General features: G+C 62.6%; 90 protein-coding genes and 3 tRNA genes. 40 read left to right on the top strand and 53 right to left on the bottom strand.

The features are described from left to right. A partial coding sequence (locus BWR02_RS15965) for a type II toxin-antitoxin system TacA family antitoxin (protein WP_236102323.1) occupies nucleotides 1-406 on the top strand: 406 nt, incomplete at its 5' end. Between the two features lie 232 nt (nucleotides 407-638). Here the strand turns inward: BWR02_RS15965 and BWR02_RS15970 are convergent. From BWR02_RS15970 to fchA, 4 genes are all read right to left on the bottom strand, one after another. Continuing rightward, nucleotides 639-714 (bottom strand) — tRNA-His (locus BWR02_RS15970). A gap of 20 nt (nucleotides 715-734) precedes the next feature. Continuing rightward, nucleotides 735-811: transfer RNA gene (locus BWR02_RS15975), tRNA-Arg, on the bottom strand. A 4-nt stretch (nucleotides 812-815) separates the two neighbouring features. Next, nucleotides 816-892: transfer RNA gene (locus BWR02_RS15980), tRNA-Pro, on the bottom strand. A 95-nt stretch (nucleotides 893-987) separates the two neighbouring features. After that, entirely contained in the window at nucleotides 988-1,608 is a 621-nt protein-coding gene (gene fchA, locus BWR02_RS15985) for a methenyltetrahydrofolate cyclohydrolase (RefSeq protein WP_139558927.1), read from the bottom strand. A 186-nt stretch (nucleotides 1,609-1,794) separates the two neighbouring features. Here fchA and BWR02_RS15990 point away from each other — a divergent pair, with 186 nt between their 5' ends. Beyond that, the gene (locus tag BWR02_RS15990) at nucleotides 1,795-2,652 is read left to right on the top strand and encodes an NADP-dependent methylenetetrahydromethanopterin/methylenetetrahydrofolate dehydrogenase (RefSeq protein WP_139558928.1); all 858 of its coding nucleotides are present in this window, start codon (nucleotides 1,795-1,797) and stop codon (nucleotides 2,650-2,652) included. Nucleotides 2,653-2,766: 114 nt separating this feature from the next. Here the strand turns inward: BWR02_RS15990 and cysS are convergent, their stop codons facing one another. Continuing rightward, the gene (cysS, locus tag BWR02_RS15995) at nucleotides 2,767-4,209 is read right to left on the bottom strand and encodes a cysteine--tRNA ligase (protein WP_139558929.1); all 1,443 of its coding nucleotides are present in this window, start codon (nucleotides 4,207-4,209) and stop codon (nucleotides 2,767-2,769) included. Nucleotide 4,210: 1 nt separating this feature from the next. Next, nucleotides 4,211-5,611: a glutamate--tRNA ligase gene (gene gltX / locus BWR02_RS16000; RefSeq protein ID WP_139558930.1), complete on the bottom strand. Its 1,401-nt coding sequence runs from the start codon at nucleotides 5,609-5,611 to the stop codon at nucleotides 4,211-4,213. Nucleotides 5,612-5,930: 319 nt separating this feature from the next. Between gltX and BWR02_RS16005 the strand changes: the two genes are divergently transcribed. The 10 genes from BWR02_RS16005 to gluQRS all read left to right on the top strand — a co-directional run bounded on the left by BWR02_RS16005 (nucleotide 5,931) and on the right by gluQRS (nucleotide 19,111). After that, nucleotides 5,931-7,385: a complex I subunit 4 family protein gene (locus BWR02_RS16005; protein ID WP_139558931.1), complete on the top strand. Its 1,455-nt coding sequence runs from the start codon at nucleotides 5,931-5,933 to the stop codon at nucleotides 7,383-7,385. A 13-nt stretch (nucleotides 7,386-7,398) separates the two neighbouring features. Beyond that, nucleotides 7,399-10,683, top strand: a complete 3,285-nt coding sequence (locus BWR02_RS16010; protein WP_139558932.1) for a DUF2309 domain-containing protein — start codon at nucleotides 7,399-7,401, stop codon at nucleotides 10,681-10,683. Then, on the top strand, nucleotides 10,676-12,238 hold the full coding sequence (locus BWR02_RS16015; protein WP_139558933.1) for an NADH-quinone oxidoreductase subunit 5 family protein: 1,563 nt from the start codon (nucleotides 10,676-10,678) through the stop codon (nucleotides 12,236-12,238). The genes BWR02_RS16010 and BWR02_RS16015 overlap by 8 nt, the downstream gene beginning before the upstream one ends. Before the next feature lie 5 nt (nucleotides 12,239-12,243). Continuing rightward, on the top strand, nucleotides 12,244-13,773 hold the full coding sequence (locus tag BWR02_RS16020) for a complex I subunit 4 family protein (protein ID WP_139558934.1): 1,530 nt from the start codon (nucleotides 12,244-12,246) through the stop codon (nucleotides 13,771-13,773). A 46-nt stretch (nucleotides 13,774-13,819) separates the two neighbouring features. Continuing rightward, on the top strand, nucleotides 13,820-15,361 hold the full coding sequence (locus tag BWR02_RS16025) for a complex I subunit 4 family protein (protein WP_236102325.1): 1,542 nt from the start codon (nucleotides 13,820-13,822) through the stop codon (nucleotides 15,359-15,361). 123 nt (nucleotides 15,362-15,484) lie between these two features. After that, a complete protein-coding gene (locus BWR02_RS16030; protein WP_129884654.1) occupies nucleotides 15,485-16,135 on the top strand; it encodes a carbonic anhydrase in 651 nt (216 codons plus the stop codon). Between the two features lie 81 nt (nucleotides 16,136-16,216). After that, on the top strand, nucleotides 16,217-16,864 hold the full coding sequence (locus tag BWR02_RS16035; protein WP_139558936.1) for a carbonic anhydrase: 648 nt from the start codon (nucleotides 16,217-16,219) through the stop codon (nucleotides 16,862-16,864). Nucleotides 16,865-16,985: 121 nt separating this feature from the next. Next, on the top strand, nucleotides 16,986-17,501 hold the full coding sequence (locus BWR02_RS16040) for a peptidylprolyl isomerase (protein WP_129884656.1): 516 nt from the start codon (nucleotides 16,986-16,988) through the stop codon (nucleotides 17,499-17,501). Nucleotides 17,502-17,785: 284 nt separating this feature from the next. After that, entirely contained in the window at nucleotides 17,786-18,145 is a 360-nt protein-coding gene (gene dksA, locus BWR02_RS16045; RefSeq protein WP_521615336.1) for an RNA polymerase-binding protein DksA, read from the top strand. A gap of 72 nt (nucleotides 18,146-18,217) precedes the next feature. Further along, nucleotides 18,218-19,111 carry a tRNA glutamyl-Q(34) synthetase GluQRS gene (gene gluQRS, locus BWR02_RS16050; protein ID WP_236102331.1) on the top strand — a complete coding sequence of 298 codons (894 nt, stop codon included), beginning with the start codon at nucleotides 18,218-18,220 and terminating at the stop codon, nucleotides 19,109-19,111. Nucleotides 19,112-19,306: 195 nt separating this feature from the next. On the opposite strand, the gene pmbA is transcribed toward gluQRS, so the two are convergent. From pmbA to BWR02_RS16085, 7 genes are all read right to left on the bottom strand, one after another. Beyond that, nucleotides 19,307-20,680 carry a metalloprotease PmbA gene (gene pmbA / locus BWR02_RS16055; RefSeq protein WP_236102327.1) on the bottom strand — a complete coding sequence of 458 codons (1,374 nt, stop codon included), beginning with the start codon at nucleotides 20,678-20,680 and terminating at the stop codon, nucleotides 19,307-19,309. Then, nucleotides 20,677-22,122, bottom strand: coding sequence for a metalloprotease TldD (gene tldD, locus BWR02_RS16060; protein WP_139558938.1), 1,446 nt, complete (start codon nucleotides 22,120-22,122; stop codon nucleotides 20,677-20,679). The genes pmbA and tldD overlap by 4 nt, the downstream gene beginning before the upstream one ends. Nucleotides 22,123-22,180: 58 nt before the next feature. Beyond that, a complete protein-coding gene (locus BWR02_RS16065; protein ID WP_139558939.1) occupies nucleotides 22,181-22,993 on the bottom strand; it encodes a carbon-nitrogen hydrolase family protein in 813 nt (270 codons plus the stop codon). 320 nt (nucleotides 22,994-23,313) lie between these two features. Further along, complete coding sequence (gene rng / locus BWR02_RS16070) at nucleotides 23,314-24,768, bottom strand: ribonuclease G (protein WP_139558940.1); 1,455 nt, start codon at nucleotides 24,766-24,768, stop codon at nucleotides 23,314-23,316. Continuing rightward, nucleotides 24,765-25,379 carry a Maf family protein gene (locus tag BWR02_RS16075; protein ID WP_407941085.1) on the bottom strand — a complete coding sequence of 205 codons (615 nt, stop codon included), beginning with the start codon at nucleotides 25,377-25,379 and terminating at the stop codon, nucleotides 24,765-24,767. Before BWR02_RS16075 ends, rng begins: the two co-directional genes overlap by 4 nt. Nucleotides 25,380-25,519: 140 nt before the next feature. Continuing rightward, nucleotides 25,520-25,990, bottom strand: a complete 471-nt coding sequence (gene rlmH / locus BWR02_RS16080) for a 23S rRNA (pseudouridine(1915)-N(3))-methyltransferase RlmH (protein WP_139558941.1) — start codon at nucleotides 25,988-25,990, stop codon at nucleotides 25,520-25,522. A 320-nt stretch (nucleotides 25,991-26,310) separates the two neighbouring features. Beyond that, nucleotides 26,311-26,631 (bottom strand): hypothetical protein, encoded by a 321-nt coding sequence (locus BWR02_RS16085; RefSeq protein WP_139558942.1) that lies wholly within the window; start codon nucleotides 26,629-26,631, stop codon nucleotides 26,311-26,313. A 150-nt stretch (nucleotides 26,632-26,781) separates the two neighbouring features. Here BWR02_RS16085 and BWR02_RS16090 point away from each other — a divergent pair, with 150 nt between their 5' ends. Then, nucleotides 26,782-27,441, top strand: a complete 660-nt coding sequence (locus BWR02_RS16090; protein WP_139558943.1) for a fumarylacetoacetate hydrolase family protein — start codon at nucleotides 26,782-26,784, stop codon at nucleotides 27,439-27,441. 126 nt (nucleotides 27,442-27,567) lie between these two features. Here the strand turns inward: BWR02_RS16090 and BWR02_RS16095 are convergent, their stop codons facing one another. The 4 genes from BWR02_RS16095 to BWR02_RS16110 all read right to left on the bottom strand — a co-directional run bounded on the left by BWR02_RS16095 (nucleotide 27,568) and on the right by BWR02_RS16110 (nucleotide 30,582). After that, the gene (locus BWR02_RS16095; RefSeq protein WP_139558944.1) at nucleotides 27,568-27,801 is read right to left on the bottom strand and encodes a hypothetical protein; all 234 of its coding nucleotides are present in this window, start codon (nucleotides 27,799-27,801) and stop codon (nucleotides 27,568-27,570) included. Between the two features lie 299 nt (nucleotides 27,802-28,100). After that, nucleotides 28,101-28,940 (bottom strand): sulfotransferase domain-containing protein, encoded by an 840-nt coding sequence (locus BWR02_RS16100; protein ID WP_139558945.1) that lies wholly within the window; start codon nucleotides 28,938-28,940, stop codon nucleotides 28,101-28,103. 1,012 nt (nucleotides 28,941-29,952) lie between these two features. After that, nucleotides 29,953-30,333: a hypothetical protein gene (locus BWR02_RS16105; RefSeq protein WP_328591529.1), complete on the bottom strand. Its 381-nt coding sequence runs from the start codon at nucleotides 30,331-30,333 to the stop codon at nucleotides 29,953-29,955. A 60-nt stretch (nucleotides 30,334-30,393) separates the two neighbouring features. Continuing rightward, entirely contained in the window at nucleotides 30,394-30,582 is a 189-nt protein-coding gene (locus BWR02_RS16110; protein ID WP_129884666.1) for a hypothetical protein, read from the bottom strand. A 407-nt stretch (nucleotides 30,583-30,989) separates the two neighbouring features. Between BWR02_RS16110 and cax the strand changes: the two genes are divergently transcribed. Beyond that, a complete protein-coding gene (gene cax / locus BWR02_RS16115; RefSeq protein ID WP_162560192.1) occupies nucleotides 30,990-32,045 on the top strand; it encodes a calcium/proton exchanger in 1,056 nt (351 codons plus the stop codon). 10 nt (nucleotides 32,046-32,055) lie between these two features. On the opposite strand, the gene BWR02_RS16120 is transcribed toward cax, so the two are convergent. Both BWR02_RS16120 and tpiA read right to left on the bottom strand, forming a co-directional pair. Beyond that, nucleotides 32,056-32,895 carry a ferritin-like domain-containing protein gene (locus BWR02_RS16120; protein ID WP_139558947.1) on the bottom strand — a complete coding sequence of 280 codons (840 nt, stop codon included), beginning with the start codon at nucleotides 32,893-32,895 and terminating at the stop codon, nucleotides 32,056-32,058. A gap of 120 nt (nucleotides 32,896-33,015) precedes the next feature. Further along, the gene (tpiA, locus tag BWR02_RS16125) at nucleotides 33,016-33,765 is read right to left on the bottom strand and encodes a triose-phosphate isomerase (RefSeq protein WP_139558948.1); all 750 of its coding nucleotides are present in this window, start codon (nucleotides 33,763-33,765) and stop codon (nucleotides 33,016-33,018) included. Nucleotides 33,766-33,959: 194 nt separating this feature from the next. Here tpiA and BWR02_RS16130 point away from each other — a divergent pair, with 194 nt between their 5' ends. From BWR02_RS16130 to BWR02_RS16165, 8 genes are all read left to right on the top strand, one after another. Further along, the gene (locus BWR02_RS16130) at nucleotides 33,960-34,598 is read left to right on the top strand and encodes a transaldolase family protein (RefSeq protein WP_162560193.1); all 639 of its coding nucleotides are present in this window, start codon (nucleotides 33,960-33,962) and stop codon (nucleotides 34,596-34,598) included. A gap of 189 nt (nucleotides 34,599-34,787) precedes the next feature. Beyond that, on the top strand, nucleotides 34,788-35,966 hold the full coding sequence (gene sdmA / locus BWR02_RS16135; protein ID WP_139558950.1) for a 4beta-methylsterol monooxygenase: 1,179 nt from the start codon (nucleotides 34,788-34,790) through the stop codon (nucleotides 35,964-35,966). Nucleotides 35,967-35,976: 10 nt separating this feature from the next. After that, nucleotides 35,977-36,963, top strand: a complete 987-nt coding sequence (gene sdmB / locus BWR02_RS16140) for a sterol demethylase protein SdmB (protein WP_139558951.1) — start codon at nucleotides 35,977-35,979, stop codon at nucleotides 36,961-36,963. Between the two features lie 221 nt (nucleotides 36,964-37,184). Further along, on the top strand, nucleotides 37,185-37,967 hold the full coding sequence (locus BWR02_RS16145; RefSeq protein ID WP_139558952.1) for a GlcG/HbpS family heme-binding protein: 783 nt from the start codon (nucleotides 37,185-37,187) through the stop codon (nucleotides 37,965-37,967). Between the two features lie 314 nt (nucleotides 37,968-38,281). Then, nucleotides 38,282-40,060 (top strand): NAD(P)H-dependent oxidoreductase subunit E, encoded by a 1,779-nt coding sequence (locus tag BWR02_RS16150; protein WP_139558953.1) that lies wholly within the window; start codon nucleotides 38,282-38,284, stop codon nucleotides 40,058-40,060. Between the two features lie 14 nt (nucleotides 40,061-40,074). After that, a complete protein-coding gene (locus BWR02_RS16155; RefSeq protein ID WP_139559006.1) occupies nucleotides 40,075-40,800 on the top strand; it encodes a 2Fe-2S iron-sulfur cluster-binding protein in 726 nt (241 codons plus the stop codon). Next, nucleotides 40,790-41,332 carry an NADH-quinone oxidoreductase subunit B family protein gene (locus tag BWR02_RS16160; protein ID WP_129884674.1) on the top strand — a complete coding sequence of 181 codons (543 nt, stop codon included), beginning with the start codon at nucleotides 40,790-40,792 and terminating at the stop codon, nucleotides 41,330-41,332. The genes BWR02_RS16155 and BWR02_RS16160 overlap by 11 nt, the downstream gene beginning before the upstream one ends. Before the next feature lie 152 nt (nucleotides 41,333-41,484). After that, nucleotides 41,485-42,309 carry an undecaprenyl-diphosphate phosphatase gene (locus BWR02_RS16165; protein WP_139558954.1) on the top strand — a complete coding sequence of 275 codons (825 nt, stop codon included), beginning with the start codon at nucleotides 41,485-41,487 and terminating at the stop codon, nucleotides 42,307-42,309. A gap of 87 nt (nucleotides 42,310-42,396) precedes the next feature. Here the strand turns inward: BWR02_RS16165 and BWR02_RS16170 are convergent, their stop codons facing one another. The 5 genes from BWR02_RS16170 to BWR02_RS16190 form a co-directional block, all read right to left on the bottom strand. Then, nucleotides 42,397-44,133 (bottom strand): ABC transporter ATP-binding protein/permease, encoded by a 1,737-nt coding sequence (locus tag BWR02_RS16170; RefSeq protein ID WP_139558955.1) that lies wholly within the window; start codon nucleotides 44,131-44,133, stop codon nucleotides 42,397-42,399. 110 nt (nucleotides 44,134-44,243) lie between these two features. After that, nucleotides 44,244-45,371: a succinyl-diaminopimelate desuccinylase gene (dapE, locus tag BWR02_RS16175; RefSeq protein WP_139558956.1), complete on the bottom strand. Its 1,128-nt coding sequence runs from the start codon at nucleotides 45,369-45,371 to the stop codon at nucleotides 44,244-44,246. 85 nt (nucleotides 45,372-45,456) lie between these two features. After that, nucleotides 45,457-46,029 (bottom strand): DUF2726 domain-containing protein, encoded by a 573-nt coding sequence (locus tag BWR02_RS16180; protein WP_139558957.1) that lies wholly within the window; start codon nucleotides 46,027-46,029, stop codon nucleotides 45,457-45,459. 211 nt (nucleotides 46,030-46,240) lie between these two features. After that, nucleotides 46,241-47,359: a PilT/PilU family type 4a pilus ATPase gene (locus BWR02_RS16185; RefSeq protein WP_139558958.1), complete on the bottom strand. Its 1,119-nt coding sequence runs from the start codon at nucleotides 47,357-47,359 to the stop codon at nucleotides 46,241-46,243. A 20-nt stretch (nucleotides 47,360-47,379) separates the two neighbouring features. Then, nucleotides 47,380-48,414, bottom strand: coding sequence for a type IV pilus twitching motility protein PilT (locus BWR02_RS16190; RefSeq protein WP_129884680.1), 1,035 nt, complete (start codon nucleotides 48,412-48,414; stop codon nucleotides 47,380-47,382). An 833-nt stretch (nucleotides 48,415-49,247) separates the two neighbouring features. Here BWR02_RS16190 and BWR02_RS16195 point away from each other — a divergent pair. The 4 genes from BWR02_RS16195 to BWR02_RS16210 all read left to right on the top strand — a co-directional run bounded on the left by BWR02_RS16195 (nucleotide 49,248) and on the right by BWR02_RS16210 (nucleotide 53,188). Next, complete coding sequence (locus tag BWR02_RS16195) at nucleotides 49,248-50,714, top strand: methyltransferase domain-containing protein (protein WP_139558959.1); 1,467 nt, start codon at nucleotides 49,248-49,250, stop codon at nucleotides 50,712-50,714. 311 nt (nucleotides 50,715-51,025) lie between these two features. Beyond that, on the top strand, nucleotides 51,026-51,754 hold the full coding sequence (locus BWR02_RS16200) for a YggS family pyridoxal phosphate-dependent enzyme (protein WP_139558960.1): 729 nt from the start codon (nucleotides 51,026-51,028) through the stop codon (nucleotides 51,752-51,754). Nucleotides 51,755-51,785: 31 nt separating this feature from the next. Continuing rightward, a complete protein-coding gene (proC, locus tag BWR02_RS16205; protein ID WP_139558961.1) occupies nucleotides 51,786-52,613 on the top strand; it encodes a pyrroline-5-carboxylate reductase in 828 nt (275 codons plus the stop codon). After that, complete coding sequence (locus tag BWR02_RS16210) at nucleotides 52,613-53,188, top strand: YggT family protein (protein WP_139558962.1); 576 nt, start codon at nucleotides 52,613-52,615, stop codon at nucleotides 53,186-53,188. Before proC ends, BWR02_RS16210 begins: the two co-directional genes overlap by 1 nt. Before the next feature lie 104 nt (nucleotides 53,189-53,292). Here BWR02_RS16210 and gloB read toward each other — a convergent pair whose 3' ends face one another. Beyond that, entirely contained in the window at nucleotides 53,293-54,063 is a 771-nt protein-coding gene (gloB, locus tag BWR02_RS16215) for a hydroxyacylglutathione hydrolase (RefSeq protein WP_139558963.1), read from the bottom strand. A 7-nt stretch (nucleotides 54,064-54,070) separates the two neighbouring features. Further along, the gene (locus BWR02_RS16220) at nucleotides 54,071-55,684 is read right to left on the bottom strand and encodes a MutS-related protein (protein ID WP_139558964.1); all 1,614 of its coding nucleotides are present in this window, start codon (nucleotides 55,682-55,684) and stop codon (nucleotides 54,071-54,073) included. A 322-nt stretch (nucleotides 55,685-56,006) separates the two neighbouring features. On the opposite strand from BWR02_RS16220, the gene BWR02_RS16225 reads away from it, so the two are divergent. Next, complete coding sequence (locus tag BWR02_RS16225) at nucleotides 56,007-57,956, top strand: DCC1-like thiol-disulfide oxidoreductase family protein (RefSeq protein ID WP_139558965.1); 1,950 nt, start codon at nucleotides 56,007-56,009, stop codon at nucleotides 57,954-57,956. 153 nt (nucleotides 57,957-58,109) lie between these two features. Then, entirely contained in the window at nucleotides 58,110-58,685 is a 576-nt protein-coding gene (locus BWR02_RS16230) for a hypothetical protein (protein ID WP_139558966.1), read from the top strand. A gap of 55 nt (nucleotides 58,686-58,740) precedes the next feature. Here BWR02_RS16230 and BWR02_RS16235 read toward each other — a convergent pair whose 3' ends face one another. The 5 genes from BWR02_RS16235 to xseA all read right to left on the bottom strand — a co-directional run bounded on the left by BWR02_RS16235 (nucleotide 58,741) and on the right by xseA (nucleotide 64,624). Next, nucleotides 58,741-60,339 carry a DNA recombination protein RmuC gene (locus BWR02_RS16235; RefSeq protein WP_236102333.1) on the bottom strand — a complete coding sequence of 533 codons (1,599 nt, stop codon included), beginning with the start codon at nucleotides 60,337-60,339 and terminating at the stop codon, nucleotides 58,741-58,743. Between the two features lie 129 nt (nucleotides 60,340-60,468). Further along, nucleotides 60,469-61,743 carry a class I SAM-dependent methyltransferase gene (locus BWR02_RS16240; protein ID WP_139558967.1) on the bottom strand — a complete coding sequence of 425 codons (1,275 nt, stop codon included), beginning with the start codon at nucleotides 61,741-61,743 and terminating at the stop codon, nucleotides 60,469-60,471. Between the two features lie 105 nt (nucleotides 61,744-61,848). Then, nucleotides 61,849-62,709 carry a RodZ domain-containing protein gene (locus tag BWR02_RS16245; protein WP_139558968.1) on the bottom strand — a complete coding sequence of 287 codons (861 nt, stop codon included), beginning with the start codon at nucleotides 62,707-62,709 and terminating at the stop codon, nucleotides 61,849-61,851. A gap of 99 nt (nucleotides 62,710-62,808) precedes the next feature. Continuing rightward, nucleotides 62,809-63,015 (bottom strand): exodeoxyribonuclease VII small subunit, encoded by a 207-nt coding sequence (gene xseB / locus BWR02_RS16250; RefSeq protein ID WP_129884691.1) that lies wholly within the window; start codon nucleotides 63,013-63,015, stop codon nucleotides 62,809-62,811. After that, nucleotides 63,008-64,624 (bottom strand): exodeoxyribonuclease VII large subunit, encoded by a 1,617-nt coding sequence (gene xseA, locus BWR02_RS16255; protein WP_139558969.1) that lies wholly within the window; start codon nucleotides 64,622-64,624, stop codon nucleotides 63,008-63,010. Before xseA ends, xseB begins: the two co-directional genes overlap by 8 nt. A 210-nt stretch (nucleotides 64,625-64,834) precedes the next feature. Between xseA and BWR02_RS16260 the strand changes: the two genes are divergently transcribed. Together BWR02_RS16260 and BWR02_RS16265 are read left to right on the top strand one after the other, a co-directional pair. Further along, entirely contained in the window at nucleotides 64,835-65,479 is a 645-nt protein-coding gene (locus BWR02_RS16260) for an alpha-ketoglutarate-dependent dioxygenase AlkB family protein (RefSeq protein ID WP_139558970.1), read from the top strand. After that, nucleotides 65,480-66,016, top strand: coding sequence for an NUDIX hydrolase (locus BWR02_RS16265; RefSeq protein ID WP_139558971.1), 537 nt, complete (start codon nucleotides 65,480-65,482; stop codon nucleotides 66,014-66,016). Between the two features lie 10 nt (nucleotides 66,017-66,026). On the opposite strand, the gene BWR02_RS16270 is transcribed toward BWR02_RS16265, so the two are convergent. The 5 genes from BWR02_RS16270 to BWR02_RS16290 all read right to left on the bottom strand — a co-directional run bounded on the left by BWR02_RS16270 (nucleotide 66,027) and on the right by BWR02_RS16290 (nucleotide 70,627). Beyond that, a complete protein-coding gene (locus BWR02_RS16270; protein ID WP_139558972.1) occupies nucleotides 66,027-66,785 on the bottom strand; it encodes a rhomboid family intramembrane serine protease in 759 nt (252 codons plus the stop codon). Nucleotides 66,786-66,986: 201 nt separating this feature from the next. Then, on the bottom strand, nucleotides 66,987-67,661 hold the full coding sequence (locus tag BWR02_RS16275; protein WP_139558973.1) for a M15 family metallopeptidase: 675 nt from the start codon (nucleotides 67,659-67,661) through the stop codon (nucleotides 66,987-66,989). Next, complete coding sequence (trxA, locus tag BWR02_RS16280) at nucleotides 67,654-68,463, bottom strand: thioredoxin (RefSeq protein WP_139558974.1); 810 nt, start codon at nucleotides 68,461-68,463, stop codon at nucleotides 67,654-67,656. The genes BWR02_RS16275 and trxA overlap by 8 nt, the downstream gene beginning before the upstream one ends. 659 nt (nucleotides 68,464-69,122) lie before the next feature. Next, nucleotides 69,123-69,890 (bottom strand): serine O-acetyltransferase, encoded by a 768-nt coding sequence (gene cysE / locus BWR02_RS16285; protein ID WP_139558975.1) that lies wholly within the window; start codon nucleotides 69,888-69,890, stop codon nucleotides 69,123-69,125. Between the two features lie 8 nt (nucleotides 69,891-69,898). Further along, nucleotides 69,899-70,627 (bottom strand): RNA methyltransferase, encoded by a 729-nt coding sequence (locus tag BWR02_RS16290; RefSeq protein ID WP_139558976.1) that lies wholly within the window; start codon nucleotides 70,625-70,627, stop codon nucleotides 69,899-69,901. Between the two features lie 86 nt (nucleotides 70,628-70,713). On the opposite strand from BWR02_RS16290, the gene BWR02_RS16295 reads away from it, so the two are divergent. Beyond that, nucleotides 70,714-71,517 carry an inositol monophosphatase family protein gene (locus BWR02_RS16295; protein ID WP_139558977.1) on the top strand — a complete coding sequence of 268 codons (804 nt, stop codon included), beginning with the start codon at nucleotides 70,714-70,716 and terminating at the stop codon, nucleotides 71,515-71,517. Here the strand turns inward: BWR02_RS16295 and BWR02_RS16300 are convergent. Together BWR02_RS16300 and BWR02_RS16305 are read right to left on the bottom strand one after the other, a co-directional pair. Further along, nucleotides 71,502-73,808 carry a DUF3772 domain-containing protein gene (locus tag BWR02_RS16300; RefSeq protein WP_162560194.1) on the bottom strand — a complete coding sequence of 769 codons (2,307 nt, stop codon included), beginning with the start codon at nucleotides 73,806-73,808 and terminating at the stop codon, nucleotides 71,502-71,504. The genes BWR02_RS16295 and BWR02_RS16300 overlap by 16 nt on opposite strands. Nucleotides 73,809-74,053: 245 nt before the next feature. Continuing rightward, nucleotides 74,054-76,126 (bottom strand): carbon starvation CstA family protein, encoded by a 2,073-nt coding sequence (locus BWR02_RS16305; RefSeq protein ID WP_139558979.1) that lies wholly within the window; start codon nucleotides 76,124-76,126, stop codon nucleotides 74,054-74,056. A 216-nt stretch (nucleotides 76,127-76,342) separates the two neighbouring features. Between BWR02_RS16305 and BWR02_RS16310 the strand changes: the two genes are divergently transcribed. After that, complete coding sequence (locus BWR02_RS16310; protein ID WP_139558980.1) at nucleotides 76,343-77,104, top strand: L,D-transpeptidase; 762 nt, start codon at nucleotides 76,343-76,345, stop codon at nucleotides 77,102-77,104. 33 nt (nucleotides 77,105-77,137) lie between these two features. On the opposite strand, the gene BWR02_RS16315 is transcribed toward BWR02_RS16310, so the two are convergent. Next, nucleotides 77,138-77,596, bottom strand: a complete 459-nt coding sequence (locus BWR02_RS16315; RefSeq protein WP_162560195.1) for an LEA/WHy family protein — start codon at nucleotides 77,594-77,596, stop codon at nucleotides 77,138-77,140. Between the two features lie 227 nt (nucleotides 77,597-77,823). Between BWR02_RS16315 and BWR02_RS16320 the strand changes: the two genes are divergently transcribed. The 5 genes from BWR02_RS16320 (at nucleotide 77,824) to galE (ending at nucleotide 83,298) form a co-directional block, all read left to right on the top strand. Then, a complete protein-coding gene (locus tag BWR02_RS16320; RefSeq protein WP_139558982.1) occupies nucleotides 77,824-79,257 on the top strand; it encodes a phospholipase D-like domain-containing protein in 1,434 nt (477 codons plus the stop codon). A gap of 197 nt (nucleotides 79,258-79,454) precedes the next feature. Further along, nucleotides 79,455-80,468, top strand: a complete 1,014-nt coding sequence (locus BWR02_RS16325) for an NAD-dependent epimerase (protein ID WP_139558983.1) — start codon at nucleotides 79,455-79,457, stop codon at nucleotides 80,466-80,468. Nucleotides 80,469-80,490: 22 nt separating this feature from the next. Next, nucleotides 80,491-81,036, top strand: a complete 546-nt coding sequence (mobB, locus tag BWR02_RS16330; RefSeq protein ID WP_139558984.1) for a molybdopterin-guanine dinucleotide biosynthesis protein B — start codon at nucleotides 80,491-80,493, stop codon at nucleotides 81,034-81,036. Then, entirely contained in the window at nucleotides 81,014-82,273 is a 1,260-nt protein-coding gene (moeA, locus tag BWR02_RS16335; RefSeq protein ID WP_139558985.1) for a molybdopterin molybdotransferase MoeA, read from the top strand. Before mobB ends, moeA begins: the two co-directional genes overlap by 23 nt. A 32-nt stretch (nucleotides 82,274-82,305) precedes the next feature. After that, nucleotides 82,306-83,298, top strand: coding sequence for a UDP-glucose 4-epimerase GalE (gene galE, locus BWR02_RS16340; protein ID WP_139558986.1), 993 nt, complete (start codon nucleotides 82,306-82,308; stop codon nucleotides 83,296-83,298). 116 nt (nucleotides 83,299-83,414) lie between these two features. Here galE and BWR02_RS16345 read toward each other — a convergent pair whose 3' ends face one another. Both BWR02_RS16345 and BWR02_RS16350 read right to left on the bottom strand, forming a co-directional pair. Further along, on the bottom strand, nucleotides 83,415-83,696 hold the full coding sequence (locus BWR02_RS16345; protein ID WP_139558987.1) for an osmoprotectant transporter permease: 282 nt from the start codon (nucleotides 83,694-83,696) through the stop codon (nucleotides 83,415-83,417). 126 nt (nucleotides 83,697-83,822) lie between these two features. Then, on the bottom strand, nucleotides 83,823-84,920 hold the full coding sequence (locus tag BWR02_RS16350; protein ID WP_139558988.1) for a ScyD/ScyE family protein: 1,098 nt from the start codon (nucleotides 84,918-84,920) through the stop codon (nucleotides 83,823-83,825). A gap of 1,020 nt (nucleotides 84,921-85,940) precedes the next feature. Here BWR02_RS16350 and BWR02_RS16355 point away from each other — a divergent pair. Beyond that, nucleotides 85,941-92,486, top strand: a complete 6,546-nt coding sequence (locus BWR02_RS16355) for a cadherin-like domain-containing protein (RefSeq protein WP_139558989.1) — start codon at nucleotides 85,941-85,943, stop codon at nucleotides 92,484-92,486. A gap of 323 nt (nucleotides 92,487-92,809) precedes the next feature. Here the strand turns inward: BWR02_RS16355 and BWR02_RS16360 are convergent, their stop codons facing one another. Together BWR02_RS16360 and BWR02_RS16365 are read right to left on the bottom strand one after the other, a co-directional pair. Next, entirely contained in the window at nucleotides 92,810-93,247 is a 438-nt protein-coding gene (locus tag BWR02_RS16360) for a DUF2834 domain-containing protein (RefSeq protein WP_139558990.1), read from the bottom strand. 109 nt (nucleotides 93,248-93,356) lie between these two features. Beyond that, on the bottom strand, nucleotides 93,357-93,698 hold the full coding sequence (locus BWR02_RS16365; protein ID WP_139558991.1) for a zinc ribbon domain-containing protein YjdM: 342 nt from the start codon (nucleotides 93,696-93,698) through the stop codon (nucleotides 93,357-93,359). A 378-nt stretch (nucleotides 93,699-94,076) separates the two neighbouring features. Between BWR02_RS16365 and BWR02_RS16370 the strand changes: the two genes are divergently transcribed. Further along, nucleotides 94,077-94,448, top strand: coding sequence for a hypothetical protein (locus BWR02_RS16370; RefSeq protein WP_139558992.1), 372 nt, complete (start codon nucleotides 94,077-94,079; stop codon nucleotides 94,446-94,448). A 126-nt stretch (nucleotides 94,449-94,574) separates the two neighbouring features. On the opposite strand, the gene BWR02_RS16375 is transcribed toward BWR02_RS16370, so the two are convergent. The 3 genes from BWR02_RS16375 to BWR02_RS16385 all read right to left on the bottom strand — a co-directional run bounded on the left by BWR02_RS16375 (nucleotide 94,575) and on the right by BWR02_RS16385 (nucleotide 97,792). Further along, complete coding sequence (locus BWR02_RS16375; protein ID WP_139558993.1) at nucleotides 94,575-96,422, bottom strand: prenyltransferase/squalene oxidase repeat-containing protein; 1,848 nt, start codon at nucleotides 96,420-96,422, stop codon at nucleotides 94,575-94,577. A 142-nt stretch (nucleotides 96,423-96,564) separates the two neighbouring features. Further along, on the bottom strand, nucleotides 96,565-97,218 hold the full coding sequence (locus BWR02_RS16380) for a pyridoxamine 5'-phosphate oxidase family protein (protein ID WP_139558994.1): 654 nt from the start codon (nucleotides 97,216-97,218) through the stop codon (nucleotides 96,565-96,567). A gap of 217 nt (nucleotides 97,219-97,435) precedes the next feature. Then, nucleotides 97,436-97,792, bottom strand: coding sequence for an Lpp/OprI family alanine-zipper lipoprotein (locus BWR02_RS16385; RefSeq protein ID WP_139558995.1), 357 nt, complete (start codon nucleotides 97,790-97,792; stop codon nucleotides 97,436-97,438). 747 nt (nucleotides 97,793-98,539) lie between these two features. Here BWR02_RS16385 and BWR02_RS16390 point away from each other — a divergent pair. Next, nucleotides 98,540-100,378 (top strand): alginate lyase family protein, encoded by a 1,839-nt coding sequence (locus BWR02_RS16390; RefSeq protein WP_162560196.1) that lies wholly within the window; start codon nucleotides 98,540-98,542, stop codon nucleotides 100,376-100,378. A 116-nt stretch (nucleotides 100,379-100,494) separates the two neighbouring features. Here BWR02_RS16390 and BWR02_RS16395 read toward each other — a convergent pair whose 3' ends face one another. The 7 genes from BWR02_RS16395 to BWR02_RS16425 all read right to left on the bottom strand — a co-directional run bounded on the left by BWR02_RS16395 (nucleotide 100,495) and on the right by BWR02_RS16425 (nucleotide 109,560). Next, nucleotides 100,495-100,839 (bottom strand): hypothetical protein, encoded by a 345-nt coding sequence (locus BWR02_RS16395; RefSeq protein ID WP_201276299.1) that lies wholly within the window; start codon nucleotides 100,837-100,839, stop codon nucleotides 100,495-100,497. Between the two features lie 183 nt (nucleotides 100,840-101,022). Continuing rightward, nucleotides 101,023-101,529, bottom strand: coding sequence for a class I SAM-dependent methyltransferase (locus BWR02_RS20950; RefSeq protein ID WP_162560197.1), 507 nt, complete (start codon nucleotides 101,527-101,529; stop codon nucleotides 101,023-101,025). 630 nt (nucleotides 101,530-102,159) lie between these two features. Beyond that, nucleotides 102,160-103,011, bottom strand: coding sequence for an SDR family NAD(P)-dependent oxidoreductase (locus BWR02_RS16405; protein ID WP_139558998.1), 852 nt, complete (start codon nucleotides 103,009-103,011; stop codon nucleotides 102,160-102,162). Then, nucleotides 103,004-104,188 carry a radical SAM protein gene (locus tag BWR02_RS16410; RefSeq protein ID WP_139558999.1) on the bottom strand — a complete coding sequence of 395 codons (1,185 nt, stop codon included), beginning with the start codon at nucleotides 104,186-104,188 and terminating at the stop codon, nucleotides 103,004-103,006. Before BWR02_RS16410 ends, BWR02_RS16405 begins: the two co-directional genes overlap by 8 nt. Beyond that, the gene (locus BWR02_RS16415) at nucleotides 104,160-105,392 is read right to left on the bottom strand and encodes a glycosyltransferase family 4 protein (RefSeq protein ID WP_139559000.1); all 1,233 of its coding nucleotides are present in this window, start codon (nucleotides 105,390-105,392) and stop codon (nucleotides 104,160-104,162) included. Before BWR02_RS16415 ends, BWR02_RS16410 begins: the two co-directional genes overlap by 29 nt. Nucleotides 105,393-106,776: 1,384 nt before the next feature. Next, nucleotides 106,777-107,670, bottom strand: a complete 894-nt coding sequence (locus tag BWR02_RS16420; protein ID WP_139559001.1) for a hypothetical protein — start codon at nucleotides 107,668-107,670, stop codon at nucleotides 106,777-106,779. Nucleotides 107,671-108,564: 894 nt separating this feature from the next. Continuing rightward, complete coding sequence (locus BWR02_RS16425; RefSeq protein WP_139559002.1) at nucleotides 108,565-109,560, bottom strand: trypsin-like serine peptidase; 996 nt, start codon at nucleotides 109,558-109,560, stop codon at nucleotides 108,565-108,567. Nucleotides 109,561-110,019 lie beyond the last annotated feature (459 nt).

Below are 110,019 nucleotides of genomic sequence, written 5' to 3' on the forward strand. Positions count from 1 at the left end.
GGGTCTGCTTCTTCTTCTGGTCATAGGCCAGCGAGGCGAAGGTCGTCTGTTTCATCCGGTCACCGCGTTCACGTGCTCTGTTGGCGATAGCTTACCAGCCGCATTTGTTCAGAGGCTCCTTAGGGAGATTCCCGCGATGTCATCAACCGAAACGAGCGGGAACGCCGGCTCAACCCGGGACATCAACATCAACCTCCGCGCCAAGCGCCGTCAGCGCGACCTGATCGACCAAGCTGCCGAACTGCTCGGCACGACACGCTCAGATTTCATCTTAGAAACGGCATGTCGCGAGGCGGAAGACGTGCTTTCGGATCAGCGCCGGTTTACGCTCGATCCGGAGGCATTCAGGAAGTTTCAGGCGCTGCTTGACTCACCACCCGAAGAAACCCGAAGCTGCGTAAGCTAATGGCAACCAAAGCACCGTGGGAACCGTGAGTTGATTGTGGCGGGAGAGTGGAGCGCACCAGCCCCGATCTCCGCCGACCATAATGTGGCCCTCTTTTGAGTCGCGGTAAGCGGCGCCAAGGCGTGATCGCGAGAAAAAGGTAGTCGGCAGCACGCTCAGTGCGTGCGACTTGGCAGGATCTGATTCACTCGACAGTCAACGACGAAGATCGGGCGCTAACTCATTGAAAAGGTGGGGTGACCGATGGGGCTCGAACCCACGACAACCGGAATCACAATCCGGGGCTCTACCAACTGAGCTACGGCCACCATAGCAAGAACTGAACGGCTGGCGCGCCTGGCAGGACTCGAACCTGCGACCCTCGGCTTAGAAGGCCGATGCTCTATCCGGCTGAGCTACAAGCGCGTAGTGGTCGGGGTAGAGGGATTCGAACCCCCGACATTCTGCTCCCAAAGCAGACGCGCTACCAGACTGCGCTATACCCCGGATCAGCATCCTCAGCGGCGTTCAACACGCACGTGAAGATCGCGGATGATAAACGGGGATGCTTATCCCGTCAAATCAGGATGCCGGCAAGGTCGCTAGAGGCGTTCCTTGACGTCCCGGAAAATCTGCTCGCTGGCGGGCTCGCACTCGGCCAGCAGGGTCTCCAGCTGCTCGACGCTGCTGCGGGCGAAGGCCTCGTCCTTCAGGCTGCCGACGTTGATGTAGACATTCAGCGCCGCGCATTTCAGGGCGGCGTGCGCGGCCATCACGGCGGCCCCCGCATCGCTGATGACGTTGCGATTGCCGTGATCGGCCGCAACGCGGCTCAGACGAATCACCTGTGCGCACAGGCGGGCACAGTCGAGCGGCACCTCCGTCGCGGCCCGCAGTGCCGCCTGGATGCCCGCCGCGCGACGTTGCTTGTCCTCGTCGGTATCCTTGGGCATACGATACGCGGCCATGACCTGGTCGAAGACCGCCATGTCGGCCCGCACGAGATCCGCCATCCGCGCACGAACGGACTCCGCGTCAGTCAGAAGTCGCTGCATCTCGTCTTCGACGGACTCATAGCCCTTCTTCCCCACCGTCAGGTTGCAGACCATGGAAACCAGCGCGGCGCCCATGGCGCCCATGATCGCCGCCGCGCTGCCGCCGCCCGGCGTGGGCGCCTTGCTGGCGAGTTCGTCAAGGAACAGTTCCACTGGCTTGTCGATCATGCAGTCGCTCCGGTCGTTCGATGTCTCTTGAGTCACCCGCGGATTATATAAATTCACCCGCCGCCACTCATCAGATTTGCTTATCCCACGCATCGGCACCTGCCACGTTATCATTGCAGATCGTCATCAACGTCGGAGACCCCAAGCACCGTCACCGCATCACCCGGCGACCGCGCAGGAAAAAGCATGAAGAAGCTGTTGTTCCAATTCGATACGGACCGCTTTCCGTCGGTCTTTGACACCGTCGTGGCTTACGATGGCGGAGCCGATCACGTCATCGGACACGGCGGCGTAACGCCGGACGACATCAGTGCGCTGGTCGAAGGGGCCATTTTCACGCGCCCCCCAAAAGACAAGAAGAACACGGCGATCTTCATCGGCGGCAGCAGTCTCACGGACGGGCAGATCCTGCTGGAGGCCGTCCGGCAGAAATTCTTCGGCGATTTCCGCGTGTCGGTCATGATGGACAGCAACGGCAGCAACACGACCGCGGCGGCCGCCGTGGCACGTTTGGCGGGTACTGGCCCGCTGACCGGTAAACGGGCCGTGGTGCTGGCCGGCACCGGCCCGGTCGGGCAACGGGCGGCCGTCATGCTGGCCAAGGAGGGCGCGGAGGTCACATTGACCTCCCGCACACGGCTGCGCGCCGAACAGGCCTGCGAGGACATGAGGGCGCGCTTCGGCGTGAGCCTGACTCCAGCCGAAGCGGCGACGAACGACGCGCGTGGCGCCGCGATCGCCGACGCTCAGATCGTGCTCGCGGCCGGCGCCGCCGGGGCGCCGCTGCTGGAACCGCACCACTGGCAGGACAACCCGAACATCCAACTGATGGTCGATGCCAATGCGACCCCGCCCGTCGGGATCGGCGGCACGAACATCATGGACCGCGGCAAGGACTACGGCGGCCGGCTGGTCTGGGGTGCGATCGGTTTCGGGATGCTGAAACTGGCCGTGCATCGCGCCTGCATCGGTATGCTGTTCGAAAGCAACGACATCGTGCTCGATGCGGAAGAGATCTATCTGATCGCCAAGGACATGGCGTAAGCGGCGCAGGAAGACCCACTCTCGTGCTGTGACGCCGCACCGCTCATCCAGGCGCTGGCGCGGATACTGCCGTTCTCAGGTGGGAAGCGACGCGCGTCGCAGCCCTGACGGCTGTTAGGCCCGCCGCCAGGTAGTTCCGCCAGCCGCGTCCTCCAGCACGACACCCTGCTCTTTCAGTTCGTCGCGTATGCGATCGGCCAGCGCCCAGTCCTTGGCTTTGCGCGCCGCGAGCCGGTCCTGAATCAAGGTTTCGATGGCGTCCGCCGACAAGCCGCAAGATTGACCCTCTGCGCCGGCGTCACCGGCCGCAGCGACTGTAGCTTCCGCCGACTCGGGCCTGGACTTAAGCCACGCGTCGGCCTCGTCCTGAAGCAGGCCCAGCACGCCGCCCAGTTCCCGCAGCAGCCCGGCGAGCCGTGACGCCTGTGCCGGCGCCGACTCGCGGCTGCGGTTGACGTCGCGCGCCAGGTCGAAGAGCACGGCGATGGCCTCGGCCGTGTTGAAGTCGTCGTTCATGGCCGCATCGAAACGCTCGCGCCGGCCCGCGTCATCCAGCGCTGCCGCCTCATGTGTCGGGATGCCGCGCAAGGCGGTGTACAGACGCGTCAGCGCCGCATCCGCCTCGTCCAGGCTCTCGTCCGAGTAATTCAGCGGACTGCGGTAATGGCTGTTCAGGATGAAAAAGCGCACGGTCTCGGGCCGGTACTGCCGCAGCACCTCGCGCACCGTGAAGAAGTTGCCCAGGGATTTGGACATCTTCTCCTCGTTCACGCGCACGAAGCCGTTGTGCATCCAGACGTTCACGAAGGTCTGGCCGGTCGCGCCTTCCGACTGCGCAATCTCGTTCTCATGGTGCGGGAACTGCAGGTCCATACCGCCGCCATGGATGTCGAAGTGCGCGCCCAGACAACCGGTCGACATCGTCGAGCATTCGATGTGCCAGCCCGGTCGACCCGCGCCCCAAGGCGATTCCCAGGACGGCTCGCCCGGCTTGGCCATCTTCCACAGCACGAAGTCCAGCGGGTCCCGTTTTGCCTCTTCGACCGCGACGCGCTCGCCGGCCCGCAACTCGTCGAGATTCTTGCCCGACAGCCGGCCATAGCCGACGAAGTTCTGCACCGCGTAGTAGACATCGCCATTGCCGCCGACATAGGCGTAACCGCGCGCGATCAGGGTTTCGATCATCGCGATCATCTCGGCGATGGATTGCGTCGCCCGCGGCTCGATATCCGGCCGCAGTACTTTCAGCGCATCTTCGTCGGCGTGCATCGCCTCGATGAAGCGCTCGGTCAGCGCCGCGGTCGACTCGCCGTTCTCCTGCGCGCGCCGAATGATTTTGTCGTCGATGTCGGTGATGTTGCGGACGTAGACGACCCGGTAGCCGGCATGACGCAGGTGCCGGACCACCGTGTCGAACACCACCATGACCCGGGCATGTCCGAGATGGCAGTAGTCGTAGACGGTCATGCCGCAGACATACAGCTTCACGAGGCCCGGTTCGATCGGTACCAACGGCTCCTTGCGGCGCGACAGGGTGTTGTAGATGCTCAGGCTCATGTCATTCGGACACGTAGGTGAACTCGGCCAGGCGGCGCCGGGCGCGCGCCGGATCGAGCAATTCGTAGATGCGGGCCAGTTCCGGGCCGTCGGTCCGGCCGGTCAGCGCGGCCCGCAGCGGCATGAACAACTGCTTGCCCTTGGCGCCGGAGCGGCGTTTCAGCTCCTCCAGGAAGGCCTTGTAATCGCGCGGCGCGGTCTGCGCGGCATCAAGCGCCGACAGGAAGAAGCCCTCGCCGGCCTGCTCCGCCAGCTGCGCCACCTCGGGCTCCCGATGGAGTTCATCGGCGAACAGGACGCGAGCCCATTGCTCGGCCTGCTCCGGGAAAACGCAGTTGCTGCGGACGATGTCCAGGTACTCGTCGTGGTGTTCTACCGGAACGACAACGCGCAGGTCCGGCGGCAGCCAGGACCACAACGCTGCGTCGTCCGCACTCCGGACGGCGAGCTGTTGCCAATGATCGAGATGGACCGGGTCGAAGCGGGCCGGCGATTTGCCCAGGCGCCGCACGTCGAAGCCCGCCTTCAGCGCGGGCAGCGCCAGCAGTTCCTCACTGTCGTAATGGTGGCCGAGGCGCGCCAGCATGTTGAGTATCGCCACCGGCAGGTAACCCTCCTGACGCATCTGGGAGATGCTGCGACTGCCGTTGCGCTTCGAAAGCGGCGCGCCGTCGTCACCCACGATCAGCGAGATATGCGCATAATCGGGCCGTGGCAGGGCCAGCGCCTGCAGGATCATCAGCTGACGCGGGGTGTTGGTCAGGTGATCCTCGCCGCGCAGCACCAGATTGACGCCCATCAGCGCGTCGTCGACGGCGTTGCAGAAGAAGAATGCCGGCGTGCCGTCGGCCCTGCGGATGATGAAATCCCCGATGTCATCGGACGAGAACCGCTGCGGGCCGCGTACCTGATCGTCGAACTCGATGACCTCGCCCTTCGGAACCCGGAACCGCAGCGTCGGCTGGACGCCTTCCTGCAGACGCCGCGTCACGTCGGATGTAGACAGATGGCTGCATTTGCCACTGTAGCGCGGCGGCCGGCCGGAACTCAGCTGCACCTTGCGCGAAATCTCCAGTTCCTGCGGCGAGCAGAAGCAATAATAAGCGCGACCGCTCTGCTCCAGCTCTCCGTAATACTGACGATACAAGTCGACCCGGCAGCTCTGATAGTAGTCCCCTTCCGGTTCGGGGCCTGACGGTCCCTCGTCCCAGATCAGGCCCAGCCAATCCAGATCCTCCATCAGCGCCGCGACGAACTCGCGCCGGCTGCGTTCCAGGTCGGTATCTTCGATGCGGAGCAGGAAGCGCTCACCGGCCAGCGCACTGAGCACGGCGGTGCGGGCGTTGCCCAGATGCATGAGTCCGGTGGGACTGGGCGCGAAACGTGTCTTTACCGACGTCATCGGGAAGGAGAAGAAGGGGCGGGATAAACGACGGCCACTTTAGCAAGGGCTTACGAGGCCCCGCAAGCCGCGAGCGACGCAGTCGCGCTCCCCCTGCAGCACGTTGCAAGTCGGCCAGCGACCGGCTAACCCGTCCAGGCTAACGGAAAGCAGGGCGATCAGTGGCCCGAACCGCTGTGCCGCACGTTTCCGGGGCCGGGCTGGCGTGCTATTCTTCGCCCTGTTTCGCGGCATCGCTGTGCGCCGGCCGTCAGCGGGAAACCAGGAAGTCCGCTCGGACGCCAACCTTCACAGCAGAAACAGCACCGCTCCCGACCTCGTGAAGATACTGAGCGTCATTCTGTGGGCCCCGGTCGTCGGTGCGCTCTTAATCGCCTGCGTGCCAGCACAGCGGACCCGCATCGTTCGGGCCATCGCACTCGGTGCGGCCACCGCGACACTGTTTCTGGCCGCCAGCCTCCCGTTCTCGTTCGACAGCGCGTCGGCCGATCTCCAGTTCTTCGAGCGCCGCGCCTGGAACCCCGCGATGGGCAGTTTCTACGCGCTCGGCGTCGACGGCATCTCGCTGCCAATGGTGCTACTGTCCAGCCTGCTGTCGCTGGTCGCGACAATTGCCTCGTCGACGATCCACCGAAACGTCAAGGGCTACTGCATCTGGCTGCTCGCCCTCGAATTCGGGATGCTCGGCGTCTTCATGGCGCAGGATTGGGCCCTGTTCTACGTGTTCTGGGAACTGACGCTGATTCCGCTGTTCTTCCTGATCGATCTCTGGGGTGGACCCTACCGGCATAAGGCCAGCCTGAACTTCGTGCTGTATACGATGGGAGGCTCGGTGTTCATGCTGCTGGCGCTGCTGGCCGTCTACAAGAGCTCGCCGGACAACTCGACGGCAATGGATTCGATGATCACGGCCGCCCGCGCACTGCCACCGGGGACCCAGTTGCTGGTCTTCGGCGGACTGTTGCTGGGCTTCGGCGTGAAGATGCCGCTGTTTCCCATCCATGGCTGGCTGCCGCTGGCGCATGTCGAAGCGCCGAGTCCGGTCAGCATCCTGCTGTCCGGCGCCTTGCTGAAGATGGGCGCCTACGGGCTGCTGCGAAGTTGCGAAATGCTCCCGGCGGCCGTCGTGGAGTTTCAGCCCTGGCTGCTCGCGATCGCGCTGATCACCGTCATCTACGGCGGCCTCATCGCCTGGCGGCAAACGGACCTCAAAGCGATGATCGCTTACTCGTCGATCAGCCATATGGGGCTGGTGCTGTTCGGTATTGCCAGCCTGAACATGACGGGCCTGCTCGGCGCCACGCTGCAGATGAGCGCCCATGGACTGGTCGGCGGCGCGCTGTTCCTGCTGATCGGTCTGCTGTACGAGCGGACGCACACCCGCGAGATCGGTGACTACAGTTCGCTGATCAAGGTAACGCCGCGTTTCGCGGCCTTGACGACGCTGACCCTGCTAGCCGCCGTGGGTCTGCCGGGCAGCCTGAGCTTCGTCGCAGAGCTGCACGCGCTGATCGGCGGCATCCAGCGGTCCGGCTGGTGGACCCTCCTGCTGTCCATCGGCATCATCGTCAGCGCAGCCTATGCCTTCCGCACGATCGGCAATCTCTTCACTGGCCCGGTGCGCCCGGCGATGGCGGCGGTGGAGGATTTGCGGCCGGCCGAACTGCTGGCGGCCGGCGCGCTGGTCGCAGGCATCCTGGGTTTCGGCATCGCGCCCGCGCTGCCACTGGACCTGATTACCGCATCGGTCGCCCGGCTGAGCGCAATCTTCTGAACGTGCGAGGCCCATGAACGCAGCCGCGCCCTCACCGAGCCCGCCACCGGACTCGCACACTGCGACTCGGCAGCGTGTCGCCGAACTGGTCGACCACCTCGACCACATTCTGCCCGCTCAAGCGCCCTTGCTGGACTTCGTCCATCACAACACGCTGCATGGCTATCAGCACCTGCCGTTTGCACAGGCCCTGACCGAGCTCGAGCGCATCACCGGCGTCCGGGCCTATCCGTCCGAAACGACCTTTCGGTCCTGGTACGCAGCGCAGCGTATCGAGCAGGAGGATCTCGATGCGGTACTGAGCCAGTCGACAGACCTGGAACCCGATACCGTCGTCCTGGAAATTGGGGCGACGAAGGTGCGTCGCCGTGAGCTGTACCGTCTCGCGATGGTTTATGGCATCGAGCCGACGACCCGAGAGGCTCTGCGGTGGATGAGCCGGGAAAGCGGTATCTTCGATCGCATCATGGATGACATCCCGCCGGGGGCGCGTCACCGGCTGCTGCAAGCCATCAAGACCGAAACCGCTCCGTCAGCCGGACCCGTGCCCGCTCCGCGCACCTTCGTCCGTGCCCTCTGGGCAGCCTGTGCCGACAAGCTTGGATTGGCGGCGGCCGGCCTGGATCCGGAGGCGGCGCTCGATCCGATCATCGACGAGGTTCCCGGGTGGTCGCCCAAGGAATCCGTCAATACCGACCGCGGGGCAGAGCAGCGCAGCCGGATGGAGGCGGTGCTGGACCACGTTGGCAAAACCCTCAGCCTGCCGGCGCTGATCGGCGAGTTGACCGGGCAAAGCGCCATTGAGGCGCTACGCCCTGACCTGATCCGCCTGTGCGCCGCCTTTCTGGACGAAGGCGTTGCGGCCTGGCAGCCACCTAACCGCCGTGATGGCCTCTACGCGGTCTGGCGGGAATCGGTCGAGCGAGGCCTGCTGATCCGACCATCTGCGTTGCGCCCGAATGAACTTCCCGCCGATGCGCTGGGCGCGATCGCGTCGGAACTGACGCGCCTTGGACTGTCCGACGACCGCTGGGGCGGCTACCTCGCCCGCGTCGCACTGGAGTTGCCAGGCTGGGCAGGTCTGATCAACTGGCGTAGCCGGCACGCCAATTACGCCGCGAACACGGCGGCGCCCGCAGATCTGGCCGATTTTCTGGCCGTGCGGCTCATGCTGGACCGGGTCTGGAGCGACCGACTGTGCCAGGAGACCTGGGCAATCGAGGCGACCCTTCCGGCGCTGCGGCGGTTTTTCCTGTCGCATGCCGACGAGTTCTCGCTGCGGCGCGCGCTGTACGGTGGGACCTTGGCCGAGGATCTCGCCGATGCGGTCCATCGCCTCATCGCCACGCCCGAGCCGACCGACCGGACCCGTCAGCAGTGGCAGGAGATCGGGCGGCTGCACGACGCCCGACAGGGTCAGGACAGGGCCACGCCGCGCGCCCCCCAGGGACCGCATGAGAACGTGTGGCGACTGTTTCGTCTGGCCCAGCACCTGGGGTTGACCGCCACCGAGGTTGGGACGTTGCCGAAAATGCAGGTTGAGCGTTTGCTGCGGCTGCTCGACGATTTCACACCGCAGCGCCGCGCCAATCTGTGGCTGCTGGCCTACGAACGGAACTACCGGCAACGGATCTTCCTGGCTTTGTCGGACAATCATGGCCAGGGTCGTTGGCAGCGCCGCGAGCACGCCCCGGACGTGCAGATCGTGTGCTGCATGGACGACCGGGAGGAAAGTCTCCGCCGACATCTGGAGGAGCGGAATCCGCGCGTGGAAACCTTCGGCGCCGCCGGCTTTTTCGGTGTGCCCATGTACTGGCAGGGCCTGGACGACACGCGGAAGACCCCGCTGTGCCCGGTCGTCGTGACCCCTACCAACGAAGTGCATGAACTGCCCCGAGCCGACGAGGCCAAGCGTCACCGGGCCCACCGCCGCTGGCATCGTCTCCGCACCTTGCGCGACGACCTGCTGCAGCACGAACTCCGCCGGAACCTCGTGTCCTCCTCGCTGTTGATCGATGCGCTGGCGCCGGGCTATCTGTTGGGCCTCGCGGCGAAAATCGGCGCTCCCGGTACCTTCCAGCGCTGGGCGAGGGCCGCTGCCTCGACCCTGATTGGCCCGGTGCGCACAACGGTAACCGCCACCGCCGTCCAGGGAGAGTCGCCACGGCTCGGATTCACCGACGCGGAACAGACCAACCGTATCGAAGCCTTCCTGCGCAACATCGGCCTGATCGACCACTTTGCACCCCTCGTGGTCCTGCTGGGCCATGGGTCGAACAGCGAGAACAACCCGCACGCGGCCGCTTACGACTGCGGCGCCTGCAGCGGACGCCATGGCGGGCCTAACGCGAGAGTCTTCGCGGCCATGGCCAATCGTCCGCAGATCCGCCAAAACCTGGCGGAGCGGGGCATCACGATTCCCGACGGAACCTGGTTTGTCGGCGCCGAGCACGACACCTGCAACGACGCCGTGCACTGGTTCGATGTCGAGGATCTGCCACCCGTGCTCCGCCCCGTGCAACACGCCTTTCGGAAGGAACTGGACCTGGTTTGTCGTCTGTCCGCCCGGGAGCGGTGCCGCCGCTTCGCCTCGGCGCCGCGCGCGCCTGACCCCGGTCACGCCCTGGCTCATGTCGGAAAGCGGTCCGCCGACTTCAGCCAGATACGCCCTGAGCTGGGACATGCGACGAACGCAGCGGCCTTCGTCGGACGACGCGCGATGAGCCAGGGCGTTTTTCTCGACCGGAGAGTCTTTCTGATCTCCTACGATCCGACGACGGACGACGACGGATCGCTACTCGAGGGAATCCTGCTGGCGGTCGGACCCGTCGGAGCGGGCATCAACCTCGAATACTATTTCTCGACCGTCGCGGCCGATCGGCTCGGCTGCGGCAGCAAGGTGCCGCACAACGTAACCGGCTTTTTCGGCGTCATGGACGGGGCATTCAGCGACCTGCGCACCGGACTGCCGCGCCAGATGACCGAGATCCATGAACCCATGCGGCTGCTGCTGGTCGTCGAGCAAAGGCCCGAGGTCCTGACGGCGATCTGTGAACGCCAGGCGCCGCTGCGGGAGTTGATCGTCAACGGCTGGATCGTCCTCGCCTGCCGGCATCCGCTCGAAGGCTCGCTATGGCTGTTCGAGGACGGCTCCGGCTTCGTGCAGTGGCGGCGACCCCAGGCTCAGACGCCGGTGTGCGCGGGATCGGCCGATTGGTACTCGGGTCACACCGACCCGCTGCCTCCGGCCCTGATTCGCACCGACGCCGGAGCGGCGGAGAACCCGCGCCATGCTTGAAGCCCTGGCTGCCAGCATTCCCCTCTTTCCGCTCTCCGCCGCGCTGCTGATCGCAGCCGGGATGGTCTCCGGACGATTGGGAGGAGAAGCCGGGGAGTGCTACACGCGCCGCCTTGCCCTGGGCGCCGCGATGAGCTCGGCCATCGCGCTGCTGATCGTCATCGGCCTGCGCAGCCGAGCCGCCATGCCTCCGCAGTTGCGCCTGGGCACCTGGATCGCCAGCGGCCGGCATCGGATCGACTGCAGCCTCACACTGGACGCGCTCAGCCTGAGCTTCGCGATGCTGATTCTGCTGCTAGGCGTCGCTGTGTTGCGTTTTTCGGGCAGCTACATGCACCGTGAGCCAGGGTTCCATCGCTACTTTCTGGTGATGACCCTGTTCATTGGCGCGATGCTCATCCTCTCCCTCGGCGGCAACGGCCTGTTGACTTTCGCCGGCTGGGAAATCGCCGGCGTCTGTTCCTTCCTGCTGATCGGCTACACCCATGAGCGGCCGGTGGCCGTCGCAAATGCGAGCCGCGCCTTCCTCACCAACCGTGTCGGCGACATCGGCTTCCTGCTCGGACTGCTGCTGGCGGTAGCCTGGATCGGCGATCTGGAATGGCCGAAGCTGTTGCACGCGGCGCGCAAGCTGCAGCCGATCGCCGCCACCGGGCTGGCCTTGTGCTTTCTGCTGGCAGCCGCAGTCAAGTCGGCGCAGTTGCCGTTCACCCCCTGGGTCACCCGGGCGATGGAGGGTCCGACCCCGTCCAGCGCGCTGTTCTACGGCTCCGTAATGATCCATACCGGCGCCTTTCTGGTGCTACGCCTGCAACCGCTGTTCGAGCACTCGGTGCCGGCCATGTTCTGCCTGATGGCGGTGGGCGCGCTGACGGCCTGTTACGGCTTTTTGACCGGCCTGACCCAGACCGACGTCAAGTCCTCGCTGATTTTCGCGACGGTTGCCCAGATCGGGCTGATCTTCCTGGCCTGCGGTCTTGGCTGGTGGACCTTCGCCACCGTGCATTTGTTCGCGCATGCCGTCGTGCGCGGTTTCCAGTTCCTGTCGGCACCGTCGTTGATGCACCGTGTCGCGGCGCGTCCGATGCGTCCGGTGCCCGCCTTTCTGGCCCATCGTCCCGGCCTTTACCATGCGGCCCTGCAACGCTTCTGGGTCGAAGCGGCTACCGACCGCTGGATCGTTGCCCCAGTGCAACGCATGGCTGCCGATGTCGAGCGTTTCGACCGGGAGGTGGTCGAGCGCATCGTTGGCTTGCCGGTACCCGCGCTCGGCAGTCTGTCGTCGGCCGCGGCCTGGGAGGAAAGCCGGCTGGCCGCGACGGGCGGCTCGGGACCGGACGCGCGCGAAGCCGGCGGCGTGATCCGCTGGATGGCCCATCAACTCGCGTTGGCGCTGCACTGGTTCGAGGAGAAACTGGTGCTGCAGGGGGTTGGGGCCGACCTCTGGAAGGGATTCCGGCGCTTCGGTCAGCGTCTCCGCGCGATTGACGAAGCCCTTTGCAGGCCGCGGTATCTGATCCTGCTGGTAATCGCCACGCTGTTGTCCGTGAAGTAATCGAGATGACCGTCGCCGAAATTGGCTGGAAGACCCAGGCCGCATTGCCCGTGCTCAGCGCGCTGATCGCCACGCCCGTGGCCGGGTCTATCGTCGCGCTGCTGACCCGCAGTGGACGCCAGGCCGCGCTCGCCGGTCGGCTGACCAGCGCCGTCGAGATCGGGCTGGCCGTCATGCTGGCCTGGCGTTTCGACCGCTCCGCCGATGCACTGCAGTTCGTGGAACAGGAGCGGCTCCTCGGACTGCTGCCTTACCACCTCGGCGTCGACGGCATCAGCCTGCTGTTCGTACTGTTGGCCGCGCTGCTGCCATCTCTGCTCGTGGTCTACGAGGAAATCGTCCACGAACGCCCGCCAGGCCGTTATATCGCGCTGGTGCTGGCCTGGCAGGCCCTACTGATGGGCTTGTTGCTGTCCCTGAATCTGCTGCAGTTCTGGCTGCTGGCCTGCCTCGAAGTGCTGCCGCCCTTGCTCATCCTGAGGCACTGGAGCACCGGCGACGACAAGCGCACGCCGACGCGTCTGTACGGTCTGTTCCAGAGTGGCGGGCTGCTGATGCTGCTCTCGGGAGTGCTACTGCTCGGCTGGAACCATGTCCGGATGGCGGACCACTGGTCGCTCGATTACCGCGATCTGCTGGAGGTACCCATCGCCGACTCCTGGCAGAACTACGCCTTCGTGCTGCTGTTCTACGGCTTTGCCGTGCGGCTGGCACAGTTCCCGTTCCACGGATGGCTGCCGCCGGTCGCACAACACGGCACGCTGGCCACCGTGCCGGTGTTGGTCGTCGGGATCAAGGTCGGCCTGTATGGCCTGCTGCGCTTCGTGCTGCCGCTGTTGCCGAATGCGGTGCTCAACTGGCAGAACTTCGTCGTGGGGCTGGGGGTCGCCGGGATCTTTTACGGTGCCGGTCTCGCGTTGATGCAGTTGGGTCTGCGGCGCCTGCTCGCCTTTTCGGCCATCAGCCAGACGGGCATGCTGCTGGTGGGCGTGTTCACGCTCGATCGGGAGGGACTGACCGGAACGCTGCTGCTGTCGGCCAACTTCGGTCTGGCTGCAAGCGGGCTGCTGTTCGCCACCGGGCTGGTGCACCGTCGCGCCGGATCGACGCTGCTGCCCCGACTGGGGGGCATGTTCGAAGCGATGCCGCTGCTCGGCATCACGTTCCTGCTCGCGGCCCTGAGTACGATGGCCATGCCCGGGACCCCCGGATTCGATGCGGCGCATCTGCTACTCGACGGCGCCATCGGGGCCAGCGACTGGGGCATCGCCGCAGCGGTCGCGCTGGGCAACGTGCTGACCGCCGCGTTCCTGTTATGGGCTTTCCAGCGTATCTTCCTGGCCGAACGGAAGCGGCCGGTGGCCTGCCGGCCCGGCATCCCGCTGACACGGCCGGAGTGGCTGCTCGCCTCGATCGTCTGCCTGGCGCTGCTCGCCGTCGGCTTTCACACGGAACCGTGGGTCGCCGTCGTCAGCAAATCGGTGGGCGGTCTGACAGCGGCTTACGCAGCACCGACACACGGACCCTTACCGTGAGCGGCGCCCTGAATCCACCGTACGTCAAAGCCACGGATCCGCATTGATGGTTACCGGCTTGCCCCTCATTTCCCTGTTGATCGCGTTACCTTGCGTGAGTGCCGCCGCGCTGCTCCTGGTGAGAGAGCCCCATGCGGCCAGAGTCTGGGCACTCGTCGCGGCACTGTGCGAGCTGCTGCTCGCGGGCTTGGTGCTGTTTTCCTTCGACGGCCACTCGGACAAGTTCCAGTTCGTTGAACAGCACGCGTGGATCCCCAGCCTGCAGATCGACTACCTGGTGGGACTCGACGGCTTGTCGGTGCTGTTTCCGGCCTGCACCGCCCTGTTGACTGTCGCCGTCATCGTCGGCTCGTGGAGCGGCGTGTCCTCGATGGCCCGGCTGTATTTTGCGCTGATCCTGATGCTCGAAGGCATGACGATCGGAATCTTCTCCGCGCTCGACACCGCGCTGTTCTTCCTGTTCTGGGAGCTGAGCCTGGTACCGATCTACTTCCTGGTGAGTCTGTGGGGCTCGGGCCCCCGGCGGCGCTTCGTCGCCACGCAATACGCGCTGTACATGCTGATCGGCGGCATTCCAATCCTCTTCGCCTGCATCATCCTGGCGCTGCAGCATGCGACCAGCGACGATTTGCCCATCCCCGCGGGGCTGACGTTCAACTACCTGTCGCTGTTGTCGACACCCGCGGACACGGTCACCCAGACTCTCGTGTTCGTGCTGTTCTTGCTCGGCTTCGGGATCAAGATCCCGCTCGTGCCGTTCCACAGTTGGCTGCCCGGCATCGCGATGGAGGGGCCCGCCGGGTTGACCGCACTGATCACCGGTATCAAGGTCGGCGCTTATGGATTGCTCCGCCTGGGCATCCCCTTGGCACCGGAAGCCGCGCTCCATTTCGCCCCCTGGTTGACCGGACTCGGCATCGTCGGCGTGTTTTATGGCGCGCTTTTAGCCTTGCGGCAACACAACCTGCGTACACTGCTGGCCTACGCGAGCATCAGCCATGTAGGGCTGGTTGTCGTCGCGATCTCGATCATGAACCTGAATGGGCTCCAGGGCGCGGTGTTTCAACTCGTCAATTTCAGCCTGGTGTCCGGCGGACTCTTTCTGATCGCCGGGTGCCTGCAGCAGCGTCTGGGCTCGACCGACCGGGTCCATCTCGGCGGGCTGGCCGGCCCGCTGCCGCTGCTGACCGGCTTTGCGTTCCTGTTCCTGGTAGCCGGGATCGGCATCCCAGGCACCAACGGCTTCATCGCCGAATGGCTGATGCTGCTGGGGATCTTCGAACACCATGGCGGCCTCAGTCTGGCCCTGCTGATCGGCACCGTGCTCAGCGCAACCTATTCGTTTGGCTTTTTCCGGGTGGCCTTTCTCGGTCCGGGCATTCGACCCGGGGTCAGGCAGGCCCAGGATCTACGTCCTCGTGAACTGTTGCTGTTTGCCGGCCTCGCCGTGCTGATAATCTGGCTGGGCGTGTACCCGCGCCCGCTGATCGCTACGCTGGATGCCGCGGCGGCGACGTGGGTCAAACAGGTTGGCGGCGGGCTGCTGGAGCAGCCTAGTCAGTTTGCGTCGGCCGTGCTGGACGATTGATGGTTTCGATACGATTCTATATAAAGGACTTTGGACGGCCGCTGTTGCCTGTTGCGATGCCGTCACGTCGCAACATCCGGCAATGCCAAACTTCGACCGTCTCGTAAACTACGGAGAAATCACGTGAAGGCTTTCGAACGACTATTGCTAGAGAACAAGGCCTGGGTGGAAGAAAAGAGCACGCAGGAACCCGAGTTCTTCCTCCGGCTGTCGAAGGACCAGCGGCCGGATACGCTGTGGATCGGGTGCGCGGATAGCCGGGTTCCGGCCGAGATCATCGTGAATGCGCAGCCGGGCGAGATTTTCGTGCACCGTAACATCGCGAACCAGATCATCATGACGGACTTCAACAGCCTGAGCGTGTTGCAGTACGCCGTCGACGTGTTGAAGGTCAGCGATGTGATCGTCTGTGGCCACTACGACTGCGGGGGCGTCAAAGCGGCGCTCAGCAAGCAGAGCCCCGAACTCGTGGTCGTGAACAAATGGCTCATGCACATCAAAGATGTCTACCGATTGCATCGGGACGATATCGAGAACTACGCGACTGACAAGGAGAAAGCCAATCGCCTCGTTGAACTGAACGTCATCGAACAAGTCGTCAAGCTGACGCACACCTCGATCATTCAGCAGGCCTGGCGCCAGCACAATCGACCCGTTCTGCATGGTTGGGTCTACGGCCTGGACAATGGCATGCTCAAGCAGCTGATCATGCTGCCGCCCGACACCCCGATCGAACCGATCTACCAGTACACCGAAACACTCCTGGCGTCGTGAATCACCGCGGACCCTGAGCAGCCCCTCCGAGAGCGGCACTGAGCGCGCGAACGACGCACGGCGGTCCTTTGGAGCTAGCCGATGAAAGCTATCGAACGATTACTGCTGGAAAACAAGGCATGGGCGGAAGAACACCTGTCAGCCGATCCGGAATTCCTGAACAAGCTGGGGATCGAACGGGAATGTGAAATCTTCTGGATCGGGTGTTCGGACAGCCGGGTACATGCCGATGAGATCACGAACAGCGAACCAGGCAGCATCTTCGTCCACCGGAATATCGCCAACAGCGTGATGACGACCGACATCAATCTGTTGAGCGCGCTGGAATATGCGGTCGACGAACTGCGTATCCGCCATGTCATCGTGTGCGGCCATTATGAATGCGGCGGCGTGCGCGCCGCCTTGAGAAAGACCCGTCCCGGACAATTCCTGCTGAACAAGTGGCTAAAGCAAATCAAGGACGTGTACCGCTTGCACCGGGCCGAGCTGGACGCGCTGGCGACGGAGCACGAACGGCAGCGGCGTCTCGTCGAGCTCAACGTGATCGAGCAGATCCATAACCTGGCGCAGACCTCGACCATCCAGCGCGCCTGGACGACCCGCAAGGCGCCGGAGCTGCATGGCTGGGTTTACGGCCTCGACGATGGCATCATTCGCGAGATCGCCCACATGGATGCCGACACCCCCCTCGATCCGCTCTACGAGTTCGAACTCGGTCCGCTGGCCTGACCCATTGTCCTCATTCACGCACTTTTGCCCTATGTCATACTTGAAACACTCACACTTGCCTTTACTGCCCCTGCTGGGGCTCCTGATTTCAACTCCGCTGGCCGCCAAGGAAACCCCCAAGATGACCGAACCGACCCAAGTCAAACTCGAAACGAGCCTGGGCACCATCACGGTGCAACTGGACAGTGCCAAAGCACCGGCTTCCACCGAGAATTTCATCGCCTACGTGAAGAGCGGGCATTACGACGGCACGATCTTTCATCGCGTCATCCCGGGGTTCATGGCGCAGGGCGGAGGCTTTACGGCCGACTTCAAGCAAAAGCCGACTAATGCACCGATCAAGAACGAGGCCGACAACGGTCTGAAGAACAAGCGCGGCACGATCGCGATGGCGCGTACCTCGGATCCCCATTCGGCCACCGCCCAGTTCTTCATCAACTATGTCGACAATGGCTTCCTGGACTACAAGAGTTCGACCCCGTCGGGATGGGGCTATGCCGTATTCGGAGAGGTGACCGACGGGATGGACGTGGTGGATCAGATGGCCAAGGTACCGACCGGGCCGGGCGGACCGATGCCAACCGATGTACCCAAGACAGCCATCGTGATTCAGAAAGCGACGGTCGTCACGCCCTGACTGTCCCTCCCTCTTGCATTCCTTCGCACTAGGCGTAGGTCCCCGAGCCGGGTGGTGACCCGGCTCAAGTCTTCGGCCGGCGCGCCGCCCATCGTAGGGTGGCCCCGGCCGTTGCCCTTTACCCGATCTACGGTCTTTGCTTGCGTGCGGTCGACGAAACTGCTATCTATACGCAATTTTTCGAGGCGCTTCAGGAGTCGAGCATGTCGAACGGTAACGCAACAGCCCCTCAGGTGGCTCCTTTCAGCTGTGTTCCGTACCAGCCGTCGGAAGGCGAAGAATATATGAGCGAAGGGCAGGTCGAGCATTTCCGCAAGATCCTGCACCAATGGAAAGACGAGTTGATGCGTGAAGTCGACCGTACCGTCCATCACATGCAGGACGAGGCGGCCAACTTCCCGGATCCGAACGACCGGGCAACGCAGGAATCCGAATTCAGCCTCGAACTGCGGACGCGGGATCGCGAGCGCAAGCTGATCAAGAAGATCGAGGAATCGCTGGAGAACCTCGAACGCGGGGAGTATGGCTACTGCGAAACGTGCGGCGTCGAAATCGGCCTGCGGCGCCTCGAAGCGCGTCCTACCGCGACCCAGTGTATCGACTGCAAGACGCTCGACGAACTGCGCGAACGCCAACTTGGTTGATCAACGGCAGCCGTCCGGCTGCCCTGCACCATCCCGCTGCAAACCGTCACTAGCCCTCTGACTACCCGTTATCTGGGACGTTTTGCGCCCTCGCCTTCCGGACCTCTTCATCTAGGCTCCCTCTATACCGCGCTGGCCAGCTTCCTGCAGGCGAAGAGCCAGGGCGGGCAATGGATGCTGCGCATCGATGACATCGATCCGCAACGATCCCGGGCGTCGGCGGCCGACGCGATACTGCGAACCCTGGAAAGCTTCGGTCTGCTGTGGGATGGGGAGGTGGCGTTCCAGAGCCGGAACACCGGGCGCTATGCCGAGGCCCTCACGCAGTTGCAGGCGATGTCGCTGCTTTTCCCCTGCACCTGTTCCCGCAAATCCCTGACGGCGGATGCTGACTCGGCCGTCTACGCGGGGCATTGCCGAAGCAAGACTCTGGACGGGACGGAGGGCGCGTTTGCGCTGAGAATCAGGGCAGCCGATACGACGGTCTCGTTCGTCGACCGTCTGCAGGGGCCCTTCGAACAGAATCTGGCTGCCGACGTCGGGGATTTCGTGGTCAGGCGCCGGGATGGCGTCGTCGCCTACCATCTGGCAACAGTCCTGGACGACCATGAGGCCGGCATCACCGACGTCATGCGCGGCATCGACCTGCTGTCGTCTACCCCGCGACAGATCTACCTGCAGCGCTTGCTGGGGCTGTTCAGCCCGGCCTATTGTCACGTCCCGGTACTCGTCGACCACCAAGGCCGAAAACTGAGCAAGAGCACCCGCGCGACGGCCGTCGACCTCCGTAGCCCGGGGCCGACCTTGCACCGCTTGCTGTGCTGGCTAAATCAAACGCCTCCGGCCGAACTGGCGCGCGAACCCGTCGGAGTGATCGTCGAATGGGCCCTGCAGCATTGGGACCCGACCCTACTGACCGGCCGGGTGTTCATCGCATTGGAGGACCGGGCGCCCGAGGCGCTCTAGAACTCCGAGACCCGGACGATTATGCGCAGACAGCGGGTTAGCCGTTGCTGTCTCCCGGCGGCACCAAGCGCAGCAGGCGCTTCTCCAGATCGCTGGAAGCACGGCCCTGGTATAGCGCGCGCAGCAAAATCGTGACTCCCGGCGCGCGCCAGCGCGATCGCCGTGACCTCGAGAACGCGTTCGCTCATCCGGAGTTCAGTTGCCGGCCACCGTCATCGAGTCGATCAGAATCGATCCGGTACGCGTGTTCCCGCGGGCGTCGACGTCGCTGCCGATCGCCTGAATCCCCCGAAACATCGAGCGCAGATTGCCGGCGATCGTGATTTCCTCGACGGGATACTGAATCACGCCGTTCTCTACCCAGAACCCGGCCGCGCCGCGCGAGTAGTCGCCCGTCACAATGTTTACGCCCTGCCCCATCATCTCGGTCACGAGCAGTCCGCTGTCCATTGTCTTCAATAACTCGGGCAGGCCCAAAAGCCCCGGTTCGACCGTCAGATTGTGCACGCCCCCGGCGTTGCCGGTGCTCTTCAGGCCAAGCTTGCGCGCGGAGTACGTGCTGAGCACGTAGGATTGCAGCACGCCCTGCGAGACCAGGTCGCGCGGGTAGGTCGCAACGCCTTCCGAATCGTAGGGCACGCTGCCGAGCGCCCGCGGCAGATGAGGCTGCTCGTGAATTCGCACGAATTCGGGAAAAATCGGCTTGCCGAGACAGTCCAGCAGGAAACTGGATTTGCGATAAAGGTTGCCGCCGCGGATTGCCGCGATGAAGTGGCCGAGCAGACTGCTGGCGATGTCCGCCGCGAAGACGACCGGGCATTGCCGGGTCGTCAGACTCCGCGCGCCGAGACGACTCAGCGTTCGCTCGGCGGCCTTGCGGCCGACCTCCGCCGCGGCTTCCAGATCCTGCGGGGCACGCGCCACGGTCCACCAGTCATCGCGCTGCATCTGACCGTCGCGCTGGCCGATCACCGAGCAACTCAGACTGTGTCGGCTGCTGGCATAGCCGTGCATGAAGCCCAGCGTATTCCCGAGCATGCGGACGCCCTGAAACGTGTCGAGGCTCGCGCCCTCCGAGTTGCTGATTTCCGGATCGAAACCACGGGCGGCATTCTCGCATTCCATGGCGATACCGATCGCGCCATCGGCGTCGAGGTTCCAGGGATGAAACACGTCGAGTTTGGGAAACTCCCGCGCCAGAGTGTCCGCATCCGGGAGCCCCGCATAAGGGTCCTCCGCGGCATACTGTGCGATGCGGCACGCGGCTGCGACAGTATCCGCGACGGCCGTAGGGCTCAGGTCGGTCGAACTGGCCGAGCCCTTGCGATGACCGAAGTAGACGGTCACGCCGAAGCCCTGACTGCGGTGATATTCGATCGTCTCCACCTCACCCATACGCACCGCGACCGAGAGCCCGCGATCCACGCTGACGGCCGCTTCGGCACCGCTGGCGCCACGCTCTGCGGCGCTGTCCAGCGAGCGTCCGATCAGTTCAGCCAGTTCATCGAGCCGCTGCTTTTCAGTACCGGGGCCCGCATCGCCCTTCAATTCCTGACGTCCGACGCTCAAACCGAGGTTCCTCCCACCGTAAGCCCATCCACCCGCAGCGTGGGCTGGCCTACCCCGACAGGCACGCTCTGCCCATCCTTGCCGCAGGTTCCGACACCGCTGTCCAGCGCCAGGTCGTTGCCGACCAGACTGACTCGCGTCAGCACGTCGGGACCATTCCCGATCAGGGTCGCCCCCTTGACGGGCCGGCCGATCCGGCCGTTTTCGATCAGATAGGCCTCACTGGCCGAGAACACGAACTTCCCCGACGTGATGTCGACCTGCCCACCGCCGAAATTCTTCGCATAGAGGCCGTGTTGCACCGACTCGATGATCTCCTCCGGTGGCGTTGCCCCCGGCAGCATGTAGGTGTTGGTCATGCGGGGCATCGGCAAATGAGCATAGGACTCCCGCCGCCCGTTGCCGGTGGGGCGCACTCCCATCAGCCGCGCGTTCAGTTTGTCCTGCATGTAACCGCGCAGGATACCGTTCTCGATCAGCGTGGTACACTGTGTCACCGTACCCTCGTCGTCGATGTTCAGGGAGCCGCGACGACCGGGCAGTGTGCCGTCATCCACGACGGTGCACAGCGCCGACGCCACGCGCTCGCCGACCCGACCACTGAAGGCGGAGGTGCCCTTTCGGTTGAAGTCCCCTTCCAGGCCATGCCCGATGGCCTCGTGCAGCAGCACGCCCGGCCAGCCCGGGCCGAGCACGACGGTCATCGTCCCGGCGGGCGCCTCGCCGGCTTCCAGGTTCACCAGCGCGAGTCGCACGGCTTCCCGCACGTAGCCGGACGCGCGGTCACCCTCGAGAAAGTACCGATAATCAGCGCGGGCGCCGCCGCCGGAGGATCCCTGTTCGCGGCGACCGTCCTGCTGCACGATCACACTGACATTCAGACGCACCAGGGGACGAACGTCGCCGTGCATCGCGCCGGCGCGATCCAGCACCAAGATGGCGGAACTGCCGCCGGAGAGACTGACGATGACCTGCTCGACCCGCGGGTCTAGCCGGCGTGCTTCCGCATCCAGACGCCGCAGCAGGTCAATCTTGTCCTGTTCGCTGAGGGAAGGTAGCGGATCGATGGGCAGATAAAGGCGCGACGGCGTTTCCCGCGCTTCGACGCGACTGGGACTGCTCGCACCGGCGACCGCGATCGCCCGGGCGTTGCGCGCGGCCTCGATCAAGGTCGGCAGGGCAATTTCGTCGCTGTAGGCAAAACCGGTCTTCTCGCCGGAGACCGCGCGCAGACCGGCACCTTGATCGATGCTGTGTGAGCCCTCCTTGACCATGCCGTCTTCGAGCGCCCATGACTCATATCGCGACTGCTGCAGGTAGATGTCGGCATCATCGATAGCCGCACCCAGCATGGTCGCCATTACGCGATCAAGGTCACTTGCACTGAGTGCAAGCGGGTCGAGGATCAGTCGCCGGGCGACGTCGAGGGATTCGTTGGTCATGCGCAAGAGGGGTCAGCCAAGGGAATGGGAGCAAAAACCGGAGCCCACGTCAGCGTCATCACAACCGCCGGTGCGTCAGAACGGGAAACGCGGTGCGGACCTTTTCGAGGCGTTCGCGGTCGATTTCGGCACAGACGACACCCGAACCGGAGGCCAGGGAAGCGAGCGTCTTGCCCCACGGGTCGACGATCATGCTGTGACCGTAGGTCTCCCGGCCATTGACATGGAAACCGCCCTGATTCGCGGCGATGGTGTAGCATAAGTTTTCGACCGACCGCGCGCGAACCAGCAAATCCCAATGCGCGGCGCCCGTCTGCGCCGTGAAGGCGGCCGGGACAATCAGCAGGTCGAGGCCGGACTCGGCCATTTGGCGAAACTGCTCGGGAAACCTGAGATCGTAGCAAATCGCCACGCCGATGCGCCCGAACGGCGAATCCAGCACCACAGAATTCTGGCCGGCATCGATTGTCGACGACTCGCGGTAGCTTTCGTCGGAACCCGGCAAGTCGACATCGAACAGATGGATTTTGTCGTAACGTCCCACGCGCTGGCCGCGATCGTCGTAGACCAGGCAGGAGGCCCACACCTTCCCTGCGCTAGCCTTGATCGGCATCGTACCGCCAAATAACCAAATCTTCAGCCGTTCCGCGGTGCGGGACAGAAAGTCCTGAATCGGCCCCTTGCCATCCTCCTCGGCGACAGCGAGTTTGTCGCTTTCCGACATCCCCATCAGCGCGAAATTCTCCGGCAGCACGACGATCCGGGCTTTCTGCGCGGCAGCCGACTCGATCAGACGTTCCGCCTCCAGTAGATTCGCGCCGACGTTCGGGCTCGACGCCATCTGCACCGCGCCACATATCACTCGCTGCATTGATCAATCCTCTCCTTCACATGTTCCTCGACCCGCCGTAACCCATGTTGTGGCTCGGGCCGAACGATTCCTTTGGCCGATGCGCCGCCACGCCCGACCCGTTTCCACAAGAACTGGACCGGGGCTTAAGGCTTTCCGGTTAGGTTCTTCCTGCCGAGTGTAACATCCCAAACTCAGGCCCCATCGCATGAACGCGGAAGGGAAACCAAGGCGGTTCACGACAGCGCCCGCTTTCCTGCTTGGCGGCATGCTTCACGTCGAGTCTCGCTCGGCTCAGGGAACCGCCGAAGCTGACCAAGCTCCTTTTCCCGGCCCTTCGCTTAGAGCAGGACGACGTCGTACTGTTCCTGCGTATACTGGCTTTCGGCCCGGAACTTGATTTGCACGCGGAGAAACGCCTCAAGTTCCGACAGCATGTCGGCTTCTTCATCAAGCAGGCGCCCCACGACTTCGTTCGACGCCAAAACCAGCAGTTCCTGTACGTTGTACTGGCGGACTTCGCGGATGATCTCGCGGAATATCTCCAGGCAAGTCGTCTCTGCCGTCTTCAGCACTCCACGACCGCTGCACGCGGGGCAGGTTTCGCAGAGGGTGTGTTCCAGACTCTCCCGTGTCCGTTTGCGGGTCATTTCGACCAGACCGAGGGACGAAACTTCGCTGATGGTATTCTTCGCGTGGTCCTTCTCCAGGCTTTTCTCGAGCGCCTGCAACACTTGCTGCTTGTGCTCTTCGTCCTTCATGTCGATGAAGTCGATGATGATGATCCCGCCGAGATTGCGCACCCGCAATTGCCGCGCGATCGCTTGTGCGGCCTCGAGATTGGTCTTGAAAATGGTTTCCTCGAGATTCCGACCACCGACGAAGGCGCCCGTGTTGACGTCGACCGTCGTCAGCGCTTCGGTCTGATCGAAGATGAGATAACCGCCCGACTTCAGCGCAACCCGCCGTTCCAGCGCCTTCTGGATCTCGCTCTCGACCCCGTACAGGTCGAACAGGGGACGTTCGCCAGCGTAGTGCTCGACGAGCGGCGCCATCTCCGGCGTGAACTCCCGCGCGAACTTCACCATGCGAGCGAAACTCTCGCGCGAGTCGACGCGAATCTTTTCCACCTTGGCGCGGTGCAGATCCCGGAGCACCCGCATAACCAGCGGCAGGTCTTCGTGCAGCAAGGTCTTGAACTTGGCTGTACGGGCCCGCTGTGCGATCGAGTTCCACAGTTTGATCAGGAACAGCATGTCCGCGCGCAGTGCCGCTTCGTCGACGCCTTCGGCCGCCGTGCGAGCGATGAAGGCCCCGGTGCCGTGTTCTTTCTGGAAGATTTCGACACAAGCCCGCAAGCGGGCGCGCTCGCGCTCGCACTCCACGCGCTGGGACACGCCGCAGGTCTTCGCATTGGGCATGTACACCTGGTAGACGGACGGCAGCGAGATGTCCGTCGTCAATCGTGCGCCCTTGGTCCCGAGGGGATCCTTGACCACCTGGACCACCAGTTCCTGTCCCTCCTGGAACACGCGCTCGATGGCATCCTCGACAGCGCGTTCTCGTTCGGGCTGGCTCAGGTCCGACAGGTGAAGAAATGCAGCGCGTTCGAGACCGATGTCCACGAATACCGCCTGCATGCCGGGCAACACGCGGCAGATTTGCCCTTTGTAGATGTTGCCGACCAGACCGCGCTTGCGCCGCCGCTCGATCAGAACCTCCTGCAGAACGCCGTTCTCGACGATCGCCACGCGAGTTTCGGGCGGCGTCACGTTGATCAGGATCTCGTCGCTCATGGGCTATAAAGCTCCGCGCCCAACAGGACGCATGATGCGATGCCGACCTCGGCCAGCAGTGCAGCGGTTTCGAAAAGGGGCAGTCCCATGACTCCCGAGAAACTTCCTTCCAGACGCCGGATGAACAGGCTGCCACGTCCCTGGATCGCATAGGCCCCAGCCTTGTCGACCGGTTCTCCGCTAGCCCAGTACGCTTCGATCTCACCGTCCGTCAAGTCGCGAAATGCAACGTTGCTTTCACTGAGTGCGAGCCAATGGCGCTGAGCATGTCGCAGCGACACCGCGCTCAACACCCGGTGGGATCGGCCCGACAGACGCCTGAGCATGGTCCGCGCATGCTCGAAATCGGCAGGCTTGCCAAAGACCTCGTCATCGAGCACCACCTCGGTATCCGCTCCCAACACTGGCAGTCCATCCCCGCAAACATCGAGCCCCGCGCGAGACTTGTCAGCCGCCACGCGCGCGACATAGTCTTGCGGGGCCTCCTCTAAGCTCCGGCGTTCTTCGACGTTGACTGCGACCGTCCGATAACGAACGCCAATCTGGGCCAGCAGTGCCCGGCGCCGCGGTGAAGCCGACGCGAGCACGATCATCGGATCGCTCCGGTGCAAGGGTTGCTTCGTCATGATTCGTATAGGCAGGGGCGTTTCTCGTTCCTGGCGCTCGCTCACACTCGGCAATTCGCTCGACTTTTTGGGCGTCGGGCTGGATCGGCGGCGAACGACCGCCGCGCAGTCCCCACGCGCGAAAACTAGGCGCGGTGATAGGGATGGTTCTGCAAGAGGCTCCAGGCCCGATACAATTGTTCCGCGACGATGACCCTTACCAGCGGATGGGGAAAAGTCAGCGGCGACAGGCACCAGGCCTCGCGCGCCCGCGCCAGACAAGGCGCGGACAAGCCATCAGGACCGCCGCACAGCAGCGACACTCGATCGCCTGCGGCGAGCCATCGCTGGATCGCGCCCGCCAGTTGCTCCGTGCTCCACATACGACCGCCGAGATCCAGCGCAACGACGTGATCGGCCGGCGCAAGCGCCGCGAGCATCCGTGCGCCTTCCTGTTCACGCCACTGTGCGGCATGACCCGTCTTGCCGCGCTTGGCCGGGGATAACTCCCGCAGCGTCAGGCGAAACTCCCGCGGCAATCGCTTCGCATAATCCGTGTATCCGGCCTGAACCCAGGACGGCACGCGGTCACCAACGGAAACCAACTGTACTTCCATGCGGTCGGCTGTCCGTGGCTAAATCAACGCCGACTGACTCGACGCGGAATGCCGCGTCCGCGCCGCATAGACGATCAAGCTGGCGGAAGGCCCTCCTTGCGCCCTGCGAATAGCCCAGGAGGGCTCTCGAGCATGTTCGCACTCGGATAGAACGCGGGCAGCGGACAAATTCATGCAGTCTGCTTCATCGGCGAGCGTCACCAAGTCGGGACCTGAGCGACTGCCGAATCGCTCGGCCCCGAACCATCGCATTCGATACGCCCCTTGAGCGTCGCCCGAGGGCACGGACTCACTGAGTCGTTACCTCGGCCCGCTATACGCTACCAGTTATCGTAGCCCATGGCTCGGCAATCGCCGACGGGCCTGTTGAAGGTCCAATCAGCCGGTTGGAGCACGAGCATCTCCGACCCTTTCTGCAGCGCATCGTGCGGTGGAGGGATGCTGGCGATACCCAGGAACGGTGTGGACACAAGAAAGGTAGCACCACCCAGCAGGGTTCCAATGGCCCCCATCGGCCGGAAAATGAGCGCGTCGACGATGATGTCGGCGGCACCGTACTCGCCGTTGGTCGAACACAGGGCCCAAACGCTGGTGACCTGCGTTAGCAAGATCACGCAAAGGACCCGCCGCATCTTCCTCATAAGCCTCGACTCCGAAATCCAGGGTGACGGGGATGGACCGCACACCGACGAAAAGCTGGCAGAATAACCGATCAGGCAGGCGGCATGAAACGGGGCGGGCGGCGAAGCGCTGTCGTAAACCCCCCTCGGGATCCGGAGAGTGAAACGATTATGTTCCCGATCGAACGGCAAAGAACCGCGACACCGACCATCTTCGGCATCGGTCGGAACTATGCCCAGCATGCTCGCGAAATGGGTAATCCGCTGCCGTTGGAACCGGTGGTCTTTCTGAAACCTGGCGGATCACTGATCGATAGCGGGGGCACCATCGCACTCCCGCCACAGAGCGCCGACGTTCAGCACGAGGTGGAAATTGTCCTGCTGTTGGGCTCCGGCGGTCGACACTTGTCGGTGGACCAAGCCTGGTCGGCGATCGCGGGCTACGGCGTTGGTATCGACGTCACCGCACGCGATATGCAGCGTGTGGCGCAAGCGGCCGGAAATCCCTGGTCGATAGCGAAGGGTTTCGACACGTTCGCGCCAGTCAGCAAGTTCGCACCGGCGGCATGTGTACGTGACCCCCTTGACCTACGTTTCGAACTGACAGTCAACGGCGAGGTGCGTCAGAGCGGAACCTCTGCCGACATGATCTTCAGCAGCGGGGCATTGGTATCCTACCTGTCATCCATCTTCACACTGAGGCCAGGAGACCTGGTTTTCACCGGCACACCGGAGGGTGTCGGCCGCATCAATCCGGGCGATCGGCTGGTTGCGAGGTTATCCGATTTCGACATTTCGCTCATGGTGGATGCCGCAGTCTCAGCGCCCTAAGCAGCAACCGCTGACCTACGCAAACTCGCTCTACAGCACTGGCACAGGTCGAACGCCCCAACATCACCAATCTCTTACGGCCTCGCATCGCCACCGCAAGGCCGTAAGAGGATAATGTCGACGCGATTAGCTCTGTTGTCTCCAGCGATAGTGGACCTCGCCATCGTCGCAGCGATAGCCCGACCCGTGCCCGATCCGCTCCTTCGCGACACTGACGCAGTGGTGTTTTTGAGCAAACTCCTGCCAATCCGCTTCGCCTTCCGGCGCGACAAAGATCATGAACGCAACCGCCAAGCCAGCCACGCCAAGCGAGCCGAATGCCAGGATTTCCCAAGGTTTCCAGCCACCCGATTTGAACATCCGCAGTCCTCCCCAGTTACTTGTTGCTGCCTAAACGACTTGGGCAAACGGCACTCGCGGCTTCGGAACCCGAATCGCTTCGCCTGATAACGTCGCCCAATCGGCAACGGGTCTGCACCCGTACCATGCATTAGACACTCCACCGCGGATTTTGTTTACATCCCCGCTGGGTTTTTGGGTGCGGAGCCTTCTGATCGGCGGCAAGCCTACCGCAAGGACACCAGATGTGGGGTAGGCACCCATCAATGGGGAGCACAGGTCGATCGCCGGTACCGGACCGACAATCGAGCGGCACCTGCCTACTTGGAAGCCCTCCAAAGCGACAGATCGCGACCGATCACGTCTTGCGTCCTGTCTATGACCTCTTTAAATCGGATCTGCGCCTCCGCCCTCTCTTCCGGCGTCAGTTTCACTGCCTTCAGGTTTGCCTTGCGGAGCCCGCTCAAGGACTTAACGATGAAACTGGGGAAATAGGTCTTGAGCCGGCGCACTGTTCGATTGTTCAACACCTTGAACAATAATTTGTTTTTCGGCACACCACCCGGATTGAAAATGGCGGATACATCCGGAGTGAAATCAGGATCAACTTCCAGAAACTCGAACAACTCTTTTACGACGCCGCTGGCGTCCTTGACCATTTCTTCGAAAAGAACCACTTTGATCTGTTCCTTCGGAAACAGGCTGTAGTAGCGCTCGAGGTGAGGGGCATAACCTCCTCGCAGGCGCGGCTCTGATTCCAGCGCTTGAAGAAAGGTCATCCCTTTGAAAAGGCCATGCTCTCGCTGCCGCATCTGATACAGTGAATACGCTCTGTCGACAGGGTTGCGCAAGGAGGCGATCAACTTCGCGTGGGGAATGAGATTTTTGATCGCCGTTGCCGCGTGTGGGACCATGAGATAGTGTGGCGAAGCCTCACCAATGGCCGTCTCGGTCGTGACTTCATCGAAGAGACTCTCGTATTCTTCGAGTGTCTTGACGTCGATCCGGATACGGCCATCGTCCGTTCCGTCGTAACAGAAAAATCGCGCCTCCTTCAACTTTGTCGGCATGAACACGGCAGGATGCTGATTGAGGTACCGATAAAGGGAACTGGTACCGCACTTTACATCGCCGATAATAAGAAAGTTTGGCAACGTCATGTAATTGGTTTCACTCCGTCTTTTCACCAATGGACAGGCTTGGAATACCGATAAGACCCCTCTGACCAAAAACCACGATGGCTTAGGTCAAAGTTCTCCGAAAAGGAGCCTCGATAACAGTCAATTCCGGAAATCACATGATCCGACACGTCCGCCCTTGGCCCCAGTGTCGCCCAATGAGAAGGCATGGGTCAGATGCGCCAATCGCCGATCCGCGACTAAGGCCAGCCAGCTAGGGCGGGTGAGCCGCAGCGCGGCTCTGGACTCGAACGCGAGTTTGCGTTTCCGGGCTTTGGTCGGCGATTAGCATACGCAAGTCGCGCTGGAGCGGCAAACCGGGCATCTGCGAAAACGATGTCCGCAGCACGGAGCGTCGGAGTCAGGAGACCAGACCCAGAGGGTTGAAGCATCGACGAACCGACCGCGAGACGGCTGCCGCGTTCACGGAGTGGAGCGGGCGACCGCATCATCGACGCGTTCACCGCAGTCGCGGCGCTGTTCTCGGGAAGCGCAACAAAGGCCTTCACGGCAATGAACAAAACCGGGAAGGCAGGGGAGCAATTTCACCTCACCTGACCTCACGCGTAAGGCCTGGCTCAGGCACCGATCATGGAAACTCATCCCCGCAGCCTGGGAAGCCCCTGAAAAATCCGGGGCTCCATGGAAAATTCCTACTGGCGAGCGCGAACGCGAGCCAGACATCGGCCCCGACAAAGGCGCGCTTTCGCGTCGGCGCTGCCTCCGGGGGATTGCCGGGCCCGATCATCTGGCATAAGTCGCGAGGCCGGCAGCGGTACTGGGCGAGCAACGCGCCACAACACCGATGGGAGCCCTCCGGCCTCGCAGGATTATCGGTGTATGAAAGTAGCAACGAGCAGCCGGCAGGCAGCCGATCCCGCTGCCCGCTTGAGAGGTTGCTCTATTGAAAAGTGTCACGGAAGGAGGACACGAGCCTGGACGGCTCGTCCAGCAACAGTCGAGGTCACGGGAAACCCGTTCGCCAACTACTAAGTTATCCCTTTCCTGGAAAAAGACCCACCGACCCCGGTTTGAGTCGTTTGCACGACACGACCACATCCTCAACATGGCATTGGTACTTTCCCTTGTCCGCGCCGCCACATTCCTCACAGACCAATTTACCCGTGTCCTTCTTTTCGGACACATGCCAGCCATAACCCTGAGACTCGCAGAAGATCTTGGCATGTTTATCGATGTTATAGGCATCGACAGCAGCCGATTCGGCTTCCGTTTGTACCTTGCATCGATTAGCGGGAAGCGTATTGCCCATCAGATCCCGAAATACATACTCCGAGGCCGACGCCGCTCCCGAGATTCCGAAAATCAGGACGACTGCAGATATGCCGATTGAATTCCATCTAAATATCATGTTCATGGCACTTATTGCTCTTAGGAAGGAACAGCCCAATCGAATTAATCATCACCGAAACCTTGCTCAATTCAAGACGCGAATATTCATTTTCGCGGCTTCCTCACTCAACTGAGCTCGAATCGGGTCGTATTTGTCGTTCTCGCTGAGCTTGACCATGGCGATTATCCCAACCAGGGCTATGGTCACGCAGACCACATAGAGCCAGAAATAATCCCTTTCTCCAGTGGGTTCTTGAATCTGCTGAATACTCATATCATGCTTCTCCGCGTTCTTTGGACCCCGTGGGGTCGTATTTTTTTGGCGAGACCCGGACCGAGCGGCTGGATGTGCATCCGTCTCGGTCCTCGTTCGGACCGACACCCAAGGCACGTCGTATCGATCCGATAGTTTCGAGTCTAAACGCTACCAGCGAAACTTGTCAACCTGCACGCGGACCTTTGCAGATCTGCTCCAACATCCGCCTCAAACGCCGCTCCGGCGCGAGCATTGCGCTGCCAAACAGTGTCCCGCACATCCCCACGACCAAGCGGGATGCGATCTGGACTACACTGAGGCCATGGCTGACACCGCGCGCCTGAGCCGAGTCGGCGCGTTCGGGAAGACACCCACAGCACCGCATCCACGACTCTCATCGCAAAAACCCACGACGCGGGCGCTCCGTGAATAAACAAGTCCTGCTGATCTTCGTACCGATCGCGCTTGCCCTCGACTGGGCGCAAGCGAGCCCGACCCTGGTGTTTGCTGCGACGGCGCTGGCGCTCATTCCACTCATCGGTCTGATGAGCAAGGCCACCGAGCAGCTAAGCGGCTATGTCAGCCCGGCGACAGGCGGCCTGCTCACCGCCTCTCTCGGTAACCTGCCGGACCTGATCATCGGACTGTTCGCACTGCAGAAAGGGCTGCACGAAGTGGTCAAGGCGTCGATCAGCGGAGCGATCCTCGCCAACATTCTCTTCACGCTGGGACTCGCGATCTTTGTCGGCGGCCTTCGCCACTCGACGCTCAAATTCGATCCGAGTGCTGCAGGCCTGAATGCCGGAATGCTGCAGCTTGCTGCGGTCGCGTTGTTGATTCCGGCGATTTTCAACGTCTCGGTGCAACAGACCGAGGAAGATTTGAGCCTCGAGATCGCCGTACTGCTGTTCTTGGTCTATCTGGCGGGCTTGATCTATACGTTCACGCGCTCTGCGCAGAACGGGCAGGGGACCACCTTGACGGTAGACCAGCGCAACGGCAGCAAGCCTGCCGAGTGGTCACAGCGGCAAAGCCTCAAGGTTCTCGGACTGTCAACGGGCGCCCTCGCGGTGCTCAGCGAAACCCTCACCGACGCGATCGAGCCGATGGCCGCGCAACTGGGCCTGACCCCGATGTTTGCCGGGATCATCCTGCTGGCGCTGGTTGGCAGCATCGCCGAATTGTCGAATGCCATCGTGTTCGCTCGCCGCGACCAGTTGGACGCGACCCTCAACATCGCCGTCGGTGCGAGCCTGCAGACTGCCTTGTTCGTCGCCCCCGTCCTCGTCTTCGCGAGCTATGCCTTCGGCCGCCAGCCGCTGGATCTGCTGTTCTCGCAGTTCGAAATCGCTGCAGTCGTCCTAGGCACCTTCATCGCATTGCGTGTTCTGGCCAATGGCGAGACCAACTGGATCGAGGGCGTGATGGCCGTGGTGGTGTATCTGATGCTCGGCTATGCGTTCTATTGCATACCCGGCTGAAAAGAACGGATCAAGTTCCGGTGTCAATGGCGCCGCGCTGCGCAGCCGCCGCGAGTTCGGCCAGTTCCGTGTCGGTGAAACCTGCCTCACGGCGGGCCTCGAGATTGTAGGGACCGCGGAGTTCCCCCCGCAGATGAAGCCGCAACTGACGGCGGTACTCGTCCTCCGGTGCGACGCCGCGCTGCTCGCACACCCAGCGGAACCAGCGGCTGCCGAGGGCGACGTGCCCGACCTCATCGCGCAGGATCACCTTGAGGACTTCGCAGCTTTCGACGTCACCGACCTGCGCGAGCCGGGCGATCAGGCCCGGCGTCACATCCAGTCCACGCGCCTCCATGCCGCGCGGCACCAGCGCGAGGCGAGCCGCCAGATCATGCGCGGTGTCCGCGGCGACGTCCCAGAGGCCCCGATGCGCCGGAAGGTCACCATATTCGGCGCCGAGCGCGTTGAGACGTCGACGGATCAACTCGAAGTGTTCCGCCTCCTCTCCGGCGACCCGCAGCCAATCGCGATAGAACGGGTCAGGCAGACCTCGGAAGCGGTACAGAAGATCCCAGGCCAGCGAAACGGCCGTGAACTCGATATGGGCCACGGCATGCAACAGGGCGATCCGGCCTGAAGCGGCCTGCAGGTTGCGGCGGGGCAATTGCCGGGGATCGACCAAGTTCGGACGATCCGGGAATCTGACGAAAGTGATCGGCGCGGGAGGTCGCCCGCCGTCGGCGCCATCGGTCGGGGGCCCATCGAGGAAACCGCGCACGGCCAGTCGTGTCTCGGCAATCCTGGCATCAACCGATGCGGCGGTGAGGACCCGTTCCGCGGCTTCGAAAACCGATCGGGGTACGTTCATGCGTGCCGGGTGAACGGCGTTTTCTGCTGAGTGGCAACTGGACGCCGTGGAGCGGCGCGAGACCGACAGCCCGGGCTACATGAGCCAAGGCTGCCGGATATTGCTGCGAGGACGAAGGCTTTAGAACGCCTTGACGATCCCGATGAAATCACCTGCCTCGAGCGATGCGCCGCCGATCAGGCCGCCATCGACGTCCGGATTCGCGAACAGCTCACCTGCATTGGACGGTTTGCAGCTGCCGCCGTACAGGATCGAGATCTCGTTGGCGACGGCCGCACCGTACTTCTCGGCCAGAACGCCGCGGATGTAGTGATGCATTTCCTGCGCCTGATCGGATGTCGCGGTGACACCGGTGCCGATTGCCCAGACCGGCTCGTAGGCGATCACGATGCGGGAGAACTGCTCTGCCGAAAGATGGAACAACGCATCGGCCAATTGGGTCTTGACCACGCCGAGATGCAGGTTCTGTTCCCGTTCGCTGAGAACTTCGCCGCAGCAGAAGATGGGCGTCAGACCGTTTGCCAGCGCCAGATCGACCTTCTTCGCGAGAATGGCATCGGTTTCACCGTAGTATGCCCGACGCTCGGAATGGCCGAGGATCACATACTCGATTCCCGCCGACTTCAGCATCGCGGCGGATACTTCCCCGGTATAGGCCCCGCTGCTCTCGGCGGCGCAGTTCTGGGCGGCAATCGAAACCGTCTTGAGCACCTTCTTGACCTCGGTCAGGTGCAGGAACGGGGGCGCCACGACCACCTGTGCTCCGCCGCTCAGTGCGGAGGCCATCTGCTCCACGGTCTGCGCCAGAGCCACGCCTTCCTGAAGGGTCTTGTTCATCTTCCAGTTGCCAGCGACGATTTTCTTTCTCATGCGATTTTTCCATTGAGTAGAAGGAATTGCGGCAGGGCGGGCGCCGCGACCAGCCGGCAAAGATGCGCTCGCGCCGGTTGCTTGTCAACCGGCAACGAGGCGCCCCGGACCGCCGCCGGCGCTGGATTTGCCGGCGTTGCCCCCGTTACACTGAAGTGTCGAAATCACACCACCTATCTCGCCAGGAGCATCGCATGGCCCTGTTTCTCGATTCTGCCAGCGCGGACGACGCGCGCATCGCGATGACACTCGGCTTCGTCGCCGGCATCACGACCAATCCGACCTTGATGGCCGGTGTACCCGGACATCCGGAGAACATCGTGACCGAACTGGCCGACATCTGCCCGGGCCCCGTGTTCTATCAACTGACCGGAGTCAGCGTGGAGGAACGGGAAGCCGAAGGCCAACGCCTCTTGGAGCGCCGTCCGAACATCGCCCTGAAGATCCCGATGACGACCGAGAATCTGGCCTTGGCGGCCCGATTCGCGCGCGCCGGGGCGAAAGTCGGCATGACCGCCAGCTACAGTGCCGCACAGACGTATCTCACCTGCGAAGCGGGCGTCACCTACTCGATCGCTTATGTGAATCGGAGCACCCGCCTGCAAGGCGATGGGCTGGCCCTGGTCACTGCAATGCGCGATGTGATCGACGCCTGCGACACATCGACCACGCTGATGGTCGCGAGCCTCAAGTCCGCCGCCGAGGTGGTGCAGTCCGTCATCGCCGGGGCTCATCACGTGACGATTCCCCTGCCCTTGCTGCTGGAACTCGGCAATCATCCACTGTCCGATCAAGCCATCGAAGACTTTGCCCGGTCGGCCGCGCCCCGCTGAACGGGGCTCGCACCGCCGGCCCGGAATACGCGCTGACCGCTCAGACGGATGCCCCGGACACAGACGATGCGGCCGCCATTGTGTTACTGTCTACGGGGTTTTGCCCCAAAATACGGCTGACCGACCGACTCCGCCCCGACCTTAAACCGGACATCCCACGGAACTGTCCGCTGCGCGCGTGATTTCCCTATGACGACTGACCTGTCCGACGCCATCGACAACCCGATCGACAGCATCGAACGTTCCGAAGATCCCGTCACTAACGCGTCCCACGGGGACGGCGGCGGCCCCGTTCCGGAGCTGCCGCGCAGGCGACAAGTGCGCACCGTGGGCCCGAACGGCAATTTCTGGTATGTCGTCGAACTCGGCAAGAATCTGAAGCACGGGGATGTCCGGCGGGTGCGGTTCTGGAAGCAGGACATCGCCGTGTTCCGCGATCACGACGGTGAATTGCATGCGGTGGAAGACCGGTGTGCGCACCGGCAGTTGCCGCTCTCATCCGGCTTCGTGGACGGCAAGACGCTGGTCTGCACTTATCACGGCTGGAAGTACGGCGGATGCGGCACCTGTCTGGACATCTCGCACGAGTTGGGGAAGGGCCGCACGCGCCTCCCCAAGATCCGGATCCGCAGCTACCCGATCAAGGAGCAGTGGGGCTTGGTGTGGCTTTTCCCGGGCGATCCCGACCGGGCTGGCGACGTTCCGCTGCCGTCCATCCCGCAGTTGGAAGGCGAACAGCCGTGGCCCTTCGTGCCGATCGTGGCCACCATCAAGGCCCATTTTTCGATGATCGTCGAGAACGTCTGCGACTTCAATCACGAATATCTGCACCGCCGCAAGCAGCCGTTCGTCAAGCCGACCCTTCGGGAATGGAAGCGTGAGGGCGACTGCATTCGCGTGCACTACGACACCGAATTCGAACACAGCGCCGTGGCCAAACTGTTCATGGAAGGCGGAGCCAAGGATCTGAACGACATCGAGATCTGGTACCAGTACCCCTACCAGGGATCGGATATCGGCGGCAAATACATCCATTGGCTGTTCATGCTGCCCGAGGATGAACGCACGACCCGCTGCTTCTTCGTGTTCCTGTTCGGACCGATCCACGTCCCAGTGTTCAATCGCAAGATGCCCGAGTTCCTCCGCAAGCCCATCCTGTGGATTACCAACAAGCTGTACATCGAGCCGTTACTGGGCGAGGACAAGTGGGCGTTGGAACTCGAACAGGAGGGTTTCGATCGTCACCCCGATGCGGCCCAGATCGAACTGAACCCGGCGTTGCTCCACTTCCAGAAGATGTCGCTGGAGAAATGGGAGGAGTACTCGCAGCCCCCGGCACGCAATCGCCGACAGGCGCGCAACGGTTGAACAGGCCGTCATGACGACCCTTGTGACCGGAGCGACCGGTCACCTCGGTGCGAATCTGGTGCGGGCGCTACTCGACCGGGGCGAGCGCGTGCGGGTCTTCGTGCGGCCGCAGAGCGACCTGACCGGACTGGGCGGTCTGCCGGTCGAGCACGCCGTCGGCGACCTAAAGGATCGCCGTTCGATCCGCGCGGCACTCGACGGGGTGGAACGGCTCTACCACACAGCCGCGTTCGTCAGCATCCGGGATGGCGATCGGCAGGAACTGTTCGACGTCAACGTCATCGGCACCCGCCACCTGATGCAGGAAGCACGGCGGGCCGGGGTCCGCCGCGTGGTACATACCAGTTCCTTCGGCGCCGTCGGCATCAATCCGACTGGCGCCTCGAACGAGCGCTGGACCGTCAGCCCATTTGAACTGGCGTCCGATTACGAGCGCACCAAGGCGGTGTCGGAACACGATGTCATTCTGGAAGCCCTGCGCGGCCTCGATGTCACGATCGTCAATCCGGCTGCCATCGTCGGCCCGCATGACTTTCGCCCCAGCCTGGTCGGCCGCACGATCCTCGATTTTGCCCATCGCCGGATGCGCGCCTACGTGCCGGGCGCATTCGACTTCGTGCCAATGTGCGACGTGGTTTCGGCGGAGTTGCTCGCCATGGAGCACGGAACGCGCGGCGAGCGCTATCTCGTCACGGGCGAACACCGCTCGATCGACGAGATCCTCGACTGGCTGCAGGAACTGACCGGCACTCCGCGCCCCAGAGCGGCCATTCCGCCGCGCCTGATGCAGACGCTCGCGCTGCTGAAAGATCCCCTCGAAAAAAGGCTGATGCCCGGCAAGGCGCCGCGCTTCAATTATCACTCCATCCGCTTGTTGAACTCCTGCAAACGCGGCGACTCCACCCGAGCGCAGCGCGAACTGGGCCTGGAACCCACGTCCACCCGTCAAGCTTTCGCTGACGCCGTCGAGTGGTTCCGCCAACGCGGATTGATCTAGTCCCGACCGACGACGTCGGCCCCGCCGCGGCCCGGTCTCTGCCATTCCGCCGCACATCCGGATTTTGGTCCGCCGTAAAGCTTATATACGCAAATTTACGTATTGCCTATTTACATACGCGCGTGCTATCAAACGCCACGCGTGGCCTTATGCCCCGCGAGTTCTGGAGACCTCGTCACTGCCGGATCGGCAGTAATCATTAATCAAAAGGGATCAAAGATATGCGTCTAACTCTTAAGCTCACGGGGATTAGCCTGGCTCTGTTTGGCCTGGTTTCGGGAACGGCATACGCCACCGGTTGCGACGGATTGCCTGATCATGCGGCGCTCAAAGCCGCGCTGGATGCCTCCGGGGCAACGAACAAGGACATGAACGGAGGGTTTGGCCTCAACATGTGGGGCACGGTCGTGAACCGCGACGGCGTCGTGTGCGCCGTCGCCTTCACTGGGCAGAACCGGGGCGACCAGTGGCCTGGAAGCCGCATCATTTCCGCCGCCAAGGCGTACACAGCGAATGCCTACAGCCTCCCGGGACTTGCGCTTTCGACCGCAAACCTCTACGGGTCCGGTCAGCCCGGGGGCAGCCTTTGGGGGCTTCAGTTCAGTCAGCCGACGGGCGTCGGCGCCAGTACCGATGCCTACAAGGGTCCGGCCAAGGATTTCGGCCAGCCGAATGACCCGCTGGTCGGCAAGCGCGTCGGCGGGCAGATCGTCTTCGGCGGTGGCTTTGCGCTTTACAACGCCGCCGGCAAGATCGTCGGAGCACTCGGCGTCAGCGGTGATACCTCATGCAAGGACCACAACTTCGGGTGGCGCGCGCGGCACGAACTCCAACTGGATCACGTACCCGGCGGTATCAGCGGAGACCCGGCGCGACCCGACAACATCATCTATGACATGGGCGCGGCATCGCAGGGCAACGTGACCAGCCCAAGCGGCTTCGGACATGTGGACTGCGGCCTCGGCGAGAAGGCCATCAGCGCCAATCTTCCGGCCGTACCCTAGTCTGATCGGCGCGGCACTCCGCCAGCCGACGCTGTATTGAAGGCATGCCGTCGCCCGTTTGGGCGATGGCCTTGCCGATCGAGACCGGCCCAAGTCCTACCGGCCTCCCCGCTCGGCAACCGTCAGCCTGGTGGCCGTTGCGTGACGCGACGAGCCCTCTCATCAGGCCGGGCTGTCGGAAACAACCTGTTTACGCATCCACCGTCCACACGCCATGCTGCAGCCGCACAATGCGGTGATAAGGCGGTACAATTCCGCATCCTAGAAAAGGGCCGACCCGCGGGAGGAAACCGATGCCGTGCACGCCCAGTGACATGAAGACCGTCGCCGACATTGTCGCGCGACACGATGCCGACCCGACGCGGCTGGTACAGATTTTGCGCGATGTCCAGTCGACCTTCCGCCACATACCGGCGGCGATCATGGATCGGCTTGCGGCACAGTTGAGCATCGACCGCGCGCAGGTACAGGCGGTCACCGAGTTCTACACCTTCTTCTCGACCGAGCCGCGCGGCCGGTTCGACATTCTGATCAGCGATTCGATCACCGATCACATGCTGGGTAGCCGCGAAATCGCGGCGTATCTGTGCGAGCGCCTTGGCGTCACGCCGGGACAAACCCGCGCCGACGGGCAGGTCAGCGTCGACTTCACCTCCTGCACCGGCATGTGCGAGCAGGGTCCGGCCGGACTGGTCAACGGTTATGCGTTGACCAACCTGACTCGCGACCGGGTCGAACGGATCGTCGAACTGGTCAATGACGGCACCCCCGTCAGCCAGTGGCCCCGCGAATTCTTCGTCGTCAAGGACAACATCCATCGCGCCGATCTGGTGCTGGGCACCAAACTCCAACCCGGTTCGGCCTTGCGCTGGATGTTCCAGCGAGGCCTCGATTCCACGCTGGACGAGATCGCCAAATCCGGACTGCGCGGCCGCGGCGGCGCCGGTTTCGGCACCGCGATGAAATGGAAGTTCTGCCGAGAGGCAACAGGCTCGACAGAGCGCTTCGTCGTCTGTAACGCCGACGAGGGCGAACCCGGCACCTTCAAGGACCGCGTACTGTTGCAGAGCTATGCGCATCAGGTGTTCGAGGGCATGACCGTCTGCGGCGCCGTGATCGGCGCTCGGCGCGGTTACCTCTACCTTCGGGGCGAGTATCTCTATTTACACGAGCCACTCAACGCCGTGCTCGCCGAACGGCGCCGCGCGGGACTGCTTGGATCCAACATCATCGGCCGCCCCGATTTCGAGTTCGACATCGAGGTCCGCATCGGCGCCGGCGCCTATATCTGCGGCGAAGAGTCAGCCCTGATCGAGTCGATGGAAGGCAAGCGCGGCGTGCCCCGCAACCGCCCACCCTATCCGGTCACCAACGGCTACCTCGATCAACCGACGGTGGTCAATAACGTCGAAACCTTCGCCGCGGCGGCCTTGATCGCACTGAAGGGCGGCGCGTGGTTCAGCGCGGCCGGAACAGAGAAGTCCAAGGGCACCAAAATTCTCAGTATCGCCGGCGATTGTGCCAGACCGGGAATCTACGAATATCCCTTCGGCACGACAATGGCGCAGATCCTCGCCGATTGCGGCGGCACAGGGGCGATGGGTCTGCAGATCGGCGGCCCCTCCGGTATCTTCATCGGTGCGCAGGAATTCGAACGCGTCCTGGGCTTCGAGGATCTGCCCACTGGTGGTTCATTCATGATCTTCGACCAACGCCGTGACGTGCTCGAGATCGTCCGCAACTTCACGCATTTCTTCGCGCACGAGAGCTGCGGATTCTGCACACCATGCCGAGTCGGCACTTCGCTGCTGAAGAATCAGCTCGACAAGATCTGCGCCGGCCACGGCGGCAAGGCCGATTTGGCGGAGCTCACGCACATTTCCAAGCTGGTGCGGGCGACCAGTCACTGCGGCCTCGGGCAGACCGCGGCCAACCCCATCCTCAGCACGCTCGAGCGCTTCCCGGAACAATACGAACAACGCTTGAAGGCCATCAGCTTCGAGCCCGGTTTCGATCTGGACGGCGCCCTTGAAGTCGCTCGCCGTATGTCCGGACGCGACGACGCGCACGCTCATCTCGCACAGGAGGCCTAACCGTGACCGAGCACATGCTGACAATCGATGGCCAGCGCATCCCGTTTACCGAGGGACAAACCATCATCGAGGCGGCGACGGCGGCCGGGGTCTACATCCCGCACCTGTGTCACAACCCCGAATTCAAGCCACACGGCAGTTGCAAGCTCTGCACCGTCAAGGTCAACGGCCGGAACTGCTCCGCCTGTACCTTTCCCGCTGCCGATGGCCAGGAGGTCCTGAACAACACGCAGGAGCTCAACGAAACGCGCCGAACCATCACGCAGATGTTGTTCATCGAGGGCAACCATTTCTGCCCGTCCTGCGAAAAGAGTGGCAACTGCCAACTGCAGGCCGTCGGCTACTACCTCAACATGCTCGATGCGCACTTCCCGTTCTTCTACCCGAGCCGCGAGGTCGACGCCTCCCATCACGAGGTCATGCTGGATCGCGACCGCTGCATCCTGTGCGAGCTGTGCGTGCGGGCGAGCCGGGATGTCGACGGGAAAAACGTGTTCGCTCTGTCCGGGCGGGGGATCAATTCACACCTGATCGTCAACTCGACGACCGGAAAACTGAAGGACACCGACATCAGTGTCGACGACAAGGCGGTCCATGTCTGCCCGGTCGGCGCCATTCTGATCAAGCGCAAAGGGTTTGAGGTACCGATCGGCGAACGGATCTACGACGGACAGGATATCGGACAAGTCAGTCTCGAACACGAGATGCCGATCGTCGAGGAGGCGGAACATGGCCGGTAAGATCAAGGTCGCGACGACGTCGCTGGCTGGCTGTTTCGGCTGCCATATGTCGTTTCTCGACATCGATGAGCGGATCCTGGCCCTGGCCGAAATCGCGGAATTCGACCGTTCACCGCTGACCGACATCAAGCACTGCAGCGATCAGGTCGACATCGGCCTCGTCGAAGGCGGTTTGTGCAATGCCGAGAATGTCCACACGCTGCGCGAGTTCAGGGAGTCCTGCAAGATCCTCGTGGCCGTGGGCGCCTGCGCGATCAATGGCGGTTTACCGGCCATGCGCAATCACATCCCCTTGCAGGAGTGCCTCGAGGAATCCTATCTCGACGCGGTTGGCGTCGAGAACCCACAGATCCCGAACGATGTCGAGCTCCCTCTGTTGCTCAACAAGGTTCACCCCATCCATGAGGTCGTCAAGGTCGACTACTTCCTGCCCGGCTGCCCGCCGTCAGCCGATGTCTTCTGGAAGTTTCTGACCGATCTCGCATCCGGGGCCGAGCCCAGCCTGCCCTACGAACTCGTTCACTACGATTGAGCCCGGGCGGCGCTGGGTCGTCCCGCGCGACGCGTTCGCCGGGACGCGCCCCGCCGCCAGTCCGACCCTCACGTAGCGCTTCCCGGCGGCAGCGGCTCGGCGATTCTGTCGCTTTCCCACTCCCTTTTTGTCACCGAAACGCTTTCATCCTTATGGAATGGACCGCTTATATCGATGCGCTGATCCTCGGCATCGTCGAAGGACTCACCGAATTCTTGCCGATTTCCAGCACCGGCCACCTGATCCTGGTCGGCGAGTTGCTGGGCTTCAATAGTGAGAAAGGCAAGCTGTTCGAAATCTTCATCCAGACCGGCGCAATCCTCGCGGTGTGCTGGGAATATCGTGCGCGCCTGCTGCATGTTGCGACCAGCCTGACCAAAGACCCTGCCGCCCGGCGATTCGTCGCGAACCTGCTGATCGCCTTCATCCCCGTGGCGGTGCTGGGTCTGCTGTTCGGCAAGGCCGTCAAGCACCACTTGTTTCATGCGGTACCCGTTGCGACGGCCTTCATCGTGGGCGCACTGGTGATCCTCTGGGCCGAGCGGCGGACGCACCGAATCACCGTGGAAACCGTCGATGACATGACCTGGCGCGACGCCTTGAAGCTGGGGCTGGCGCAGACCTTCGCGCTGATTCCGGGCACCTCGCGCTCGGGCGCGACCATCATCGGTGGGTTGTTGTTCGGACTGTCGCGCAAAGCCGCTACCGAGTTCTCGTTCTTTTTGGCGATCCCGACACTATTCGCGGCGACCGCCTACGACCTCTACAAGACCCGCGGCCTGCTGTCGACCGATGACATCGGCCTCTTTGCCGTCGGCTTCGCTGCGGCCTTCATCAGCGCGTTCGTTGCCGTACGCGCGCTACTCCGCTTCATCGTCCGTCACGATTTCACCGCATTCGCGTGGTACCGGATCGTGTTCGGCCTGCTCGTGCTCGCGACCGCCTTCTTCGGCTGGGTCGACTGGAGCAGCACTTGACGCGGGGGCAGCGGCACGAAAGCGCTCAGGCGCTGACCGTTCGCGGCGTCCTGCGGCGCGGGACACCGCAGGGAACACCAAAGCGGGCTATGCGAGGCTCGTAGCCCCCCCGGACAGTTCCGGGTCCGGGCCCGGCTGCTCGCCCTCAAGCCAGCGCCAGTGCCATCCGCCATCGACACTGATTTCCAGAACCGCGTCATAATGCTCCAGAAGATCATTGGGATCACCGATCGCAACGTAGGTGATCGAGTGATCTGACAGCATTTTCTGGATCCTCTGGATTTGCTCGGCGCTGAGCGCGGTGCACACGCGGTCCAGAAAGGCAAACTGGGGCTCGGCGAGAACCAGACGCGTGAATGCCAGCAGCTGCTCCTCGTCAAGCGACAGAATTCTCGCCCAGTCCTGCTCCGTGTCCAGGCCACCAGCACGCTGCAACACACCCTCGAGATGCAGCGCCTCCAGCACACCCAGAATTCGCTCATCGGGAATGTCATGTTCGTCGCCGCTGCGCACCAGCAATTCGCGCAGGGTCCCCGGGTAGAGATAAGGCCGCTCCGGCAAGAACCGGATATGGTCGAAGCCGGGACGAATGATCTTGCCGGACCCGGTATCCCAGATCCCGGCAGTCGCACGGAATAGGGCAGCCTTGGCGGCCTTGTTAGGGCCCAGGATCAGCAGACGAGTACCCCGCGGCACCGAAACCGTGAGTTCCTTGAGCAGCGGTCGCCCATCTTCTGGAGAGATCAGCGTGACCCGCTCGAATGCGATACGACCATGATCCTCCACCACCTCGATGGTCGGCACGTCCGCGGCGTGCGTCAGTTCGATAGCTTCAGCCAGCACGTCGAGGCGCGACACCACCGCAGCGAACGAAGCAATCGACTGGAACTGCGTAACGATCAGCGAGAAAGCCCCGACGAGCTGCGCGAACGCCATCGACGACTGGGTGATGATTCCGAACTCGGCCTGACCATTGATGAATAGCGGCGCCACGACCAGCGCCGGAAGCAGTAGCGCCAGATAGTTGTAGCCGGTGCTGAAGAAGCCGAGATTGCGGTTGACCCGGATGATCTTCTGAAGGTTTTCCGCCCATTCATCGATACCGCGTGACAGGCGGCGCCGCAGGCGGCCTTCGCGTCGGGACAGAGCGACCGGTTCGGCGTTCTCGCGAACGTAGATCAGATCGGATCGAAAGTTGGCTTCCTTGTCCAATTGGGCGGAGTTCAGACCGACCAGCGGGCGCCCCAGGAACACCGCCATGTAAGTCCCTCCGGCTGCATACACGACGGCGACCATGAACAGCAGCGGGCTAATCGACCACATGACGCCCGAGAACGCGGCAACGGTCAACAGCCCATTGAGGGTCATCAGGGCAAAGGACAGCGTGGTGACCGTGAACGAGCGCACGTCGTCAGCGATGCGCTCGTCGGGATTCTTGATGTCACCGTTGACCTTTAGGCTGTAGTAGGTGCGGTCATTGATGTACTCTGCGACCAGACGCCGCGTCAGCTGTTCCCGCCACATGAGACCCAGCCGCTCCTCGGTGTACCGATACAGCACGGCAATGACGGTGGTTGCGCCGAGCACACCGATGTAGATCAGGGCATGGTGGATGAACTCCGACATGCTCCGGTGCTCGATCGCCGTCATGAAGTCCCGGCCAACATAGCTGTTGACGACATTCAGGCCATTGATCAGTAGCAGAAAGACCAGCAGCAACCCGAACAGAGCGATGAGCACCCCGCGGAACTCAGGCCCGGCGAAGGTTTGCATGACCCGAACGAAGCGGCCCCAGTTCAGTTGATCGAAGAGCGGGCGATACATAGAAGCTCCCGGATTATTCTTGTGTTTCCTGCAGGACCGCCGCAGCGTCGAGTCCCCTGTCTTCACTGCTTTCCGTCACCGGCCGATGCCGACCCGAGCCTGGTCCCGGCCTAGACCAGCAATTCCTCCAGCACGGCCCGGTAAAGACTCGACAGCCGCTCGATGTCGGCCACAGGGATACACTCGTTGACCTTGTGTATCGTTCCGTTCAGAGGTCCCAGTTCCACGACCTGAGCGCCGGTCGGTGCGATAAAGCGCCCATCGGAGGTGCCTCCCCCGGTATCGGGCCGCGGCGGCGAGCCGATAACTTGCGTCACGGCACGCTGGACGGCCTCCACCAGCGCCCCCCCCTCCGTCAGAAAAGGCGCGCCTGACAAACGCCAGTTCAGTTCATACTCCAGGCCGTGGCGATCGAGCACCGCTCGCACCCGCTGTTTGAGTTCGTCGGCCGTCGTTGCCGTGGAGAAGCGGAAATTGAACTGGGCCTCGAGACGGCCAGGGATGACGTTCTCGGCACCGGTGCCGGCGCGCAGGTTCGATACCTGGAAACTGGTCGCCGGAAAGTAGTCGTTCCCATGGTCCCAGACCGTCGCGGCAAGTTCGGCCAGGGCCGGCGCAAAACGGTGGATGGGATTGCTGGCCCGGTCCGGATAGGCGACATGCCCCTGGACGCCAAAAACACGCAGTTCGCCGCACAGCGATCCGCGGCGGCCTACACGAATCACGTCGCCGAGCTGCTCGAAACTCGAAGGCTCACCGATCAGGCACCAGTCGATTTTTTCGCCCCGGGCCTCCAGTACCTCGACCACCTTGACGACGCCATCGGTCGCCGCGCCTTCCTCATCACTGGTCAGGAGCACCGCGACCGAGCCCCTGTGACCCGAATGTGCGGCCACGAAACACTCCAGAGCGGTCACCATCGCCGCAACGCCACTCTTCATGTCGGCGGCGCCGCGCCCGTACAGGACGCCCTCGCGAATCTCCGGCTCGAACGGCGGTGACAACCAGTCCTCCAACGGACCGGACGGCACGACGTCGGTATGACCCAGGAACGCCAGCAGCGGCGCTGCCGTTCCGCGGCGCAGCCAGAGGTTCCTGGTGTTTCCGAAATCCAGCCACTCGGCATGAAAACCAAGCGGCTCGAGACGGGCCACCACGAGATCCATACAGCCGGCATCGTCGGGGGTCACCGAGACCCGACGCATCAATTCGAGGGTGAGGTTCAGGGTGTCGGACATGATTTTATTTGCAATTGGACGTCAGCGCGGTGGTGCGCAGTCCCCGCGGCACGGAAGCAACGGTGGAAACGGGTATCGATGGCGCTCATCCCAGGTCCAGATCATCGAGGCTCGAGATATGCGGCTCCCGGCGGCCATCGATATGACCTTCCTGGACAGGACCGGGCCGCAACGCAGTGAGGACTGCTTCACGCAAAGTAGCCGTCTCGTAGATCGGCGCCGCTTCGACTTCGATCAGCGGCAGACCCGCGGCCTCGCAGACGCCTTTTAGCGACGAACCCAGCGAGTGTCCGCGGCCGGCCGCACGCTCACGCGGGACTACGACGACGGCGGCCAGTGCCGTCAAATCGCTGGGGCGACACAGCACGAACGCGAACGGTTGTGCCGCAGCGTCCTCGAAGGCAGCTGCCGAAGCCCGGCTGATCGTTCCCCTGACGGGCGTTATCAAGTCGCTAACCGCAACATTGGGCATCAGCTCGAAGCGCTCGCCTACTGCCTGCTTCAAGGCCTGGTACAAGGCGCAACGCTCCGGCGGCAACGCGACCTTGTGCCGTTGGTAAGCCGGCTTACCGGCTCGGGCGCCGCGGCGGAAAAGCAGGAACAGCACGATGGGCACGATGACCAGAGCGGATGCAACGATCGCGATAAGCCCATTCATCGGCGTGGCGGTTTGCAGGGAGGTGGAAGCCGGTCGGCGGGCACCAAGCCTCGATGGGCCATTGGCGACGACGCGAAGCGGATTATATCGGAACGGCTAAGATCCTGCGGGCCCCTTGGCGGCCCGGCCCCAACGCCCGGTGCCGGGCGTTCGATACGCTGAAGCCGGAGCTGCTATGGCGAGCATTAAAGGCGAAGGGGAAGGTCACACCTCAATCGTCCATGATGTGCAGACCATCCGCGGCCTTGGCGAACTGGTCGATCGCACCATCCTGTCCCAGCTTGATCATCAACCGCACTTCGTTCTGCGAATCCGCCGAGTGAAGCGCATCCTCGTAGGAAATCTTCCCGGCCCGATACAAATCGTAGAGTGCCTGATCGAAGGTCTGCATTCCGTGCTCCCGGGACTGCTTCATCAGCTCCTTGAGTTTATGGACTTCGCCCTTGCGGATCAGGTCGGAAGCCAGGGGCGTATTGATCAGGATTTCGATCACCGGGTAGCGCCCGGCGCCATCCGAGCGCTTGACCAATTGCTGGGCGATGATGGCCTTCAGGTTCAGCGACAAATCCATGAACAACTGGCTGTGCATGTCCTCGGGAAAGAAATGCAGGATACGATCGAGCGCCTGATTCGCGTTGTTTGCGTGGAGCGTGCTGAGGCACAAATGCCCCGTTTCCGCGAAGGTGATCGCATGCTGCATGGTTTCGCGGGCCCGGATCTCGCCAATCAGGATCACATCCGGCGCCTGCCGGAGTGTATTCTTCAGCGCGACTTCATACGATTCGGTATCGATCCCGACCTCCCGCTGGGTAACGATGCACCCGGCGTGCGGATGGACATACTCAAGCGGATCCTCGATCGTGATGATGTGCCCCCGCGAGTTCTCGTTGCGGTGCTTGATCATTGCCGCCAGCGAGGTCGACTTGCCGGTGCCGGTAGCACCCACGAACAGGATCAGCCCGCGCTTGGTCATCGCGAGGTCGCTAATGATCGGTGGCAGGTTCAGTTCCTCGGTGTCGGGAATATGGGTCTCGATCCGTCGCAGCACCATACCGGGTGCATCCTGCTGAAAGAATGCGCTGACCCGAAAGCGCCCTAACCCTTCCGAACTGATCGCGAAGTTGCACTCCCGGCAGTTGTCGAACTCATCACGCTGTCGCTGCGTCATGATGCCATAGACGATTTCACGAGCCTGCTCACGCGTGAGTTTCGTCGGCGACAAGGGCTGCAGTGCGCCGTCCACCTTGATGGACGGCTCACGCCCGACCGTGATGAACAGGTCGGAGGCCTTCTTGTGTGTCATCAGCATCAGCAGGGACTCGAATTCCATCGCCGTCACTCTCCCGACTGTCAGAACGCGGTCTTGTTGACCGCATACTCGCGCGCCGTCTGCTTCGCGACGACGCCTCGTTCAACCAATTCCTGCAGATGCTGATCGAGTGTCTGCATGCCATCGCGCCGCCCGGTCTGGATGGCCGAATACATCTGCGCGACTTTGTTCTCGCGAATGAGGTTGCGGATCGCGGGCGTGCCGACCATGATCTCCCAGGCGGCGGTTCGGCCGCCCGCCGTCTTCTTCAGCAATGTCTGCGAGATCACGGCCTGCAGCGATTCGGATAGCATCGCACGGATCATGTCCTTCTCGGCGGCCGGAAATACGTCGACGATTCGGTCGACGGTCTTCGCCGCCGAACTGGTATGCAGGGTCCCGAATACGAGGTGCCCGGTCTCCGCCGCGGTCAACGCGAGTCGGATCGTTTCGAGATCGCGCAATTCGCCCACCAGGATCACGTCCGGATCCTCGCGCAGCGCTGAACGCAAGGCTTCATTGAATCCCAGCGTGTCGCGATGAACCTCACGCTGGTTGATGAGACATTTCTTGCTCTGATGCACGAATTCGATCGGGTCCTCGATCGTCAGGATATGCGAATAGTCATTGGCGTTGACATAGTCCAACATAGCGGCCAAGGTGGTGGACTTGCCCGAGCCGGTGGGGCCTGTGACCAGGATCAGGCCGCGCGGCTGCCGCGTGACGTCTTCGAAGAAACGCGGGCAACCGAGGTCGTCCAGCGTCAGGACCTTCGATGGAATACTGCGAAACACCGCCGCAGCCCCGCGATCCTGATTGAATGCGTTGACCCTGAACCGCGCAACGCCGGGGAGTTCGAACGAGAAATCGGTCTCGAGGAACTCCTCGTAATCGCGCCGCTGCTTGTCGTTCATGATGTCGTAGATCAGCGCGTGGACTTCCTTGTGCTCCAGTGCTGGCAGACTGATCCTCCGGATGTCCCCATCGACCCGGATGATCGGCGGCAGGCCCGCCGACAGATGCAGGTCGGAGCATCCGTTCTTGACGGCGAATGCGAGAAGTTCGGCGATGTCCACTGCAGCATTCCTTCATTTGGGATTGCAGACCACGGATAACCCATCGAAACAGGCGGACTGATGCGACCGCGGCATCCTGCTGGGGATTATCGACCCGGCCAGAGCGGCGCGTGTTTGTCCGCCAGCACCCGGGGATGTATGGAAGTATAAGGCAGTGCGTCGCTGCGACGACCTCACCTGATCGAACGGGTATCGGATCGCCCATAAAAAAACGGGACGCTTCGCTACGGAGCATCCCGTCATGAGAGGAGGATTTACGTACTCGCCGCGCTGATCTGCTGAGGATTTCAGTAAACGAGTGGTCATATGCTACAAACCGTAAGCATCTGATTCAATGTGACACTTTGTCGCACTAACAGTGAGGGATATGCCACTTTGCGTTGCGGCTTTTGACTCATGGCCGGCGCCGTGCGAGGAATGATCGCGGATGAGGAGTAACGGCTTTGCATGCTCGTCGACGCACGACAAGCCGGGACCATGAATTGTCATCTTGCATACGCTGTCGTCGTTATTGGCTTTGGTACACTTCACGGTAAGCAGCGCCCTTTCCTCGGTCGGAACGGACTGCCGCCGGTTCTTCGCTCTGCTGATTGGTGCGACAGTGCTTTGCGGCACGAACTCAGCCGCATCCAGGCGGGCTGAAGGCGGTCGGGCGGAATGTCGACAAATCCCTTTCCCGCGGGAGCCGATTGCCGTTCAAAGGGTCTGCGAGTCGACCGGCCGTTGCCCAATGCAGAACCGATGCCTCGCACAGGAGTGGAGTCACCTATGCCGTTAATCTTTAATGCTGACCTTTCCCGGACAGCCAACACCTACAAGGAGGTCGAAGCACCGTGAGATATGCCAACGTTACACGCTTATCCTGTCCGTTTTGCGATTCTCCAGTCACGGTAAAGAAGGTCAACATCGAGTCTGACCAGGGCATCGATTTCGGCCTGCTAGACTGCAAGACCTGCCATGCCGAGTTCCCGATCGTCGCCGGCGTTCTGATCACGATTGGTCCGGACGATTTCGTGGACATCCGCGACGAAGTCTCGGAGACCCGCGTCGACAATGGCGTCAAACCGCGTCTACTGTGCGAGTTGCTCGCAGCGGACAAGCCGAGCGAAGCTTTCAGTCTGCTCCTGAGGCCCTGTCGGCCCACACCGAACTTTCTGGCCGTCCCAAGCCTGGCAAAGCGCGGACCTAGCCAGGTCGAGATCGGAAGAGTGCGCCGTAGGCCGCTGCACGAACTCCGTCCGGCACGACGCCTACAGGCTCTTGCCGATAAGTCCATGCGAGGAAGGTTGACGGGCTGGACTTGCCGCCGCGCAGCCAATGTGCTGTTGAAACGCCGCGAACAGTTGTCGGCGATGGACGTGATCGACTTCTACTACCGAAACTTCTCGCTCAGCGAGGTCGCAAATTACTTTGGCTATCGCTTCGGCCAACCGCGGCACCTGTCAGGATTGCAGCTTGCTTCGCATCTTCGGGCTCGCGGTGGCCCCACCATCGACCTGGCCTGCGGCGCCGGGCATCTGACGCACCACTTTTCCTACCGCGCCGAAACGGCCGGCCCGGTCATCGGCGTCGACCGGGACTACTTTCGACTCTATCTCGCCCAGAATTTCGTCGCGCCCGATGCCGACTTCATTTGCCAATGGGTCGATCGCCCATTGCCGTTTCCGGCCCGTAGCTTCGACAACATCTTCTGTTCCGACGCCTTCCACGTCATCCTCAACAAGAGCGGATTCCTGCGTGAGGCCCGCAGGCTGATGTCCGACACAGGAGTGCTGGCCCTGGCCACGTTCGGCAACCGTGCCGTTCGGCCGCAGGAAGGATACGAACTGACCGCGGAAGGCTACCGCGAACTCTTCCGCGATTCGCCCCATGTCATTTTGGGCGAGGACGAATTGCTGGAGTCCTACTTTGCCGGCACCGGCCCAGACTTTCGCCCTCGGTCGGACTTCCCGCCCGAGCTGCATGAACAGAAGTGGTTCAACGCCTTGTTGACGAATCGGTCAGACGATCTCCGTCAATACGGACGCAACACCCGATGGCCGCATCTCCTCGGCCGTATCGGAATCAATCCGATTTACCATCCCGAACAGCGTACCCAGGATGGAGCGCTTAAGCTCCGCTTCAAGTTCCCTTCCGAGTGGTACGCCTACGAGGACCGCAAGTACACACGCTACGCCCCTGAGTCGGTCGAGCTGCCGCCGGCATTGCTCGACGCCATCGAGCACGGCTCCGTAACCGAGGTATCCGAGTCGCTGGCGAGTCAACTGGTCCTGGTGGGTTTGCCCGATCGCTATCTCTGAGCGGGCTGCGGATCTCCATGGTGTCCCCTCATGGCGCTACGTCGGCGATGAGGGGCAATAGACCACAACGCGTATCGGCCGACCCGGCACACGCGTTTGGCAGCCCCCACGGTGAGTCTGCCGCCAGACTCACGGTCGGTGTCGCGGCAGCATCGGCCGTCCGGGCTCGGCGCGCGCCCATGCGACCGACTGCGGGAGGCTTCACGCCTGTCTGCAGTTCAGTGGATAATCTATCGCGGGTCCACGAACTGATCGCCCCGAAGGACACTCCCTCCGAAATCCCATTTCTCCCCTCGACGCGAGACCGACTCATGTCATCGCTGGGAACGCGCCTAGACGCACTCCATGAACGCATCAAACTGGCCGCAGCAGCCGCCGGTCGACCGGCCGGCGCCGTGCGTTTGATCGCGGTCAGCAAGACGGTGCCCTACGAGCAGATGCTGGTCGCCTATCGTCTGGGACTGCGCGACTTTGCAGAGAGCTACGTCCAGGAAGCCCTGCCTAAACTTGCTGCGCTGGCTCACTGCGACATTACCTGGCATTTCATCGGCCCCATACAGTCGAACAAGACACGCCCGATTGCGGAGCGCTTTCACTGGGCACACAGTGTGGACCGCCTGAAAATTGCCGAGCGCCTGCACGAGCAACGTCCGCACGGCATGCCACCTCTGAACATCTGCCTGCAGGTCAATGTCAGTGGCGAGCCGACGAAAGCCGGCGTAACGCTTGACGCTCTGCCACAGCTGACAGAAGCCATTGCTCCCCTGTCGAACCTCAGACTGCGGGGACTGATGGCGATTCCCGCCCCCGGTCAGTCCCCTGATGCGCAACGTGCAGCATTCCGTTGTCTGCGGGAGGCCTTGCTTGGGCTGAATCTTCCAGGGCTGGACACGCTGTCGATCGGAATGTCCGATGACCTGGAAGCGGCAATCATGGAGGGCGCCACGCTGTTGCGCATCGGCACGGCGTTGTTCGGCCCGCGTCAGGCCGGATCCACGCCCACCGCCACGAGCAGTCAACACCGGGCTCCAGTATCATGAGCCTTTCATCGCAACGGACCGTCAGCCCGCCATGAAACATCCCACCATCGGCTTCATCGGAGCCGGGAACATGGCCTCCAGCCTGATCGGAGGCCTACTGGGGAACGACTACCCCAAAGATCACCTGCGCGTCTCGGACGCCGACGCCGAAAAACGCGTTGCGGCCGAGACCCGTTTCGCCGTGCAATCCTGCTCGGACAATCTCGAGCTCGCAGCGCAGTCGCAGGTGCTTCTACTCGCGGTAAAGCCGCAAATCCTGGCCAACGTCTGCCGCGAAATCGCACCGACCGTCCAGCAGCTGAAGCCGCTCGTGATATCGATCGCGGCCGGCGTCGATGAAGCGGCGATTGACCGCTGGCTCGGCGGAAACGCGGCACTGGTGCGGTGCATGCCAAACACGCCCAGCCTGGTCGGGGCGGGCGCGACAGGCCTGCACGGCAACGATCGAACGACGGCCCAACACCGGAACTGGGCCGAGATGATCATGCGCTCGGTCGGGATCACCGTCTGGGTCGAGCGCGAGGAACTGCTCGACGCCGTCACCGCTTTGTCGGGCAGTGGACCGGCCTACTTTTTTCTGCTGATGGAAGCCATGGCGGAAGCCGCGGCACAAATGGGCCTCGATCCCAACACGGCGCGCCTGCTGACGCAACAGACAGCGCTGGGCGCGGCGCGCATCGCCATCGAATCGGAGGAATCCCCGGCGGAGCTCAGGCAGCGAGTCACCTCGCCCGGCGGAACCACCGAACGAGCGATTGCAACCTTTGCTGCGGCGGGCTGGTCGAAAACGGTCGTGGATGCGATGCGCGCAGCGCGCGACCGCGCCATCGAACTTTCACAAGAGTTGGGAGAAGCGTAATGGATTCGGGTTACTGGGTGCAGCCAGCCGTCTTTCTGATCGACACGGTCTTCGGGCTGTACCTGTTCGCGTTGATCCTGCGGTTTCTATTCCAGTGGGTTAACGCGGACTATTACAACCCGATCTGCCAGTTCATCGTCAAAATCACGCATCCGCCACTGCGGTTGTTGCGGAGGTTCGTGCCGCCGATCGGGCGCGTTGACACCTCCACGTTGCTGCTGATGCTGGTGCTGCAAATCGTGGCGTCCTATCTGGTGCTGACGCTACAGGGCTTCAGCCTCAATATCGCGGCGCTGGCGATCCTGTCGGCATCGCAGTTGCTGGAGCTGATCCTGAATATCCTGATGTTTGCGGTGATTCTGACCGCGGCGATGAGCTGGCTGCATGCCAGCCGCCACAATCCGGCCGTCGCGCTACTGAACAGCATCACGGCGCCGATGCTGAAATGGAGCCGAAGACTTTTGCCGCCCATGTCGGGCATCGACCTGTCACCTCTCATTCCCATCGTCGGGATCCAGCTTCTGAAGATGCTGGCACTGCCCCCCATCGAACACCTTGCCCGTCTGATGGGTTGATCTCACCCCCGTTGGACAGTTTCGACAGTCATCCGACAGCACAGCGACGTCCCCTTCCGCCGAAGCACGAGCCACATTCGGGTAAGGGTGGGAGGGCCAGTTCTTCAGGCGCGGAAGAGATCCTTCCGATGTCGGATCTCGGCAAAGACATGGGCGTCACTGGCGCCGCTGAGACCGAGCTCGGCTTTCAGAGACGCATCGTCTGCGCGCAGAAACGGATTGGTTGATCGCTCCTCGCCGAGGGTCGATGGAACGGTGGGCTGCCCGCGACGGCGTAGCCCATCGATGTGTTGGGCACGTTCCCGAAGCACACGGTTCAGCGGATCAACCGTGACGGCAAACCGCGCATTGCTCTGCGTGTATTCATGCGCACAGTAGACGCGCGTGGCCTCCGGCAGACCTCTGAGCTTCTCCAGCGAGGCCCACATCTGCTCTGCCGAGCCCTCGAAAAGCCGTCCACAACCCAGGGCGAACAGCGTATCCCCGCAGAACAGGGCTTCGTCCTCGGCGAACCAGTAGGCGATGTGTCCGAGGGTGTGGCCCGGTACCTCCAGTACCCGCGCTACCACCTCACCCAAGGTCACGGTCTCACCTTCGCCCACGGTCCTGTCGATACACGGGATCCGGGCTCGATCGTAAGCCGAGCCAACGATCAGGCAGCCGGTCCGTTCCTTCAGCAGCCGATTCCCGCCAACGTGATCGGAATGATGGTGAGTATTCAGCACGTGGGACAGCCGCCAGCCCCGCTCATCCAGCGCCTGCAGCACCGGCTCGGCCTCCGCCGGATCGACCACTGCCGTCTGTCCCGACCGTGGCTCATGGATCAAGTAGACGTAATTGTCCATCAGGGCGGGCAACTGCAGAATGTCGATCATCGCAACCTCAGGCGTTGCCGGTCAGATATTTCGCGATATCGTCCTTGGAGAACCCAATTTTCTTCGCGATGCGGTCGGCATGGCTGACGCGTGAAATGCCCTCAATCAGCCGGTAGGTCGGCAACTCGTTCCGAAACTCGACCTGGCGCGCCTGCCCAACACCACGGCGCTGGTAGAAGTCGACCAGTTCGTGATTGTGCGTGATCAGCACCGTGCTGTTGCCCTTCTCTTTGAATCCGTCGAGGATGTTGACCGAGATTTCGAGCTTTTCCTCATTCGTCGTGCCCTCGGACAACTCGTCCATGATCACGAGGCTGCGCGAGGTAGCCGCCAGAAAGATGGCTTTCGTGCGTTTCAGCTCGGTGCCGAAGCGCCCCTCTCCATCGGTAAGATGACTGATCTCCGGCACCTGATAGAAGATCCGGTCGGCCACCGTCAGCGTCGCGCGCTCGGCCGGAATGTAGCAGCCGATCTGAGCCAGCACCTGAATTTGGGCCAGCGTCTTGCAAAACGCCGTCTTGCCGCCGCTGTTTGGGCCGGTCACGAACGTCAGCCGCTCCTCGTCAAGACTCAGGTCATTGGCGACATACGCCGGATCCTCCTTCGCCAGCACCGGATTGCGCGCCTTTGCGACGGTCAGCCTGTGGCACTCAGCCGACGCATCGATCGTCGGCAGGCAGGTCGGGTGCACGAACGCCTCCCGGTAGCGACAGAAGCCCATCAACTCGTCGAGTTGCCCCAGCGCATCCAGGGTGCGCTGCACGTCCTCGCACTTCTTGAACGTCTCGCGTAACGGATAAATACAACCGTCCCGATCGAATCCGCCGACGATCGGAATGTAGACCAGACTGAGCGGCAGCAGAAACAGCCAGAACACCGGAGTGATGGAGGCCGCCATTTCCAGAGCGAATGGCACGAACTGGAATATCAGCATCAGGATTGCAAAAGCGACGGTCAGGCCGACCGGCTTGAACAGGGTTGGCCGGAACTTGATGGCCGGAGTCAACAGACCCTTTTCCTCGCGGGTCATTAGACGCTTCTCGGAGCGGTAGACGGGCCCTCGCATCAACGCGTAGGAGCGCGTCTTGGTGAAACCGCGGAGCGTGTCCACCAGACCATGCAGATACGGGCTGCGGGGCGTGGGAAGTTTGGCGGAAGCTTCCACCAGATCCAGCATGAACCGCGTACCCTTGATATAGGTCTCGTAACCGAAGCCGGCAATTTCCCGCGGGTGCGACGGGGCTCCGAGCATGCCCAGAAACCGCCCGAACAAGAGATCGTAAAAGTCGCTCTCGCGCTTGTGGGCCTGATGTAGGAGTGTGTCGAGATCGGCCTTCAGCTGCCGGTTGCCCTCGATTTCGCGTACGCTGTCCTGCTTTAGCCGGACGCTTTCCGAATCCGTGAGCGGCTGGGACAAGGAACGGTATAACACGGCGCTGCCGATATCCGTGGTGGCATGATCGACCGCCGCAAATAACTCGTCGATCTCGATGACGCGGAAAGTCTGCTCATCCAGCACCGCCTCTCCGGTCGCGCCGGCCGTAGCCGATGGAACGCGTGGCGGCTCCTTGGAATCGCCCTGAAGAATCGTGCGGTAGTGGGGTTGCGACGCAGAACTCATTTCCGACTCCCGGTTGTTGTTTGAAAGATCGCCATGCCTTTGTAACGCTGCGCGGCACCAAATGCCAAGCGCTTTTGCTTCGATCACGGCTTGACATAGGTGTTCCCGCGGGACTCGGCCTCCGGACACCCTCAGGCGCATCTCAACCCCAGCCGAGAGCGGGATTGCGCGCGCGATCGGTGACCCGGCGGATTCCGGACGGTAGAATGCCCAGTCGCCACCGCTGCCTGCCCCGCATCTCCGCGGGCCGTCATCGCGCGTTCCCGGCCTAAGCTGACCCGGCCACCCCGCACTGAGCCTGAACCGACCAACTAACCCTCCGATGTTTCAGAGTCTGCTGAATTCTGTCCGACGCGGTCTGACGCGCCCCGTTCCCGCCATCGGGCTGGGTTGGTTCCGCCTGTGCTTCGCTCTGGTCGTATTCAGCGAAGTCCTGTTCCTTTATTTCTTCCGCCATCTGATCTTCGATCCAGTCCCTTATCTGGATATCGCATCGCCCTCCGTGCATCTGTTCCTGGTGTTCTGGGGAGTGACTGCGGCGTGCCTGGCCCTCGGCTACCATACGCGTGCGGCAGCCGTCCTGAACTACGCATTCTGGCTCGTGTTCACGGTCTTCACGCCGATGTGGAAGGACTTCGACGGCGGTTTCGATCAGCTGATGCTGGGTTCGAGCTTCCTGCTGATGTTTCTGCCGAGCGAACGCGCGTTGTCGCTGGACAATCTCCGGCTGAAATGGCGGCTGTCGCATCCCGGTCAGCGCTACCGGCCACCCGATCAGGTCACGGTGCTGGCCTACTACATCCCGCTGCTGGTGTCATTGGGGCTGATCTACTTCGACTCGGCAATACACAAATTGTCGGCCGAGTTCTGGCGGAACGGCCTCGGACCCTGGCTGCCCTCTTCACTCCCGTATTACATGTCCGCCCTCGACATGTCGGCGCTGCTCGAGATCGAGCCGCTGCAGCGCGCCTTTGGCTACGCGATCCTGGCATTCCAGTTCCTGTTTCCATTCACCCTCTATTTCCGTCCGTTCCGGCTGCCGTTGCTCCTCATGGGAATCGGGCTGCACGGCGGCATCATCCTGTCGCTGAACATCTATCCGTTCGGATTCGGCATGCTGGTGCATTACTTCTTGCTGGTTCCACTGGGGTGGTGGCGCCGGATGGGTGGCTGGCTGCGGGTCGCCACTCCCGGGCTGACGGTCTATTACGACGAACAGTGCCCCTTGTGTAACCGGACGGCTATCTTCGTCGAACATTTCGACGTGCGCCGCGCGATCGACTTTCGTGGGCTCCAGACGCATGCCCGCGACTGCGCCGCCCTCGCGGGCATCCCGGAGGCGGAGCTGTTGAAGGATTTGTACGCCGTCGATCGCGGACGACGGGTTGTCTCGGGACTCGACACCTATATCCGGATACTGCAGCACATGGGCTATACCGCGCCACTCGGGCTGGTACTGCGCGTGCCCGGCCTCTACCAACTGGCCGCCCGAGTCTACCGGCACATCGCCGACACCCGCGCGCGGCTGGTTTGCGACGCTGGCTGTGCCCTCGGTGGATCGCCCCTGACTGAAGCGACGCCGCCATTGGGCGGCCTGATCGAACGCCTGGCACCGACTGACCGACAGAAAGCCAACCGTATCGCGAAGTTCTTGGTCATGGTGCTCGTGCTGCAACTCAACTGCACGATTCACTATGCAGTCCTCTACCGGATCGGCCTTGAGCCGAAGAACAGCGAGACCGGCCAGATCGCGGCCGCGCTCAGCAACGGCTTGATCACACTGTCGCACACCTTCCTGGGAATCACCCCGCATGCCTTGTACCTGCACGATCACTTCGAGGGGTACGAGCATATCCTCGCGCTGACGTATATCGACGATTCAGGCGAGGAACGCTGGCTACCTTTCATCGACGAACAGGGCCGGATGCTCGCGCCCTACTGGGGCAGGGTCCATTCCATGTGGGCGAATGTGGCCGTAACGCGGAACATCGATCATCGACGGCTGCGGAAGTTCGTCGAGAAGGTCACCGCCTATCTCGGTGGCGAACTCGGCATCAGCCTGACCGACCGCACGTTCGTATTGAAGCTCAAGGAAGTCCGTGCGCCCATGCATTGGGTGGCGGATCTGCGTCAGCGCAATCTCGGCGGCACATGGCGTACCGTTGGTCGCGCGGTCTGGCATGACGGGCAGATGCGACTCGATCTCTACCGGAATCTCGAGCAACTCTCCCGCGGTATGCGGTCGGATAGCAGCCCGTACACCGCACCGTAAGCCACCGCCGCACCGCCGCGCATCCCACCTCGAACCGTATCCTATACTCGGTTCGAAGGCTCAATCCGGATCAATTTCCTATCCGAAGAGCCCCGGCTCAGGCCCGACCGCCCCGGCCTCTTTACCCCACCGCCGAACCCAAAGGTGACTGTCATGGACCGCCCCGTCATGCTGCCGCAGAGCGCCAGGAAGGACGAATCGCCCGACAGCGGCTATCGCCCGGTCGCAACCTATATGGAACTGCGCGACATGGTATTCGCCAGCGACCCAGCCAAGCTGGGATGCCGGAAACCGGATACGCGCGATCTGGTCTGGGGCATGGTCATCGAAACGGGTTATCCGGATGCCGTAGCCACCATCATCGTGCTGGCGGATGGCACGATCAGCCTGTACTTCAGCTCCGGCGGGGGACTGGTTGGCCTAGGTGATTACGAACACATCGCGGAGGCGGGTCAGCGACTGCTGAGCCTGGGTGATTTGCTGACCCCGAATTTCGATCAGGCCAGCGATTATTCCCTTCCAGAGAGGAGCCACACGCGGGTCTATCTGATGGCCTTCAGTGGCTTCCTTGCCGCCGAAGTCAGTCTGAATGCACCGTGGAAACAACCCGGAATGATGGCGCTGGCAAACCGGGCGCAAGAGCTCTTTGCGATGATTCGCGAACTGGCCGATCAGATCGCCGAACAGCGGGAAGGCAGGCAGGTCGCCCAGCCACAGCGCATAAACTGAGAATACCCGCTCCCGGTGGCCGACAAAACGCACGTCGAGCCGGCGTCAGCATGACCTACGAATCGTTCCCGTCTTCGGCCTGCAGGGTCGGACCGGGCGCCGAGCCGGACTGTCCGAACTCGACCGGGAGACTCTCCACCTGCCCCAGCTTCCGGCTGATCTGGCGGGTTCGCGTTTCGGCCTGATCGATGGTCGAGCGTACCTCGTCCAGTTTCTTGCGGGTCTTCTCAAGAATCCCGCCGAAGCGCTGAAACTCGGTCTTGACCTCCCCCAGCGTTCGCCAGACCTCGCTCGATCGCGCCTCGATCGCCAGTGTCCGAAAGCCCATTTGCAGACTGTTCAATATGGCCGTCAAGGTCGTCGGACCGGTCACGGTGATGCGGTAGTCGCGTTGGAGCACATCGCTGAGCCCGGGGCGGGACATGATCTCGGCGTAGAGCCCCTCAATTGGCAGGAACAGCAAGGCAAAATCGGTCGTGTGCGGAGGTTCCACGTATTTTTCGCGGATCGCGCGCGCTTCGGAGCGGATGCGGGCCTCCAGCGACCGGCGGGCTGCTTCGACCACAGTGGAATCGCCCACTTCCTGGGCTTCCATCAGACGCTGATAGTCTTCGATCGGGAACTTGGCGTCGACCGGCAGCCAGACGACACCCCGCTCGCTGTCGCGTCCCGGCAGCCTGATCGCGAACTCCACGCGGTCGCTACTACCGGGACGGGTCGCCACGTTGCGGTCGTATTGCTCGCTCGTCAGCAACTGCTCCAACAATTGCTGCAGCTGAACTTCTCCCCAGGTTCCGCGCACCTTGACGTTGGTGAGGACCTTTTTCAGGTCACCGACGCCGGCCGCGAGCACCTGCATTTCGCCCAGGCCCTTGTGCACCTGCTCCAGCCGGTCGCTGACCTGCTTGAACGATTCGCCGAGGCGCTGCTCCAGCGTGTGGTGCAGTTTCTCGTCGACGGTCTGCCGCATTTGCTCGAGCTTCTGCTGGTTATCCGACTGCAGCGCCACCAGCCGTTCTTCGATCGTGCGCCGTAGTCGATCGAGCGTCTGTTCGTTCCCTTGACTCAGAGTCGACAGCTGCGCGGCAAACTGGCCGGAAACCCCTTCGAGCTGGTTCCTCAACAAGCCCCCCACGCTATCGAGTTGCTCCTTTAGGAGTTCACCAAAACGGCGCAGCGCATTCCCCATTTCTTCCCGACTCTCGCGGGCATCGGACCGGGCACTGCCCAACTGCTCATGAACCACGGCGCGCAGCGCATCGGAACGACTGGCCAGGTCCCCCTGCAAGCCCCTCAGGGTCTCGGCCATACTGTCGCGAAGTTTGTCGGACTGCTCGGTGCTGCGTTCCGTCAGGTCGTTCAGACAGCCGAGCACCATCTGGTTGAAGCGGTGAATGGCATCGGTTACCTCCTCGCGGTCCTCCCGCGCGTTCTGGGCTGATTCCACCCGGTTCCTGGCCAGTTCGTCGCGGATCAAGCGTCCCAAGCGCTCGTCGCTGTCTTCGAAACGGTCCAGCCGGTCAGCGAGCGACCGGAGCTGGGAGGATTGCCGTAGCAGCGCGATCAGGGTCATCGCAGCGACAGCCGCGATAACCATCAGCAGCAACCCGGCAATCGCCGTCAGCGGCGGGATCGCAACGCCCCCAAACGTCACCAACTGAGCATCAACTCCCGGAACTGGGAAGCTGACCTGCCTGTAGGCCAAAGCGGGATAGAGGCAGCAGCTGAAAACAAGCTGCCGCCTGCATCAACGGGACAGGCACGGAGTAACTGGGCGGGTAAGTCAGAGAATCTTGACCTCGGGAATGGGCACGACGAACTTGCCGCCCCACTCGGCCACATAGCTGCCCAAAGCCGTGATCTCGTCCTTCAGGTTCCACGGCAGGATCAGGATGTAGTCGGGTTTGGCCTCGCGAATCGCTTCCGGCGCAAGAATCGGAATCCGCGTGCCGGGAGTGAATTTGCCCTGCTTATAGGGATTCGCATCGACGGTGAAATCGAGAAAATCGGTACGAATGCCGCAATAGTTCAGCAGCGTGTTCCCTTTTCCCGGAGCGCCGTATCCCACGACGCGTTTGCCGCGGTTCTTCGCGTCGATAAGGAAAGCCAGCAGTTTGCGCTTCGTTTCCTTGACCTGCTCGCCGAAGGCCCGGTAACGCTCCACCGTCAGAAAACCGTCGGCGATTTCACGGTCGCGTAACGCGGTCACACGCTCGCCGACGGGCAAGTCGCCGTTCTCGGTGTGCCGACCGTAGATCCGCAGCGACCCGCCATGGGTCGGCAACTCTTCGACATCGAACAGCGTGATGCCATGCCGCGCAAAGACCTTCTCGACGGCAACGAACGAGAAATAGCTGAAGTGCTCGTGGTAGATCGTGTCGAACTGGTTCTCGGCCATCAGCCGCTGCAAGTGCGGAAACTCCATCGTGATCACCCCGCGCGGTCCCAGCAGCACCTTCATGCCGGCGACGAAATCATTCAGATCGGGAACATGCGCCAGCACATTGTTGCCCAGCAGCAGGTCAGGCTGCCCGTGTTCCTCCCTGATGGCTTTGGCGGTTGCAACACCAAAAAAGCGACTGGTCGTCGGCACGCCTTTCGCGATCGCGACTTCGGCTACGTTGGCCGCCGGCTCGATGCCGAGCACCGGGACGCCGCCGGCAACGAAATGCTGCAGCAGGTACCCGTCGTTGCTCGCGATCTCCATGACCTTGCTGTGCGCCCCGAGACCGAAGCGCGCGCAAGCCATTTCCGCATACCGTCGCGCGTGCTCAACCCAACTGGTCGAATACGACGAGAAATAGGCGTACTCGGTGAAGATTTCCTGCGGCGAGACGAATTCCTGCAACTGAACCAGAAAGCACTGGTCGCAGACATAGGCATGTAACGGAAAAAACGCCTCCATCTCATGCAGTTGGTGCGGCGCTATGTGCGTCTGACACAACGGCGACATACCGAGATCGACGAAGGAATGCACCAGCGGCGCGCCGCAGAAACGGCATGCAAATCCCTGTGGAAGCTCGCTGCCTTGCGTGCCGCTACCAGTCGTGTCGTCCATCGTTACCTCCATTGCCTTTTTCTGGGTCCGGGTTCAAAAAGTGGGGAGCCAAGCCGCTCGCCGTGTGGGCTACAGCAGCACCGCGTAATGGGACTGCGGAACGGCTTAGGGACCGATGACGAAGCGAGCCGGCGCTCGGTTGTTCGTATAGCCGTGATTATAGGGCTGATCCTTGTAATCTAGGCTGATTTCAGCCGGACGGCCGAGCACGACCGTGAACGGCGGCTTGCCACTGATCAGCTTCTCGGAACCTTTGCTGCCGAGTTCATACAGCAGGCGGCTGCCGTCGGCATCCACGATGCTGACCCATGAGTCACCCAGAAATCGTACCCGTAGCGAAGGCGGCCCGGCAGCCTGCACCGGGACTGCACTTGCCGCAGGCTGCGACGGCGCCGGTACATCCGGTGCCGGGCCAGTCGTCTGGCCCGTGCCGCCTCCGGCGCTGCCTCGCCCGGGCTCAGCGGGCGGCGACGAGGCCGCTGTCGGCGCCGCCGTCGTGACCTGGGGAACCGCCGCTACGGTCTCGGGCGTATCGACTTGTTCGCGGGCGACCCGATAGACCCACCAGCCGAGCCCGATGAACGCCGCCAAGCCGAGCAAGACCAGCGCAGGACCGAAGCGCGACTCCTCCGGGACCGGATCGAGCACCGTCACGCGCGACGATTCGGGCAGGGCATCGCGACCGCCCAGGCGCTCATATGCCTCCACGATCTGGTTTGGTTCCAAGCCGAGAAGCCGCGCCAGATTCTTCAGATAACCGCGGATGAAGATCGCCGGGGGAAGACCGGCATAGTCATCGGTCTCCAGGGCTCTTACTGTCGGGACGGCGAGGTGAAGCTTGCCGGCCACCTCCTCGATGCTGAGGCCTCGCGCCACCCGCGCCTCGCGCAAAGCCCGGCCCGGCCCTGGCCCGGAGCACAGGCCTTCCTCTTCCAGTCCATTTGAATTTGTTGCGTTCGAGCTCATTCCGGCATCTCAGTAAGCTGACGATCGTGCGGTCATCAGATTACCACTCGCGACGTCCGCCGCGACTCCGGCCGACAGCACGCCGGCCAGGAGTACGTTTCAGTCGGGCAAACCTTCGGGCAAGCGCTCGCCGAAGGCGGCCTTTACCGCCGCCAGACGTTCCTTGCAGATCTTGTACGAGGCCAGGGCCTTGTCGACCATGGGAATCAGCGCATCGATGTCGGGCTCCTGCTGCGTCCGAAGACGTTCGGCAACGTCCCTGAGGACGGCATAGTGGGCCTTGAACGTATCCGCTTGCTTACTCATTGGTGTCACCTTTCAACAGTCTTGGTTCAACGCGGGCCCGGATGTGCCCGTCACGGAATTCGATGTCGAGCGCGCCGGCTTTGTCGGCTTCGGCCACGGCACTGACCACTCCCCCACGCTCATCCCTCACCAGCGCGAAACCGCGCTGCAAGGTGGCCTTGGGCCCCAGGCCCAGTAATTCCCTTGCGAGCGACTCGATGGCGAAGTCCGCTTCCGAGAGCCGCTGCCGCGCGAAATGCCCAATCGTGGCAAGCAAGGTCCCAAGCTGCTGGTCGGCCTCGCCAAGACGGCGAAGGCTGGTCTGCTCGAGTTCATGGCGATGCAGTTCCAGTGCGTGTTCCGCGACCTGAAGCCGGCTGGTTGCCTGATGGCGGAGTTCCAGGATAAGGCGCCCGACTTCATGCTCCGCCTGGGTCAACAGACGCCGACCGGACGCCTCCAGTTCCGTCCGCAGCAGTTCGATGCCGCGTTCATGGATCGCGATGGCGTTGCCGGCCGCCCGGAGGATCCCCAGCATGTCCTCGATCGCCGCATTCGCATTCGCGGCGATCGCTCCGGCGATGAAGCCGATCACCTTCGATGGCGTATCGCAGCGGCAATGCGCGATGTCGTCCAGCACGGTATTGTCGCGCTCGTGGCCGATGCCGGTGAATATCGGCACCGGCATGCGGCATACCGCGCGGGCGAGTTCCAATTCGTTCAACCAGTACAGGTCGGTCACCGAGCCACCGCCGCGAATGATCGCCAGCGCGTCGAAGCGCGCGCCGCGCTCGTAATCGCTGCGCACCCGGTCGAGAGCCGTCAGCAGGCTTGACGCTGCGGCCTGTCCCTGGAATTTCGCCGTGTAATACTCGAATCGACAGAGGCCCGCGGCCTGAAGACGATCGGCATCGCGGCGGAAGTCGCCGAGGCCCGCGGCGTCCTGCGGGCTGATCACGGCGACGTGGCAGAATTCCGCAGGAGCAGGCAGTCCTCGGTTCAGTCCCGCGATACCCTCCCGAGCCAGAGTCTCGCGTATGGCTTTCAGCTTGGCTTCGATATCACCCAGTGTGTAGGCCGGATCGATATCCTCAACAATCGCGCGAAGGCCATAGGCGGGATTCAGCTCAGCGGACAGTTGCAGCAGCACCTTCAGGCCAACCGCCAGTTCGGCACCGGTGCCCTGCGCAAATTTTCCACACACAGTGCCCGCGCGCGAAGACCAGACGAAACTCTGCAAGCGGGCTACAAGGCGTGCCTCCGAGTCGTGTTCTACGAGTTCGATCGCGAGGTGTCCGCCAGTGACCTGCCGCAACTGGCTGATCTCGGCCCGGACCCACTGGGACCGCCGTACCTGTAAGGCGACGACTTCGGCCACCTGCGCCAGAAAGGCGCTCAAGGCGACACCGTTTTCCGGCACGTCCGTCAGGGTATCGGACCGTGCGGCGGCAAACAGGTCGCCTGGAGCCGCAGGCGGCAGCCATTCCTGGAAAGGTTCCAACGGCGACCTTTCAGAGACATACCACTTCCGGACCACAGGATCCCAGCGCGCGCCCAGGCCCTTGGCCCGCTCCTTGGCGGGAAACGGTACGTTCAGGTACACCTTGCTGCTGGAATCGGGAACCGACACGTCACTGAACGCTTGAGATCATCGGGAAGGGAAACGGATGTCAAACCAAGCCGAATGCTACCACGCTGTGGGTGGTATCCGGCAGCTGGCGACCTAACCCCGCTGCCCTGACGACGGCTGCCTCGATGCTCGTCAGCCGTTTGCAGCGGGGATAGTAAGATATGGGCATAATCCCAGCACGGACCCGGCAACTCGATCCGGAACGAGAGCATGTCCCAGCCCCCACCCAACGGGTTCGCAGCACCGTACCGACCCAGACTGGCTGCCGCGGCCGAGACGCACTGGTCAGTCGCCGACGGGGAGTGGCTGCTCATCGAGGGCTTCCTGACCGCGCCGGAAGCGGCAACCCTTTTCCAGTCGCTACGGTCTGAACTCGACTGGCAGGAAGAAGTCCTCGTGATCGCGGGCCGGGACGTCATGGTGCCGCGGCTGGTCTGTTGGTACGGAGACCCGGGGGCCCGCTATCGCTATTCCGGGGTGTCGCATGAACCCCTGCCGTGGACACCGGTGTTGTCGGAAGTCAGAGCAGCCGTGGAGGAGCGCAGTTGCTGTCGCTTCAACAGTGTTCTCGGCAACCTCTATCGCAGCGGCCAAGACTCGATGGGATGGCACGCCGACAAAGAGAAGGAACTCGGACCGAACCCCGTCATCGCCTCACTCAGTCTGGGCGCGACCCGTCGCTTCCTGCTGCGGCACAATCGGACACGGGAACAGCTCGAACTTGGCCTGACCGCCGGAAGCCTGTTGATCATGGGCGGCCGCCTGCAGCACGACTGGCGTCATTGCGTACCGAAAGCGCCGCAGGGCGCGGAAGCGCGCATCAATCTGACTTTTCGCCTGATCAAGGAGCCCTGAATGACCCAGAGTCACGCCTCGCACTCGGAATGGCTGGAAGTGGTCGATGGCGATGACCGTGTCGTCGACCGCCGGCGCCGCGCCGACATCCACCGGCTTGGCCTCAGGCACCGCGCCACGCATGTCCTGCTGTTCAACCGGCAAGGACTCGTGTTCCTGCAGCGGCGCTCTCGGCAAAAGGACATCAATCCCGGGCTATGGGACACCTCGGCCGCCGGGCACGTCGATCCCGGCGAAAGCTATGACGACTGCGCGCGGCGCGAGCTGTCGGAGGAACTCGGAATACACTGCGCCCCCGATGCACTGGAGCTGCTCTTCAAACTGCCGGCCAGCGAGACCACCGGCTGGGAATTCATCCATGTCTACCGCACCGTGCATGACGGACCGCTGCAGTTGAATGCCGAGGAAATCGATGACGGCATGTGGCTGCCGCCGGAGGCGATCGATCGCTGGGAAGACCAGGACGACCGCCACCTGTCGGCGACCTTCAGAAGTCTCTGGGCCTGCTTTCGAGCACTTTCGCCTGTAGCAGGCTGAACCGGCCTCGTCAGAGCCGGTAACGCGCCGAGCGGCGCAGGGACAGGGACAGGTGCTGGTTCAGGTAGGCCGGCTGGTAGATCAGCTTGACCAGCAGAAAACCGGCCGCGAAACCGCCCACGTGCGCCCAGAAGGCCACGCCTCCGCCGGCACCCTGCAGCGTTGGCAGACCGCCGGCAATCTGGATGACAAACCAGTACCCCAGCATGGCCAAGGCCGGAACCGACACGGTCGTAACGAAAAAACCCAGGAAGATCAGAACGATCACATGCGCTCTCGGGTACAGTCGGGCATATGCCCCCATCACCCCGCCAATGGCCCCGGACGCGCCGACCATCGGCACGGCCGCACCCGGGTCGCTAAGGATCTGGGCGCCTGCAGCGGCAAGACCGCAGATAAGGTAGAACGCGATGAACCGCAGCCAGCCCATCGCATCTTCGACATTGTCACCGAACACCCACAGAAACCAGAGGTTGCCGATGATGTGAAACCACCCGCCATGCATGAACATGTGCGTCAGCAGCGTCAGGTGCGAAGTGTTCCCGTCGAGCACGCAGCTCAGCCCTTCGCCGAGCGGGATGGCCGTGTTCAAAGGCGCGAGCCCGAACAACTCGCCCGGGATCAGACCGTAGGCGCACAGCGATTGTGCCATGGTCGCGCCATTTCCCATCCCCTGCACGAAGATCCACACAGCGATGTTCAGTGCGATCAATGCGAACGTTGCCAGCGGCCTTCGGAACGTCGGGTTCTCATCACGCAAAGGAAACATCGGGACCTCATTGGGTGAGCGAAACGAGCGCGAGCATGCGCGCGAAAGGATTTGCCGGCCAACGCCACTGCCATCATGACCTCTCCGGCGCGGCAAACATCAGACTCGAAAACGAACGCAGGGCGCCCGCACCGGCATTGCAGCGAACGTTCGAATGGACCTTGCCTGGCGTCGATCGACGATTGTGCCGCAAGGACCCCGTCAGCGTCGCAGCGCCCCGAAAGGCACGTCCAGCACACCGTACTCCGGCCAATCCCGGAAATCGTAATGCCACCACTCCCGCGGATGCACGGTGAAACCTTCGGCAGTCATCGCCGCGCGCAGGCTGTCGCGATAACGACGGGATTCAGGCGTTCCGCCGCCGTAATCCGGGTAGGCCCGGGTGGTCATCTCATCATAATCCGTCGGCATCGTAACGGCCTGTCCGCTGGCCAAGTCATACAGAGACAGATCGACCGCGCAACCACGGTTATGCCGTGACCCCAGTTTGGGGTCGGCGACGAAATTCCGTTTGTCGCCGCTAACCGAGTCCCAGAAGACTTTGGTGACCGACCACGGTCGGTATCCATCGTAGACGAGCAAGCCCAGGCCTTCGGACCGTAGCGCCCTGTGCACGCGCACGAGCGCCTCGGCCGCTGGGCGCTGCAGAAACACACGGCCTTCCGGATAGACCGCACGTCCGATGAAATTATTCACGGTCGCGTACCGCACATCGAGCTTGAGGGTCGGATCGAGTGTGACCAGTTCGACCAGATCCGGCTCTCTGACCGGATGATCCGGCGCGGGCGGACCATCGGGCTGTGGCACGGTCGTACATGCGGCGGTCGCAAGGGCCAGACTCAAGGCGACACCTCTACGGGTCAGCGTATCAGACATACAGGGCACTGCTGAGCGCACCGCGAAATTCGCGGGTCAGCGGATGGTCGTCGCCCAGGTAGCGGAACAGGGCTACACACGCCTTGCGAGCACCATCATCGTCGTAGCTGCGTGACTTTCGCACCACGTCGAGAAAACTTTCGAAGGCGCCCTTAAAATCGGTTTGTTTCAGCCGCTCCGCCCCAGCCAGGTAGGCGTCCCGGACAGCTCCCTCAGGCAAGTCCGCCTGACCAGCGGCCAGTTCGAGCAAACGGGCCAGGGTACGGATCGCATCGGCCATCGCAAATCCGTCATCACCGGGACCGATCGCTGCGAGCACCGAAGTCGCGGCCGCCGGGGCCGTGAACAGTTGTGCCCGAGCCAGCGACAAGCGCGCGGCCAGATTCCCGGGTTCCGCCGCGAGTATGTCCTGCAACAGGGGGATCGCCTGGGCTGTGTTTCCGAGGGACAGCAATTCTTCCGCTCGCTGCAACTGCTCCCTCCGGGGGCTCGGCAGCACCCGTTGCAGCCAGTCCTCGATCCGATTCTCGGGGAGTGCACCGGAAAACTCGTCCACCACCTCGCCATCGACGAAGAGCTTGACGTTGGGAATGCTGCGAATGCGAAACCGCTCTGCTACCTCCGGTTGTTCCTCGGTGTTGACCTTGACCAGTACGAGGCGATCATGATGGCGTTCCGCAATGCGCTCCAGGACAGGCGTCAGCGCTCGACAGGGGGCGCACCAGGGGGCCCAGAAATCCACGAGCACGGGTATCGAAAAGCTGGGGGTCACGACTTCGGCATCGAAATCGAATGGCGACATGCTGAGCGGCTCCACGATAGGACTTCGGACGTAGGCTACCAGATTTCTGGTCACAAATTTTACAGGGGTAAGACACCCCGCGGGTGGCGCCGGCTGAAGGCGATTACGGGCCTACTGTTAACAGAATTATCCACAGAAACTGTGGACAACTCCTACGGTACCAAGGGGTCCGCAGCTACCCCAAGCGCTGCCTCGCGTCAACCCCGAAGGACGCAAGACGCGTTCATCGCGGAGGAGGCGCATGCGCCAAAGAGCATAACAAGTCTTTATTTACAATACTTTAATAAAACTCGATCAGCGTTCACAGTGGATCTTCCATGCGGCATGCGCCAATCGAGTGCGCTCGGTCCGGGCAGGCGACTTGCGACTCATACAGCCTATGGGCAAATACTTATCCACACCCGGAAAAGTGTGTGCAGGCACACACCCCACTGCGGGATTCGACGCGACGGGACGACCCGCGGCATAGGCCAGGCGCCTCACGCCGCAAGTGGGTCTTGGTGCCCCGGAACTGGCGGCTGCCTCAGCGCTGACGCGAGAACCGGAGGAAACCACCTGCAGCCCGCGTCAGGTCACGCGCCGGGAATCCGCTCGGGCGGAGGAAGCTAGCGCGACGCGCGACCCGTGCCACGCCCCCCATGGCTCCCGAAGGCGGTGTTTCACTTTTCGGGCTTGTCGACGCACGGATCGAGCTGACAGGGCTCCAGTTCCGGTAGCGGCGGCTCGTTCAGCGTGATGCCCTGATTGGTCACGCAGCGCCGCAGCGCTTCAACCTGCTCATCCAGCTTCTGGATGTGATCCAGCATGTGATTGATGGCATGCGCCACCGGGTCGGGCATGTCGGGCGTCATGCCGTAGGCGTCAAAACCAATCCGGCTGGCGATCGCCCGACGCCGCTCTTCCTGAGCCTCGCGATCGGGATTCACGAAATGTCCCGGAATACCGACGACGGTGGCACCGGCCGGCACACTCTTCAGCACCACCGAGTTCGACCCGATCCTTGCGCCGTCACCGACCGTTATCGGTCCCAACACCTTCGCGCCGGCACCGATCACGACCCCGTTGCCCAGTGTCGGATGGCGCTTGCCCTTCTTCCAGCTCGTGCCACCCAGCGTGACGCCGTGATAGAGCGTGCAGTCATCGCCGATGATGGCGGTTTCTCCGATCACCACGCCCATGCCGTGATCGATGAAGAAGCGGTGCCCGATCTGCGCCCCGGGGTGAATCTCGATACCGGTCCACCAGCGCGAAAACGTCGCGATCATTCGAGCCGGCCAGCGCAGCCCCTTGTTCCACAGCCGGTGCGTGAGCCGGTGCACCAGCACGGCATGCACACCCGGATAGGTCGTCATGATCTCCCAGAACGACTGCGCGGCCGGATCCCGCTCGAAGATGACACCGAATTCGTCTCGAAGACGCTGTAGCATAGGTCCGCTTACTCTTTGCCGCCTTTCAATCGGAACTGCATGGTGGTGAGAATCCCCCGCAGCAGATGAATTTCCGGTTCTTCCAGACGCGCGCGGTTGAACAGGCGGCGCAAACGCCGCATCGTCGAATCGCCCGCCCTGCGCTCGTGCAGAAACCCGACATCCCACAGCGTGGCCTCCAGGTGACCGAAGAAGGATTCCAGTTCGGCCCCGGTTGCCAGCGGTACCGCTGGCTCCACTGCGGCGTCGCCGCTCGCGTTCGCGACCCACAACTCGTAAGCCACCAGCTGGACCGCAGCCGCCACATTCAAGGACGAGAACTCGGGGTTGCTCGGGATATGCAGCAGGAAGTGACAGAGTTCCAGTTCCTCATTGGTCAAACCGGAATGCTCGCGCCCGAACAGGATGGCCGTGCGGCTCCCCCTCGCCTGCCGTCCGGCCAGGTCCGCGCATTCCCGCGGCGTCAGCTGTGGCCAAGGAATCGAGCGGAGCCGCGCGCTCGCCCCTATCGTCAACTGGCAATCGGCGATCGCGGCCGACAGGGTGGGGTAGACGACCACGTTCGCTAGAATGTCGTCGGCACCGGCTGCGCGAGCGGTGGCCTGCTCGTCCGGAAAGACTCGCGGAGTGACCAACGCCAGATCCGACAAGCCCATGTTCTTCATGGCCCGCGCGGTCGCCCCGATATTTCCCGGATGCGTCGTTCCGACGAGCACGATCCGTATGGTCGACAGCATGGCCTAGCGCTACCCAGAAACGAAAAGCCCGGAATAGTAACAGAATTTTGCTATCCTAGCGGGTCAACTCCAGAGCTGTATTCCCTATGGACCCCATGATCACCATCGCGACCCGGGCGGCCCGGGCCGCGGGCGACGTCATCGTTCGCTCCCTCGGCCGCGTCGATCCGCGCAAAGTTGCCGTCAAAAGCCGCAACGATTTCGTCAGCGACGTCGACCGGCAGGCAGAACGGGAAATCGTCGCCATCCTGCAGAAGGCCTATCCCGCCCACGGCATTCTCGGCGAGGAAGGCGGCCGGACCGGCGCACGCGAAGAAGAGTACGTCTGGGTCATCGACCCCCTCGACGGCACGACGAACTTTCTGCACGGCTTTCCGCAGTTCGCGGTGTCGATCGGTCTGCTGTATCGCGGCCGGCCCGAGGTCGGGGTCATCTACGACCCGATGCGGCAGGAGCTGTTCACCGCCAAGCGTGGCGCCGGCGCCACGCTCGAAAACCGGCGCATGCGCGTGACGCCGCACCCCAGCCTTCCGGCAGCCCTGCTGGGCACCGGATTTCCGTTCAAGGATCAGAGCTACATCGACCCGTATCTGGCCATGCTGAAGGCCCTGATCAAGGACACTGCCGGCATTCGGCGCGCCGGGTCGGCGGCGCTGGATCTGGCCTACGTGGCCGCGGGCCGTCTGGACGGTTTCTGGGAGATCGGGCTGCAACTGTGGGACATGGCCGCCGGGGTGTTGATGATTCAGGAAGCCGGCGGCATTGTGACCGACTTGACCGGCAGCGACCGTTTTCTGGAGAACGGCCAGATTCTCGCGGCCAACCCGAAGCTGCACCAGGCGATGCTGGAAACCATCGCCCCGCACCTGGACGATCAACTGCGCCGCTGAATGGCGGCCAGCGCCTCGGCGAGCCGGTCGATCTGCTCCTGACGAAACTGCAGGTGCACCTCGCGGTGCGGAAAGGGGAAGTCGATGCCGGCACGCCTGAAATCTTCCTCTATCGCAAAGCACAGGTCGCTGGTCACGGTCATGGAACGATTGACGTCCGGAATGTAGACAACCAGTTCGAAGGCCAGCGAACTGTCGCCGAATGAACGGAACAGTACGACCGGCGGCGGATGGTCGAGCACCTCCGGATTCAGCTTGGCGACATTCATCAGCACGCTGCGGACCCGCTGCGTGTCGCAACCGTAAGCCACGGCGAGCGGGATAACGACGCGCCCCTGGGGATCGGCATAGGTTCGGTTGACGACCGGAGACGCGATCAAACTGGAATTCGGGATGAAGACCGAAGCCCGGTCGAAGGTCGAAATCTCGGTTGCCCGGACGCTGATCCGCTTCACGTAGCCCTGCAATTCGCCGACGACGATCCAGTCCCCAACCTTGACCGGCCTCTCGACCAGCAGAATGATGCCCGACACGAAGTTGCCGACGATGTTCTGCAATCCAAAGCCGACACCGACCGACAGCGCGCCGGCGATGATCGCCAGATTCGATAAATCGATCCCCAGTGTGGCGACGGCCAACGTCAGCGCGATCGTGAAGCCGATATAACCGGCCGCGGCACGGATCGAGTTCCGGACACCGGCGTCGAGTCGGGTACGAGGGAAGATTTCCCGGTCCAGCGTCCGCTGCAACAGCCGGGTCCCAAGCAGCAGCACCGCGAACAGCACCAGCGCCACCACCAGATCGGCAAGCGAGATCTTCACCGAGGGGAACGGGTACCCGAATACCGAGCGTTCGAGCCAGGCGAGTAAGTCCTGGCCACCGGCACCCCAGACCAGCGGGAGCGCCAGCAGGCCCGACACCAACAACGCCAGGCGCAGCAGTCCCCTGAGCCAGAACGCCAGCATTTCGCAACCGTCGCGAGTCATGTCCAGCGTTGTTCGAACCCGCAGCGCCAGCGGTGTGCCGGGCAGCAATGCATGCTCGATCATCTCGTCGCCCAGCGCGCGCAGCAACGCCAACCCCACCACCAGTCCCGCCGACAGCACGAGTTGGGTCGCGAGCACGCGTGACAGTGCGACGTAGCCGAGCACGGCGGTCAGCGGAATCGCGCCGACCAATATGGTCAGCACACCGCGCGCGAAGGTCACCGCGGCATGGCGGCGCCAGCGTGACCCGTCCTGCACCTGCCAGATCCCGGGCCGCAGCAGCGCGAACAGCAACGCGGCAATCAACAGGCCTGAGACGAACTCTTCGAGCAGGATCAACTCGACCGGGACTTCCGTCTGTTCGTTGAGCGTGGAGATGATCCAATCCAGTCCGAAAACCGCAGCTAACCCGGTCACCGTCCGGCTTACGGTCATCGCCGCCGCATCGGTCAGCGGTACCAGACGCCAGCTCGGCGCATTAGGGGCGAACGCGCCCCAGCAGAACGCGTGGGTGAACGCCACGAAAACCAGTGCCTGAACCGTGGCCCAGGCAATCTCGAGGCCGCCGGCCGAAAGCAACTGACCTTGCCTGACACCGAGATAGAAGGCCAGCGCGGCCGCAGAAGGCAAAAACGAACGGATTAGGCCGGTGAAGAGCGCAGCCTGCAAACGCTGTCCGTAGTTGGGCTCACCCTCAACCGAGATGTAACCGAAGCGACGCAACAGTCTCGAGCGGGCCGGCCACGCCAGCAACACGGCGATCGCGACGGACAGTGGCAGTGCCCATTGGCCGGTCCAACCGACAGGGGACGCTGCTTTCGAAGTCCACCAGTCGCTCACCTCAGTGCGCGCCGTGACCCATTGAGCCTGCATCGCAGACCAGGCCCGTTGCCACACCTTCACTGAAAGCGGTGACCGGCTTCGCGCGGACAGCCGATCGGTGAAACGAATGCGCCGCAGCGCCGACACCTCGTCCAGCAGACGGTCGGTCTGGGCGACGATCAGTTCCGCCTCCTTGATGGCCCCTTCGACCGTTGCCAGCCGCTCGGCGCTGACCCTGCGACGCTCGGCGATATTGGCTGCTTCCGGTGGCGCGTCGGCAGGTGGAGGCGGACCGAGGGCCGCCTGTTCATCCTTGAGCTGTTGGACTTCGGGCAGCAGCCCCTCGGCACCCATCCGGGCTTCCGCGCGAACGGGTGCGAGGCTCATTGGCACTGCATCGAGCTGTTCGTCCGACAGTTCGGGATCGGCCAGTTCCCCGCGGACGCGGTTCAGTACTGCGTTCCAGTCCTTGATCTGTTGCACCAGCGGCTTGGCCGTTGGTAAGGATGTCTGAGCTGGCGCCGCTTGAGCCGCTTGAGTCGCGAGCAACGCGATCCACAGCGACAGCAGAACCCGCCACAAACGACCACGGCTGCCTGCCGAAACCGCAGGCGCCGCCCGGGAGCAGCGGGCGACCCGACGGCCCATATCTGGCCACTTGCCGTGCAGGCGGCGTCGGCCGGGGGTCGATCCCTGCGCGAGCCCTGACATGCCCGAAACGCCCGGAGTCAATCCCTGGCCCACTGCTCGGCGAGCCGGCTGGGTGCATAGGGTGACTCGCTCGACGGCGGGTGCGGCCGGCGCGCGACGATGCAGAAGCAGACACGCAGCGTATCGGCGATCAGGACCCAGGTGATGCACAGGAACGCCGCGGTCAATGCCGCATCCAGATAGTCGTTGAAAACCAGTTGCGGCACCTTGGCCGCCTGATCGGCCGGCAGCGTGCCGGCGGCCAGTTTCGCCGACAGGTCCCGTGCGTGGGACAAGAAGCCGATGCGGGTCTCGGAACTGAACAGCTTCTCCCAGGCGGCGCTGCTGGTGACGGTGACCAGCCAGGCCAGCGGCACCCCGGTGACCCAGGCCAGATGCGCCCGGCCGGACTTGACGATGATGGTCGTCGAGACGCACAGCGCAATCGCCGCCAGCATCTGGTTGGCGATGCCGAACAAGGGCCACAGACTGTTGATGCCGCCGAGCGGATCGATCGTTCCCATGTACAGGAAATAGCCCCAGCCGGCGACCACCGCCGCGCTGCTCAACAGGACGCCGGGGTACCAGCCGGTGCGCCCCAGGGCCGGCACGAAGTTGCCGAGGATGTCCTGCAGCATGAAGCGCGCGACACGCGTTCCGGCGTCGAGCGTGGTCAGGATGAACAAAGCCTCAAACATGATCGCGAAGTGGTACCACAACGAGAGCAGCCCTTCGCCGAAGGCCTTAGAGAACAGGCTTGCCATACCGACGGCCAGTGACGGCGCCCCGCCGGTGCGTGCGAACAGGGTGGTTTCGCCCATCTCCCGGGCCAGGAGCTCCATGTGTTCCAGCGTTACCGGGAAACCCCATGAGGAGATCTTCGCTACCGCGTCCGCGGCGGGTCCGACGACGCCCGCCGGGCTGTTGATCGCGAAATAGACCCCTGGCTCGAGCACGGTCGCAGCGATCATCGCCATGATCGCAACGAACGACTCCATCATCATCGCGCCATAGCCGATGAACCGCGCGTCCCGCTCGTTGGCCAGCAGTTTCGGCGTCGTACCCGACGAGATCAGCGAGTGAAACCCGGAAATGGCACCGCAGGCGATCGTGATGAAGACGAAGGGAAACAGCGTCCCGCCGAAGATCGGGCCGGTACCGTCGACAAACCGTGTCAGGGCCGGCATCTGCACGGCCGGGTGCAGCACGACGATGGCCACGGCCAGCGCCGCGATCGTGCCGAGCTTCATGAACGTCGACAGGTAGTCACGCGGTGCCAGCAACAGCCAGACCGGCAGCACCGCCGCGGCGAAACCGTAGGCGATGACCATCAGCGCGAGCTGCGGACCATCGAAATCGAAACGGCCGTGAAACTGCGGCTGCGCGTCGACCCAGCCACCCAAGGCCACCGCGCCCAGCAACAGCCCGACGCCGAGCACCGACGCCTCGAACACCCGTCCGGGCCGGAGGTGATACATGTAGAGCCCGATCAGCATCGCGATCGGGATGGTCGCACCGACCGTCGACGTCGCCCACGGGCTATGCTTCATCGCATTGACGACGACCAGCCCCAACACCGCGATCAGGATGATCATGATGGCCATCACACCGACCAACGCCGCCGTTCCTCCGATCGGGCCCAGTTCATCGCGAGCCATTTGTCCCAGCGAGCGCCCGTCGCGACGCGTCGAGAAGACCAGAATCACGAAATCCTGCACGCAACCGCCGAGCACAGCGCCGACCAATATCCACAACGTGCCGGGCAGGTAACCAAACTGGGCTGCCAGGGTCGGACCGATCAGCGGCCCGGGACCGGCAATCGCCGCGAAATGGTGCCCGAACACCACCCAGCGGTGGGTCGGCACGAAATCCCGGCCATCATTGAAGCGCTCCGCCGGCGTCGCGCGCGTCGGGTCGAGGGCCAGCACCTTGGCTGCCACGAAGGCACTGTAGAAGCGGTAGCCCAGCGCGTGGACACAGACGGCAGCGAGCACGAACCACAGACTGTTGACCGCTTCCCCCCGGTTCAGCGCAATGCCACCCACAGCGCCAGCGCCCAGCAATACCACTGCCCCCCAGATCAATCCCAGCCGCACGCGCGCCAAGCTCATTCCCGACCCCTCTCAAACCCACGTCATTAGATCGGGAGACCCGCGCCCCCGAGGTAGCCGTATTATGCCCGCCCGGTGCGGAAGCCCAAACCGGGCATCGCCGCGATCGTGGCAAACCCTGTCCCGCGAGACTAGGGGACGGCGACTAGGCTTGAGGTCAAGGCACCGGAACGGTGACCGAGCCTCCGCATGTAACCGCCGTACGAGGGTCCCGCCATGGCGACCAATCCCCGAATCCAACGGACCGCTCTTCCGCACCTGTTCGCACTGCTGATGCTCTTCGCGACCGCCGTGGCCGTGGCAGCCCCATGGGAGGGCTACGGCCGCACCTATCCGGTCCCGCGCTACGACCTGGATCCCGGCGCCGATGCCAACTACCGCTTCGCCTCCGAGCGCAGTTTCCCCCCCTATCGCGACCCACCATTCGACGAAGCGGTCGGATTGCCGGATCCGCTGGACGAGCCGGCTTTCCGCAGCTACGAGGTCATCGTCGTCGTCAACAAGAAAGACAACGCCTTCTGGGGCCGGCCGGAAACCTTGCGGGTCTACCAGCGCGGCGTGGGGTTGCTGTATTACTGGCTGATTTCGACCGGGGACACGGGATGGGGCACGCCGTCAGGTTATTTCGTGCCAACCGGGTTCTCCTCGCGACACTGGTCGAGCGCTTTCGACGCCCCGATGTTCTGGTCGGTGTTCTTCCAGGGCGGTAAGGCACTGCACTCCTCGCTTGACCGCGAGGCGCTCGGCGATCTCGGTCAACCGGCCTCGCACGGCTGCGTCCATATCGAGGAGCACCGCGCCGAAGCCCTGTTCCATCTGATCGGACGCAGCGGCTACGGGCCGGTCGACAAACTCGACCCGCGCACGGGCCGGCCCTTGACCGGCAACGACGGCGAGATCGAGCAGTTCGAGGCAACACGGACATTGATCATCGTCGGACCCGTGACACCGTTCGGCATGACCGCACTCGCGGACTGAAGAACCCGGCCGGAATCCTGGCGGCAACCGCAGTCAGCGCGCTGAACGTTGCCCGAGCAGCGCCGCCGGGTCCACCGCGCCATCGAACGAAAACGGCAGCCTGCCCAGGGGCCCGAGCGCACTCAACACCGACAGGTGTCCCTGGACCCGATAGCGGATCTGATCCTCCGCGAGCACAGCCGCCGCGGCTTCGAGCATGCCCAGCGTCTGCGCCGCGACATCGAGATCGAGCTCCGATTCCGCGAGCCGCTTGAGAGTCAGGGGACTCCGGCTGACCCCGGTCGCCACGGGCCTCCCGTTGAGTTCCAGCGTCGCGGCGGCGCCATCCAGGCTGACGTCGATGTCGTTCGGATTCTCGACCCTGAGCCGGACCCGGAACTTCGGTGCCAGCGGGTTTGGATCGCTAAGCGCAAGCCCTGCCAGCGACACCTCGGGTTCCTTCAGGTTTCGATAATCGGGCAGCCACGAGGCGCAGGCGGAAAGTTGGAGCACAGCAAGTAGCCACGCGATACGCAGACACCGAAGACATCGTTTCAATCGTCTAACCCCCCGGGGCCGAGTGCCCCGTCTGACCTCGTTCGTCGCTGCCACGCCATTGCTTGACCAGTCGACCCCAACCTGACAGATTCAGGCGCCAGGACGCCGCAGGCTTGCGTGACCGCTCCGCAAGCGGGGACGACTCACCCGCAGCCACCCCACTTAGCCCACTGATCGTCGCCATGCCGCCGCGCAATGAACTGACCCGACTCATGGCCGACCACGCCTTCCTGCGTGCGACCGGGGCACCGCTCATCCCGGGCAATACGCTTCAGGTGCTGCGGGATGCGGGCGAGAACTACCCGGCATGGGAAGCCGCCATCGCCGAGGCGCGGCAAACCATCGACCTCGAGATGTATATCATCGCTGATGATCTTACCGGCCGTCATTTCATCGACCTGCTGGCCGCACGGGCTCGGGCCGGGGTCCACGTGCGCTTGCTGTATGACTGGCTGGGCTGTCTTCGGGCCTCATGGGCGGGACGCTTTCGCCCGCTGATCGCTGCCGGCGGCGAAGTGCGCGCCAGCAACCGGCCGCGCCTCAGCGAACCCGCCGCGAGCCTGAGCCGCGACCACCGCAAACTGTTGATCGTCGACGGGCATATCGCATTCGTCTCCGGCCTTTGTCTCGGCAATGCCTGGTTGGGCGACCCCGCACACGGCAAGCCGCCATGGCGCGACACGGGGGTCCGCATGCAGGGTCCCGCCGGCGCGGCCGCTCGGACCCTCTTCGAGGAAACCTGGCAGGACAGCGGCGACGGACCGGCGGAAACGCGCGACGCCCACGACACGGCTGCCGCCGCACCGGTCGGCAGCGTGGCCGTCCGCGTGGTCGGCACTAGCCCAGCGGCCGGGAATCTGTATCGCCAGGATCTGCTGGTCGCGGCGCTGGCGCGCGAAACGCTGTGGCTTACCGACGCGTACTTCATTGGCCCCAGCGCCTATCGCGAAGCGCTCCGCAATGCAGCCCGGGATGGAGTCGACGTGCGAATGCTGGTGCCCCGCTCCAGCGACCTGCCCTGGATCGCCACCGTTTCGCGGACGCTGTATCGGCCGCTGCTGGAAGCCGGCGTGCGCGTATTCGAGTGGAACGGACCGATGATCCATGCGAAAAGCGCCGTCGCCGACGGACGCTGGGCACGCGTCGGTTCGTCCAATCTCAACCTCGCCAGCCTGCTCGGCAACTGGGAGATCGACGTCACGGTCGAGAACGCCGACGTGGCCGAGACGCTCGAGGAACATTTTCTGCAGGACTTGCGACAGTCGACCGAGATCCTCATGGGGCGTCGGCAGCGGGTCGTGCTTTCGCACCCAAGACGCCGCCTAGGTTTGCCCTTGCGAGCGGCGGCCCGCAGCGCGCGCGGGGCCGTGCGCTACGCAGCCCTGCTCGGCGGCACGGTAGGCGCCGCTGTGGGAGGCCACCGTCCACTGGATGCCACCGAGGCCGGAGCGCTTGCCGGCGTCGGCCTGTTCCTGCTCGCCAATGCCGCAGTTGCCTGGTTCTATCCGCAGTTCCTCGCCATCCCGGTCGCGATCATCTCGGCCTGGATGGGGTTCAGCCTCCTGTACAAGGCGGCGTGGCTCAGGCGCCGCAACCACCGCGCGGGCGGCTCGTGAATGCCGCCCGTCTGCGGCTTGACGCTGGCTCGGGATACCGGCGACACTGCATGGCTGATGGGGTCGCTAGCTTCTGGCTGAAATGCGGCCCGACACCCCAACGTCCGGCCGGGAACCTTGCCAGCGGTTCCGGCCCCTCGCCCGACCTTAGCCGCAAAACCGCACAGTTCGGCGCCCTGCGCATCACCGAGGCAAGCATGAAGATTTTGGTCACCGGCACCGCCGGGTTCATCGGCTCCGCTGTGGCGCATGCCCTGCTCGACCGGGGCGATGAAGTGATCGGCATCGACAACGTCAACGATTACTACGACGTGCGCTTGAAGGAGGCGCGGCTGGCGCGCCTCAATGCGCAGGACGGTTTCCGTGAAGAGCGCTACGGCATCGAGGATCGCGAGCGTCTGCTGCGCAGCTTCGTCGAACACCGGCCGCAGCGTGTCATCCACCTGGCCGCCCAGGCCGGTGTGCGCTACTCGATCACCCACCCGCAGGCCTACGTCGAGGCCAATCTCGTCGGCTTCGCCAATATGCTCGAGGCCTGTCGCCACCACGCGGTGGAACATCTGGTCTACGCCTCGACCAGTTCGGTGTATGGCGCCAATACCCACATGCCGTTCTCGGTGCACGACAACGTGGACCATCCGGTCAGCTTCTACGCCGCGACCAAGAAAGCCAACGAACTGATGGCCCACACCTACAGCCATCTGTTTCGCTTGCCCACGACCGGTCTGCGGTTCTTCACGGTCTACGGCCCCTGGGGACGGCCCGACATGGCGCTGTTCCTGTTCACCCGACGCATTCTGGCCGGGGAGCCGATCGACGTGTTCAACTACGGACATCACCGTCGCGATTTCACGTACATCGACGACATCGTCAACGGCGTGGTCCGCGTGCTGGACCGCTTACCCGAGGCCGACCCCACGTGGTCGGGCGACGCGCCGGACCCCAGCAGCAGCCGCGCGCCCTACCGTCTGTACAACATCGGGGCCCACCAGCCGGTCGAACTATTGCACTTCATCGCGGTGCTGGAGTCCTGTCTCGGCAGACCGGCCATCAAGAACCTCTGCCCGATGCAGGACGGCGACGTGCCCGATACCTATGCCGACGTCGACGACCTGATTCGCGACACCGGCTACCGGCCATCGACCTCAGTCGAGACCGGCGTCGCGCGCTTCGTGGACTGGTACCGGGACTACTACGGATTGGACGGTTGAATCCACTTCTCGCGACGCTGCCATGATCGACCTCGACCACCCCCCAGTGCCGTTGCTCGGTTTCGCCGCGTTCAGCGGGACCGGCAAGACGACCTTGCTGACCCAGTTGATTCCGCTGCTGAATGGGCGCGGCCTCCGGGTCGGCGTCATCAAGCACAGCCACCACGCCTTCGAGATCGACAAGCCCGGCAAGGACAGCTATGCGCTGCGCGCCGCTGGAGCCAGCCCGGTGATGCTGTCGTCCAACCAGCGCCGCGCGATCATCACCGAATGGGATGAACCGCGGGAACCGAGGCTAGCCGACGAACTCGCGCTGTTCGACCGGACCGCCGTCGATCTGATCCTGGTGGAGGGGTTCAAGCAGGAGGCCTTCCCGAAGATCGAACTGCATCGGCCAGCCCTCGGTCGGCCCCTGCTGTTCCCGGAGGATGCGCGGATCATCGCGATCGCAACGGATACGCCCCTCTTACCCGAGCCCCCGATACCAAGACTCGATCTGAATCGTCCCGACCGGATCGCTGCCTTCATCTGCCGCGAGATTCTGCATGTCATCGAATGCGGCCTGTGACCCGGCAGGCAGCGATCCGCTGCTGACCCTCGATCAGGCGCAGGAACGACTGCAGGCGCATCTCGCTCCGCTGACCGAAACAGAGCGCGTGGGCGTGAGGGGCCGCGAAGCGCTGGGACGGGTGCTGGCACAAGACCTTGTCGCTCCAATCGCGAGCCCCCCGTTCGACAATTCCGCGATGGACGGCTATGCCGTCCGCAGCGAGGATACGGTCTCGCCTGGCGTCACACGGTTGGCGGTGATCGGCACGGCCTGGGCAGGGCGGCCCTACGCCGGGACGGTCGGCCCAGGCGAATGCGTCCGGATCTTCACCGGGGCGGTCATCCCGATGGGCGCCGACGCCGTGGTCATTCAAGAGGCGGTCGCAGCCGGCCGTGACGCGATCGAGGTCGCGGGCCCGATCCCGAGCGGCGCCTGGGTCCGGGCAGCCGGACGGGATCTCGCCGCCGGTCAGTGCGCACTACCGGCCGGGAAGCGCTTGTCGGCCATCGATCTCGGCCTGATCGCATCGATGGGGATACCCAGGCTTGCGGTGCTGCGGCGCGTTCGGGTAGGTCTTTTGTCGACCGGCGATGAACTGACGCCACCCGGCGCAGCCTTGCAACCCGGAGCGATTTATGACAGCAACCGCGTTGCGATCAGCGCCCTGCTGCAGCCGCTGCCCGTCGTGCTGAGCGATCTCGGGGTGTGTCCAGACGATCCGGAGACGCTCCGCAGGACGCTGCACGAAGCCTCGACCTGGAACGACGTCATACTGACCATAGGCGGCGCATCAGTCGGCGATGCCGATCATGTCGTGCCGACCCTGCGGGAAATCGGGCGCATCAACTTCTGGAAGATCGCGATGAAACCCGGCAAACCGTTCCTGCACGGCCGGATCGGTGGTTGCCATGTATTCGGGCTGCCCGGCAATCCGGCCTCGGCGCTGGTCGCCTGCCAGCAATTGGTACGCCCGGGACTGTTGCGGCTGGCCGGCGCGTTGCCGGAGCCGCCGTTGCGGCTGCCGGCGGTCTGCGTCAAGGCGCTGAGAAAGAGCACCGACCGCATGGAGTTCCAGCGCGGCATCTACCGTCTCGAGCCCGACGGCACGCTGACCGTCGCTGCGGTTGGCGGCCAGGATGCCGACCGCTTGGCGGCCTTCAGCGCGGCGAATTGCTTCATCGTGCTGCCGGCCGAGAACCGCGGTACCGGCGTCGGCGACCGGGTACTGATTGAACCTTTCACTTCAACCGGTTAGACTTTCGCGATCCAACCAACACAGGGGATGAAATGAGTCAACGCGGCGTACTGGTGACCGGGGGAGCCGGGTATATCGGCAGTCATGTGGTCAAACAGCTCGGGGCGATGGGCGAGCGTCTGGTCGTGCTGGATAATCTGTCGACGGGCTTCGCCGATGCCGTCACCTACGGCGATTTCGTCCAGGGGGATACCGGGGACACCGAACTGGTCAGCAGTTTGCTTCGCGACTACGACGTCGAGTCGGTCATTCATTTCGCGGCGCACACGATCGTGCCGGAATCCGTCGCGCAACCGCTCAAGTACTACGGCAACAACACCTGCAAGACGCGCAACCTGCTGCAGTGCTGCAACGAGGCCGGCGTCAAGCATTTCATCTTCTCGTCCACGGCCGCCGTCTACGGCATTCCGACCGGGCCCTACTGCTACGAAGATTCTCCGCTCGCACCGATCAACCCCTACGGCACGTCGAAGCTCATGAGCGAGACGATGCTGCGCGACCTGTCGGCCGCCTCGGATCTGCGGCATGTCGTGCTGCGTTATTTCAATGTCGCCGGCTGCGATCCGGACGGTGAGATCGGACAGTCCACGCGGCATGCGACGCTGCTGATCAAGGTGGCGGCCGAGGTCACCGTCGGCAAGCGCGAAAAGCTGATGATCTTCGGCACGGACTACCCGACTCCCGACGGCACCGGCGTCCGCGATTACATTCACGTGAGCGATCTGGCCGACGCCCACGTGAAGGCGCTGATCTACCTGCGGGATGGCGGCGACTCCGCGACGCTGAACTGCGGCTATGGACACGGTTACAGCGTCCGCGAGGTCGTGGACATGGTCAACAAGGTGAACGGCACCCCGATCGTCGCCGAGGAGCATCCGCGCCGCGCGGGCGATCCGCCCGAACTGGTCGCCGCGGTCGACAAGATCCATGAGCGCCTGGAGTGGAAGCCGCAATACGACAATCTGGAGTTCATCGTCCGCACGTCGCTGGAGTGGGAGAAGAAGCTCGCCGCGAAGCGCGGCTAGGCGAGACGCCAACTCGGGGCGCCTGCGATGGGGTCCCGAGCCTTCGGCCAGACGGGAGGGCCCCTATCGGAGAGTGATTCGACCGCGCTCTGTCGTAGTCGACGCCCCCTCTAGACTCAGTTCCAGCGCGGATTGGTGAGCAGCACGGCGATCAGGAACAGCGCCGCCAACAAGCCGGGCACGGCAAGCACCGATGCCACCAGACTCGCCCATCCCTGACGCCCCGCAAGCTTGAGCCACAGGCTGCCACCGGTCACGGCGAAGGTGACCAGCAGGATCGCGACCCACAGCCCCAGGTTGAACGACGACACCGTCCCGTCGCTCAGACCCACGGCGAAGAAATAGACGACGATCGCCGCGACGATCATCGCGACGAACCAGAGGCTCCAGAACTTCATCCCGTCTTCTCCACCGATGGGCCACCGGGGTCTTCCCAGCGGTGGCGCGCCCGCGGCTGGCAAGGCGCCGGGTCGGCCAGCCAAGCGGTCCTGGCCAGCCGACTCCGGCATACCTTTGCGTCGAACCTATTTGCAGCGTTGCTTGCCGAGTCCGAGATTCAGGGTGAGCACCTCTCCCTGCCCGGCTACGGGACCGACACCGAAGCCATTGTTAGACACATACAACAGACCGTCACGACCGATCGTCATGCCGGCAGGACGCGTAAGACCCGTTGCGACCTCGACCCAGGCCGGGCCTTCACGGCGTAACACGCGCCCCGTTTTGTCGGGAAACAAAAACCCGGACGAAGCAGCCTCCAGCACGTAAAGCCGACCGGAGCAGTCGAACTCAACGCCCTGAATCAGGTTCAGCCCTTCGGCGAACACCGACACTGCGCCGGATTTCGTCACGCGCAGAATCTTCGCCCCGCCTTCCGGATACGGAAACGCGCCGAAGGTGCCGACGTACAGGCGCCCATCCGGCCCCAGCGTCACGACCGTCGGCGTAAAGTCGTAACCGCCCTCGAACAACGCCGAAAAATCGGCAATTCGCGTCATGCTGCCGTCGGCATTCAACCGATCGAGGACACCATGATTGGCCTCGGCGATGTAGTAGTGCGACCGATCGCGGATGATACGAGTCGGGACGCCGTCCGGATTGAAAAAGTCATCCCGCACGGCCGGCGGATTCGCGCGATACCAATTCGACAGGTTGACGACTTGCGAAACGGAACGGTCAGGACGGATACGCAATACTTCGGAGACTTGCCCGACGGCACCCGTCTGACAACCGCCCAGCACCAAAGCCAATACGTCCGGGCCATCGAAATTCAGATCGCTGACGCCATTGATCTCAGCGCCGGACTCCGGCGCCTGGGCGAAGGAATGGAATCCCTTCTTGAACGTCATCTTTTTTCCGTTCGGACCGATCCGCGTGATGCGACCCGAATTCCCTGATGTGGCAGGGCCGATCGGCGGCGGAAACTGATCACATTCCCCCACGCTGCTGTTCAAGCCTCCGATACCCGACTCCACCACATAGAGCTTGTGATCCTTACCGAAACGCAGCCCGCGCGGATTATCCAGACCGGATGCGAAAACCGCGGCATTCCCGGGCAGTGCGGCCATCGCGGACGAAGCGCCGGAGAGCGCCAGCACGCAGCAAAGCAAGAAATTCCTTCGCATCGAATAGTCCCCCTCTAGTCCATTGGTTGTTGAACGAATGGGCTAAGTCACCCATCGCCGACGCAGCATGCGACGCCGCCCTGCGGGCTGTCAACGATCCCGAACAGTGCAGTTCCGTACGGGCTTGTCTGTGGAAAATGGAACGGCTGCGTTCCGGACGCGATGCTCCGCGGGAATCGGCAATGACGGGTCGCCAACGTGCTCTGAGTGATGTTCCGCAAAACGCTGCATCGCCAGTTCTGCGGGGAGCGCGTCAGCGCAGGATATGCGTGCGGCGTTCGCGCTGCTGCTACGGCGGAAGTGTTCCCCACTCTCGGCACGCCGACGAACTGATGCACTGCAGTCCTCCGGAACAGCCCGGCTCAAGCGGCAACAACAGGGTCGGTGTGCTGCCCCCTGCCTTCCGACATAACGAGCCGGCGAGCGTGGTAGGGATGGCCCCGTCCGCGCGTCACCACGGTCTCAGCGCGTGGCCTGGGCCCACGCCTTGCTGATGTTCTCTCCGGCCGCGCGGAGTGATGGACCAGCAAAGCTGCGCGACCCATGACTCAGCTTGGGCAGCACGACGAAGACTTCGGACCTGCATGGCATTCCAGCAACGACTGCGATCCTGGTCAGATTCAGCGGGAATCAGCAGAGGCCGGCAATCCGCTACGCACTCGGAAGTCCCCACCGAGGATTGTTTTCTAAAAGGAAACTCAGAGTCTCCAAAACTTCACGAAACGTCCTTCCGGATGCCCTGAACCGGTCGTCCGGCGTCACTCGCCCACAACATTTACTTGATAACCATGTGGTTTTTGGTCCGGACTCACTCCTCGCCAGACCGCCGCCGCGCGCATTCCAATGTGATGCCGTTCACAGTTTCGACAACCAGCTACTAGGCTTTGCCGCAAAGGAGGCAACGGCTCCAACCCAGGGCGGCGACATGACAAGCGTGCGCCGAACCACCACAAAACTCGGCAGGCCGACGCCCCCTCTTCAGATCCATCCATTGCTACGTCTTGATCGAGGATCATCGTCATGAGCACGTTCAAAGCACAATCCGGCGCTGCCAACCCGTTCACTGGCATCGATGTGGGGTCGAACAGTAAACCGATACTTGCCGACCTGGATAAAGATGGCGACCTTGACGTCGTCATCGGCGAGTACGATGGCAACGTCAACTACTACAAGAACACCGGCACCGCATCGGCTCCGGTCTTCCAAGCACAGACCAGCAGTGCCAACCCCTTCAATGGCGTTGATCTCGGCCACCTGTTCTACGCGGGCAACAGTGCCCCAGCCTTGGGCGACCTCGATGGCGACGGTGATCTAGATGCGGTCTTCGGAGAGTCGGATGGCACCCTAAATTACTACAAGAACACCGGCAGCTCCGCTGCGCCCGCTTATTCTGGGCAGTCTGGCTCCGCCAACCCTTTTGACAACAGAGATGTAGGTTCTCTCAGTACCCCCACTTTGATCGACCTGGACAATGATGGTGACCTCGACGCCGTCATCGGCGAAGGCGATGGCAATCTCAACTACTACGAAAATACCGGCACGAAATCGGCCCCGACGTTCGTGTCGCGGACCGGCGCTGCCAACCCCTTCAACGGCATCGATGTCGGGACGGAAAGCACCATCAGTTTTGGTGACGTGGACGATGATGGTGACCTCGACGCCGTCATCGGCGAAGACGATGGCAATCTCAACTACTACGAAAATACCGGCACGAAATCGGCCCCGACGTTCGTGTCGCGGACCGGCGCTGCCAATCCGTTCGATGGAATCGACGTAGTGGAACACAGCGCCCCGACCCTGGCGGATGTAGACGGTGACGGTGACGCGGATCTCGTCGTCGGTAGAAGTGACGGCGGGCTGAGTTACTACCAGAACAACAGCTCACCGCGGGCCGTCGACGACACGCTATCGGCAACCGAGGACACGGAAGTGACCTTCACTGCGGCCGAACTGCTCGGCAACGACATCGACGCAGAGAAGGCTCAACTGTCGATTGCCAGTGTAACGTCAGGCACCGGCGGAACCGCCGTGCTGAATGAAGACGGCACCGTCACCTTCACCCCCGATGCCGACTTCAACGGCAAGGCCGAGTTCACCTATATCGTCACCGACGGCACCCAGACCAGTAAAGCGGCCACCGCCATTATCGAGGTGGCCGCTGTTAACGACGCTCCGATCGCAGTAGAAGACACCCTGTCCGCGACCGAGGACACCGAAGTGACCTTCACCGCGGCTGAGCTGCTCGGCAACGATACGGATGTCGAAAAGGATCTGCTATCCATCGCGAGCGTCACATCCGGCACCGGTGGCACCGCTGTACTGAACCCAGACGGCACCGTCACCTTCACCCCGGACGCTGACTTCAACGGCAAAGCCGATTTCACCTACACCGTCACCGACGGCACCGATGCCAGCACCAAGGCAACCGCTACGGTCGACGTGGCGGCAGTCAACGACGCACCCGTCGCGGTTGAAGACGAATTCTCCACGTACGAAGACACCGCGATCACGTTCACCGCTGCAGACCTCGTCGGCAATGACACCGACGTGGAGAAAGATGAACTGACCATCGCCAGCGTTACCTCCGGGACGGGCGGCACCGCCGTACTGAACGAAGACGGCACGGTCACCTTCACCCCCGACGCTGATTTCAATGGCGAGGCTGAGTTCACCTATACGGTAACGGACGGCACCGACACCAGCGCGGAGGCCGAGGTTGATGTGACGGTCGCCGCCATCAACGATGTACCGATCGCGGTCGACGATAAGCTAGTCGCAACGGAGGATACGGAGGTGATCTTTGCCGCCAAGGATCTCCTTGGAAACGACCCCAATGTGGATAACGAGGACCTGACGATTGCCAGCGTCAAGTCGGGCACCGGCGGCACGGCCGTCTTGAATGAAGACGGCACCGTCACGTTTACCCCGGATGCGAACTTCCATGGGGAGGCCGAGTTCACCTATACCGTCGCGGATGGCACCTACACCAGCGAGCCGGCCACGGCCACCGTCGATGTGGCCTCGGTCGATGACGGCCCCCCGGAGCTCAAGGCCCGCATCGAATTTCAATCGACAGCGGAAGCCAGCCCGTTTACGTTCACCATCCCGGAAGGCACCTTCGTCGATCCCGACGGGGATCCCATGACTTACCAGGCCCGGCTGGTGGACAACGACGGCAACCTCGTCGATCTGCCAAAGTGGCTCAGCTTCGACGCTGCAACGACGACCTTCACAGGCACACCGCAAATCGACGAAGTGCTGTATATCCGGGTCGACGCCACAGACGCCTTTGGCGGCAACACGTTCGACTTCTTCGAACTCACTGTTACCCCGACGAACGACGCGCCGGTCGCCGAGGTCGATGAATTGTGGGCCGTCGAGGATACGGAGAAGACCTACCCGGCAAGCCGCTTGCTGAACAACGACACCGATGAGGAAGGTGACACGCTGATCATCGCCAGCGTCAAGTCGGGCACTGGCGGCACGGTCGTGCTGAACGACGACGGTAGCGTGACCTTCACGCCGGAGGCAGACTTCCATGGACAGGCCGACTTCACCTACACGGTTGGTGATGGCACCGATACCAGCACCCCGGTGCAGGTCATCGTCAATGTCACACCGGTCAACGATGCGCCGGTCGCCGTGGACGACACACTGAAGGCAGAGGAAGACACACCGGTCACCTTCACCGCGGCCGATCTGCTCGGCAACGACACCGATGCCGACAACGACACGCTAACGATCGCCAGCGTCGTCTCCGGTAGCGGCGGCACTGTCGTGCTGAACGAAGATGGCACCGTCACCTTCACCCCCGACGCCAACTTCAACGGCGACGCCGAGTTCACCTACACAATCAGCGATGGCGCCGAGACCAGTGCCGAAGCCAAGGCCACCGTCGAAGTCGCACCCGTCAACGACGTGCCTGTCGCGGTCGAGGATGAGTTCGCTACCGACGAGGACACACCGGTCACCTTCACCGCCGCAGAACTGCTCGGCAACGACACCGACGTCGAGAACGATGAACTGACCATCGCCAGTGTCACCTCCGGCATCGGCGGCACCGCCGTGCTGAACGAGGACGGCACCGTCACCTTCACTCCCGACGAGAACTTCAACGGCGAGGCCGAGTTCACCTATACCGTGACCGATGGTACGGATATCAGTAGCGAAGCCGAGGTCGACGTAGAGGTCGCCCCCGTCAACGACGTGCCTGTCGCGGCCGAGGATGAGTTCGCTACCGATGAGGACACCCCGGTTACCTTCACTGCGGCAGATCTGCTCGGCAACGACACCGACGCCGAGAACGATGAACTGACCATCGCCAGTGTCACCTCCGGCATCGGCGGCACCGCCGTGCTGAACGAAGACGGCACCGTCACCTTCACCCCCGACGAGAACTTCAATGGCGAGGCCGAGTTCACCTATACCGTGACCGATGGTACGGATATCAGCATCGAAGCCGAGGTCGACGTAGAGGTCGCACCGGTCAACGATGCCCCGGTCGCAGCAGACGACGCCCCCGAGCTCAACGCAGCACCTGGTATAGAGGCCACCGGGAATGTCCTGTCGAACGACACCGACATCGACGTCGGCGACAAACTAAGCGTGACGGCAGTGCGCACCGGCAGCATCGAGGACAGTGGCACGGCCGGCGAGGTCGGACTGGCTCTGGCTGGGAACTACGGCAGCCTGTTGCTGAATGTGGACGGCAGTTACACCTATGAGGTGGATGCAACGAACGCCACCGTCCAGGCACTGTCGCGCAACGCCACGTTGCAGGATGTCTTCAACTACACAGTCGATGACGGGTTTGGAGGCACGGACACGGCCGTACTGACGGTCACCTTCAACGGTCCGAATCACGCGCCGGTGCTGGTGCGCACCATTCCCGACCTGACCGTCACGGAAGATGCGGCAATGCAGGCTTACACGGTGCCGGCGGGCCCAACCAACCGGATTTTCCGGGATGCAGACGGGGACAAACTTACCTACAGCGCGAGCCTGGTAGATGGTTCGGACCTGCCACCGTGGTTGCACTTCGACGCAGCGACCCGCAGGTTCAGCGGCACCCCGGATGACAGCGGCCAGATCGAAGTTCGCGTCACTGTCACTGACGGCGACGTGACCGCCTCCGATGTGTTCCGGCTGACCATTACGCCGGTAAACGACGCTCCGGTGGCCGAAGATATCTCGGGTGAGGCGGAGGAAGGCGGTCCGGCGACGGAGCTGAAGGTGGACTTCTTTGATCAGGACAAGGGCGATACCCACACCTTCAGCGTGGATACGACCGGCACCCTGGGGAAGGTTGTCAACAATGAGGACGGTACCTTCAGTTATGACCCGAACGGGGCATTCGAGTGGTTGGGAGAGGGTCAGGAGACCACCGACACCTTCAGCTACACGGTGAAGGATGCCGCGGGCGCGGAATCGACCATGACTGCGACCGTCACCATCACTGGCGTAAACGATGCGCCCGAGGCCGAGGAGATCGCCGAAACGGCGAGCGAGGATGGCCCGGCAGTGACGTTGACTGCCGATTTCAGCGATGTCGATGAGGGTGACACCCACACCTTCACCGTCGATTCCGAGGAGACGATCGGCATCGTCGTCAACAACGAAGACGGCACGTTCAGCTATGACCCGAACGGAAAGTTCGAGTACCTGGCCGACGGCGAGAAGGCAACCGATACCTTCAGCTACACGGTCACGGACGCGAAGGGCGAGAGCGTCACACGGACTGCGACGGTGACCATCAACGGCGCGAACGATGCGCCAAGTTTGACCGGTCAACTGGGCGAGATGCCCGTCGGTGTCGAGGATACGGCGTACACCATCCCGACCGATACGCTGATGAGCACTCTGCTCGAGGGCTACACAGACATCGAGGGCCAGAAACTCACTGCCGAGGATATCACCGTCGATCATGGAAGCCTCATCGACAAGGCTGACGGCACCTGGGAGTACACGCCGGAAGCTGACTATAGCGGCGAGGTGAAAGTCAGTTACGAGGTCGAGGACGAACAGGGTGGAGAAGTCTCGGCGGAACTCGTGTTCAAACTGACGGCAACCCCGGATGCGCCGGTCGTCATGACCTCACTGGAAGACCAGGTCATCGGAGACGGCCACGCATTCGAGTATCGGATCCAGGAAACACCGACCTTCACGGATGCCGACACCCCCTATGGGGACGAACTGACCTTTACGGCAACGCTCAAGGACGGCAAACCCCTGCCGACATGGCTCACACTGGATGCACAGACCGGCGTGTTCAGCGGTACGCCCAAAGCGTCCGACGCAGGGGTGCTGACGCTTAAGGTCACGGCAACCGACAAGCTCGGAGCTTCCGTATACGACTACGTGAAGTTCACGGTGCAAGATGTTGAGAACGTGCCCACCGGCAAGGTCAGTCTGGCTGGCGCCATCAAGGACGGGCATGCACCGGAATTGTCTGCGCTGACGGTAGACACGACCAGCCTGGCCGACGCCGACGGTCTCGGCTTGCTGGCCTATCAATGGCAGTCCCGCACTGCGCATGGAGACTGGACCGATATCGGCGGTGCGACCAAGGCCAGCTTCACCCCGAACGATGAGACCGCCGGCCTCGCCATCCGGGTGGTCACGAGCTACACGGACGGCGGCGGCACGTTCAACGAGATCGCCAGCGACGAAGTGCTCATCGCCGATGCACGCAACACGCAGCATGGTGATGCCGCAGCCAACGTCCTGACGGGAACTGCGGTCATCGACCGGATCTACGGCGCTGCCGGTAACGATGTCATCGACGGCCTGAACGGCGACGACCAGTTGTACGGTCAGGTTGGCCGCGACACATTGCGGGGCGGCGAAGGCAACGACTGGCTGGATGGCGGTCTAGGTATCGACAACATGGCGGGCGGACGCGGTGCGGACACCTATGTCGTGGACAATATCGGCGACGTGGTCACGGAAATGGCCGGCGCGGGCATCGATACGGTCCGCAGTTCGGTTGACCATAAACTGGGAGCCTTCGTTGAACGGCTGATACTGACCGGCACTGACGGCATCAGCGGCACTGGCAATGGCCTGGACAATCGCCTCATCGGCAACAGCGCGGACAACGTGCTGGACGGCGGCCGCGGCAGCGACACGCTGAGCGGCGGTGACGGAAGCGATACCTTCCGGTTGCTCTCCGAAGATGCGGCGGACCTGGTGCTGGACTTCACGTCGGGCTTGGACAGGCTGGCTCTGGCCGGAGCCGAACTAGGCAACGGCGACACGCTCCTGGACGGTGCACTCGAACTGGCCGGTCCCGGCGGCTTTGGGACGGCGGCAGAGTTGGTCATCTTCGCCACCGATATCGTCGGTGACATGACTGCCGACTCTGCAGCCGCTGCCATCGGCAGCGCAACTGAAGCCTACGCAGTGGGCGACACGCGACTGTTTGTGGTCGATAACGGTCAGGATACGGCGCTGTACCAGTTCGAAGCCGGGAATGCCGACGCATCTGTCGACGCCGCGGAACTGACGCTGATCGGCGTCCTCCAGAGCACTGCCCAAACCGTGCTGGCCGACTACCAGCTGGTCTGAGCCCAGCACAACATTGCCGGGGGCTACGCGCCCCCGGCAGCCGCTCCTCGAAGATCCAACGACCATCGCATCTTTGCCTCCACCTGACGGCATCCGAAGTCACGCTCATTGTGCAGGCCATCGGAAACACAGACCCTGGCGACCCGCCAGTTCAAGCAAGCGCGAAGATGGCAGCCTTCGACAACGCCTTGTCCCGAACTGTGAATCTCAACGACAGTGACGGGGCCAGTCCCAATACCCACGATCATATGACGGGACGCTCTGCCCCACGGGTGGATGCCAGAATCCGAAGCGCGCGCACCGCACAGGGCCAAGCTCTGGCGCTACCCCCAAGCGAAAAACGTATAGACCAGTAGCGCGAGGCCAATCAGCAACAGGCCCACCAGATCGCCGACCGAAAGCGTGCCCGCATGATCGCCTCCACCCGACCTGGCCAGCAGGATCTCCCGATGGACCAGGAACCAGGGCAACGCAGCGGACATGGCCACGAAAATACCGAACAGGATCCAGAGCCACACGCCGCGCATCGACAGGCGCCGCGCCTCCAGCAACATCCACACGATGGCGGCGAGCCCCAGCCACAGAATGTCGATGGTGATCGAGCGACTGGCCGGGTTGACTAACGTCTCCTGCCAGAATCTGGCGTTGGCCTCCAGGAAGCCCAGATCGAGGTAATGCCGGTTGTTGCTCCAGGTTCCCAGCAAAGCCGTCAGACCCATGAGGCCATAGGCCATGCACAAGGCGTATCGGGTGATGTTCATGCCGTGTTCTCAGTGGTGGTCCTCGGACGATTCAGACAGCTCCGATAACGCCATGCCCCGCTTTCCGGGACTGGCACGTCACCGGACGGCGCGCCATAGACTGGGCGCCTCAGGCCTTCCTGACGAATTCCGACTTCAACTGCATGGCACCGATCCCGTCGATCTTGCAATCGATGTCGTGGTCACCCTCGACGAGCCGGATGTTCTTGACCTTGGTGCCGACCTTGACGACCAATGACGAGCCCTTGACCTTGAGATCCTTGATTACCGTGATCGAGTCGCCGTCGTGCAGGGCGTTGCCATACGCATCGCGCACGACCGCCGAGTCATCGTCCGTATCGACCACTCCCTCCTTGGGCCATTCGTGCGCGCATTCGGGACAAATGTAGAGGTTACCGTCGGCATACGTGTATTCGGAATTGCAGGCGGGACATGTCGGCAGCTGAGTCATCCGGAAATCCTGTCGGTTGTTTTGGAATTGCGGGGAATGGTACGGCCGGTCCTTGGTCAGCGCTACAGGCCGCGCTGAACCAAGGGCGCGGGCCCCGGCGCAAACACTGGCTTGCCGAGCGTGCGGCACTTCGAGCAGGCTATCACGCAGTTGGCAGCGACATCCGGTCCTGCACCCATCGGTAATGCCCTCGTCGCCCTCCCCGCCCGGGGCGACTCCTAATCAATACGGGCGTATCAGGTCCCCGCACGACGCGCCCATCGCCGTCGCGTTGCCCCGCCACCTCCGGCCCGTTACACTTCGGCTGGCTTGGCTCACGTGCGGCACGTCGACGTGACGGAACTTCTGTTGGACATCCGATCCGAGGGAATCACCACCATGAACCTGAGGCTGACACTGGCGCCTATCCTGGTCCTAACGGTATCCGCGGGCTGCGCGACCAAGCCCGATACCGCGACGGACTGGGCGAGGGCTGCGGAGAGCGCCGCCACGCCCGAAGCGCATGCATCGCTGGCCAACCATTTCGAAGAGCTGGCCCAGACGGCTGAGGCCAATGCGGACGAACAACGTCGCATGCTCGCCGACTATCAGGCGCGCCCACATCGTTATGGTCGCCGAATCAAGGATCTGCGGGCGCGCTCCAGCGCCTTGCTGCGGGATTTCGAAGCGGCGGCCAAGGATGCCCGGCAGATGGCCGAGCTGCACCGCCAGATCGGGTCGGGGCTAGAAATGAATCAGATCGTCGATTAACTCGCCGCGAGGGCCAGCCCGCCCGTTGGCCCGACCGGTTCGTCGCGAGCACTGAGAGTGCCCTTCCTGCAGCCTTGTCGCACGTGACACGCGCGCGACGCAGCCATGGATCTCAGCACGGCAGTGTCAGGCGAGCGAAAGCGTCCCTGACGCGGCCGCACTCGGCACCAAGCCCAAACGCCGCGCGTAACGCGCCAGGGCGATCAGCGGAAACGCGTAAGGGTACGACGGATAGTTCATGTAAACGATGCCGGGGTGCCCGGTCCCCACCGTCGACAGGTCGACCCACCTGCCGTTGGCGACGATGTCCTTCACCAGGTAGCGGGCAGCGGCCTTCGCATTCGCCGCGGTCTTGGCTCCCCCTTCCAGCAAGGCCAACAGGGCCCACGCCGTCTGGGAGGGTGTCGCAACGCCGACACCGGCATAGCCGCGATCCAAATAGGACAGGGTGGACTCGCCGTAACTGCCGTCGACGTGTTGCCGCCCCTTCAGCCAATCGAATGCCTTGCGCAGGTAAGGCGCTGCCGGGTTCTCGCCACAGCGGATCAGACCGACGACCGCAGCCGACGTACCGTACAGATAGTTGATACCCCAGCGCCCCGACCATGCGCCGAGTTCATGGTCCTGCACTGCCTGCAGGTAGGCGACCGCCTTCTGGACGGTGGGCGAGTTCTCCGCGGTGTAACCGAGCAATCCGAAGGACTCAAGGATGTGCCCCGTCACGCAGGGCGCGCTTTCGTCGAAAAAATCGGCCGAATCCTCCATGGGCTTGACGGCCAGATTCAGCAGAGGGTTCCCATCGTTGTTGCGCGCGAATGCGCCCCAACCGCCGTCATCGTTCTGCATTCGCTGCAGGAACTCGATGGCTCGCTCGGCACTATCCCGTTGGCCCGGGAAATGCGTCAGGAAGGACACCATCTCGGCCGTGTCGTCGGTGTCCGGGACGTCACGAAACCCCTCGCCGAACGGTAACCCACCGTCAGGGGTCTGGTGCGCCACCAGAAAATCGGCGACCGGAGCCAGCTCGTCCGTACCGACGCCCGCCTCGGCCAATGCGATGCCCATCAGCGCACTGTCCCAGCATCGGCCATTGCAGGTCACACCACGGTAGGCACTGCCCCCGCTGTGCACGTACAAACGTTCCAGGAAGCCGAAGCCGCGCTCGATGCGCTCGGCGAACTCCGCGCGACGCGCCGGACAGTGTGTCAAATAGTCATCGAACGCCATCAGGCACAGCAAGGTCGACAGCGTGTAACCGCCCCAACTGCCCTCCGGCTGCTGGGCCTCGACCATCTTCGTGATCAGTTCCTCGTCCGTCGACGATGGCGGACCGCTGACCACGGTGCCGGTCTGCACGGAGGCGAGCGCCGCCCGAGGCTTGCCCGCATACAATTCCAGCAGGGGCGGCAGCCCCTGGGGCAACCGCGCGATCTCCCGGCGCGAAAAATAGGCCATCGGTAGCAGATGAGGACCGATCCACTGTCCGAAACTGGCCGGTTTGACCGGGCTCCACTCCTTGAACAGGATCGCCGGAACGTCGGGTACGTCGCGCCAATCGTACTGCCCGGCCAACGCCAGGAAGATCTTTGCGAATACCGAGCAGGCTTCGACGCCGCCCCGATCCAGCATGAATGCGCGGGCGCGCGCCAGGCGATCGTCCTCGACCGGGACGCCCAAGGCTTTCATCGCCCAGTAATTGAACAGTGTGGCGTTGATGTCCCCATCCGACACCTTGGCATCGCGCACCATCGGCCAGGAGCCGCTGTCGAGGTAGGTCTCCCACAGGACATCCGAGAGCCGCTGCGGCTCGAACGCCGACTCGCCCCGTCCCAACCAGCGCAGCATCAGGAAGTACTGAGCGACGTAGTGCGGTCCGAGATACGGCATTAAATCCCAGTGCGTGCCACCGATGCAGCTTGCCCGGACATTCCCGATGCCGAGTGCGATGGCATGCTGCAAGGATTTCGGATTCATGGGTACAGGCGCGTCACGAATCGCTGCGTGAGCTTCCGTTCCCAACGGTAACGGACGCGAAGACCGACGTGACAACCCTGATTTGATGGGACTCTCACCCCGGTCAGGGGAGCGCGGCTAAGGAAAACGCGTGTGGTCCCGCTCAAGCTTCGTTGCGCATCAACAGCGCCGCGTATTCCTCCGACGTAATCGTGCCACCCAGTTGCTCGGCTACGCCCTGGTCCGTGTTGGGCAACGCATCCTGTACGGCATCGATCCGTTTCCACTGCGGGGCGGGTGGGCAGTCGTGACCGGCACGCGGCGCATATTTGGACAACCCGACACGTCGATAGGTGTGGACATAGCGCGGGCAATTGACGAAGACCTCGAACACCCGGACGCGCACGACGAGCTGTGCGCCTTCGAACGCGTCGAGCAACGGATCGCGGCGATCGATCCGGGCGGTTCCGTGAACCCGCATGCGGTGAGGTGTCTCGAAATCCATGAACAGCATGCCGACCTTGTCGTTGCCGGCCATGTTGCCCAGGGACAGGAACATACCGTTGCCGTTGTAGCTGGGAAAGGCGATCGTCCGTTCGTCCGGAACCCTGACGAAACCCGGCGCGCCCCCTTTGTACGAGCAGGTCGGAAAGCCGCGGTGATCGATGGACGTCAGGAAGAACATGTCGCGCGACTCGATGAACGCCCGATGCTCGTCCGCAAGCACGGGCGCCACGATGATCTCCCTGACCCTGTCCGCGAAACGTTCGCTGTCGAAGTCCCGCTGCAGGCGCCGGTGTTGCTCGCTGTAGATCATGCCGTTAATCCGGATGCCCCTTGCCGCTGGCCTTTCGCGTTCCGGGCTCGCGAGCCTCGGGCGTGTTTTCGTCAACCCAACGAAGGCTGGAGTTTGCATCCACGCCCGGCAGCCCTGCCCTGACGATCGCACCTGCCCCCGCTCGTCGCGATGACTCGCTCGATCAAAACCGCACGACCCGGAGAGCACTGGAGCCCTGCGGGTCGTGGCAGCAAGCTTAGTGATGGTGATGTCCGCTGTGCGGATGGCTATGGGTCAGCTTGCCATGATGGTGGCTGTGACTGTGGACACTGTGACGACCGTGAGCACCCTTCGCCAGAATCTGGTCGAGCTTGGTGCTGGCAGCTTGCGCGGCCGTGGCGGCACGATTGGCCTCGGCCTCCGCGCTACCGGCCTTGTCGCTCGCCGCTTGCGCCGCAGCCAGAGCCTGTTCCGCGGTGCCGCGGATGCTGGCCTGCTCAGCCTTGAGGCCGTCGATCTGAGTCTGAATCCCGGACACATCTGATTTCGACGCGCAGCCCACGAGCAGGCCCGCCGACAACGCAACCAACCCAAGTCGCATAACGAACCGCATACTCAAATCTCCCTGTGAATAGTCTGAGGTTATCCAGACCCGGATTCTCCGGCAGATGGGCGCCGGCCGTCAAATCCCAGCGGCCGATTTGTCCGACCCTGAGCGTGATCCCTGTGCTCTATCGCCAACCGGGGCCCATGCGACCCGCACGAGTGTGGATCGTGGCATCTCACAATAATTCACCCAGACTGGCAACGATTGCATCTGACCCGGCATCCTCAGTCAGTTCCGCCCGGAAAGCCACTCGAGTCCGTTCGATCTATCCCGGCATTGGGTCGGTTTAGTCCGGCGGTTACAGACCGTTGCCGATTTCCATCACCCCACTTCGACAGCATCGGGAACCCTCTTGATCAAGGCCGCGAACGTGCGCGTATGACCGATGATTTCCGTGTCTTTCGATCCTCACTGTAAGCGCGCTCTGCCGGCACATCGGCTACCTTTTTCGTGTAATACCTACGTGGAAGTACGTATTGCCTTTCGCGCCCAAAGCGCGATACTCAGCGTCGAATCGACTATCCGAACACGATAGCCGAAGCAGGGCCAGAAGACCTTCCTATACCTGATCATTTTCCCTTGATAGTTGGATCGTCGCTGCGATGGTCTAGGCGTCACTTGGGCCGAGGCGGGACGGCCACACCACACAGAGCATTGTCATGTGAAGAGGTGACCGTATAAGTCGCAAGCAACGGGTATGATGGCCTTAGGTTAAATCTGTCTGAATGGGGGGGATTTTTAGAGGATCGTGTCGTGATATTTAGCGGCGATATCAAAACGTCATCTGGATTGCAACTGCATAGCAAAAAGTCCGTTCCTGGCTCCACGCGCGCCGGGTTTTTTAGGACAGTCATCAATGGTTCTGAAACGTTCCCTAGAGAGCCAGGAAAAGTTAGGAAATCCATCTTCCGGCTAGGTCTCGAATATGCCAGACGTTGGCTTCTGCTCGTCCCTGCCGTCACCGCCTGTCTTTGTTGGATTCCGCCTGCCTGGTCCGTGGAAGGTGGCGTCGCCCGAACCTTTCATCTCAAGCTGAGAAACCTTGAGATCGACAGAGCCCTGTGGCTGGCAGGGGATCCCGCGCTTAAACGACGGGTTCAGGCCCTGGAGGGGAGAGCAAACAGCGCGCTTTTTCGGGGGCCTTATTCCGTCACGCAGAACACCGCCAAGATACCAATAAACCCCAGCCATGACCCTCACGACTTCGTGGGAATCGCCTTTCGCGCCTGGCCGAATCCCGACACCCCTGATGGCTTACCGTGGATCATCCGAGATGGCCATCATAACCCGGCCAACGATCTCGATTGGACGTTTTTCGATCCAATGGTGGCAGATGCGGAGTTGCTGAGTCTGGCCTACTACATTACCCGTGACGAACGCTATGCAGAACATGCGGGACGTTTATTGAGGGCGTGGTTCATAGACCCCGACACTCGCATGAACCCCCACATGAAGTATTCCAATATTGTGCCCGGAACAGGGTTCCGGGGAGTCAATCTGCCTATCTTCATGATAGGAATGTACAGAATATGCGACGCTGCAGGTATTCTGGAAGCATCTCCCTCCTGGGATCAGGCTGACGCGGATGCTCTCGCGGCCTATTTCAGAACCCTGCTGTCTTGGCTGGAGACCGATCCCGACGCGGTAGCCGATGGAGAAGTGCAACAGAACCACAGTACTTATTACCGGGCCGGAAGAATGGCGATGTATCGGTACCTCAAGGATACCGCACGCGCAAGGCAAGCGTTCGACGACTATGTGGATCGATTCCTGCCGCTACAATTCGCCTCCGATGGAACACAACCCCTGGAGATGGAGCGCGCCAACAACTTTACCTACCATATCAACGGTCTCACAGCGGCTTACAGCATTGCTCAATTGGCTGACGGGATGGGGCGGGCGAGAAATCTTTGGAACCACACCACCTCCGACGGGGCGGGGCTCAGAAAGTCGACCGAGTTCCTATTGCCCTATCTCTTAGGGCATGAGGAGTGGCCATATTTCGCCGACGAAGTGTTTACGATAGAGCCCGAAAAGCGCGCCTTGATGTTGCAACGCGCTGCGCTGGGTTTCAACGATGCCGGGCTTTCCTCTGCCGCGACGGCCGTCATGGGGAACAAACTCGGCGACCCTCTGCTCGCGCTGATGTATCCCGCCGAGGCGCTATCGCTGATCAATGGGGGATTCGAGGCTGGCTTCCTGGCATGGAAGGGGCTCGGATCCGCTCAACTGGTCGGTAATGATGTGCATGGGGGCAAAAGCGCCGTCCTGTTTTCGAACGCGGCCGCATTCTCCACCCTGATCCGACAGGATGTCGGCGGGCTGCCGGCTGCCCGCTACACCGCTTCCATTTGGTACAAGCGAATGAGCGACGTCAATGGCGCCCAATTCAGCGTAACCGTTCGTAGGCGGGTCAACGGCCTCTGGGAAACACAATACCGCGCGCGGTCACCCCTCACGACGAGTACGAGCTGGACGCAGGCCGTGCTCGACAACATCCCGGTCAGTGATGGAGACGTGCTGCAGTTCGGAGTGTGGATGAATCTCGGACCGGGCGGCGCCTTGTACCTCGACGACGGCCGTTTGCAGTGACTGCCAGATCGGGAGGTCGGCGCCATCACCGCAGGAAAATGGGCAGGCTAAGAACAACACCCCGCGGATCGTGTTCGTTGGGGGGCACGGCGTATGCCAAACCCGGCCGCGTTCGCTCACCGTGCCCGCAGCAACGCATCGGCGTCGGCTACCGATGCCGACCGAGTGCGCTTGTCGTACAGACAGAGCACGCGACCGCGCTGGTTCTTCAGTTGCGCCTGCGGGTATCGTCCTTCGATAACCAGAGCGGTCAAACCCAGGCGATCATCGAACTCGATCAGGCTGCCCCCGGGTTTGGCATCGCGGAAGGCGCTCGCCCCCGTGCAGGCAGCTACGACCGCGGGTTCATGCGCGGCCCAGGCACCCGGTGATGCTGCGTGTGCGGCACCGCCGTCACCGAGGGCGAGACAGGCCGTCGCCGCTGCCGCGAGCTCGACCAATACGGATTTCCGCAGGCGCACGGCACTCGACCCCGACAATCGTACCCGGGCAGTGCCCAAGCGCCCGTCGGTGACCGCCATCAAGAACGCTTGCAGCCTACCCCAAACCTTGGCCGGGACACGCCCGCGGGCTGAGCCCCGCAGATGCGCACCACTGGAGTGCACTCGCGGCCCCACTAGTCCTGCTCCTCTCGCTCTGTCATCTCATCTCCTCCTCTTTGCCAGTACGGCAGGAAACATTCGCTGTTCATCGTAAGTCACCGAAATTACGTCAAATCCGGCTTGCGTGAGTTGTTGGCGCGTCTTTCCCTCATCCCGGACACAGGTCCATTTCACCGGCAGAACCTCCTGAAAGAGGAAACGCTGGTAATCGAGATCACTCGCGCTTGTGGGCTGCCACTCGTCAGGAGTTGTGATGAAGCTGACGATAAACATGCCTTCCGGTCGCAGCGCCCGCGCCACACTGCGATAGAAGTCGGTACATCGCTCATCGTCCTCGACGTAGATGTTCAGCCCGTTGCTGGTGATGAGGTCCCAGCGATCCGCCGATTCCAGGTTCCAGGCGTCGCGTGCCTCGCATTCGATCGTCACCGGGGGATTGCGCTGCCTGTAGTTCGCTTCCGCCCCGCTCAACGAATCCGGATCCAGATCGACCGCCGTCAGCACGACATCCTCAACACCCGAGTAATCGAGCGTGAGCAAATCATCCATCAGCCCACCGGGGAGTGACGCCAATCGCATACCGGAGCGGATCAGAGGCTGCGTCAACGCGCGGAATAGCTGAAACCGTTCCTGCGTTGCGAGGATGATCGGACACCGATTCAGAAGCCGCGACTCCAACTCGGTCATGGGACTGCCATCGCTGCTGCGATTCGTAAGCCTGCCCCGTTCAGGATGCATCAGAACATACGAGGTCCAGTACCCATTTAAGCCGAGGTTGGACAGTAGGAATCGCCCGAGCTCGAAACCTTGAAGGGCCGCACGTGCTTCCGCTATTCCCGGATCGGTCTCGGGACCGCGCGCAGCGCCGGTATGTCCGTGAGAGATAATTGACATGGAAAACAGGGAACTAACGTGGGTATTCTGGACGGTTACGGACAGGGGACGTGTGCCGATAGAAACTTACGCGACCGCTCAACGGTCGATTGGTTTGGAACCGTGTTGATGCCACAGGGAACGCCATACCTGGATGTCTGCCGGGTAGAAGCGAACCGGAGCTGATACCTGAATCATCGAGAGAAGGAATGCCCCATCGCTGGGCGAAGCCTCAGGCAAGGTGCCGCGGCTGGAATGACGACCCTAATGCACTGGCAGGCGATGCGCCATCTCGACATCGTATGCTCAACCCAGGCGACGCATCTGCAGCCACTCAAACCACCTATCCGGCAACAGACGCTGCAGCGCCAATTTGCGGTATGCGTCCTTTCCGAAGGCGTAGCGACGGCGAGGAACCCGGGTAGCGAGCAGGGCGGCGACTTGCCGCGCAACCTGGGCTGGGGAAGAGCCCGACGGTGGGTTGCCGCTGTCACGGCGACCGAGCAGGCGCTCGTAGCGCTCGAGACCGTCGGCGCGCAGCGCCGGCAACAGATGCTGTTGTTGTGCTTTCAACTTATCCCAGAACGGCGTATTGACCACACCGGGCTCAAGGAGGGTGACATGTATATTTGAGCCGGCGAGTTCCAAGCGTTGGCAGGCAACCAAGGCGTCGAGCGTCGCTTTGGTGGCTGCATAGTTGCCGGTCAATGGCGAGGCAATCCGCCCACTCGTCGAACCAACGTGGACAATGCGGCCGCCCTGCTTACGCAGTGACGGCATGAGCGCTTGAATGAACGCCATGGGACCGAAGACGTTGACTTGGAATAGGTCATGATAATCGTCGCTCGAAGTTAGCTCGACGGGTTTCACCGCACCGACGCCGATCGCATTAACGATACCCACGGCAGCTGAAGCCTCGGAGATCCAGTCCATCGCCGTGCCAGCGGCACGTCGAATGCTGTCACCGCAGGAAACGTCCAAGCTCACGCACTCCACACGGTGTGCCGGCGGGAACTGGGCCAGCGCAGCGTTGAGCGCTGCCGGTTGACGCACGCACGCGAGCACACGCCACCCGCGGGATACGAACTCTTGTAGGCAGGCGAGCCCGATGCCGGACGATGCGCCCATGACGATGACATCCCTGATGAGCTCAGCCACCGCAACAACCGTCTATCTGGTTGCCGGGTCGCCTGCACACCTCTTCTGAAAATGAAGTTGCAGGTTTACGGTAAGCCGCCATAACGTAGTTCTCTGCCGGATGAGTTAGCTTCTTGCCCGGAATGGGGCGGATTGTCGACACGTCCTCGTATCCTTTCCAGACATGATCGCAAATCAGGTCATGACTGCAACTGCGGCAAGCGGGCAACCGACGCTTCCGGACCAGTTCGATGAGCCGGGTCAAACCGTATATCTTCATGCCGATCAGCCCGCGGCCGAATGGCAACCTCCAGTGTCGTGCCAGCAAGCAACCCGACAGCGAGATCGCATCAAACACGATTGCGCGCCAGCCGGAAGGGGCGCGGCGCACACGGTTGCTGAAGTAGTAGTTCCAGTCGTCGGGATCGAAACTCTGCTGGTAGAAATTCATGACATACCGCTCGAAGCCTTGCATGTAACAGAAGGGTATGTACTTGACGCTGAGTGGTGGCAGCGCCATTTCATGGCGGGCAATCGCTCGCTTGAGAGCAGCGGCAGCCTCCGCGTAAGAGAGCCTGAGGCCCGCTTCGGTACCGCCGGCCTGGGCTGCCGGACTAAACACCGCAAAGTGGACAGCGCTTGCCTGAAGGCTCAGAAACAGGGCCAGGATATCCTCTATCTCGGCCAGGTTGTCTCCCGTGACGGTACATGTGGTGCGACAGCGCACGCCGAGGGCTCGAAGATTCTCAAAGGCCTGGATGGCTTTGCCGTGACTGCCGGGGATGCCGGTCAGGCGGTCATGGGTTTCCGCCCGGGCACCGTGGATCGAGATGAGTACGTCATTGATTCCCGCCGCCACGAGTTCTTCAGCATACGAGGGCCGCGCCAGGCGAATGCCATTGGTTATCAGCGAGATATAACTGAAACCGAGATGGCGCGCGAACCTTGTCAAATCCGGCAGTTCAGCCGAGATGGTCGGTTCGCCGCCGGTGAACTCGACTTCCGTGGCGCCAAGGCGGCGCAATGCCGTTAAGCCCGCACGCAAAGCGGCGCTTGTAGGCTCCTTCTCGGGTGGTTGGTCCAGAAGATCCTGATAGTAGCAAAAGCCGCAGCGCGCATTGCAACGGAATCCGAGTCGTATCTCCCCCCGGCGCGATAGTTCCGGTCTGTTAATGCTGCCTGCCATCAAGAGTGTCATAAAGGTCTAGCATCCGGCGCGTGTACTGAGTGAGCGAATGCTTTTGCTCGACATGGGCGCGGCTCGCTCGACCGATTTCCTCAACCTCAGCGTCTTTCATGTCGCGAATCTCGCGAAGACCCGAGGCCAACGCTTCGGCCGAGCCGCTGGAATGAAGCCAGCCGGTACGCCCCGATTCGATCAGTTCGGGAAGGCCACCGATGTCGGCTCCCAGCACGGGTTTCCCCATGGCATAGGATTCCAGCACGCTCATTGGTGCATTCTCATACCATTCGGCCGGCAGCACTGTGGCGCGACAAGCGGCGATAGCTGCTCGCAATTCGGTCTCCTGCAGATGACCGAGAAACTTTACGCGTGCCCCCAGGCGAAGAGACTCCGCTTCCAACTCTGCGCGCTGGGGACCATCGCCGGCCAGCCGCACTTCTACACCTGAAGCGGCAGCGGCTCGCACCAGAGTCAGCAATCCCTTCTCCGCCGAAAGGCGGCCGAAATAAAGGAAATGGTCCCCTACACCGTAGGACGGCTCCCATCCCCTGAGATCTATCGCATTGGGTATGACGGTGAAGCGCTGCGGATCCCAACCCCATTCAGCCAGCTTGTCCGCGTAAAATTGACAGGGAGAAACGAATCTCTGCACATGGTGACGGTAGGACCCAAGCCAGCCATTGACGGCGGCTTCCAGAAAGATCACGAAACTGAGCGCAGCCGAAGACTTGACGCATCTATTTCGGAGCACCTGGGTGATGCCACCGTCGCGGCAGGCTTCGCACACGCCGACGCCCGCGCGATGCATGTGGTAGGCAGGGCATGCGATCTTAAGGTCATGTAGCGTCATCACCACAGGAATCTGGCGCTCGGCCAGAACGGGCAGTATGGACGGCGAAAGGTGATGATAAATGCTGTGACAGTGCGCAATATCGACGGACACCTTGTCGAGCAACAGGCGCAACTTGCGTTGAGCCTCCCGGGAATAGATCACCTTGGGTACCCGACGAATTTTCTCGACCAGACCATATTCGTGTCCGAATTCGATCTCGTCGACGAAAAAACGCGACCAGTCGCTGGGGCGATTGTTCGGGTGCTGCATCGCGAAGGGCACCACGGTCCAACCTTCGGCTTCGAAGCACGCGTTGTGATCGAAATAGACCACTTCCGAACCGTCTCGCCGGTAATAATAGCTATTGACGGAAAGCAAGCGCTTCACGGTCGTCCTGCGGTTTAATGTCCCAAAATGTCGCTTGGGGCGCCAGAAAGGTGGCTTGCCGCAAGCGGTAATCCTTCACCCCCGTTCTCTGGCTTCATGGTAGTACTACTGGAAGTGGGTACGCAAGTCTCTTTAAAGTTTATGTTCCTGATCTTACCGACACTTTTGGGATGAGATGAGAAGAGCCTTGGCAGCCAAATCAGGAAATAGATTATATCTCGCGAAGGAACTCGAAAAATCCGCTTAATGCGCGAATCCTTCCGGAGAGGCCAGTGCAGAGTGCGGGTGATACCACATAGCCTGTTCGTTACCACAGAGCGCTCAGCCAGAATCGCTCGTTTTGGCGAACTTGATTAGCGACGAAGCTCAGCTGAGCCGCCAGACGCATTCTCCGAACCGATCACTGGCAGCCAAGTGACTGATAACTGCAGCTACCGTTGTAGCTCCGGCTCAGGAATCGGTGCTGCCAAGGTAGCCAGCTGAAGATCATCACTAAACAGGTTGGCGAATGCCCTGCTGCACATGCCTGGACACAAGTAACTTTTCTCGCACTGACGGCGGCGCCGATCCGGTATCCACCTCACCCGGCCCGAGCGCGCGAGCGAGCGTCTGCCATTTTCGTCCCGGGTCGCGGCCGCCAAATGCGTTGTTGGAACAGATTCACGCTTACCGACTGAGTCGAGCGGGAAGAGAGCCACGCATTGACCTCCCCGGTCCATACTACACCGCACCGATACGGTGCCCTGCAGCGTTCGAGGGTGTCACATTTTGCGGCCATAGAATCCGTCAAGTGGCGGGTGCTGAACTTGAACTCACCTTCGGCCCCGAACCCGCTGCGCGTTCCCTGGGTTCCCGGCACCGTGCACGGCCAAAGATTCTGTCGGCTCTGGTCACGTAACGTGTCCGCCCGTATCCATACCGCCGGGCTTTCTGCCATAACGAAATCCGAGACCACGGGGAGATAATGACTGGACCGCGCACTCCGATGAACTCGGGCGCCGCACCGTCGCTGGAATCCGTGCAAAGCCCATCGCATGCGAGACATTCAGTTTCGGCGGGCCAAGGCACGATAGGCGTGGCTTTCGGTGTATCCCGGCCGAATCCCTTCCGAACAATGGCCGGCACCGCGTCCACGTTCCCCCTGGGATCAAGTCCGACACGGCACGCATCCGCTGCGCCGGCAAGTTTTTTTGGCGCCCTGTCGCGACCGATCGACAGGGTGGGTCGCCCGGACCCAGTCCGGGCGACCGCGGTGCCATTACTCCGGCCCGAATTGCGCCACCAGCCCAACTCTGGCCGATGGCCGCCCGCAAGTACGTTGGCGTGCGAGCGATTCGGGCCGGAGCAATGTGTAGTCAGCCACTGCTTGTGGCCAGTCTCCCTATCAGATGGGTCGGTAGACCATCTTGACCGTCCTGGTCCCGAACGCGGGAACGGTCATGGACCAAAGTTGCTCGATGGAGCCATCACCTACATAGCCCGACGAGGCATTGGCAAAGTAGTTCGCGTACGCATTGCACGGTGCGGGACCGGAGTAAACGCTCTGCACATAAGCATCGTAAGCGAAGTTGAAGGTCTGACTCGCCCCTGACAGGCCACCACCAAAGGACGGTTGCAGCCCGATCGCGGTGTCGATGGTGTAGTCGAAGTGATCGTCGCTCGGCGTGCTGTTGGCATCCACATCGGCATGACGAAGGAGATAGACGCTCCGCGCCACGCCGGTGTTGTTCTTGAGGACCATGGTCACCGTCGCGGTTCCCGGGTTCGATCCCGTCGCGTTGCCCTTGACGATCGTCTGCGTCAGGCGCCAGATTCCGTCACTGGTGGTGCGATTCAGAACGACTTGGGTAGCCGTGACACTGGTAACGTTGGCCGGTCCCCAGTTGCCACTGTCGCTGTCCGCGTAGTCATAGTACGCAGCGCCCGAATTGAAGTCACAGATTCCGTAACCCTCCTGTATGGCACCTGCGTTGATGAACTCCACACCCGCTCGCGAAAACTGCGTGATATTCCCGTTGCTGGTGACGCAATACTGCGTCGCGTTGTGACCGCTGCCGGAAGTAAATGTCCACGAACATGAGGTTGCAGCGGGAGACAGCAACTCGGATGGCTGCAGTCCTTCACTGCTGGGGTTAGGCACGGGGGGAGTAACCGGTGCGACCGGTTCGCCCGCAAGAGTGGCAAATGGAAGCGCAGCGAGAATGAGCATGCTCTTCAACGCCCCACCCTTTGAAAAACCACCCATACCGGAAACTGACTTGTTGTGAACGATCTTCATCGGTCTCACCTCTATAAGGTATTAATGTAGGAAGTAACGGACTAGCCCGCAGTACAGACGCGCCAGTGGCCTCTGATTCACGGGCCAGGTATAGGTTAAATATATGGGCTCCTCATTGCGTGGTAATATTCACCAATATTCATGTATCCGGGTGCCCTGGTAATTCCTGATCTGGTGATGGCAAATCATTAGCGGTACCACGAACCCCGAATGACATGGTGGCGCAGCTCGCGGATCTTCGCGTCGGGCGAAGCCCGAAATCGACCAACCGGGTTGGGGAATGGTCGATCTAAATGCTGCGGTTCATATCACGCGGGCCAGACTTGAACGGGCGGACCAACCTGATTCAGCCGCGGATTCACGCCGAAGCGACGTCCGAACGGACAGGGCCGGATCGACAGGAGGTGTGGCGCTTGCACGGTTTTCCTGGCGCGGCTGGAATCTTGAGTAGCCGGAAACACGGGCCTCGCAGACAATGAGGCGGAGCACAGCTGCACTCCTCAGATGGCCGTTTTGGTACGCGCAGCGGCATCCTTGTCGTGCACAACGGGCGTCATGACTGAACTCGAACCGCTGTCAGGCGATGGCAGCGGCGAGGTGCCACTCGTCTGGCGAGCTTGGATCGTGGCGGGACGTTCGCGAGGTCAGCGCAACCGGGAGGGAGTGTGCGAACTGGGTGTGCGCCCCCGTCCGGCGGGGGCGGGAAAGCCATGCGGGCGAGAAGCGCCTGCCTGACCGAACAGCGCACGGTGCGGATAACGAGACCCCAGCGGTCCGCGCTATTCGGTTGTCATATAAAAAAAGACCCCCGTTGCCGGGGGTCTCAGAAATCAGATCCGACTCGTCGGCCCTGCGTGCGGAGGCCAGAAGGCCGGAGCCGATAGCCGAAGAAGTTCAGCAGTTACCGGGCGCCAGAGCGCAGGTCGAGTTCAGGATCGATTGGAAGTTGGCATTGAACTGCGAAGCGCCGAGTATCTTCACGTTCGGATCGGTGTACCCATAAGAGGTCACCCCCACGACCGCGTTACGGGTGACGCGGCTCCCCGTCGGGGCAGCCGCAGCAGGGTCGCCAAAGTTCTCGACCCAGGGGCCACCGCTCGAGCCCCCGGTCATATCACTGCCATATTCATACGCGGTACTGCCCGCCACACCGGAACCGCGATGGTCCCCGGCATCATTGCGTTGCATGATCGCGCAGCTATCGAAGTTGCAGGGATAGCCGAGCATGGTCACGTGGGTATCAGACAGATGCCCGATCTCAACATTGAGCTTTCCGACCGTTGCGCCCACCGTTCTTGTCACCGCACTTGGCGGCGTGGCTTGATCTACCAGTTCCAGAAGACCGAAATCTTCGTTGTTCGGCAAGGCACCGGCGCTGGTCACCCAAGCGGTCGGAATGGTGGCATGGGACCAGTTCCAGGTACCGTACGGACGATTTGCAGGTGGCGCCTTGGTACCGTCGAAACCCGGAATGAACGCCCAGTTGGTGTGCCAGCCGATGCCATCGGTGTAAAGGCAATGTGCCGCGGTGACAATCAGCCGGTTTTTGATCACTGATGCGGAACACTGAAAGTCGCCCTGCCCCGGGACCGAGAAGTAAAGCTTGCCGACTGACCGATACGGCCGCGCCTTGTTCGCAGATTGCGGCGTGATGCGAGATCGGGTGAAGTCGAGATTCGCGGTCCCGAAGCTCTGGCTGATCAGCCCGCCGCTATCCCGTGTCGGCAACAGTGGCTGGGCGCTGGCTACTCGATCGGTCGTCCAATAAGCCTCTGACGACGACGCCAGCGCCTGCCGATTGGCCACAGTTACGCCAGGGTCGTAAGCCATCGCGGTGCCCGTGAGCGCGCTAACCACCGCGAATGCCATGACTTGTCGTGTGATGTTCATTTTTCTGCCCCCTTTATGGATCAAACATTGGAGGGCATAGATTAGGAGCCACTCGCGCCATTCCGGAGTGAAGTATTCACCCTGCGCGTGGCCACTAATACCAAAGTGGTATCCTCGATGGCGCGGTGTGCGCACGGTCCGACCGGCTCCGAGCCCGGCGGGCCATTGGTTCGTTCGCTCTCGCGTCAGACTGGTTACGGGTCCACCGAATTAGTCTGGAAAAGCCCCGTTAACACGGTCGCTCCCCTGTTCGCACTTGCGGATTGATACGGGACGTTCGGCAAATGGATTCAGGGAGGATAGGCCATGACTTTGGGGCCCCACCCAACGGCGGTTGGTAGCGTCCGTCAAGGTGGTGTAATTTTCGGGGGCGAACTCCGGCTCAGATGAGTTCTTCAGTCTGCAGTCAGTCCGGGTAATGGGTCCATCCCGACGCTGTGCTCTGTCATGGTGTGTTGG

It is taken from the genome of Methylotetracoccus oryzae (genome assembly GCF_006175985.1).
Classification (GTDB): Bacteria; Pseudomonadota; Gammaproteobacteria; order Methylococcales; family Methylococcaceae; genus Methylotetracoccus; species Methylotetracoccus oryzae.

Coding starts and splice junctions, on each gene's coding strand:
- fchA (WP_139558927.1), bottom strand. CDS start 1,608: ATGATCGACAAGCCAGTGGAACTGTTCCTTGACGAACTCGCCAGCAAG.
- BWR02_RS15990 (WP_139558928.1), top strand. CDS start 1,795: ATGAAGAAGCTGTTGTTCCAATTCGATACGGACCGCTTTCCGTCGGTC.
- cysS (WP_139558929.1), bottom strand. CDS start 4,209: ATGAGCCTGAGCATCTACAACACCCTGTCGCGCCGCAAGGAGCCGTTG.
- gltX (WP_139558930.1), bottom strand. CDS start 5,611: ATGACGTCGGTAAAGACACGTTTCGCGCCCAGTCCCACCGGACTCATG.
- BWR02_RS16010 (WP_139558932.1), top strand. CDS start 7,399: ATGAACGCAGCCGCGCCCTCACCGAGCCCGCCACCGGACTCGCACACT.
- BWR02_RS16015 (WP_139558933.1), top strand. CDS start 10,676: ATGCTTGAAGCCCTGGCTGCCAGCATTCCCCTCTTTCCGCTCTCCGCC.
- BWR02_RS16020 (WP_139558934.1), top strand. CDS start 12,244: ATGACCGTCGCCGAAATTGGCTGGAAGACCCAGGCCGCATTGCCCGTG.
- BWR02_RS16025 (WP_236102325.1), top strand. CDS start 13,820: ATGGTTACCGGCTTGCCCCTCATTTCCCTGTTGATCGCGTTACCTTGC.
- BWR02_RS16035 (WP_139558936.1), top strand. CDS start 16,217: ATGAAAGCTATCGAACGATTACTGCTGGAAAACAAGGCATGGGCGGAA.
- BWR02_RS16040 (WP_129884656.1), top strand. CDS start 16,986: ATGACCGAACCGACCCAAGTCAAACTCGAAACGAGCCTGGGCACCATC.
- dksA (WP_521615336.1), top strand. CDS start 17,786: ATGAGCGAAGGGCAGGTCGAGCATTTCCGCAAGATCCTGCACCAATGG.
- tldD (WP_139558938.1), bottom strand. CDS start 22,122: ATGACCAACGAATCCCTCGACGTCGCCCGGCGACTGATCCTCGACCCG.
- BWR02_RS16065 (WP_139558939.1), bottom strand. CDS start 22,993: ATGCAGCGAGTGATATGTGGCGCGGTGCAGATGGCGTCGAGCCCGAAC.
- rng (WP_139558940.1), bottom strand. CDS start 24,768: ATGAGCGACGAGATCCTGATCAACGTGACGCCGCCCGAAACTCGCGTG.
- rlmH (WP_139558941.1), bottom strand. CDS start 25,990: ATGGAAGTACAGTTGGTTTCCGTTGGTGACCGCGTGCCGTCCTGGGTT.
- BWR02_RS16085 (WP_139558942.1), bottom strand. CDS start 26,631: ATGAGGAAGATGCGGCGGGTCCTTTGCGTGATCTTGCTAACGCAGGTC.
- BWR02_RS16090 (WP_139558943.1), top strand. CDS start 26,782: ATGTTCCCGATCGAACGGCAAAGAACCGCGACACCGACCATCTTCGGC.
- BWR02_RS16095 (WP_139558944.1), bottom strand. CDS start 27,801: ATGTTCAAATCGGGTGGCTGGAAACCTTGGGAAATCCTGGCATTCGGC.
- BWR02_RS16100 (WP_139558945.1), bottom strand. CDS start 28,940: ATGACGTTGCCAAACTTTCTTATTATCGGCGATGTAAAGTGCGGTACC.
- BWR02_RS16105 (WP_328591529.1), bottom strand. CDS start 30,333: ATGAACATGATATTTAGATGGAATTCAATCGGCATATCTGCAGTCGTC.
- BWR02_RS16110 (WP_129884666.1), bottom strand. CDS start 30,582: ATGAGTATTCAGCAGATTCAAGAACCCACTGGAGAAAGGGATTATTTC.
- BWR02_RS16120 (WP_139558947.1), bottom strand. CDS start 32,895: ATGAACGTACCCCGATCGGTTTTCGAAGCCGCGGAACGGGTCCTCACC.
- tpiA (WP_139558948.1), bottom strand. CDS start 33,765: ATGAGAAAGAAAATCGTCGCTGGCAACTGGAAGATGAACAAGACCCTT.
- BWR02_RS16130 (WP_162560193.1), top strand. CDS start 33,960: ATGGCCCTGTTTCTCGATTCTGCCAGCGCGGACGACGCGCGCATCGCG.
- sdmA (WP_139558950.1), top strand. CDS start 34,788: ATGACGACTGACCTGTCCGACGCCATCGACAACCCGATCGACAGCATC.
- sdmB (WP_139558951.1), top strand. CDS start 35,977: ATGACGACCCTTGTGACCGGAGCGACCGGTCACCTCGGTGCGAATCTG.
- BWR02_RS16145 (WP_139558952.1), top strand. CDS start 37,185: ATGCGTCTAACTCTTAAGCTCACGGGGATTAGCCTGGCTCTGTTTGGC.
- BWR02_RS16150 (WP_139558953.1), top strand. CDS start 38,282: ATGAAGACCGTCGCCGACATTGTCGCGCGACACGATGCCGACCCGACG.
- BWR02_RS16155 (WP_139559006.1), top strand. CDS start 40,075: ATGCTGACAATCGATGGCCAGCGCATCCCGTTTACCGAGGGACAAACC.
- BWR02_RS16160 (WP_129884674.1), top strand. CDS start 40,790: ATGGCCGGTAAGATCAAGGTCGCGACGACGTCGCTGGCTGGCTGTTTC.
- BWR02_RS16165 (WP_139558954.1), top strand. CDS start 41,485: ATGGAATGGACCGCTTATATCGATGCGCTGATCCTCGGCATCGTCGAA.
- BWR02_RS16170 (WP_139558955.1), bottom strand. CDS start 44,133: ATGTATCGCCCGCTCTTCGATCAACTGAACTGGGGCCGCTTCGTTCGG.
- dapE (WP_139558956.1), bottom strand. CDS start 45,371: ATGTCCGACACCCTGAACCTCACCCTCGAATTGATGCGTCGGGTCTCG.
- BWR02_RS16180 (WP_139558957.1), bottom strand. CDS start 46,029: ATGAATGGGCTTATCGCGATCGTTGCATCCGCTCTGGTCATCGTGCCC.
- BWR02_RS16185 (WP_139558958.1), bottom strand. CDS start 47,359: ATGGAATTCGAGTCCCTGCTGATGCTGATGACACACAAGAAGGCCTCC.
- BWR02_RS16200 (WP_139558960.1), top strand. CDS start 51,026: ATGTCATCGCTGGGAACGCGCCTAGACGCACTCCATGAACGCATCAAA.
- proC (WP_139558961.1), top strand. CDS start 51,786: ATGAAACATCCCACCATCGGCTTCATCGGAGCCGGGAACATGGCCTCC.
- BWR02_RS16210 (WP_139558962.1), top strand. CDS start 52,613: ATGGATTCGGGTTACTGGGTGCAGCCAGCCGTCTTTCTGATCGACACG.
- gloB (WP_139558963.1), bottom strand. CDS start 54,063: ATGATCGACATTCTGCAGTTGCCCGCCCTGATGGACAATTACGTCTAC.
- BWR02_RS16220 (WP_139558964.1), bottom strand. CDS start 55,684: ATGAGTTCTGCGTCGCAACCCCACTACCGCACGATTCTTCAGGGCGAT.
- BWR02_RS16225 (WP_139558965.1), top strand. CDS start 56,007: ATGTTTCAGAGTCTGCTGAATTCTGTCCGACGCGGTCTGACGCGCCCC.
- BWR02_RS16230 (WP_139558966.1), top strand. CDS start 58,110: ATGGACCGCCCCGTCATGCTGCCGCAGAGCGCCAGGAAGGACGAATCG.
- BWR02_RS16240 (WP_139558967.1), bottom strand. CDS start 61,743: ATGGACGACACGACTGGTAGCGGCACGCAAGGCAGCGAGCTTCCACAG.
- BWR02_RS16245 (WP_139558968.1), bottom strand. CDS start 62,709: ATGAGCTCGAACGCAACAAATTCAAATGGACTGGAAGAGGAAGGCCTG.
- xseB (WP_129884691.1), bottom strand. CDS start 63,015: ATGAGTAAGCAAGCGGATACGTTCAAGGCCCACTATGCCGTCCTCAGG.
- BWR02_RS16260 (WP_139558970.1), top strand. CDS start 64,835: ATGTCCCAGCCCCCACCCAACGGGTTCGCAGCACCGTACCGACCCAGA.
- BWR02_RS16265 (WP_139558971.1), top strand. CDS start 65,480: ATGACCCAGAGTCACGCCTCGCACTCGGAATGGCTGGAAGTGGTCGAT.
- BWR02_RS16270 (WP_139558972.1), bottom strand. CDS start 66,785: ATGTTTCCTTTGCGTGATGAGAACCCGACGTTCCGAAGGCCGCTGGCA.
- BWR02_RS16275 (WP_139558973.1), bottom strand. CDS start 67,661: ATGTCTGATACGCTGACCCGTAGAGGTGTCGCCTTGAGTCTGGCCCTT.
- trxA (WP_139558974.1), bottom strand. CDS start 68,463: ATGTCGCCATTCGATTTCGATGCCGAAGTCGTGACCCCCAGCTTTTCG.
- cysE (WP_139558975.1), bottom strand. CDS start 69,890: ATGCTACAGCGTCTTCGAGACGAATTCGGTGTCATCTTCGAGCGGGAT.
- BWR02_RS16290 (WP_139558976.1), bottom strand. CDS start 70,627: ATGCTGTCGACCATACGGATCGTGCTCGTCGGAACGACGCATCCGGGA.
- BWR02_RS16295 (WP_139558977.1), top strand. CDS start 70,714: ATGGACCCCATGATCACCATCGCGACCCGGGCGGCCCGGGCCGCGGGC.
- BWR02_RS16305 (WP_139558979.1), bottom strand. CDS start 76,126: ATGAGCTTGGCGCGCGTGCGGCTGGGATTGATCTGGGGGGCAGTGGTA.
- BWR02_RS16310 (WP_139558980.1), top strand. CDS start 76,343: ATGGCGACCAATCCCCGAATCCAACGGACCGCTCTTCCGCACCTGTTC.
- BWR02_RS16320 (WP_139558982.1), top strand. CDS start 77,824: ATGCCGCCGCGCAATGAACTGACCCGACTCATGGCCGACCACGCCTTC.
- BWR02_RS16325 (WP_139558983.1), top strand. CDS start 79,455: ATGAAGATTTTGGTCACCGGCACCGCCGGGTTCATCGGCTCCGCTGTG.
- mobB (WP_139558984.1), top strand. CDS start 80,491: ATGATCGACCTCGACCACCCCCCAGTGCCGTTGCTCGGTTTCGCCGCG.
- moeA (WP_139558985.1), top strand. CDS start 81,014: ATGTCATCGAATGCGGCCTGTGACCCGGCAGGCAGCGATCCGCTGCTG.
- galE (WP_139558986.1), top strand. CDS start 82,306: ATGAGTCAACGCGGCGTACTGGTGACCGGGGGAGCCGGGTATATCGGC.
- BWR02_RS16345 (WP_139558987.1), bottom strand. CDS start 83,696: ATGAAGTTCTGGAGCCTCTGGTTCGTCGCGATGATCGTCGCGGCGATC.
- BWR02_RS16350 (WP_139558988.1), bottom strand. CDS start 84,920: ATGCGAAGGAATTTCTTGCTTTGCTGCGTGCTGGCGCTCTCCGGCGCT.
- BWR02_RS16355 (WP_139558989.1), top strand. CDS start 85,941: ATGAGCACGTTCAAAGCACAATCCGGCGCTGCCAACCCGTTCACTGGC.
- BWR02_RS16360 (WP_139558990.1), bottom strand. CDS start 93,247: ATGAACATCACCCGATACGCCTTGTGCATGGCCTATGGCCTCATGGGT.
- BWR02_RS16365 (WP_139558991.1), bottom strand. CDS start 93,698: ATGACTCAGCTGCCGACATGTCCCGCCTGCAATTCCGAATACACGTAT.
- BWR02_RS16370 (WP_139558992.1), top strand. CDS start 94,077: ATGAACCTGAGGCTGACACTGGCGCCTATCCTGGTCCTAACGGTATCC.
- BWR02_RS16375 (WP_139558993.1), bottom strand. CDS start 96,422: ATGAATCCGAAATCCTTGCAGCATGCCATCGCACTCGGCATCGGGAAT.
- BWR02_RS16380 (WP_139558994.1), bottom strand. CDS start 97,218: ATGATCTACAGCGAGCAACACCGGCGCCTGCAGCGGGACTTCGACAGC.
- BWR02_RS16385 (WP_139558995.1), bottom strand. CDS start 97,792: ATGCGGTTCGTTATGCGACTTGGGTTGGTTGCGTTGTCGGCGGGCCTG.
- BWR02_RS20950 (WP_162560197.1), bottom strand. CDS start 101,529: ATGGATGATTTGCTCACGCTCGATTACTCGGGTGTTGAGGATGTCGTG.
- BWR02_RS16410 (WP_139558999.1), bottom strand. CDS start 104,188: ATGACACTCTTGATGGCAGGCAGCATTAACAGACCGGAACTATCGCGC.
- BWR02_RS16420 (WP_139559001.1), bottom strand. CDS start 107,670: ATGAAGATCGTTCACAACAAGTCAGTTTCCGGTATGGGTGGTTTTTCA.
- BWR02_RS16425 (WP_139559002.1), bottom strand. CDS start 109,560: ATGAACATCACACGACAAGTCATGGCATTCGCGGTGGTTAGCGCGCTC.